The following is a 115,343-nucleotide window of genomic DNA, read 5'->3' as shown; positions in this document are numbered from 1 at the left end:
GCCTAATGCGCAACCACAAGAAGTAAAACGTTTTATTAATCTTGATCAGGCTTATAAAACGGGTTTTGAGGCAGATGCTTCGATAGATTTTGCAACTTATTTTAACTTTTCTACTGCGTTTTCGTATGTATATGCTAGAAATAAAGACCTTGATGAATCTTTACCATTAACGCCTCCTCTTATAACCCGCTTAGGGCTAGGTTATGAAAAAGATACGTTTTGGGCTCGTTTGGAGTATACGATTACATCAAAGCAGGATGAAATCGCAGTAAGTTTTAGAGAACAAGAAACAGCCGGTTATGAGACATTAGATGTACGTTTTGGTTTCAAACCAGTCACTAAGTTAAACATTGGTCTTGCTGTTCTCAATGTATTTGACGAGACCTATAATAATCATTTGAATTTTTCTTTTGTGAATCAAGCTGATTTTACAAGGGTACCTATTAATGATCCTGGAAGAAATTTTTCAGTATTTGTTCAGTATGCATTTTAAACAGTATTTTTAAAATTAAAAACCCTTTTGAGATTCTCAAAAGGGTTTTTGTTTTTTACGCTTTCGCGAAAGCGTACATCTTATTTTTATTAATCTAGATAAGCAGAAAGCATCCATACCAATTTTTCTTGTTGTACGATATAATCACTCATCAAAGCAACTGTCCCTTCATCATTAGCTTCTGAAGCAGTAGATAAAATAACTCTTTCTTTATTTAATAATATTTTTAAAGATTTAAGAATATTGTCTATAGCGACCTCACCATCTGTTACATTTTCTGCGGGCTTTATGTCTGAGTTTTCAAGGTATTTCTTAAATGAATGCAGCGGAGTGGCACTTAGTGTAAGAACACGCTCTGCAATTTCATCTACTTTTATCAAAGCATCATTATAAAGCTCTTCAAACTTAAGATGCAATTCAAAGAATTTTTTTCCTTTAATATTCCAGTGAAAACCTCTTAGATTCATATAGAACAATTGATAATTTGAAAGTAAATCATTTAATTCTTTTGCGGTGGTTTGTGATGCTGTTGTATCTAAACCAATGTTATTCATGTTTTCCATAAGTTATTTTTAAAAATTTAAAAAGGGCTTTAGTAATTTTACATAAAGCCCTTGGTTTTGTTTTAGATCTCTTTTTTGGCTAGATACCAGGTGACTTTTTCTACAGAATCATCTGCTAGTCTTTCATTTAAGGCTTCTAGAGATTTTGGTGGAGGGCAAATCACTTTATCCCCTCTTTTCCAGTCTAAAGGCATGGCTACTTTATGCTTGTCAGACATTTGTAATGCGTCTAAGGCTCTTAGGATTTCATCCATATTACGACCTACATTAAGTGGGTAATACATTATTAAACGTATTTTTTTAGAGGGATCTATAAAGAATACGGCTCTTACAGCTGCGGTCTCACTTTCGTTAGGTTGTAGCATTCCGTAAAGCTTTGATACTTTCATGTCAATATCTGCGATAATGGGAAAATCGAAATATACGCCTGTCTTTTCCCGTACATTTTGTACCCACCCTAAATGTGCATGAATACTATCTATGCTTAATCCTAAAAGTTCAGTGTTAAGGGCATCAAACTCTGGTTTTCTAATCGCAAAACCACTCATCTCTGTAGTGCAAACGGGGGTGAAGTCGGCAGGGTGAGAAAATAGCACGGTCCATTTGTCCTTAGCAAAATCAGACATTGTAATAGTTCCTTTGGTGGTCAAAGCCGTAAAATCTGGCGCTGTATCTCCTATACGTGGCATCGAGATTATTTTTTCTAGTAATACATTTTTATCATCCATAATATAGTATTTATTTATAGTTTTATTTATTTGATATAAAGGTAAACTATAGTTGAATATTATGCTGTAACCTAAGTTACACACTACCAGAATTAACTAGTTTTAACAATGATGGATGGTTATGCAAAAAAATGAAGGACTAAATACATAAAACTCAACTTTAGTAAGTTCATATTTTACTCAAAAAGTTCTGAAGACAGATAGCGGTCGCCTCGATCACAAATAATACTAACAATGATCCCTTCACTTAACTCTTGAGCAATTCTTAACGCTACGGTCGTTGCTCCACCGCTACTCATCCCTGCTAGTATGCCTTCTTCTCTGGCCAATCGTCTTGACATTTGTATGGCTTCCTCTCTGCTCACTTCTAGTATTCGGTCCACTTTGGAGGGATTAAATATGGCGGGCAGGTATTCTTGAGGCCACTTGCGTATGCCTGGTATCTTTGAGTTATCTGTTGGTTGGACTCCAATAATTTGAATGGCATTGTTTTTCTCTTTTAAAAAAGTAGAGGTCCCCATGATGGTTCCTGTAGTTCCCATAGAAGAAATAAAATGGGTTACTTTTCCATTGGTGTCTTCCCATATTTCTGGACCTGTTGTTTTGTAGTGCGCTTTCCAATTATCTTCATTTGAAAACTGATTGAATGAATAATAGCCTTCATTTTCAACCTTGTTTATCGCATAATCTCGAGCTCCTTCAATCCCTTCTGGATGCAGTGTAACTTTTGCTCCATAAGCTTTCATTGTTTGCACGCGTTCTTTTGTTGCTGTTTCTGGCATTACTAACTCGATGTTCAGATTGTAGATACTAGCAATCATGGCAAGGGCTATTCCTGTATTACCGCTAGTCGCTTCTATGAGTTTAGAATCTTGAGTTATTTCTCCTCTGTCTAACGCATTTCGTATCATATTATACGCTGCTCTGTCTTTAACACTCCCTCCAGGATTATTCCCTTCTAGTTTAAAGTATAAACTCACATTAGGGTTCACATTAAGTGCTAAAGATTTTACAAGCGGTGTATTTCCTATTCTATCTATGATTGTTTTATTCATTCCTTAGTCTGGTATTTTTTAATGATTTCAATTTTTGGAGTGTGTAATACGATGGAGTTTTCAGCAACAGATTCCGTTAGCCACGTATTACCCCCAATGATACTATTTTCACCTATAATTGTTTCTCCTCCTAAAATGGTAGCATTTGCATAAATAGTGACATTACTTAGAATTGTAGGATGTCGTTTGTTGTTTTTATCTTCTTTCTTTACGGTGAGTGCACCCAATGTAACCCCCTGATATATTTTAACATTATCATGAATCTCGGTGGTTTCACCTATGACGACGCCTGTGCCATGATCAATAAAAAAAGAATCCCCAATATTTGCACCAGGGTGTATATCTATACCTGTTAATCGATGTGCATATTCTGTCATTAATCTAGGTATGAGTGGTAATCCAAGTTTGTGGAAAACTTTGGCCATTCTATAAATTGCGATAGCAAAAAAACCAGGATAGGCTAAATAAACTTCTTCGATAGACTTTGCTGCTGGATCATTGTCAAATATAGCTACAGCATCTTTCTTTAAGTTACAAAATAAATCAGGAATGGTCATCGTAAAATCCTCCCATGTTTTACAAGGAGAACCTTTTATGTCAGGGCAGGCCAAATTTCTAATTTCTAAAAATAAATCTTCAAGTTCTGTGAGTGCTTTTTCAGCATCTGTTCCTTGATCAAACAAAGCATTAAAAAGTAATTCTGTAAACCGTTGAGATTCTCTTTTAAGTTTTACAGAAACATTGATTTCTTGTTTTTGTAGCTGTATAGCCTTTAGTAAGTGTGCTTTATTCATATTCTGTAAAGTTAAGATGTTTTTCAGGTAAAAAAGTTAAATAAACGTGAGTTCGACATAAATAATTAGTTAGTCTTTTAGTTTGATTATGTTAAAAATTAATGTAAATAACTAATAATCAAATATTTATTTTATTTACTCATCCAATCCTTCGACTAGGCTCAGGGTAAAATCCAACCGAACCAAAACCAGCTTGCTAGTGGGCAGGGAAAAGACGCTTTTTATGCGTGCGTTTTCTATTTTAAATATTGGAACTTATGAATCTTCGATTTCTTAGATATTTTTTCGCTTAAAGCGAAAAACCACAAAGAATTTCCTCCGTCGCTCCTCCTCGCCCAAAGCTCACGCTTTGTCGTTTCCAAGGCTTCAAAAAAAATTAACGGAAATAGCTGTCGCTTCATCTCGTTCAGAACTCATGTTCTGTTGTATACTGGAGAAAAAGAAGAAAAACTTACATCGAACTCACATTAAATAAACAAAGAGGTAAAGCGATTCGCTTTACCTCTTTAGTTTAAAAAAGGGGATTGTAAATTAAACGTCTTGTCCTTTAAGCATTTTATTCCAATATAAGTATGGGAGCATATACTTTTTAAGCATCCATAACCTCCAGTGTTCTTTAGAGCTATCCTTAATGAGTAATTGTTTCAATTTAGGATCTGGAGTAAATTTTCCTTCATAATCAAACTCAGCTAGCACCATTTTACCATAATCTGTGACAAGGGGGCAAGAAGAATACCCATTGTAAGATTTTGAGCCCATTTTATCTTGGCTAATGAGTAATCCCAAATTATCTACAACTACGGGTACTTGCTTTCGTATGGCAGCTCCTGTCTTTGCGGTAGGTAATGCTGCAACATCTCCTAATCCAAAAATATTTGGGTATTTATTGTGTTGCATCGTGTGATGATCTACATCTAACCAGCCAGCATCATTTACAAGGTTGGACTCTTTTACAAACTTGGGTGCTACTGATGGCGGAGCAGTATGTAACATATCATAATGGATCCCATAGCAACCATTTTTCTTTGTCACTTTTACATCTTTATAATTGTATTGAAATGCTTCATCAAGATGTTTTTCTTCATCGTCTCCAGACATTATTACACAACCTCCAGATTTTACATCTTTGGTAAGTTCATACCAGGCAATTTTATTTGCCCCATCAACTTCAACCAACTTATGATTAAACCGAAGATTGATGTCTTTGCGATCAACGACTTCCATTAATGTATCAGCAATTTCTTTTGTTCCAAAAATGACAGTTCCTGCAGTAGCAAAAACGATGTTAGTATTGGATTTTGTCTTACTTTTTGCCCAATGGCTCTCCGCTAGATACATTATTTTTTGCGGAGCACCACCACATTTTATAGGGGTTGCAGGTTGTGTAAAAAGAGCTGTACCACCTTTGAAGTTTTTAATGACATTCCACGTATGTTTTGGGTCTGTATAGTTACTACAAACGACGCCTTTATCCATGGCTTCTCCTAGTCCAGGAACGAGGCTAAAATCATACGCTAGCCCTGGTGCAACAACAAGATAATCATATGTGATATCACCACTTTTTTCTGTGTGGACTGTATTATGAGCTGCATCAAACCCTTTTGCCTTGTCCTTAATCCAAGTAGTACCTTTTGGTATTACAGAAGCCATAGGTTTAGCGGTTTTATCATAATCATATGTTCCTGCACCCACCAATGTCCAAGCTGGCTGATAATAATGGGTATCTGCAGGTTCAATAATAGCGATGCTATCGGATTTCTTTTGTTTTAAAAGTTGAGCCGCTGTCATTATGCCTGCTGTTCCACCTCCTATGATTACTACTTTATAGTGTGTTGCCATTTTTCTGTTCTTAATTTATTAATTATGTAAAACTAATAGCAATAAATTTAACATACTGTAACACAAGTTACATAAGCATTACAATAGTATTGTTATATTGAGTATTAAATAGGCTAATTGTGAACGAATCAACATTATCTCAAATTATAGGGAAAACTGATATCTATATCATAGATCAAATAATGAAAGAGCGATATCAACCTCTTGATACTATTCTTGATGCTGGCTGTGGTGAAGGAAGAAATCTAACGTGGTTTTATATCAATGGTTTTGATATTTCAGGCGTAGACACAGATGCAGAACGGCTGGATAATGCAAAGCTGCGTTATCCAAAAATGGCTTCAAATTTTCAACTGGGCAATTTAGAAGCTTTGCCTTTCGGCGAAAATAAATTTCACCACGTGATTTGTAGTGCAGTATTACATTTCGCGCAAAGCGAAAAACACTTTCATACGATGTTTTCAGAACTCGTCAGGGTTTTAAAAATTGACGGTACCTTATTTATACGAGTGGCATCAGACATTGGACTTGATGGTCGCATGCCTTACCTGAAAGAAAGTCAGACCAATAGAGAAGGTAGTTTTTTCATCACTAGAGAAATTATACAAGAATTATCAGAAAAACATTCTCTAGCGCTTATAGAGCCTATAAAAACGACCAATGTTCAAGACGTAAGAGCCATGACTACACTTGTTTATCGTAAACTAAACTAAGTTGCTTAGCTTGTTATGAATACATGGAGTCATTTATAAACTTGATGGTAAACCATTCTTAACGTAGAATTACCTTACCCGTTTCCTTTTCAGAGAGAATAAAATCTACGGCCATTTGCGCGTGTAAATCTGTGGTAGCTACTAATGGAATATGTACTTCATTTTGTTTTATCAATAATGGAAGTTCAGTGCATCCTAGAATTATTCCTTCGGCGCCACGTTTCACAAGTAAATCTATTTGAGCAAGAAAAAACTGCTTAGCTTCTTCTGTAAACGTACCTTGTGTAAGTTCTTTAGAAACGTATTGGTGTGCTTGACTTAAATAATCAACTTCTGGTATAATAGTTTCTATCTGATAGTTGGTTTGTAAAATTTCAGGGATAAAATCTCCAATCATTGTAGGTTTGTTCCCTAAGAGTCCTAGCTTTTTTAAACCTAACTTTTTAGCTTCTTTACCAGCAGCATCAGCTATATGTAGTATAGGGATATTAATTTTAGGTTGTACATAGTTATAAACCATGTGTGGTGTATTTGCGCATATAATAATCGCTTCTGCTCCGGCTTGTTCTAATTTACGTGATACTTCTAAATATGTAGTATTTATTTTTTCTTTATTTTGCTCACGCATCAACTCTATATTAATACTATGAATTATTAATGGAGGATTTGCTTGTGATCCTATTTCTTTTCCTACAAGCTCATTAATTAATTTATAATACTCAATAGTAGAATGCCATGATGTGCCTCCTATAAGACCAAGTGTTTTCATTAGATTGTTGTTTTATGGGTTTTGTGATTTCTCTTTCCTTAGGCATTCTTATAGCTTTAAACCAACGCCTAAACCAATATTCCAGGTGTTATATCCATCAAATCGCTGGTCTAAAAACAACGTTGGTAATAGGTATAACGAGTTACTTATATCTTTTTCATATTCAATTCCTACTCTTACTAGATAAAAGGATTCTTCTTTTTCTAATTCTACTCCTGGGCCTAATGTGACGACAAAGCCACCTCCAAATTGGTAGAGCGCATCTACTGTAATAACAAAAGGATTTACCCTTTCTATTTCTTCATTATCAGAATTGCGGATGATAAAAGTCTCTATTTCTATATCATTATGTAGTCCGAGACCCCATTTGTGATTCCACCAATATTCTATGTCTAAGCCCCAAGATGGTACAAATACGTTATCAATACCTTCTGTATTAATGAGGGTATGTCCAATGATTCCTGCGATTCTAAATCCACGTCCATCATCATGCATCTCCTTATGCTTTTGATGCTCTTGTGCCTTTATTTGAAATACGATAGCTACGATTAATACGAATGTTACCTTTATTTTATTCATTTTAAATCTTATATGTTACTGTGGTTTCCCAAACTTGATTATTAATAAAAAGATCACTTCTTTTAGCATAAATATCATGATACCCTGAGCGTATCTTTATGTGTTCGCTTGCGCGAAAAACGAAACCCAAGAACATCCAGTTTTGATCCAATTTTTCAGGTCTGAGACCATTTCCAAAATCTAAAAAGGCCTCATCATATAAAACAATACTTACCCCTTGAGTTGTATTAAAATTTTTAATAGGGACTGTTATTTGAAATTTATAACGAAATCTATTTCTATATGTCGTACCGTTAATAGTGTATGAATTATCCCCATTATTAATGATAGTATCAATAAAACGCTCTTCAAACCTAAGTCTATGATCAAAAGAAAATGTAGAAAAAGAGTGTTTGATTGTCAGTTGTTGAAAAATATTATTTTCTATAGCGTCTATAGGAGTGCTGTAAGGTGCATAACTGTAATTCTTTATATAACTATATCCTACGGCAATGTCTAGATCGTTTTCAAAGGTGTAATGCACAAAAGGGCGCACTATAAATTGTTCCCAATCTCTTAAAAAGTTTGTACGTCTAAAGTTGAATTCAGAATTTACAGACCACTTGTCATTTAGTTTTTTATTAATGTTAATGGTATTCCAACTGCTGTAATGAGTTTCTCTTTCTTGTGCAGTGACATTTAAAAAGGGTAGTGTGATCAATAAACCAATAATAAATTGTTTCATTTTACTGCTTGTAAGTGATGCTCCAGATACCACGAACTTCATTAACACCATAGCCTATTGCTTTATCTTCAGGATACAGATTTGTGATGGTTGTAAGTACTTTAGGGTCAATATTTTCTTCAGGGCTTCCGTGACATTGTAAACACATTGAGTTTGTAGTAATTGGTGCGTAAAATTGAATTTCACCATTTTCTATCTCAGTTACAGGTTTGTATTGCTCATTACTTGCTATTGCTTTTTTAAAACGCTCTATTATTCCTAGCTCTTTAGCGTTTGCTTGATTTTCTGGATTTCGTGGTTTATCAGACACGCGTCTTATAGTTGCGTTTTGTGCTACTGCCATACTATCTGTAATAGGAAAGGCTTGCTTATTGCAAAAAGTAACTGCCTCAAGAGTTCCTTTTTTTTGAATGGTGGTCATTAGGTTTTTACCTAGTTCTTTTTTAGTATTCAAAGCATATTCTTGACCGCGATCTTCTGGGGTTTTTGCTTTCGCGGAAGCGGAACCAGCATCCTTTTTACCATCATTTCTATGCTTCATTTTACCATTACTTTCTTCTTCAATATGTTTTTTAAACCATTCTGGCTCCTCTATTTTATAGTTGTACATATATTCTGAAATGAGCTTGATATCTTCCTCCGAAAATGGTTGATATGGCATTACATTAAAACGTTTTACAGCACCTTTCATCTTAGCCTTTTCTTTAGATGGTTGTTTTACAAAGCTCCAGATTGCATTTGTAAATTCTTCTTTAGTGGTATCATCATTGAGATAGTGCGATTTTATAGCAACCATAGGTGGAGCAATCCTGCCCTCGTGATCTGTTGATGGATTATGGCATACATAACACTTACTTTCCATTAATTTTTTTCCTGGATGATTGCTTGGGGAGTATGTGGTCGTTTTAACTTCAATATCAGTTTGATTTGAGTAATTGGACTTCTTACTATCATTACAACTTATAAGTAATAGCAGTATAAAGGATATAGGTATTAGGCTTGTATATTTTTTCATAAATAAGTAAGTTGTTAGTTTAGACTTAGGCCAGTTGTAATGGATTGAATATTCTAATGCGAATATGTGGAAATAGATAATTATCTTTTTTACTGGCGCTTACAGTAACATTTTTCTTATTGGTTCTAGGAGTATATCGCTCTAATTTTATGAGATGTAATATTTCTTGATACTTCTCTTGACATATAAAAACCTTATCAAACCTATTAAAAATAGAACAGGACCTATTCCAGAGAGCATAATACCTATCCATCTTATTTCTATGAGCATATCTAATTTAATAATGGCTAGGCCTGAACTTAAGAATACGATGAAGGTTCTGAAATAAGCAAGAAATGTTCTTTCATTTGCGAGTCTTGTTCTATCAATCGCAAGCTTGTCTGTAAGGGATAGTGTATGTTTTGTCATGAATTATTTTATTCTTCCAGTAGCACAACTTACAAAAGATTTTGCTTTAGATATAATTCCGTTTGCATCTTCAATAGATGGATAGCCCAATGTTTTTAGTTTTTCTTTTACTATCAATACATCTTCAGGGTTTGTGGCAACAAAAGAAACTGTAGATGTTTCAGTATCCACTAAAATTTCTGATAGCGTATCAATCTGTGAAAGTTTAGTGGTAATTGTATTGGCACATCCTCCACATTTTAAATTTTGCACTATTATCGCTGCTTTCATAGGTATGATATTTATATATGCAAGTTATGATGAATGGTTAAAATGGGCAGTAACATAAGTTACATATAGGTTATTATATCAAAAAAGAGGTTATCCAATTAGATAACCTCTTTTCCTCTATTAACCAACCATTAGATCCATATCATTATATGGATTTATTTTTATTTATACGGGGACTACTGTTTTTCCTGTCCAAGCCATCATGCCGCCAGATAAGTTATAGGTGTGTTCTACGCCTAAGTTTTCTAGAAGTTGACAAGCTTGTGCACTACGGTTTCCGCTTCTGCAATAGACATAATAGTTTTTGTTTTTGTCCAATTTTTCAACAGTTGTTTTAAAGGCAATCGTATCTAAAAAATTAATCATAATAGCATTTTCTATAATACCTTCTGCACATTCTCTAGGCGTTCTAGCATCTATAATGATGGCTTGTGTATCATTTGCTAGTAATTCTAGCCATTCTACTTGATGTATATTTTTCATTTTGAATCTTATTTACAATGTCGTTGGACAAACAAAATCTGAAACTTGTACGCCAGATTCTTTAATGGCTTTAAATCCTCCTTTGACATCAATTAAATTATGTATCCCTCGGCTTTTTAAAATAGAAATAGCAATCATACTTCTATATCCTCCTGCGCAATGCACAAAGAAAGGACTGTCATCTGGAAATTCTGATAAGTGATCGTTTAAGAAATCAAGAGGCGTATTGGTGGCATTTATTACATGTTCAGATAGATACTCACTCTCTTTACGAACATCAAATATGGGTTGATTTCCTTTTTCTAATTCTTGTTTAAAAGAATCTGATGTGATAGAGCTTACTGAGTCATATTCTAGGGCTGCTTTTTTCCAAGCTTCAAAGCCACCTTCAAGATATCCTAGGGTATTATCAAATCCAACTCTAGAGAGTCTTGTAACTGCTTCTTCTTCTCGCCCAGGTTCTGTTACTAATAAAATAGGTTGTTTTACATCGGCTATCAAAGCACCTACCCAAGGAGCAAAACTGCCGTCAAGTCCAATAAATATGGATCTGGGGATATGTCCATTGGCAAATGCATCTTGATGGCGTACGTCTAATACAACAGCTCCTGTTTCATTTGCAGCAGCTTCAAAAGCGACAGGTGATAAGGCTTGAGTACCTCTTTTTAAAATATCATCAATATCGTCATAACCTTCCTTATTCAATTTTACATTGGCAGGAAAGTATTGTGGTGGGGGTAAAAGTCCTTCTATTACTTCGGCTATAAATTCGTCTTTGGTCATATCGGCACGCAAGGCATAATTCATTTGCTTTTGATTGCCTAATGTATCCACTGTTTCTTTCATCATATTCTTACCGCATGCAGAACCCGCTCCATGAGCAGGATATACGATCACATCGTCAGCGAGTGGCATTATTTTTTCGCGTAAGCTATCATAGAGAAACCCTGCTAAATCTTTTTCAGTCAAAACGCCCATTTTTTGAGCCAAATCAGGTCTTCCAACATCTCCTAAGAAAAGGGTGTCTCCACTAAAAATAGCATGATCTTTTCCATTTTTATCTCTTAATAAATAGGTGGTACTCTCCATGGTATGTCCAGGGGTATGTAATGCAACAATCGTTACTTCACCGAGTTTAAATTCTTGACCATCTGTCGCAATGATTGCATCAAATGTTGGATTTGCATTGGGACCAAAAACAATAGGGGCTCCTGTCTCTTTTGCAAGGGTGACGTGACCGCTCACAAAATCTGCATGAAAATGCGTTTCAAATATATATTTAATTTTTGCATCGTCGAGTTTAGCTCTATTTACATAGGGTTTTATTTCTCTTAAGGGATCAATAATGGCAACTTCACCATTGCTCTCAATGTAATAAGCACCTTGTGCTAGGCAACCCGTATAGATTTGTTCAACGTTCATTTCTTTATTTTTTAATTATAGTGTAAAATTAACGAAGATTCGTATATTCCACAGTAACTTAAGTTACATATCCATAAATTTAACAAAACCTCTATTTTAATAAAAAAATAGAGGTTTTTAATTTTGATATTAATACCTGTTTACAATAAAGTTGTGGGGCAAATATACTCAGACTTAGGTATGTTTGTTTCTGCTATTTCTTTAAACCCACCTACAACATCTACAAAATTGTCCCAACCGCGTTGTTTTAATATAGCTGCTGCTATCATACTTCTATAACCTCCTGCACAATGTAGTACAAAAGGTTTGTCTTTAGGGAATTGAGCTAAATGTTGATTGATCTCATTAAGTGGAATGTTGATGGCATCAATGATGTGCTCAGATTGGAATTCACTTTTTTTACGAACATCAATGATTATTGGTTTTTCAGAGGTATATTTTTTTTCTAATTCTTCAGGAGTAATGCGAATAGTAGTTTCAAATTCTTTACCACTTTCTTTCCAAGATGAGAATCCGCCTTTTAAATATCCCACTGTAAAGTCATATCCGACTCTTGATAATCTTGTGATCGCTTCTTCTTCCTTACCAGGGTCTGTAATTAATACTATTTCTTGTTTTACGTCTGGGATCATTTCTCCCACCCATTGTGCAAAATTACCCTCAAGCCCTATATTGATACTATTAGGAATAAATCCTTTTGCAAAGTCACTTGCATCTCGAGTGTCAAGCATCAAAGCGCCTGTTTCATTTGCTACAATTTCAAATTCTTCTGGCGTTAATGCTTTTGTTGCTCTGTTCATAATTGTATCAAGGCTTTCATAGCCATTGATATTCATTAATACATTTTGCGGAAAGTAACCTGGAGGTGCTGTTAACCCCGTAAGTAAAACTTTAATAAATTCGTCTTTGGACATTTCTTGCAAAGCATAATTCACTTTTTTCTGATTCCCTAACGTATCTGTAGTTTCTTTACTCATCATTTTACCACATGCAGAACCTGCTCCATGATTAGGATACACAATTAAATCATCATTTAATGGTAAAATTTTATTTCTTAAAGAATCGTATAAATGCCCTGCTAACTTTTCTTCTGTTAATTCTGAAACAACATGTTGCGCTAGATCAGGACGGCCTACGTCTCCTATAAATAAAGTATCTCCAGTAATGATTCCATGTTCTTTTCCATTTTCATCTATTAATAAATAGGTAGTGCTCTCCATGGTATGCCCTGGTGTATGAATGACTTTAACCTTATAGTCTCCAACTTCAAATAGTTGTCCATCTTTTGCTGTTGTGGCTTCATAAGCAGGTTTTGCACCTGGCCCAAATACAATTTCTGCTCCAGCTTTTTTTTGTAAATCTAAGTGTCCACTTACAAAATCTGCGTGAAAATGAGTTTCAAATACATATTTGATTTCTGCATTGTCTATTTGCGCACGATCAATGTAGGGTTGAACTTCTCTTAATGGGTCAAATACGGCTGCAACACCATTACTTTCTATGTAATACGCTGCGTGAGCGATACATCCTGTATAAATTTGTTCTACTTTCATTTTGAATACATTTAGTTGTTAAACAGCATAAAAATAGGGGGTAAGCTATATTTTTTTAGTCACTTAGGTTACACAAGAGAAGTTTATTGTTAAAAAATGATATTAGTCATAAATTTGAATTTTATTGGCACCGTCAAAGGGTTTAATACCCTAAGGCTTGCCTCGAAATTAAAATTCAGTTTCTTATCAATGCCTTATGGGCTTGCCCCGAGGTAGTTTACTCAAAATAAAAATGCCCTTCTGTGAAAGGGCATTTTTATTGACATATATATATATATATATATATAAATAACTTATTGTTTTACAAAAAACTCCATATAGAATATAAAAATAGCCATGACAAAAATGAAGTATCCAAAGCCTCTCTTTAATTTATTGCCATCAATAAAATTACTCAAGTAACTTCCTATAAAGATTCCGATGAAAGAGATTCCCGTAAAAATGGAAAGGAATACCCAATCAATTTCCATGGTGAATGCATCTCCTAAAAAGAAGCCCAGTAATGATTTAAAAGCAATAATAATGAGTGAAGTTCCTACGGCTACTTTCATTTCTACATTTGCTAGAATAACAAGAGCAGGGATAATGAGAAAACCTCCACCAGCACCTATCATTCCAGTGATGCCCCCTACGATAAGTCCTTCTGCTAAAATTAAAGGATAATTATATTTTATAGTACCGTCTCCCTTTGGTTCTTTTTCTTTACGCTTTTTTAACATGGAAAAAGCAGCAGGAATCATTAGGACAGCAAACAACCCAAACATGGCCATTCTACGTGTAAACGCAAAATCTCCCATGGTAAATAGTACATCTGGTAGTGCAGGGACAACATAATGTCTCACTACAGTGACTCCAACAATAGCAGGTATACCAAAAACTAGAGCAGTACGCCAATCTACATATCCTTTAAGATGCTGTTTTAAACCTCCTAGTAAAGCACTTGCTCCAACAACAAATAAGGAATATGCGGTCGCTACTTTTTCATTTACGGAGAATAAATAGGCCAAAACTGGTACAGCTAATATAGAACCTCCGCCACCGATTAGACCAAGTGAAATACCTATTATTAATGCACTTATGTACCCAAATATCTCTAGTAATTCCATAGTTTGTTAGTGTAATTTGATGCAAAAATATATAGACCGCTAGTGTTTGGCAGTAACATAGGTTACATAGTTAGTCTAAATTAATAATTTCTATGTAGTTTCTGTGTAATTCAATTTTACCGAGATTTTCTAATTTCTTGAGTAGTCTTGAAATAACAACTCTTGAGCTATGCAATTCATAGGCAATTTCTTGATGTGTATTACGTATGATATGATCCTTATTAACTCTCGCTTTTTCTTTAAGATAATTTAGAAGTCGTTCATCCATATTATCAAAGGCAATGCTATCTATGGTATGCAACATCTCATTAAGACGATTATGGTAACTTTCAAAGACAAAGTCTCTCCATGATTTATAAGTAGACATCCACAGTTCCATTTTTTGGATAGGGATCATGATGAGTTTTGTGTCTGTTTCGGCAATAGCTCTAATTTCGCTTTTGGTTTGTCCCATACAACAGGTCATCGTCATAGAACACGTTTCTCCTTTTTCAAGGTAATACAATAAAAGTTCATCTCCATTCTTATCTTCTCTAAGTACTTTTATAGCTCCAGAAACCAATAATGGCATTCCTTTTATGTAGGAGCCAATTTCTATTAATTTGAATCCTGCTGGTACTTCTTTGTAGGTGCCTACTTGTACTATTTCATTAATAAGCGCCTCTTCAAAAAGAGATCCGTAACTATTTTTGAGTTCTTGAATCATTATCTAGACGTATTTGGTGATTAATAATAGCATCTTTGTCATACTTTATAAACATAGTTGCCCATATAATTTTTGATAAAGAATAGAGCAAAGGGAGTAAAAAAATTAATGCTAAGATAAATGAAATCATAAGAGAGGTGGGCGTTATCGTTTCTCTAAAAAGATAATTTAATATGACAACAGCAATAAATAACGCTACCCCCAAGCCATAAGATACATAATAAGAACCTTGATAAAAACCAGTTTCTAACTCAAATTTTTGATCACAAGCCTTGCAGCGTTTATGTACAACTCCCATAGTGCCTAATTTGTATGGATGTCCCTTAAAAAAATCACCTTCTTGACATTTTGGACATTTAAAACGTAGAATGCCATAGAGTTTTGTTCCTTTCAACATTTAATGAATTTTTTGTAAAACTAAAAGATTCATAAGCTGTTTTCAGTAACATTGGTTACATAAGACTACTTTTAAAATAGTTGGTTTCATACTACCAAATAAAAATACACAACGGGTTAAAATCTAGTTGTACATGGCCATGATTAGTGAATCAATGTAGGCAAAGTTATGTCTAAGAAAAGGTCATTTTGAATACAGGTAGTTTTACCTATTTTACGATGCGGATTATTTTTTATCTTCATTTCCCAAACAAATGAAATCAAGATATTAATATGAATATATCAAAATGAGGCACTAATAATGCTACCTAATGAGAATATAGGGTTAGCATCTCTAATTCATCAATAAACTTGAAGTGAGTTATGATATGAAAAGAGGAAATCAAATTTTAAATGTATTCATACGTAAAATCTCAAGTGTTGAGACGTTGGAATTATAAAATAATGATTCAAAAAAATCGCAAAAGGCGTCATCCGAAAAGCCTAAATAGAGTAGGTGTAACGATTAAAAAATCAATTAAATTATGGCAGATTTTAATATTATAAACATTACTGGAAATGCAATAACAGTCAACTTTGGTGGTCAACAGGTACACGTAGCAGGAAATCATACCGCACCAGAGCCAGTGTATCAAATTAGTAATGGGCAAGGGGTCGTTATTACCTTTTCTGACGGAACCCCTAATCAAACGGTATATGCCCCTACACAAGCCGAAGGAGGCAATGGTCCGTTTATACTCTCCTTGCAACCAAATCAGGCGGGAGGTACTCCTCTCATAAGATTTCAATAATTTTATTTAAAATATAGAATGAACCTCTTGACTAAATTCTACATATAGATTTAATATTCAATATTTTTAAAAATATATATTATGGCAATTACAATTACAGAAATTAGGAACTTAACAGATGTTAAAATCCCACCAATTACAAAAGTAGCCAAGCTATCAGGTTTTGATTCGCAAGGTGATTTTACTGATACGATAATAAATACCAAAGCAACACTTACAGATTGGGACGGTTTTACTTCAACTGATAATATTCAGGTAACTTGGAGTGATGAAAATAAAAAAGTAATCTATAGAGGTGTTGGTGGATTTCTCAAGAAAGAAGGTGAAGCTGGTGCAGGAAAAGGTACAATTACCATTAGTAACCTTACTGACGTTTCAAAATTCAGTTTGGGATTAAATGGACAAATTGAAATAGGTCCAAAAGTAGCGACGCCAACAGATCCTGTCGCAGTTATTAGTGTTCGTATAGGAAACTTAAACCCTAGAAGAGATTGGATTATTGATCTTAGTGATAGACAAGATGGAGCCGCAGGTACTTCAGTTAGACTAGATTCATTAATTGCTTGGGCAGGAGGGCAAACGGGTGATGACACTACAGCAGTTGCTATTCCACAAACTGGAGATGAAGCTAGTGGAGATACCCCAGAACTTAAGGATTTTACAGTAGAGTTTAACGCATTTAATTTTAATGTTACTCAAAAAACTTTTGATATTGATGTATCATCAAAAAAAGGAGATGCTATTACTTTTGGAGCACTTACTATTAAAAATGTTGGGTTTAGAGTGACCAATGAAGCGGTAGCTATACCAGCAGTAGAAACTAGTGAGTAATCTGAATAATAAAGTATTATAAATAGATAGTCTTTTAAGGCAATAGCTAGAAGTTATTTCTATATGGATGAGTATGCTTTCGCGAAAGCAAAAAAAGAGAGCAACCCTAACGGATATTGTTTACGCACATCATCGTCATAGATAACGCATCACTTAATCTTATATGTCAACACCAAAACCATTTCTTCTTGAAATTACGGGACAGGCAGATTTTCATTTAGGAAATCCAGATGCTTCTATGGGTGTTGATATTGCTGTAGGGTATCGGAAACGAGTTCTTGTAAATGACACCACAGAAGATGTTTTATTTGCTTCTTTAGCTGCATTAAAAAAAGATGGAATTACGGTAAAAGACATTGTCAAGTCGGCGACAACAAAAGATCAAGAGATTCCTGATGTTCTAGATAGTGTTGCTTTTAATAAATTTTCAGTAACCTATGGTGCTGGGGGTGTCAATGCTACACAACTTACCATTGCATTTGATTGTAAAATAACCATTAATAAAAATGAATTTGATGCTTCCATTAGCATTGAATATGATAAAACAAATGCAGAAGAACCTTCCTTTATATTTAAGGGCGTTTTAAAAGTGGGTGCACATCGTTTTGAACTTCAATTTGTGAAGCAAAATAAAGCTTGGTATGTATTTGCCAGCTATCTCAATAAAGGGAAGGTAACGATTGATCTTAAAGAAATAGCTGGAGACCTTTTTGGAAAAGAGACGGTAAAATCGTTACCTGAAGTTTCATTTACATTAGACAAATTCAAAGCCTTTTTCCTTTATAATAAAGGAGAAAAAAACGCCAAGTTACTCTTTGGAATGGGTGCCAATTTATCGTTGGATCTTTCAGATTTGCCTATGGCAGGGCCTGTACTAACAAGAGGGAATTCTTTTGCGTTTAAAGAAGTACTTGCCATCTATGCTAAAGGTGATTTTTCAAAAGAAGAGTTACAGGTTTTTGAAGCAATCCCTAGGGTTGATATTGCTTCAGGTTTTAATATTACGACAGAGTTACAAATCAATGGGGTTATCGAGCATTATGTTATCAATGGTGGTAGTTCCAGCCAACAAGAAGAGCCATCACATGACGAAACACCTGCAGCAAGCACTGGTGTCCAACCTTTAGGAGGTGCCATTTCATCAAAAGCCACATGGAAAAAGTTAGATAAAAGAATAGGCCCTGTTTCTTTACAACGAATAGGTTTTGCCTATGACGACGGTAAAGTCATTTTACTCTTAGATGCTTCTATGACTATGATAGGTCTTGGAGTACAATTAATGGGCTTTGGATTAGGGTTTAAACTCAAATGGCCACCAGACATTCCTGATTTTTACTTGGATGGTTTAGGACTTTCATATAGCAGACCACCTATAGAAATTTCAGGTGCTTTTTTACATTCCACCAGAATGTATAATGGTAAAGAAATAGACGAGTACAGCGGTGGTGCTATTATCAAAATCAATACATTTTCTATTGCTGCCATTGGTGCGTATGCTGAGGTTGAAAATAAAGCTTCCTTATTTATCTATGGTGTTTTTGATGGTCCTATTGGTGGGCCTGCTTTCTTTTTTGTCACAGGCATTGCCGCAGGCTTTGGGTATAACCGTAGGGTGAATGTCCCTTCTATAAATGAAGTAGCTACCTACCCATTGGTCGCCCTTGCAATGCAACCACAGAAAAGTGGCGGATTATCAGAAGTATTACAATCCTTAGAAACTCCTATGAATAATGGGAAACTACCTATTGAAATCTCTGTAGGGGATTTTTGGCTAGCCGTGGGAATAAAATTTACTTCTTTTAAAATCATAGAATCCTTTGTATTACTTACGGTTAATTTTGGGACACAACTAGAATTTGCTATTCTAGGATTGTCACGTTTAACGTGGCCAGAAAAAGCAATTGCTCCAGCGCCTATTGTTTATATAGAACTTGCAATTTTGGCACATTTTGGAACAGGAAGTGATGTCATTTCTGTAGAAGCCGTTCTTACTCCCAATAGTTATATCCTTTCGCCCGACTGTAAACTTACTGGAGGATTTGCTTTTTACACTTGGGTAAACGGACCCCACGAAGGGGATTTTGTCATTACGTTAGGGGGGTATCATCCTAAGTTTATAAAACCACCTCATTATCCTACAGTACCAAGGGTAGGCTTACATTGGAAAATAGGAAAATACGTGTCTATAAAAGGGGAGTTGTATTATGCCTTAACCTCATCTGCCATCATGGCTGGAGGTCGATGGGAAGTTGTATTTAAGACTTCTATAGTCAAGGCATCAATCATCCTTTGGGCAAATATGCTCATTGCATGGGCACCTTTTCAGTATATGATTGATATGGGCATTACGGTGCGTATAGAGGCTCGTATTAAAATTGCATTTGTACGCATACATTTCAATTTTGAAATGAGTGCACAACTCCATATTTGGGGACCTCCATTTGCGGGAGAAGCTCATGTAGATTGGACCATCTTTTCGTTTACAATACCTTTTGGAGATGGCCGTAAAAAAGTTCCTGAACCATTAGAGTGGCACGCATTTTCCAATGGATTTATTCCTCAAGGGAAAGAAGATACGTCAAAGAAACGCTTAAGGTCTAGTAAAACTAACAAAACTCAAGAAGCAGCTTTATCAAATCCAGATCCTATTAATATTACCATTAGCAATGGATTGATGGCTGTAAAGGGAGCACATAAGTTTCCTTTAATTAATCCACTCCAGCTCGCTATTGCTGTAGATTCTTTTATTCCAGTAACTACCTTGCACCACAATGGCCAAGAAACGGAACCAAATACCTTAATGGTATCGGCGTATAAAAAAAGCACCTATAAGGAACGCACTAAAGATATTGGGGTGAGACCTTGTAATTTTGTGGCTAAAGAAATGAATTTTGACATGAATGTGTCAGTTTTTCTAGGAGGCAAGCCTATGCAAATGCGATTAGTAGGCATCGCCAAAGGAGTAGCAGAAGCCTTGTGGGGAGGTAGTAAATCAACACATAATAATGCCAATCCAGGAACTGCTAAAGTGATGAGTAATGTACTAACTGGGGTCACACTTCACCCACCATTAGTACCTCAAGTAGCACAAATGAAAGCCTTTGATTTTTCATTGTTAGTAGAAGGATCTACAGTCTCATTTCAATGGAGTTTTACCCAACGACAACTAGGTGAAGCCTTTCAAGCATTTGAAGTTTTAGGGCATTTTGATACAGTACAAGGCAAACAGAAAAAAGGGATTATGGAACAGACTTTTACGGCTAAAAAGGAAAGACGTCAAGAAATTTCATCGGCTTTGCAAGCTATTTTTGGAGATGATTTGCCCGACATTCAAGAGTCAGAAATGACCGCTGTCATCGCACAAGGTCCTTCTTATTTTAGAGCCATACCAGTATTGGTAGAACTCGGGGAAATACCGCAATTTTCAACAGATGTAACTTGATCAATGAATGAGTGAAATTACAAAAATAGTACAATGTTTTTTACCTCCTATGGTGGCAGGATCTTATCAGGTCACTGTAGATCAGGATATTCTTAGAAATAAGAAATCGGTACAAAAAATCAAAAAAGCGTTTTCTTTTGGCGTTGATGCTGCTCGTTTTACACTTAATGCTGCAGATATTTATTCGGTGTATCCACCTGCCAATAGATCGGGTAACTACTCGGGTCAATTACCTCATGTTATTTTTTCAAGAAGAACACTTCCGTGGGAGCGAACAATTGATGGGAAACCTCCTGTTTTTCAGAGAGAAGAAACGCCTCAGCAAAAACAAACGCCGCAAGTCTCCCCTCCAGTCCCTTGGATGGCATTGTTGCTTTTTGATGAAGATGAGATGCAAGCTCTTAAGATCAATTTAGGGAGTTTACAGGATATTCTTCCTCCTTCTGTTCCAGACACCGTGATACGTCCTGCTATTTCTAAAGAGTCCGCTTTCGCGAAAGCGGAATTAACATTAATGGAATGGGAGAATGAAACCGATGGTTGCTTTACTGTGGATATCACCAAAGAGCAGTTTGACGCCTACGTCCCTTCTATGGAGAGTCTTTCCTTTTTGGCGCATGCAAAGGAAGTTTCCATTACCCACAAGGATCAAGAAGGGATTTTAGACACAGATGCTGATAAGAGTACCGGAATGTTTTCTGTATTGGTAGGGAATAGGGTACTGACTTCTGGAAAAAGTCACACGGCTATTGTGGTGTCTTTGGAGGGCTATGCAGCGTATTTGAAAGGTGCTACACCAAAAAAAGAAATTCCTAAAGGAAATAGTGTGAGGCTAGTTGTTTTGGCGCATTGGAATTTTGACAACTCTGGAGAAGCCAATTTTTTACAGTTAGTAAATGGGATTCATACAAGGCCCATGAAAATTGAAAAAGCCACCGAAGTAGCGCATTTAAAGTCTTATTTTGAATCTGGACATGTTCCTTTGGGGCATTTAACACGCGCAGGCGCCACCACTATCTCTTGGTATCAAGGACCATTTGTTCCTCGGTTATCTCCAGCCACTTCAAAAAAGATATCTTTTACAGCTTCAGACGGAGCATTGCGGTATGATAGAACAACAGGATTTTTTGATGTTTCTTTTGCTGCTGCTTGGCAGCTAGGGCGTGTACTTGGATTGCAAAATCAAGAATATGCAAGAGCAATGGGGGCTTGGCGATTATCCCAAATACAAGAAAAGGCAAAAAACACCCAAAGAGATACGATCAATTCCCTTATGAATAATCAAGAAGCGATTACAGTTAAGAGCAAATTGATTCAGTTTTTGGGAGTAACCACAAGTACCCCAGAAAAAATAGAAGTAGCTACTACAGCTTCTATTCCAGAAGAAGCACGCTCCTTTTTAACCGAATTGTATCAACTAAAAGGGGTTCCTTTTTCTTATCTCGTGCCTCATGAGTTTTATCTAGAAAAAGAGCATGCAGATTCAGGAATAATGACTGTATTTTACCTTGACCCCAATTGGATGGAAGCCCTTCTTGACGGGGCTTTAAGCATAGGAAGACTTGATGATACAGATCATATCCTTGATCGAGTACTTAGTGAGGGTCTTATTGATGGATATATAGATCAAAAATCAAATGAAAGTAAAACAGATCCAGACTTAAGAGTCCTTAATGTCACAGGTTTTTTATTGCGTTCTGATGTCGTTTCTGGATGGCGAGGTCTTGAAATACTGGCGTATGACAGCGATGGGGAACTACTTCCTGCCCTCCGATTTGAGCGCATCGATGATGACATTTTTTTGGGTATCTTTAATGGAAACATCGCTTCAATAACCATCAAACAACCTTTTGAAGGTCTTCATTTTGGGATTAAAATGGATAGTAATCGAGAGTCAAACAGGTATCAAAAAAACTTAAAAGAGGATGATGGATCTCCTCTAGAGGCTTCTAGAGAAGCGATCAATGTCAATAATGAGCTAAATAATGGGTTGATTGAAAATGACATTATAGATGTTGCAGGTCTTGCATCACTTATGAAACAAAAACTCAATCCTGTAGCCATAGCACAAAATAAAGAAGTTCACTTTACATCGGCAGAATTTGCATATCAAATGGTAGATAGCCCGGTAAAGCGTGAAATTACCATAACCCTGAACGTTAGTTAAAAAACAAAAGATGCCAGAAGCGATAGATTCAAAATTAGTAGTTCCTATATCGGTGCAAGCGCTCGTGTTAAGTAGCACACAGGAGAACTTTGCAGACCTGCGTCCTAGAATGAAACTTTTTGATCAGAATTTTTTAGGCGAAAATCTTCAGCCAGATGTTACTAAAACGCTAACTTTAGAAAAGGGAATGCATTTGCATTGGACGCTTCCTAAAGCATTAAAACATGCCTTTGTAGGCGATGACACCGAAATGCAATTTCCGTATGCTCCCAACCGATGGATGGTGATAAGACTGCAAACTGATAAAGGAATAAAAGATATTCCTTCAAAAATATGGATGGTAGAAAGTGATGTCAATAATAAAATTGACTTTAAAGCCAACGGACCTGATCCTATTCCAAATTGGGTGGTCCTTGAGGATACGAAACTAGGATTTAAAAATATAGGAAAATCAACCCCTTGGTCTGCAGATTATACACATAGTAAAACGTCTCCTTTAGTACAAGCGGTAGGTGCTGTCAATCCTCTTTTTGCATCATTTTATCCTGAGTGTAAGAATGTATTTGGTTTTCATGATGACATGGAGGGCGCAATTATAGGAAGCACCTTTACCTATGTAGTTACAGGATGGTATAGTGATCCTGCCATAGACCCAATTCATCCATTAGGGAGTACTGTTGAGACACAAAAAACATTGGAGTGGATCCAACAACAATGGCGTACAAATGCTAAAACCTATCCTACAGCTAGTGTCTTTCATACAACCATACATAGTGTGCGATGGAATGAAAATCAGCCGACGGGTGTCCCCTCTGGAGACATACAAGTGTATGCGGGTAATACAGCTGCAGAGTCTCTAAGTGCACAGATTGCCAAAAGTTCAAATGTTGATGATCCAGCCATCGAGACCCTATTAAATGCATTGCAATATGAACTTCTAGAAGATGAAAGAAATCAACCTAGTCTTTCTAGTATAAAAACAGCCGTGCACAATCGAAGCTTTATTCCTAAAGACAGACATATTACTTGGGAAGTATTACGAAAAGAAGCGAACAACGAGCAGCTCCAAGAGGAAAAAGAAAATCGCATTCATTTTCCAAATAATCCTACATTTCTTTTTTTACTTAATAAATTAAATGAAAGTCAACTACAATTCAATGTCCTGTCTGAAGATGTGGAACGTTTGCAACAGGAACATTATTTTTTATGGTATAAACAAGCGCTAAAAACCATTAATAATCACACCGTTGACAGTTTTGACTTTGAGGGGTCTAGGAAGCGTAATCTAGATGAACTTGTAGATAAAAAAGTAGCTATTGATCTTCTTACTAAAGAAATAAATGATCGTGTTGCCAAGTTAAAAGAGCAACCGTATCTAAAAGGACCTAATGCAGATTTTGAGCTAACTCAAAAACTAGAAGATCGCTTTTGGGAACCTAATGATCCTGTATTATTGCTATGTGGTGATGGCGTAGGAGATACAAATGGCCCCAATTTTCAAGTAATTGAGAGCAAGATAAACTGTCGTACAGAAGAGCAACTTCTCAAAGAGTTACATCTGGAAGTATCTCATGCTAGTGGCCCTATCCCTATTTCTATTTCTACCACTTCTTTTTCGGTGCCAAGTATAGACGCCTTATCATCATCCGCCATACCGTATACTATTATCCAAGGTGTAGTGTATGAATCCTTATTGTTAGATCATTCTTTAGCAATAGATATTGCTTTGCTTGCTTATAAAAAAGCACAAATGGAGCGGGATGAAACGAGTGATATTATACAAACATTTGCGCGTGATGTTGTGATTAAAGAACAAACAATTCCTACCGTAAAAGATCCTAACAAAAGAGCACCCGAATCTTTTTCTATGGTATTGTGGAAGCAAGCTTGGACACCTTTGTTTATGACTTGGGAGGTTGAATATACTCCCAGTGATGATCGTTTTGAAGGTCTTGATCTTTTAGAAAAAACGAATAATTGGACACTAGAGGATGGAATTTCATTTAAAAGTCAGTCAACAGAAACGATGTCAAATAGTATTGATTTTCAAGGCATAAGTCCGTTTTCTAATGCTGTTTTTGCCAATTTAAAAGCATTGGTTCCAGAGGAGATTATCCATAAATATGGGAAATTAAACCTTATTGCCCAATCTTTAAGTGGGTTACATAAACACCTTTTAATGCAACGCCCCGGGATTCAATTACCGCCTTTTATATATGCGTCAGATTCGATTTATAATTTTACTACAGATTTTGAAATTGATCAGGCAGAATTGGATGTAATAGGAACTGACGCTTACATCCTAGGATGTAATCCAGGAAAGCCAGATAGTTCTGATACACATTTGTTTTTTCCTTTTAGATCGGGTGTTTTAAAAATTAAAAAGTTGTCCATTGTAGATGTGTTTGGTCAGGTTCGAAAGGTAATTGATGGAGAATCAAAAGGGTTTGTTACGGAGTCTGTAGCCATGGGAAGTCTAAAACCTACACAAAACACCCAGATCCCCTTACCGCCTCGTATTGTGCAACCTAGTAGGATTCAGTTTTACTGGTTAAATCTGCGTGATGAGGTGATGTATCAAGATGTAGGAAGGCTAGAGAGCCCTATTTTTGGGTGGCTAGTTCCTAATTTTATGGATAACAGTATCATGGTGTATGATCAAAATGGGCGTGGCGTTGTGCAATTACAAATCTCTGAAGATTTTAGTAAAGAGAAAGGATTGGCCTTAGCAAAACTTCCGTTTCCAGGAGCAAACCAACCAGCGGATGTATCTGAAAATATACAATTACACCAATTATTAGATGCTATAAATGCAGGAAGTATTGTTTCAGGAATCATGAGTCTTGCTCAGAAAGTGAACGAGAGTTTAACACAGGCAAGAGGTGTTCAAAATAATACCATATCCTTACTTTTTGGTCAGCCTATTGCCTTGGCTAGATGTTCAGTTGGGTTAGAGCTGTTGGGATTACCGGCATTCAACCAACGTTGGGATCTGTCGGGCAAGCAAGATTCAGGCGGAATTAGATCGATAAAGTTTCCGCTTTTTATAGGAGATTTTTCAATAGAAAATGATGGGGTATTAGGTTATTTTTCGGATACTGATTATACCCGTTTGTATACCCCTTTGAATACGCCCGAATTCCGCTTTCGCGAAAGCGAACCCTTCTTTACTAAAAGCACGCCTCTAAAGTTGTCACTTGAGGAAGGTGCCAAAAAAGTAACACTTTTACTTGATGCCTCTGCAGGGGTACAGTTATCCTCAGGAATATTACCGTCTACATTTGTTGAAGTATTTAGGCATGGTACGCATGAGGTGTTGGAATCCATACAGACGAGTTTTTTGGTTGCTCCGTTTATCGCAGATAAAGTTGATCCTGGTTTTCCCATTCCTACAAGCATTAACACAGGATGGAAATGGACTCATAAATCGGATGTTACTACGTGGGAAGAGAGTCAGCAGGTTGCAGAAGGGAAAAATAAACAACGTTCTAGTTTTAAGAAACAACACCTGTATGAAGGGTGGTTGACACTAGATCATTTAAAAAATAAAGAATAATCTATAAAGATCATACTATGAGTTATATCATAACAGGCGGTAATAACACGGTGACTTCAGGAAGCCCTATACAGCTTAGTATACATATTTCAAGAGAATCTCTAGAAGAGATTTTGTTAATGGGAGTTTTTACCATAAAAGGATTTGCGAATATCGCATCGGGAAAGTCCTTAGAAAATACGAAGTGTGTGTTGTATGGACAAAAAGCTGATGATGGTACGTATGCAACAACACCCACAGAGATTGTGACTTTACTACCTGATTCGGCAGATTTTGATAAACAATCGTATCGTTTTTCAAAATATTTTGATGAGGAATACACGTATATTACGATAGAAATTCATGCAGAAACTGCTCTAATGAATGTGCAAACAACTCATTTGACCATTTCTTTTTATGATAAAAATAATACGGATAGTGTAGGGAATGTCCTTTTAAATGCGATTGACTTTGAAGTGTATAGAGAAGAACTAACGCCTGAGATACTCTCTTTTACTGCGGATCCTTCTGTACTTCAAGGGGATGTGAATCAGGTAGCCTTGCAATGGCAAATTAAAGGAAACACTTTCACCTATAAATTATTAGAAGGTCTTACGGTTTTAGATTCAGGAGAGGGGAGTGGTTTAGAAAACAGGACCTACACGACAGTCCCTCGTATAGGGGATCATTTATATACATTAGAAGTTACACAAGGAAATGCGATTGTCACCAACGCAATAAAAGTAAGAGCACTAGACAATTCTGAATTATCTCAAAAAGCAAATCCGCAAAGCCCTCTTATGATAGGAAACTTTTGCGCAAGTCAGAATTTAAATTACCTTTTTAGTTTAATGCTTAAAAAAGAAGGGAAAAACGCAGTGATTGATCATATAGGATATACCTCTGAAGGGTTTTCTGGGCACTGGGATGCCATTGCGTTATCTCAAGCCGATAAAGACGCTTTAAAACCCTTTGCGGCTTCACCTATGGTACATCTACGAAGGGTTGGAGAAGTGTATGGTAGTATATTCTTTATAGGTGGTAGTTATGTAAAGCCTCTGGAATGTGAAAATGCAGTGGCCATTATTCATTTGGATAGTGAAGAAGATAAAGTGAGTGTTGTATCTGATCTTCCTTGGGAATCACGTATGGGCCATTCATGCACTTTGTTTACGCATGGGGGTGTCGATAAGATTTGGTTACTAGGAGGTGTTGATGAGTATGGTAATACATTAGATGATGTTTGGGTCTCAGGGAATGGAAAAGAGTGGGATAATTTGAATAAAAATGGAGTTGTACAAACTAAAAATATTCCTGTATCGATGAATTGGGACGCTCGCTGTCTCGCAGGAGTTACGGTACAATTAGATGATCATGGTGCAAAAAAGGCACTTTGGTTAGGCGGAGGGTTTTCTGAGATTGGTGGTAAAGAAACTAGTGATGTCTGGACGTTTGAAAATGAAAAGTGGAGCAGAATCTATTGGAGTACATCCAACCCTTTTTCGATTAATGACAACTCTTATTTGTCTTCGGGACTAGCATTTATAGGCAGGGATACGGTACAATCTACAGGGATCAGTATTATAGGAGGATATGATCGGGATAATGTCAAAAGGTATTTTAAAAAAATAAATCTCAGGAACGGCTATTATAGCACTAGTAATCTTACAGAATCCACAAAAGCAGGAAGTTTTGATACGAGTGACAATGCGTATGTGGTAACTGCGTATTTTAAAGGAAGTCTATGGTTTATGGTCTTTACGAATGAGGGTGATATAGGTATCACCTATTCTAAATTATACTATTGGATTCCTATAAGAACCAGTCAAACCTTGATTTTATCATAACTAAAAAAAATATATTATGTATAAGCGATATTTATATTTAAAACAGATCTCTACCTTTCTTTTTTTGATTTTGGTAGGAGTATCAGGCGATCTTTTATCGCAAACCAGATATACAGTAGTACTTCCTGAGATTGATACTGCGATTCCTCCTAGAGATGATAAAAACCTAGAAGTGTCAGCTGATAATTCTGGTGATGAAACAGCAAAGTCCTTTTTTAAGTTTGACCTCAATCACTTACCTCAATTTACAAAGGCAAAAGCTTATTATTTAAGGATGTATACGGTGCCTAATGATAACACCTCCGATTTTTCAACACAAACCATTACGGTATTAAAAGGTCCTAATACCTGGACAGGTAAAGAAACCAGTCTTAGTAACCCCGCATTAGATTGGGCTATAAAAACCAAAAATACCAAAACCATTGGTCGTGATGAAGTGAAGAAAAGCTCAACGGTTATAAATATGAAACTTAATCCCAGAGCACTAGAGGCAATTCCAGACAATATATTATCCCTAGCGACGCGATCTCCAGAAAAACGGCAAAAGACCTTATTTTACTCTTCTATTACTTCGCAAAAGCCAGGGCTTTTTTCTAAGAGGCCTAAATTGATACTGCGCTATGAGGTGGATCCATTTCCGTTTAGATCAGATTGGGCACAGCCGTTTAGTACTGCGCAACACGATAGTTATCTCAACTGGAGTACCAACACGACCATTACTAAGCCGTCAGTGAGGATATTGCCCAATGCATCTAAAGATGTGTTGGTGGGAGGCGACCCAACGGGAGCCGTTGCGATTTATAAAAATCAACCTATCATTTTTACACAAGCGGCTTCTGGAAATACGCCTTTTAAAGTAAAACAGCTGAATGCTAGAGGTGATGTACTATGGACTCAAGCAGTAGATAATATGATCAAATCTAGACCTTTGATTGATGAACTAGGGCGTTTATATTACTTTTCTACTTCTAATACATTAACGATACTAGATCTTACTAATTCAGGGGCTGTTTTATATAAAAAATCACTTTCAGAAATTACTAATAACCAGATTACTTCCATACATAGTGATGTTACTTTGGGATATGACGGGACGCTTTATTTAACATCATTTGATGGAATTGTTGCTCTTTCAGCCTATCCACAATTAAAATTACGATGGAAGTATGAGAAAGAAAAGGATAAACGCAATGGCCCCATATCACTAAGTCAGGACGAAAGTTTGGCCTTTTTCATTAATGTAGACACCCAACAAGGAACAAGTCGTCTAGTGATGTTAGACAATACAGATGGAAGGATATTAGATGCTTCTGAGTCGCTATTGGGAGGCTATAAAAATGGAAATAACTATTATATCCCAGCTCCAGTAGTTCAGAAAAATAAGAAGGTTTTTGTCCTTAATGGTTATGATAGTGCGAATAGACTATTAGTTTTTGATATAAAATCAGAAAGCTTAAAAGGACCAGAAACGATTAGATCGGGACAAAGTGTCAATACGGGTATCTCACAACCTGCTATAGATGGAGATGAGAATGTATTTTTTGTTTTTAACAAAAAAATAGCTAGATATAATACCAAGGAAGCTAACCATGTTGAGGTTTTTGAAAATTCGGAAGTATTAGACAATGCGCCCATTATAGTCACCGATCATTCCTCAAATATCTATGTTTCTAATCCCTATGTTGTGAATGATACGCTTACTAAAACATCCAAAAGAGTTGTAGGGTTTACCTATGACAAGAAATTCACATACAATTTCACAGCTGCTATTGATACCAATATCCGAAAAACACTTGTGCTTGCTCCCGATGGTACTTTATACACAATAACAGCCAATAATGTGATTGCCATCACTGCGAAGGAAGTAAACGAGGCAAATATTACCCTTTCGAGTTTGAATACCAATACTGTATATCGTGCCACAAATAGGATTAGGCTTACTGATTTTAGTGTATTACCTACCGTAAATACGATTCTTTATTCTGGTGGTGGTATGGGTTTACAACCTGGTTTTAGGGTACGTAAAGGAGCCTCGGTAACTTTTAAAACAGGGAACTAATTCTCAAGTGCTAACTAACATTTTTATCATACTTCTTATGAAATTAACACAAAGATTAACCTATCTGATATTCCTAGCGTTTACAAGCCAAGCCATGGCACAAACTGATGCTTTGACTATTTTACCAAATGGTAATATAGGGATAGGAACAATGACTCCGTCTCAACGATTGGAAGTACAAGGTAGTATAAAAGCATTAGGTAAAATTCAGGCTCAAGAATTGGATGTGCAAGGTAATATAAAAGCACTAGGTCAGGTTCAAGCCCAAGAATTGCTCGTGATGGGTACTATAAATACGCAAGGAAAAGTAAAAGAAAATAATCATGATTTAGTTCCGAAAGGTATGATCATCATGTGGCATGGAAGTAGAGCAAGCATACCAAAAGGATGGGCGATTTGCAATGGTAAAAATGGTACTCCAGATTTGAGAAATCAGTTTATCGTGGGCGCAGGTGAAAGCTATTCTGTTAATAATACCGGAGGACAAGCAAGGGTTGCGTTGACTGTGGCAGAAATGCCTCGTCATTCGCATTCTGTTTTTACAGGTGTACGAGACATGGGAAATTCTTATGACCGCGATAGTAAAGGTAGACATCCAGCGCATTGGGACGGTAGTACTCGTCAAACAACAAGTACACAAGGAAGTGGGAATTCTCATGAAAACAGACCTCCTTATCATGCTTTATTCTTTTTAATGAAATTATAAACGACTTACAATAAAACTATTATGAAAACTATTCAAAAACTTTTTTATTTATTACTTCTACTATGTGTCAGTCAAATCATAGCACAAACCGATGCGGTAACCATTTTACCCAATGGCAATATGGGGGTAGGAACGACCACACCTGCTCAAAAACTAGAAGTAAATGGCAACATACAGAGTGCTACGAGTTTTACAGGTCTTGGCTTTTATGGAAAAGACTATGCCACGTTTGCTTATAAAGGTTTAGGAAACGTAAAAGGAACATATGCCTTATTACAAAAAAATACAGGAGAAACCTTTCTTAATGCTTCCATCGGTCAACCCATAAATTTTAGAATAAATAACGTAAATAAAATGGTGATAAAATCTGATGGTAATGTGGGGATAGGAACAGATAATCCTAATGCAAAACTTTTTATTAATAGTGATGCATCAGATCCATACACCGTAGGGACTAATGCATTTACCGTAGGTTCTTCTAATGCGGCTGATGGAAGGTTACAAATTGGGATTGATAAAGGATACAGTTGGTTGCAATCACACGGAGAGAAACCATTAGTGATCAATTTAGGAAACAATGTAGGAATTGGAACTAAAACTCCCACACAAGCAAAATTAGTTGTTTCTGGAAATGCAAAACATAAGTTGGGTAAATTTCGATGGTTTGCTTATTATGAAGGAGGTACAGGAGTCGCTAGTGGTAGTGATCAGATACCTTATTCTATATATGCTACAGATCGCATAGCCGCTCAGCAGTTTAATGCTTTTTCGGATGCTCGAATTAAACATATTGTTGGAGTTAGTACTGCTGAAAAAGATTTAGAAACGCTTTCTAAAATTGAAATCACAGATTATAAACATATTGACACTATTTCTAAAGGTAATCAATGGCATAAAAAAGTAATTGCGCAACAAGTAAAAGAAGTCTATCCACAAGCCGTGACTACCGATGTAACAGAAGTAATTCCAAATATCTATGCGTTACGTACGATCAAAGATGGTTGGATTAAGATTGATACTAGAGACCTTGTCGTAGGTGACAAAATACAACTCATCTTTAGTGAAGAAGAAGCCCTTGTTGACGTACTAGAGATTAAGGAAGACGCCATAAAAGTAGCGAGTGACCGAGAAGGACAAGTGTTTATTTATGGAAAGCAAGTATCTGATTTTCATACCGTAGATTATGAGGCAATTAGTATGCTTAATGTAAGTGCGACACAGGCCTTGTTAAAACGTATAGAGTTACTAGAGGCAGACAAAAAGAAACTTACTGGTGATTTTGAGAAGTATAAAACAGCTGTGAATGACCGTCTGTCAAAAATAGAGCAAGCATTACAAACCGAAACAGTCATGAATTAAATGACAGTATCACCTACAATACAAAAGTCAGACACTACATCTGACTTTTGTATACTACATTTTTATAGGTATATGATATCTGATGTGACAAACCTGAATATTCTGACATTTAAAAAATGGACAAAATTTATTTAAGCCCTAGGGCCTTTTCAAGAAGTGTTAGTCCTTTATTATTATTTGCTTTTAGTCCTGTATTAATAAATTGCATCATTTCATTATACGCTTTAAAACTCCCATCTTTTGTGATATTTTGAGGTTCTGTAGGCGCATCTGGATAGTAACATGTAAATGCATGTAGCGTTCCTGTTGAACCTTTTTTAATTCCAAAAGTAGCGTTGTCTGTGGTTTTGACGATATACTTGGTGTATATTAATCTTGGAGCATTTTTATATTTACTAGGCTCATTTGAATAACTCCATGTTATTGGAGTTTCAATAGGAGCACTTTCAAAAATTTGAAGTTCTGGTACCGTTACACAAGTTCCATCACAGTTAAAACCTGTACAGAACTTATCACCTAGACATAATGCCTCTCCAAATAATGTAGCGATATCATTTCCAACCGCGGCACCATTTTCTCCAGGAACAAAAGGATGCCCTTGGACATTATCAAACGCTACAATATTGAAACCAGTATCTTTATTATTTAATTGTAAAAAAGGAATTAATTGTGCAACGCCAGAATTATCGGTAGGACCTCCATCGGCAAGACTTACTCTAACAGATGATGCTAAATCACTAACGGAAGTACCGTCTTGAGCAACATCATATTTTGCAACACCATTTTTAAGACTAAAATTCAGCGCCAAATTATCTGTAGCATACGATCTGTCCCAACCTCCAGATATATTCTCACTAGCTGCAAAACCTAAAGCAGCACTAGAAGCTGCAGCTGCATGCATGATTTCTACCTGATCATTAATAACTGGGTTTTTTATCGTAGCATTTCCTGTGTATGGGTTATTTGCTTGTTCTGAATATGCAAAACTAATTTGCTTTCCAGTTCCCAATTCTGGAAAAAATGGGGGAGATGTCAGATGACTAGGAACGCTAGAAAAAGTAACAGGTCTTACGTCATTTGCAATCCCATTACTACAAGAACCTCCGTGTTTTCCATGAGTGCTTGCAGTCCCATGAACACAAGCTTGATAATATTGATTATAACCTGCAAGTGGAATACTACTAGAAGAATTTAAAACTATATTATTGGTTAACATAGTAGAAGCTATAAGTAATGATTTACCACTTGCCCATTTTTGGGGTTTAGTATTTAAACCTAAATTTCCCAATGAATAATCTTTAAAGACTAAGCTTTTTATAGCTTCATTCCAATTAAGATGCTTTCCAGAATAATACCCTATGACACATAACAAGTATGTATCTCCACTACCCGCATGTGCATAGCAAGCAAAACCTGAACCCAGAACACTTGCGTCATTAAAAAGATTTTGTTGCCCACCTAGCCAACCGCCTTTTTTAGTGTCTCCCCAATCAGCAAGAGGTATAGTTTCTATATCTGAAACAAACTTTGGTGAATACATGAGCATGGTACTAAACCAGCTTCCTCCAGAATTGGAGCCAATGCTTTCTACATTTTTGAATACATTATCTAATTTATGATTATTATTTTCTAATAAAGACATCGTCCATGCAGTATGAGCCGTATGTGCGCGCCATCCTCCTCCTGCAAAGGCAACATGGATGTTATCTGTTATGGTAGCTTTTACTTCTGGTTCAACCTCTGTATTGGAGGTTGCTCCAAAGGGATTTTCAGTACAACTTACAGAAAGCAATGCGGTGGCAAATAGTATTCCCAACATGCTATATTTTGATGTGCTATTTGCTTTAAAAAATGATACTAATAAGTTTTTCATGCTGTTTTGATAGTTAATTAATTGACAAAAAAGATTGGTAATGTCTGATTAATAAATCATTACTAACAAATTTATTTGATTGTAATTAACAAATTTCAAGTGTTTTTACGTGGTTTTGCGTGTCCTTAAAACAGATTTTTTATTTATTGATGTATAACTGGGTACGCTTTCGCGAAAGCGTACTCAAAATACATATTAACAGATGTTTATGCGAAATACCTTCTATTCTTATATATAATTACAGTATTTGCGTAAAATTCGTATGTAAAAACAGTAAGCTATTGATAATCAGTATTTTTTGTTTAAATTGATGTATTATTAATCTTATAAAACAACAAGTATGTTACAATCAATTTTGCAATTAAAAGGGGCCCAAGAATTAGATAATGCAGCACAACGGCAAATCGAAGGAGGAAGAATTCCGAGAAATATATGTCATGATGACTCAGATTGCCATTACACACAAACTTGTGTAGGATGTATTTGCACTGCTCCAGGGGATCCAGTTTAGTCAAAAGTCTTAACTACAATAAAAAAATGAACTTGTAGGGTAGGTTTGTTTTTTCTTTTTAAAAATAGCTCATAAAACAATTACCATGATTGTTTTATGAGCTATTTAGTTTGTAACCATTTAATATTAGAAATATTATAGTGATGAATAGGTAACTCATGCTTCGCTCTGCTCACTAACTAAAATCATAAATATATATGATATACGATGATTAAAATACCCAATATTGGGAGTTGTAGTTACTCATAGTAAATGTACTTTTATTGATGTTATCATGAGATTATAAATATTTTTTATATATTGATCTCATTTGTAGTGGTTTAGTGGTTTTTTGTGCCACTATACGTATAAGGGGATTTAGTTTACAGCTTAAAAAAGCGATTAGTATCTAAGTAGATGCTACGCGTTACCGAATTTTTTAAATCCTCTAATGTTACAGGTGTTACTAATAAATAAAACCAGATAGATACTATGAGTTTATTAAGTAGAATATGGGATAAAGTGAAACATTCTGAATCGGTATTATATCCAACATTCCAAATAGATGTAGCTAAAATTCTAGATGATAACTCCCGTATGGGGAAACCTATTGTTGCTAGAAAGAATTATTTTGAAATCACATTAACAGAACAGTTTTTAAAGGATAGAAGGGAATATTGGAATGAGTATATTCCATTAACTGTGTTTTTAACAGAATTTATATACGATAAGAAACGGAGTGCTTTTCCTTTTGTAATAGGTCCAGATCTTTTAAAAAGCATAGAACAGCTAGATGGTAATGAGAGTATCCGATATACAAACACCCGTGTTGTTGGTCCCACACCCTATCGAGGAGATAACGTAGCTCTTTTTTCAGGATTGTTTAGAATTAAAACAAGAAATTGGGCAAAACAAACCATAAGCCTCGTAGAGTCTGTAGCTAAAGCTTTTGATTCATCTAAACTTTCAGGATACCTTAATGTTGCCGAACCTCTACTTAATGGAATAGAAGGCTTTTTGGGAATGGATGGTGATACGCAGTTTAGAATAGGGCAACGTAATGAGTATAGGGACAGCGCTACGCACAGCAGAGAAATATTTGAAAGTGGTTTTTGGGTGATGGTCAAAGAAGATCAAAGCAATGTCAAGAAAGAAAATTTTTGGATTAAGGACGGGCAATTACATTACGGGACTAAAAAAGAGACCATAAAGCCGTATAGAAAAAGTGATTATATTTTGTATGAAATCAACTCGCTAGATATTCGTAATGATTATGAAACTTTTGATTTTCATATCCATTGGGAGAATGCAAGAGAGGCCATAATCAAAAAAAATATTGATCAGGCAAATTCTGAATTTCAGAGTTTAACAGTAAACTTATTACGAAGTCATGATATTATAGATCCTCAAAAAAATCAATTATTAATGATGTATTCTGGTTTGTTTGAAGACATGAAAAGCGCTTTTATTAATAAAGCAAGTATATCAGATGTGTTCACGTCTCTTAGATCTAACAAAAAAGCGCTCGAGGCACAAGGAATTAAAATTGATATGGGCGAGAGAGTATCAGCCATCGCTACCGATTTTGTAAATAAATCTTCTAGTAATTTTAAGAAAAAGAATTTTGTGATTGACCAACAATTCATCAAAGAAGCTTTAGAAAGTAGTACATTAAATCAACCTGAACTTTTAAATATGGATAGTTTTGAAATCGGAGCAATGAATCCCACTGTAGATTTATTGTAAGCGAATATAACCGCTTAATTTATAGAAACACGCTATAGGATTGTAGGGTGTTTTTTGTGAATAATAATGGGAGATGTTTTACACATTTTATATTTCGTCAAGATTAGTTTAAATCTCACTTACGTGAAATCGTACTCAGAAAGAATAGGACAGGAAATTACTTTCCAAACCACTTTCTCACCGTAATCTCTGTTGCTTTATTGTTGGGTGTAAAAGCAGTATTTTTTGTGCCACGGTATTCTAGATAACTAGGGAATTTCCACCATAAAATTCCAGCACACCAGGGTTCGTTCTGAATTCCCTCAAAAATAACTTCATAACATCGTTGCTGGTGTTTGTCATTAAAAGGCGTATCTGCATCAGCATGTGGATTTTTCCAAGGTGCTTCTGTACTTCTAAACCCTATTTCTGTAAATACGATAGGTTTTTTATAGGTCTCATATACCTTTTTAATTTTGGTTTTAACCACTTCAAAACTAGCTTTTAGTTCCATATCTGTAGGAGTGTCATTTTTACTCAAAGGGTAATAAGAATTTAAACCTATAAAATCAAGTTCACTCCAAAAACTAACATTTTCAAATTCCTCTCCCCAATTGGCAGCATAGGTGATATTACCTTGATATAATCCTCTGGTGTTTTGAAACATTTGTTTCCATTGTTCAGGATGGGTTAAGGTGGCTTTGACAAATTCAACGCCCATACAAAGGGCATCTATCTGATGAATTTCTGCAAGAAATGCATAATGGCGTATCCATCTGTAATAATAGTCAAAAAAGGCATTCCAATCTGCTTCTGTTTTATATTCAAGCGCACCTGGCCAACTATTTCCAAAAAATATTTGTGGCTTTAACAGCGATTGCATACCTAGTTTTTTTGCTTCATACGCACTGTGTACAATTCCTTGATCATTTTCAGAACCTGCTCTATTTCCTATAGAAAGGTAGGTGGGACTACTATCCATACGTATATAACTATAAGGAATTATTGTCATCGCATTACTTCCCATGTCATGTTGTTTTACAATAGCTTCGGTTGCTTTTTGCGAGGTGTAGCCGTTGTAAATTTGATAGCCTTCATGCGCAAAGTTAAAGCCTTTTAGATATGTTATTTTTGATTTTTTCCGATTCTTTTTTGGATGATTTGCGGCTTGTTTTGAAAGATATTTCTGCCATGCTGGTTCTAGTTTACGTATCTCATTTGTAGAAGGTACCCAGTTAGTAAATCGTTGTAGAAACACATCTTTTCCCCAATAATCTATTAAAAAGGCCACCAAAGATGCAGTCATGCATTCTGTAAGTAAAGGGGATTCTTTTTCAATTAATTCGTTGTCAAAAAGTTCTTCTAAGGAGAGTGTGTTTCCAGATTCAAAAAGCCGTGCCGACCAATACGGGTATCCTTCACGTTGCCATTGATCTGTAAAATAGATGGCAAGTCCTTTTGAAAATGCTAGAGATGTTGAGGTGCCTAGAAGGTGATGTAAGATAAGTGCATTTTCTTTTTCAATAGCATTGTCTTGATACTTTTCATTGATAATGGTATGCACCGAATTGTCATTGAGATCTATATGTGCTTGTTGTGTGTTGCCTAGCATCAGTCCCTTATCTTCCGCGGTTTTGTATATGTGATACGCTATCTTGGGAAGCGCTTTTGTACTTGCTGTAAACGTAATAATATTTTGATAGGTGTTTTCTAGATCTTCCACTAAAAGCGTAATCTCTTCTTGTGATAGTTGTTTTTGATGAGACGTTAGCGTATAATGTTCTGATTGTGCAATCGTAGTGTTGCCTTTGGAGTAATCAAAAAAGGTGGTTGTGTCTAATTGCCATTGATCATTAAAATTCCCTAAGATGATTCTATTCGTATTGCGATAGAGTTCATAATCCATGGTTTGCCAGAAAAAAGACGCACCATTTTTAGCTATCCTATTTGTAAGAAATTCATAAAGAGCATTAGCATCACTTCCCGTAAAAAAGCTAAAAGGAAGTTGATTATTTTCGGGATTAGGATAAAAAGAAACTGAGAGTATATTAGATGTATGAGTATGGTTGTTGGGATGTAATTTAATTCCTTGCTGTGTTGCTTCAATAGGTGTCGAATTTATGAAGCGTTCTAGTAGTGAATGTTCTTGAGGTGTTCCTATTAAAAATAAGATTTGATTTTGAATATCTTCTTCGGTGACTTCAGAAACAGATTTGTAGCGTATGGTTGCGTTTCTGCGTCTTCCGTTTTGAGGAAGTTGGTTAATGGTATCTAGTAGTGTTTTGTATTTGTTGGCAAGACTAGGATCTGTTGCACCGTATACAACAAGTAGCTCTCTTTTATCAAAAAAATGACGTCTTAATTGACGTCGAGTAGGGATTGAGTCAAGCGCTATTTGCTGGGTTGCGATATTATCATGGATAGGCACAGCCTCAGAGGTTGTGGTAAATGCAAAAAAACCAAAAACACATACAATAATGCCTACAAATAAGATGCGTATGACCGTGCGTTTCATAAAATGATTTTGTTACGATCTTTAAAAGTACAGTAAAAAGTAATATACAATCTCTAAATCTTTATTAAAGTTCGATTAGTGCTCTTAGCATCGGATACAGTACACTTGATAGGTTTTGCAATAATATTAATAGTATCTTGTTAGTGTTATTAATATATCATATCCGTATAAAATTGACTGTCCAGCACTATCTTCTTCTTTCTTTTTTTCTATTGTGCCAAACGCTTTATAGTCAGCAGTTACAGGCTGATGGAGGGATGCAGCTCAAGGCTGAAATTACATTAGGTAATCAGAACCAATGGCTTAAGATAGGTGTTTTTGGTTTTGGCGTTGTCAACTATGGCGATGCTTCTATAGAGAGTGGAGTCTCTTTTGCTACGTATCAGTTTTTCAAAAGGCACACTAAAAAAAGATCTGGCCTTGCCTATTCTTATGAGTTTTTTGCATTGGCAGGGATTGGTAAAAACACCAACCTTTTGGGGTCTGCAGTTTCAGAAATGAACTCATCTATTATTTTTGATCCTTTTGAAAAAGGAGGATTTAATGGATTAGGGTTTGGTTTTGGGAAAGATTATCTACCCGGTGATTTAAAGAGTTATGGTATCCGAAGAGGGCAGTTTATCATGCGCTTTAGTAATGCAGATCATAGTATGCATGCGGTGTTTTCAAACGACTTTAAATTTGGCACTATTTTTAATGGGCAGCGCACAGATTACGCTACTACAGGATCTCTTACCTTAGGGGTTACTCAAATACAAAGTGTTCATAGAGTATACCAAGGGGGAATAGGATTAGCATTGTTTACCCCTCAAGCCGATTATTCTAGATCGCCCAGAAATAAAATGAATTCTGATGATGGTCGAAAAAATGTATGGTTTACGTTACCTCCTTTTAAAGACCTTTTTTATGCAAACGTATATGCATTTGGGACATATCAGGATGAGCATTATGAGCTCCATTCTAAAATAGGACTCAATAGCCAATGGATAGGTGCTTATGTTCAAAATACATTACACGATGGCTTTGGTCTAAACCCAAGATATCCGTGGAATGTAGAAGAAAAAGACACACTATTTTTTGAAATTACAGGAAGTGCTATTTATAATCCAGAAAACACAGATGATTAGAACAATCGCCATTACAGCCATTAGCTGTCTACTCTTCTTTAGTTGTAGTACGTATGCTACTTTTTACGGAGAGACAGTGCGATCACTGGATGTTAACTCAACTACAAGACGCTTGGATGTGAGCTACCAATACCTAACGGAGTTTCCTATAGTGTATGAAAAGTTAGAAAACATACGCATGATCAATCTTTCAGGAAACACACAACTTGACATTTCTACAATCTTAAAGTCTCTACCACATCCAGAAAAATTAGAAGTACTAGTTTTAGATAGTCTTCAACTTAAAACAATACCCAAAGAAGTAGACGGCTTTAAAAATTTAAAACAATTGTCTTTAGCCTATAACCCTTCCCTTGATCTAGAAAAAACAATTCGTAGTATTGAAGAACTACCTTTGGAGTTTTTAAATTTAAAAGGAAATCAACTCACACAATTACCAGAAACCATTACGCATTTAAAAACACTAAAAGATCTCAACCTATCATACAATACATTACATGATGCAGATAGTTATGTATACTTAAGTAAGATGCCTGATTTATACTCTTTATGGTTAGACCATAATAGATTAGATGCACTTCCCGAAACTATAGGAACCCTATCTCAGATACGATACCTTTATATAGATCATAATGAACTGTCTTCTTTACCCAATCTTTCTAGAATGAAAAACACGTGGGTAATTCATGCAGGGTATAATCGTTTTACAGTACTGCCGGAACAATTAATGAGCATGCCAGGGTTGTTTTTGGTGCATCTTAATAATAATGCTATTTCGATAATTCCTAGAGTATTTGGGAAAGAAGAGTATTCAATGATGGCATTGATATTAGATCATAATCCACTTCCAGATAAAGAACGTATATGGGCAGAAAAAACCTTTAAAAAGTTCTTTTTATTGTCATTTAAACAATCGTATTAAAAAATGACAGCTTTTTATTGGTACCACCAAAGGGTTTAATACCCAAAGCCTTTCCTCAAAATTAAAATTCACTTTCTTATCAATGCTTTTTGGGCTTACCCCAAGGTAGTTTACTTTCTATTCTTTTTTTTAAAAGGAAAATAGTACTTTAGACAACTCTAAATACTATATGCAACCAGATCAACTTATAGCAAAATTTCAACAAAAGGACGAGCGTGCTTTTGAAGAAATCTATGGGCGTTATAGTGAGAATATTTTAGGAGTTATTTATAGTGTACTGCATGACCAAGAGTTATCTGAAGAGGTGTTACAGGACGTATTTATAAAAGCGTGGAATAATGCAAGTTCTTATAACCCTAAGAAAGGTCGATTTTTTACATGGTTGCTTAACATAGCGCGTAATGCGGCGATTGATAAAACGCGTTCTAAAGCATTTAAAAATAGTAAACAAAACCAGAATGCTGCTTTTTTCGTAGATATCCTTGAAGATAAAAACGATTTCTCTTCTAAGGTAGATGCTATTGGAATAAAGAAGTATATAGAAGCCTTAGAACCTATTTGTAAAAAGGTGATTCATTTGCTTTTTTTTAAAGGTTATACTCAAAAAGAAACTGCAGAAGAGCTAGATATTCCATTAGGAACCGTAAAAACAAGAAATAGAATTTGCATCAATAAATTAAGAGAAGTATTAGGAGTAGGATGATAGATATTCAATCATATATCGATTCGGGGGTTTTAGAACTCTATGTCTACGGAACACTTTCCGAGGCAGAGAGTATTGAGGTGTCTCGTTTGGTTGCATTACATCCTGAACTTAAAGCTGAGGTAGAAAAGATTGAAGCCGCTTTGCAACAATTAACGAGTGCTGCCGCTCCCTATACACCTTCCGATTTTGAAACGATACGGGCTAACATTCAATCAAAAGAGGGAGATGGGGTGATTCCGCTTTCGCGAAAGCGTATACCACTAGCTGCCTATTTAGGATGGGCTGCCGCTGTGTTATTATTGGTCGCTATGGGTTATCAATACACAGAAAATAAAAAACTAGAAGATAAAATAACGACGATAGAACGCGAGCAAATCCTTCTTGAAGGAAAAACACGTGTAGCCGAAGAAGATTTACAAAAGACAAAAACCTTACTCGATGTATTGCGTAATAAAGATGTTATTTCGGTGCCTCTAGGAGCGCAGTCCATTGCTCCAGAAGCCTATGCATCTATTTATTGGGATAAAGAAACCCAAAAAGCCTATGTAGATGTACGTGGCCTACCCAAACCTCCAGAAGGCAAAGTATATCAGCTATGGTCACTAACGTTAGATCCGCTGACTCCCACAAGCATGGCAGTTCTTGATCAATATAATACCGAAGGCACCCAACTTTTTGAAGTAGAAAACCCAAATGCCTCTCAAGCTTTTGGAATCACCCTAGAACCTGAAGGTGGTAGCGCTTCTCCTACCTTAGAGCAGCTCTATGTCCTTGGGGTGGTGGAGCCTTGATAGGTGTTTTGTATTAGCAATTAATTTTGTGTAGTGTTAGAGATATTTTTTTTACTTCGTTTTGTAATTAATAGTTCAATACAAGTTGGTATACCAGATTTTTGTCTTTGCTTGTCTGATAGGCAATCAGGGCTTTCATTTTTATTTCTATATTTATTAGGAATTTTACCTTTTGATGATGGTGTGAATTTCCATTCAAACTTTCTTAATGCTAGAAAAAGCTGTCTATTAATATAGCAATCAACTTCTTTAGAATATCTTTCCACTTCTGTGTAATAAAATGCAGAAACCCAGCCATCAAATACATTGAAAACTTTTTTAGAAGAGTAAGTACATTGTATTCTATATTGCCATTGCAAATGACACGGATTTTATCTTTTAACCGCTCTACGTTTTCTATTGAAGGATAAAATGATTTTCCATCAAAAGTGATTGATAAAAAATCAAAAGTTGTTTTAGATAAGTCAATAATTTTGTTTTGTCACTATCTTCCAAAGGATGAATTTCTAAATCAAGTTTTGTTAAAATATCTAAACTGTCATTATAAGCATTTTTACATTAAGTGTCACTTTTACACATAATAACAAAGTCGTCAGCATATCTAACGAGTAAGTGTCCTTTGCTTTTTAAATAAATGTCGAAAGGTGATAAATATATATTAGATAGTAGTGGTGAGAATGGGTTTCCTTGAGAAATACGGGTCTGTAAATTAAACTCTGTCTGTTATTTCAATTCCTTTGGGGCTAGCCCTAAAGGAATTGGTGTTTAATATCAAGTGGATCCTCTCCCCAAATTTAATATAAAGTTGTTGAATAGTTAGACTCCAATTGTGCAAAGGGCTAGTCCATTTCTTTTCAATAAACTTGTTTTATGGGGGTTATATGTCAATATTTATGCTAATGTTGAATACCTGACATAGTTTCATTTAAAGTTATATGAAGTACTTTTAAAAATAATGCTAATATAAAATTATCAGTATACTGGAGGTTGATAGAAATATATAGTTGATTTAAAAATATTAAAAAAACGCCCTATCCAACCATCAAGAATAGGGCGTTCAACTAAACAAACCAAAAAACAAACTCCGCCCGTTAAGGCTTTTTCTTTTTCATAGTATTATAAGTTTTTAATAGCATTTGTAGTCACTGGACCTAGTTCATAACTAGCATCTAATAGTTCTTTTTTTAATGATTTTACACGATCATCGAGTCCGTTGGCTTTATAAATTTGAGCGAGGTGGTATTGTGCAAGCGGTTCGTGGGTTTTGTCTGCAACATAGCTTTCAGCAATCGTTAAGGCTTTTTTATAATCTCCTTTTTGTTGGTAGACGTAGGCAAGCAAATCATACGATTGTGGTGTGGGCCTATTAGCGACTTCTTTTTGCGCAATTTCTAATGCTTGATCATATTGTTCTTTTTGGCTCAATAGGATTTCTGCGGTGTGCGCGTTGTACATCGCCCCATAGTCAGGATGTTGAATAGCTTCAAAATAGGCATCAATATTTTGTTGTTGTGCAGTAAGATCATTTTGATATTCGGCAATTTCGGCTTTGAGTAAAAAATAATCTGGACTTTGATGTTGTTTTTGGATCGCTTCTAGGATGCGTAATGCTTCCGTTGGATTTTTTTCATGCGAATAAGTGATCCAGGCGATCCCTTTTTTCGCGTAAGCGTTACCAGGATCAACAGCGAGTGATTTTAAATAATGCTCGTAAGAATCTTTGATACGTCCCGCATGCCCATAATAATCGGCAAGATTGGTATAGGTCCACACTTTTAAATCCTGATTATTACTGTATTCTGCAATATTTTTGGCACGTTCCATATTGTGAATGGTTGCGTCAAGATCTCCTATGTAATCTTTCCATTTAGCCAGACGGATGAGGTAATTGAAATCAGAAAAATCAGTGAGTTTTTTTAAATACTTTTGGGCGTTGTCATAATTTCCCAATTCCATAGCAACATCAAATTGCATGAGCTGTGTGGCTCTTTTGTTGGGGTGAGATTTTTCAGCTTTCGCTAAAGCAAATAAAGCCTCCTTAAATCTGTGTTGGGAGATTAGGTTTTTTGCCAAGGCTCTTAGATATACATCTTTACCGATGTGTGCATTATCTACTGCTTTTTGTAAAGCGATTTCGGCTTTCTTTAAAGACTCAATAGTCCCTGTGGTTTCAAATAACGTGGTGTACTCTTGGGCACTTTTTCCTAAAGCAATGATTTGAATACTATCTTGTTGAATTCGTGTATTCCAAAACTGGAGATGTTGCGTGCTTAAGTCTTTGCTAGAAGTATCTTGATGTTGTAAATAGGTATTGTATTCTTGTGGATCTGTAATTTGTTTTTCTTGACACGCAAATAGAAAACAAATACAAGTGATGCATAGGAATGATTTCATTTTGAGTTGTTTTTTGAGGTTGTTTGTTTTGATATTCCTTGGTTTGTGATGTTTAAAAGGGGTTTTCTAGATAAGAAAACCCCTTTTAAAAGGCTACTTAATTGTGCGGTGCTTCTAGATATGGAAATGAACTAGAAGGCGTTTCGCCAGCAGCACTCACTCCATCGGTCACTAGAATAGGGAGGTCAGGAGTCCCATCACCATCTAGGTCTTGTCCGTTAAAACGATCTCCATTCTGTCCTCCAAAAAATAGGATGAGAGAGATGTCTATGACATCATCTGTAAGCGTACGACCTGTTAATATGTTGGTTCCGTCAAAATAAGAGGTAGGGTTATTAGGCGCTACTTGTAATACATCTGATGCCAAGATTGTGGTAAGTGTAGGGGCATCTAGCCCTAGAATATTAGTTTCGTATTCGACACCAAATGCTGCATGTAAATCCACTGCTCGCTGTAAGAATGTAGGCTGGAAAGCAGCTCCTTGCTCTGAAGGGATAGTGACATTAAATGCATTTTCTGTGGTACTATCTGGACTTAATACGGTATTAATGCCTGGACGTCCCATTTGATCTTCTTGGACGAATGTTCCTGAAAAATCAACGGGTAATGGCATCATACCTCCGTCATCATCTGTTGAGATTACGGCGTCATCATCGTTTCCGCAGCTCATGAATCCAATCATGGCAAGGAATATAAATAAGGTTTTAAAATTATTGAGTTTCATACTATGTTTTTTTGAGGGTTTATTGTTTTCTTTTTGCTTCTACCCAAGTGTTGAATACTTCAACCCCTGTTCCTGCTGGATGAGGAAAGGTTCCTCCTAAGATATTGTTTGGGACTTCGATGACAATAGAAAGAACGTTTGTTCCATCAAAATCATCATTTCCAGGATTGTTAAATCCATTTGGGGCCATACCACCAATGACAGCATTAAATTGATTAAAATCAAAAAAGAACGGGTCTTCTCGCAAGCCAGCAAAGTAAGAAATACCATTTGCTGTGGCAGTTGTTGCCGTGGCCCCTGTAGAAATGTCAACCTGTCCCGTAAATGCGGTATCTACATCAATCGTACTGTTAAGTCCTGTGGCACCTGGTGCATACGGACCAAAAAAGTACATGATACCATCTCTTGGAATAGCTTGAATGATTAAGTCTTCTACAAGATCTCCATTGGTGTCAATGTTGATCTCTACGAGAACATTTTCATCAAACTGTGCGGTGCTTCCAGGAGGAAGAAGTCCTTGTACGTTGGCTACAAAAACAGTGTTGTCTTGTGTAGCGCCTTCAAAGGCATAAAAATCAGTAATGTCTGCAGTGGTTCCTGCAACATCTGGTGCGTCAATGTGATCTGCTGCAACGAGCGCAAATGTAAGCGCTAGTACCATACAACCACCTAAGGCTAATAAACTTGTTTTTTTCATAATAGTTGTTTGAAAATTGTTTTACGGCGAGACTTACGAAGATGTGTAAAGGGCGGTTTTATAAAGAGTGTTAAAATTTTCTTAACAAAAAAGTTGCACTATGATTCTTACTTGTATTTTAAGTTTCTTTTTTAAAAGAAAAGACCTAATTTAGTTCGCTATCAAAAACATATTATTGTGGGGAAAAGTCAACCAGCATTAGATCTGCTCATTCCAAAGGCACTTGTACTATTATATCTCATTATAGGCGTTGTGCCAAGATTTGAGGCTGTAGATCCTATAGGATCACAATGGTTTTATTTTTCTATTGTCAACCTAATAAGTCTTTTTTATATCTATGCTAATAGAGATCAACTTGCTGTTTTTAGTAAACAGCGTCAGGTGTATTTATTCTTTGGAAGTTATGTTTTTTTCTTTCTTGCTGGGATTATATCCATTTTTGGAGCCTTTAATATTTCTGAGGGGGTAAAGGATTTGGCAAGAATAGCCACCACACTCATTGCTGCTATGAACCTTTTTTTAATTATAAAAATAGCTCCAAAGCTTTTGTTTGAGTACATCGTTAAAGTGAGTCATATTCTGATTATTTATATTTCTATTCAGGTTATTTGGGTTTTTATAGATAGTGATGCCCCTAGAAATGCAACATTATTAAGAGAAACAGCATTGAGTACTTTTGGTACTCAGAATGCAACAGCGGCGACATTAGCCATTCAAATCCCCTTTTTATTGTGGGGTCTCATAAAGCATATTGGCAGATGGAAAATAGTTAGTATTGTTAGTTTAGTAGTAGGTACTTCTGCATTACTCTTTATAGGGGCAAGAACTGCTGTTTTGGGAGCTATCATTTACGGGGTTATTTTTCTAGGATATACCATTGTAGATAGTGCTCGAAAAAAAACAATTATTGCTTCTTTTAAAAAGGTAGTACTGCCTTTTTTGGGAATACTCATAGTGTCTTATTTTTTTGCTACAAATATTAACAGGATTGAAGCGTCAAAAGCAAATACATTTAATCAGCTACTGTTTGCACCATCATCAAATTCTGATATAAAAAAGAATAAATCCTCTGAGGATAAAAAAGGATTAGTGAGTTATGGTAGTGGTCGTGGTATATATTATGAAATGGCTTTTGACGATTTTACATCTCATCCTATTTTTGGACTAGGGTTAGGAAATTGGAAACTCTCCAATAAGGATAAGTTTTTTGCTAATTTTAAGATCGATAAATTCATATATCCATTACGAGTTCATAATGATTTTTTACAGGTACTTGCAGAAGTTGGGATTGTAGGTTTTATCACTTATTTTTTGATGTTTGTAGTTCTTATATTTTCTATTTTAAAATTATTCTTCACACAACAGGATCATGAAGATAGATGGATTTATGCTGTTATTGCATTGTCGTTATTAGCGTATGGTTTTGATGCTTTGATTAACTTTCCCTTAGAGAGAACTCCTATTCAAGGACATTTTGTGGTGCTTGCTTCTTTAATTTTAGTTTTCTTTCACACTACATACAGAAAGAAAGACGCTAAGAGAGTATTAGTAAAGACGCCAATACTTATTCTAATTGGGATTTTTGCTTTGAGCGCTTCTGTTATTTCTTATATGAAATATAGGTCTTATGTGACACAAAATTATGTGCTTGCAGATACATCAGGTAAAAATCTGATGAAAGATAAGTACGTCATGTCCTATGACAAAATCGTAAAAGATCTTTCAGGCTTTTTTAATATAGCTGGAGTAGGAAGACCAAATGAGCATGTAAAAGGAATGTATGCTATGAGTGAAGGTAGACTAGATAAAGCTTTATATCACCTAGATAAGTCTATTGAGCAAGCACCGAACCATTATGAGTCAAAAATGCTAAAAGGAATTATTTACGGACAACGTAAGATTAATAATGATAGTGCTATTTTTTATGCTAAGCAAGGCTTTGAGAAGTATCCTGCCATAAAAAACAACTATATCATTTTATTAAATGCTTACAGAGCTAAAGGAGATACAATTAATTATTTTAAAACAATTGATACTTTTTTAGAGCGTAACCCAGATGATATTAGCCAATGGCAATTAAAAAGTGAACGTGTTTTAGAGTTTTATAAAGATACAGACGCTGCTATAGCTGTTATAAATGAGGCACTAGAAAAGAATCCTGATAACGAAAAGTTAATCAATCATAAAGAGCGATTTACCGTAAAACATAGTGCCACAGATATAAAAGAATGGTATGCAAAAGCATTTGAATATATAGGACAAAAAAAATATAGTGAAGCTAAAGTAGAGTTTTTAAAAATTTTAAAGGTGACCCCGTCCAATAATCCAACGTTATTGAACCTTGGGATTATAGAAATAAAATTAAAGCAGTATGAAGCCAGTGTAGAGCATCTCAGTATAGTCATAGATTCTGGAAAATATAAAGATGGACGTGCAGAATATAATAGAGGTCTCGCCTATGAAAGGCTGGGCGAAAAGAGTAAAGCGGCAAAAGATTATAGAAGAAGTAAGGAATTGGGGTATAAACTAGCGTTAAAACTAAGTGACAGTAAATTTGAATAAATGCAAAAAATTTTAGGAATAGGATCTCGAATAGATCATCCAGCCCACGGAGCTGGAGTAGTAACAAACGTAACTTCAGATTTGTATTGGGTTACGTTTATTAAGAATGGTTTAGAAACCATTACGATAGACGATACATTTGATGTTATTGAAGCGGTAGAAGACGAAGTAGACACTGTAAGTTTATATGAAGTAGAAAAAAGCTTAAAAAGCTTACTCAAGCGCTACAGCGATATTTCTGAAATTGTCCCCATGGCTGATAAATGGAAAGGAGGAACCATGACGTTAAGTCCTAAAGACACCAATCTTAGTTCTAAAGACATTCCCATTGATACATTTTTCCATAAAATAGTGATGGTTCGTGATCGTGTGCGTGTGATGGAACAAAAAATAAATTCTAGTAAAACCTTAGAAGATCAAGACAAAATAGATTTGCAACAATACATCACTAGAATATACGGTAGCCTCACAACATTTAACGTACTCTTTAAAAATGCGAGCCAAAACTTTAAAGGGGATAGCTCAAAGAAATAGAAAACGTTTTTTAACGTTGTGATACTATGCTATTAATTCAAGGATATGTCTACGAGTATGATTGGGTAATTCCTTACGTATTAGGAGCCCTAGGGTTATGGGTTTTGTATATCCTTTTCAGAATCTTTGAAAACTGGTATGCTAATACATATGATCGCTTACTTTATAGAGATTTATTTATTTTTAGAACGCTTTCGCGAAAGCAAAAAGAAATCTTAACCAAAGAGTTTCACTTTTACTCCTTACTGACCTCTAAAGAGAAAAAACGTTTTGAACATAGAGTTGCCAGCTTTATAAAAGACAAAGATTTTGTAGGGCGTGATGATCTAGCAGTGACCGACCAGATGATCATCTTAATTGCAGCGGTAGGATGTATGCTCACTTTTGGACGTAAGAATTATAAGTACGCACTTGTTGACTATATTTTGATCTATCCAAAAGCATTTTACAGTAATACCAATGCCGACTATCATAAAGGAGAGTTTAATCCAAGAGAGAAAGCGCTTGTGCTGTCATGGGAAGATTTTCTGATAGGATATCGTATTACAGATGATAATCTCAACCTAGGAATACATGAATTTATGCATGCGCTACAGCTAGATGCAAAACGAAGTAACGATATTGATGGATTGCGTTTTGAGCGTCAATTTCAAAAAATACTTCGAAGACTTACTGATCAAGAGCTTAAAGATAAACTAGATGAAGTTAAGTATTTTAGAGCCTATGCTTTTACAAATCAATTTGAGTTTATGGCGGTACTAGCTGAGTATTTTATAGAATCTCCCAATGATTTCAAACAGCATTTTCCTCAATTATATGAGCACCAAAAATGTCTTCTTAATTTTAATTTTGCAGGGTACTGAGTCATATATTGATCTTAAAAAATAAAAGAGGCTACCTATACAATCGACAACCTCTTTTACCAAATAGGGGGGTATGTTACTTTTTTACAATTACCTTATGTGTTTGTTGTGATCCATCTGAGGTATGAATCTTAATAAAATAGACCCCTTCTGCATAGGTGTGAGCGTTCCATGTCTGTGGTAGTTCTTTATATTGCATGCGATCTATCTGTTGTCCTAAAACATTGTGTATTGTAATGGTACCTGTTTTAGAAACATCAGAGGCGCTTATCGTAAACGTCGTTCCCGTAGTTGGGCTGATGGTAATATCTTGTTTTGAAAAACTTTCTATCGCTAGGGTTATTTCTCTGCGTACAATAGCATTAGGAGTAAGTAAATTTCCTGCGCCACTCTCTATAAAGGTTTCAATGAATGTACCATCATTAGCATATCTATTTATGGAGCTGTTATTCCCATCCCCAATGAGTATATCCCCTTCAGGAAAAAAAGCAACACCTTCTGCAAAACTAATTCCATCAATAAAAATACCTAGAAAATTGCCTTCACTATCAAACCTCTTTACAGCGCCACCATTGTAATCTATGACAATTAAATCACCATTATCTTCAAACCAAATATTTGTAGGCCCTACTAAATTAGAATTGATAAAAGTTTCTACAAACTCACCATTTGTGTCAAATTTTTCTACAGAATCTCCTGTAAAAGATGAAACATATAAGTTGCCCTCACTATCCCAATCTATTCCAATACTTTGTGGTATACCTATTTCTGTAAATTCGTCTACAAAGGTGCCGTCTAACTCATACCTAAGAACAGTGCCATTTCCTTGCCATTGTAGTACATACAATAAATTTCCAGGTCCTATTTTCATACGAGTGGGACCTCCTATTTCTGAGGCAAAGTTTTCTATAAACTCACCTGTTGTTGCGTTGTGTTTTGTGATTAAACCACTGTTAAGACTAGAGATAAGAACAGCAGTTTCATCTTCAAGAAATACTATATCTTGAGGCCAGGCAATATGACCATCATCATCATCTATAAACACCTCTGGATTTTCTCCATTTTGATCAAATTTTAGGATTTGCCAAGGTGGGTTATTAAAGTTTCCGGCATCGCTTACATATATAGCAACTTCAGATTCTTGAGCTGTCGTAATTCCTATAAAGATAAAAAGGAATAGTGCATAAAGTAAATTTGTAATTTTCATAATGTCAGAGTTTTAAGTTTATAAAAACTAATGTCTGACTTATTTGATCAAGAGTTGTCCAGAATTATAAACCTTATCCCATTACGACAAAGTTTTACTTTTAAAAGCAGCTTGATATTCAAGAGGTGTACATTTGTGTTTGTTTTTAAAGACTTTATAAAAAGTAGTTCTACTATTGAATCCCAAACTATAATACATAGTATAGATAGCGATATCTTCATTGTTTTGAAGGAGTATCTCGGCTTCCTTTAAACGATATTCATTGATAAATTGATTAAAGTTTTTATGTGCCTTCTCATTGATTAGTTGTGATACGATATGAATAGTTAACCCTATTTCTGTGGCAACATCTACAAGGCGAAGCTCATTGTTTAAATAAGGTTTTGAAGTTTCTATATATTGTATAAGGGTGTTATAAAATTCGTCTTTGGTTTGTGAACTTAAATCATTACTCTCCTTTTTTGAGGCCTGAAATAAGCTCGCAAATAATTCGCCATTAAATATTCTAGGCTCCATATAGACAATATAGCCTATACCATACACACCAATAGCCATTGTAAAACTTATTGCATAGTCCCAAGAGGGATTAAAGAATGAAAACTTCACTAATACGTAATAACTTATATAAGCTATGACAAAGAGAAAAAATAAAAAGAGCAAAAAGCGAATCCATCGAGTACGCATTTGTATAGCCGCATTTTCTTTTTTTGGGGTATGAATCTTTATAAAATCGACACAAGCGATGATATATGTAATGAGTATACCGATAGCCACCCAAGGAGATTTTAAAGACCAATACAACGTAAATAAAACTTCCTTGTTGACGTTTTCATATTCTGTATGTCCTTTTGTTTTTATGAAATAAAGAACAGAGAGTATTGCAAAAATAATAGGGATTATAAAATGAATGAAGTTGACTTTGTATTCTTTTACATAAAACTTAAGAATGTAAACGTAAAAAAGAGGTCCGAAAAGGAAATACCAAGTCGTGTCAAAAAAATATACATAAGGATATTTTGCTCTATAATTAGTCCATATAAGAACATACTGTACAAGAACTAAAGAAAATCCTAAAATAATAAGGGCAATGGGCCAATTGTTTTTTCGACCATTTTTATCCGTAAAAAGAAGTACTGAAAGGAAGGAACCTATAGCACTTACAATGAGAAATAAAGAAGTCCAAGTATTAAACGACGCTTCAGGCATAACATAAAGTATACCTGTAATATACTCAATAAATTAATTTACAAGCGATTTAAGGTCTTTTACTGTGGTAATAGGATTACTAGATTTAAAAACATAACTTCCCGCTACAAGCACATCTGCACCAGCATCTACCAATTTTTTTGCATTTTTATTAGTGACCCCTCCATCTATTTCGATAAGTGTTGATGCGTTTTTACGCGTAATCATTTCTTTAAGTGCACTTACTTTTGCATAGGTATTTTCTATAAAACTCTGTCCGCCAAAACCAGGGTTTACACTCATGATACAGACCATGTCTATGTCTTGAATGACATCTTCCAATAACTGCACGTTGGTATGAGGATTGAGGGCTACACCAGCTTTCATGCCAGCGCTCTTTATAGCTTGTAAGGTTCGATGCAAATGGGTACATGCTTCATAATGTACCGTGAGGATATCACTACCAAGATCTGCAAATGTTTGAATGTATCTGTCTGGATCTACAATCATAAGATGTACATCAATCGTTTTTGTAGCATGTTTTACAATATCTCGTAAAACTGGCATTCCAAAAGAGATATTCGGAACAAATACTCCATCCATGATGTCAATATGAAACCAGTCTGCATCACTATGATTAATCATTTCTACATCCCGTTGTAGATTGGCAAAATCTGCTGCAAGTATCGAAGGGGCTATTAATTTTTCAGACATGAATAGGAGTTTAAATTTCTTGCAAAACTACATCTTTTTTAAGAATTTTATGTGTGAAACGCTGTTTTAAAGCGTTACGAAGCAACAAATTTAAAATAGCTAGTTGAACTACTCCCAATTTTCAGGAGGATCTGGGTTCGTTCTATATTTAGATTGAGATCGAATACCTGTAGGGTAGTTGAGAAAAAATTAAAAAAATAGGTGCGTTGAATGCTTCAAGGACTTGCCTCAATACTTTATTACTTGGCACTTAAAAAAGAATTCACAGTTTTAGAAAGTGCTTCCATCTCAGAAGAATCTAAATACTTTAGTAAATTGAGATAAGACCGTAAGCTTCCTATTTGATTATCTTCCATGATGGATGTAAAACCCGCTTTGTATCCAGTAAAATACAAATCATTAATTTCTTTTTCAAAAAGTGTAATGATGTTCTTATGTCTCGTGTCTTTTTTGATTTTTGAATAGAAGAGCTCTTTTATTTTTAACTCATCCCCTTCAAAATACTGAAGGAAGTTTCCAGAATTGTGTAATAAGACGCCACTTACGTTTTCAGCTATATTTTTTGTCGCACAAAACACGAACAGCTCCCTTAGTTCATGTGAATCTAAAGGACTGCGCAATGTACTTACATAACATATGCCGTATAACATAATTTTGGTCTAGGGTGTTAGTTATAAGTAAGATACAAAAAAATCCTCGGTAATCAGCCGAGGATTCATTCATCAATCAAAAAACGAACAGTTATGATAAACTGTTGTTACTGTTATTAGGGATTTATCCTAAATATGTTTTTAATATTTTACTACGAGATGTATGTTTAAGTCTACGTATTGCTTTTTCTTTAATTTGACGAACACGCTCACGAGTAAGATCAAATGTTTCTCCTATTTCTTCAAGTGTCATAGGATGTTGATCTCCTAATCCAAAATATAAACGGATCACATCTGCTTCACGAGGTGTTAATGTCTCCAGTGCACGCTCAATTTCTGTGCGTAATGACTCATGAAGTAATTCACGGTCAGGATTTGGAGATTCGCCAGAACGTAATACATCATATAGGTTTGAATCTTCCCCTTCTACAAGAGGCGCATCCATACTTACGTGACGCCCAGAGTTTTTCATAGACTCTTTTACGTCATTAATTGTCATATCTAGCTCTTTTGCAATTTCTTCGGCGCTTGGTGGGCGCTCATGAGCTTGCTCAAGAAAAGCGTATGTTTTATTAATTTTATTAATAGAGCCAATCTTGTTAAGTGGTAAACGTACGATACGAGATTGTTCTGCGAGTGCTTGTAGGATAGATTGACGAATCCACCATACAGCATACGATATAAATTTGAATCCACGGGTTTCATCAAAACGTTGCGCTGCTTTGATAAGACCTAGGTTTCCTTCATTAATTAAATCTGGTAATGTAAGTCCTTGATTTTGGTATTGCTTTGCCACAGAGACCACAAAACGTAAGTTTGCTTTGGTTAACTTCTCTAAAGCACGTTGATCTCCTGCTTTAATACGTTGTGCTAATTCCACCTCTTCATCAGCGGTAATTAGGTCAACTTTTCCAATTTCTTGTAGGTATTTATCTAGGGATGCAGTTTCACGATTGGTGACCTGCTTGGTAATTTTGAGTTGTCTCATGTAAAAATCAACTTTAGTTTGAGTGTTGTACTTGTTATACGCAAGAAAGTCGCAAAATGTTACAAAAACTTTATTTTTATTTTACTTTTTTTTGAAATAGGGTAGTATACGCTTTCGCGAAAGCGTACTCATAGTGCTAAAATATAGCGCTGTTGTTATCTATATGAATTCTATCTACTATTGATTTTATTTTTTGATGCATCTTATTGAAAAACATACTTCTATCTTTTTCTCCAGCGTTGACAAGTAGTTTTGAATTTAGCCTTTGTTTCTGGAAAAAGAGTCCCATTTCTTCACAGGTTTGTTGATGCTGAATTTTAAAATAAGTCAATACCGTGAAGGGAGTGAAAAATACTTTTTGGTGATTTGTTTTAACCATGATTGTATTACTCATCGTTAATAAATCACTTTTATATAGTTTATAAGAAGCATTATTTTTTGAATGTATGATGGTTTGCTTAATGGTTTGTTGCTCCACATGGTTTACAATATTGGATAAATCTTCACAAATACGTATCGCCGAGTCTTTGCTCAATAACCCCGTTTCAAAATAATAAAGGATTTGTTGTAACGTACCATTAATCGTATTGTCATTCCAAAATTCAGTGATGGAGATATAATTATAGGTTTCTCCTAAAGCAAAGGCACTTTCTAGTAGCGAATTTGGAATTTGTTTTATAAAATCTTCAAAAGTTGTTTTTGCCATACTCCCATCTTCGTTTAAAAATTTGAGCCATACGTATATTTTGTAACGGGTTAAAAAAGAATCAGTGAGGGTGTAAAACAACGGGATGTCTTTTGCCGAATAGGTGATGGAAGCACTTTTTAGTTTTGTAAGCGGTTCTAGGTTTTGTAAAGAGGCTTTAAAGTAATTTTCTAGCCCTGAAACATCTACAATTTTAGGTGACTTTTCAGCAATAAGTGTACTCTGCGATCCTACTTCAAAGAGTTTATTGAGGGAAATCTTAAAGTGTTTTGCTAAAATAACGGTCTCTTCGAGTGATAAATGTGTTTTGTTATTTACTCTTCTATAGGCTGCATCATAATTTATGTTCAAAATATCTCCTATAACAGTTATGAGTGATTGGTCTCCTGGAAGGTGTTTTTTAAGATGTTGAATAAATAATTCTTGCATATTTTAAAAGTATAATACTTAATTGACACATCATTTGTAAAAAATGCAAAATTTAAGATATTAAATTAGTAATAAATAAAAAAAGTATTTAATCATATACATCTAATTTAGAGTGTGTAATTAAAAAAAGTATTATGATGAAATTAAAATTTTTAATGGTCTTGGGTTTATTTTTTACTTGTTTTACATATGCTCAAGAAGGTGTTATAAAAATCACGAATAATAAAAATAAGAAAGAAATTATTATCAAAGAAAATAAGAGAATACGATTAAAAACAATAAAAGGGGAAAAAATATCTGGTCGTTTTAAGATTGTAGATGCAAATACTATTCTTATTAGAGGCAAGGAAATTAAACTTCCTGAAATTATAAAAATAAAAAAGCATCCATTATTGGTATCTATACTCACAAATATAGGCTTAGTGTATTTGGCTTCAGGATTTACACTGTTAACATACTTTATAACAAGCTCATCTGAAATTGCAGTCATTCTAGGATTATCAGGAACTATTTACGGTGTTTTTAAAACGCCAAATATTCTCAAAGGATATGCAGTAGATAAATGGACCATTGAGCTAATAGAAAATTACTGATACAAACTACATGGTTTAACCCGCATTATGCATTAGAAAATCTATCACAACTTGAGTAAGCTTCAAAATATACCGTTACTCTACATTTTTAAGTTTTACCATAGCGATGCTATGCTAAAACTCAGAAAATGCCATATTTTATTGCTTCTTTAAGCATCATTGCGAAGTTCTAATGCATAATGCGGGTTTAAAATAAAGAGAACCAAGAGATATGTTTTTTGCATCCATCATATTAAAACTTATAGGACACACCAAACTGTAGTCCAAAATAATAAGGTCTGAAATTTCCAATATTATCAGAGTAGGGGTTGAGTTGGTATTTAAATGCTGGTTCTAAGTCAAATCTCCAATTTTTTGAAAAATTATAGTAGGTACCAAGCCCTAAATTAAAAGCTAAGCTTAGGTCTTTTAGGCTAGTTTCTCTACCTATAAAGATGCTTTGACCATTATCTGCTGTTGCAAAAACTCTGTTGTTGGTAAGAACAAACAAGCTAAGACCTGTATTAAAACTCATAGAAACACGCTTGTTCAAAAAACGATATTGATAATCTACAGGAACCTCAACATATGATATATTTTGTTCTATACTTACCACATCGTTAGCATTAAAAAAGGCAAGTGCTGTAGGGCTGGTTTCAATACCACCACCTGACTGGTTTAAATTTTGAGGGTTAATTCCTGAGAGTTGGAAAATATTGACATTATTATTTGTAATCAATACCTGAAAATCATCTGTCCTGTATTGTAGAGGAGCAACACCGATTCCAAAGCGAATACTAGATTTTTCAGATAATTTATAGTCAGCACGGATTCCATAACCTATCGTGCTCACAGCATCTCTTGGATTGTCCACGAGTCTATTGTCTATAGACGAACCTTTAGAAAGCGAACCATAGCTTAATAAACTAGTATAGGGAGATATGGCAAATTTGTAATTTACAGATTCTTTGCGATCATTTTCTCGTTCTTCTTGAGTTTTAGGAAGTTTAACGGCTTTTGCTACTTCAGTTTTTTCTTCAGTATGAGGAGTAACGGCCAAGGCCACTTTTTTGGAAGCCTCTATGGATTGTATAGAGTCTTGCCATTTCTGTAAATCTATTTTGTTTGCTTCCTTTTGTGTTGCGATGGCGGTGGCTAATTCTTCTTTTATTTTTGCTTCGTAGGCAGTTTTGGCTTCAAGCTCCTTCTGATCTCTTATTTTTTGAGAAGCACTTACCATTGTATTCAAAATACTTCTGGTAGATACCGCTTTTTTCTCGTAATAAGATGTAGAAGATGTTGTTGTTTGATTCTCTGAAGAATCGCTATTTGCTGTATTGTACGAGTCTTTTGTGCTTTCAAAAGTATTCGAAACAGTAGCTAGGGATTGTGATTTTTTTGATTTTTGATTTTCAGAAGACAAGGAATCATCAGTAGTAGTTGATACTAAAGAATTATTTGTCGTAGTGGTTTCAGAATCGTTTGTGTTTGAGAGATCATTGGGATTTTTGTTAGCAGTTGTTTCTGAAGTCGTATGGTCTATAGTGTTTGTATCTACTGTATTTGTTATTTTTTCTTTTTGGTAGGAAGAATGGATATCTGTTTCATCTTGAGTTACAGTATCTGCATTGGTAACTAAAGGTTGTTCTTTCCCATTTATAGAATCTGATAGATCCCACGGAGCCCAATATAATAGACCTGTTAACATTGCTATGATAAGAAAGCCTCCAAAATATAGCCATAATGGTGCTATTCTTCGATCATTTTTTTGATCTAGTCCTGAGGCAATAGTGTCCCATAAGTCTGCACTAGGTGCTTGTTCAAAATCTTTGAACTTCTCATTGAAAACTTTACCTATATCTTTTCTATTACCCATTTACAATTGAGTTTTTTTGGGTGGTTCTATATATTGATGTGATCTTTTCTTTTAAAATTATCTTGGCTCTATGCAAATTTGATTTTGAAGTTCCAATGCTAATTCCTAAAATTTCACTTATTTCTACATGTGTATGATTATCTAGCTCATAAAGGTTAAATACCAATCTATATCTACTAGGAAGTTCCTGAATAAGTGCTAGCATTTGTTGCAGACTTACAGGAGTTTCATCCATATCTATTGTTGTGTCTTCTTTTAAATGTTGGTCTGTTATAGATTCTATAAATGGTTCTTTCTTGTAACGATCTATAGCCCTATTTATAGTAATGCGTTTCATCCATCCTTCAAAAGACCCTTTTCCATTATAGGTCTTTATGCTTTGTAATATTTTTATAAATGAATCCTGCAAATTGTCTTCTGCTTCTGCACGATTCTTACAATATTTTAGACAAAGCGCAAAAAGTGTGTCCTTATACTTGTTGTATAAGATTTGCTGTGATTTGCGATCACCTTTTTTGCATTTATCTATGAGTTGGACAAGCTCCAATACGTTGGTTTGTTTTAGAATAGACTTAATAATAATAAAGGGTTGCGTCATAATCAAAAAAAAACCTGATATTTTTTAATATCAGGTTTTTTTTGAGTGATTTACTGTTTAGTAAATTGGTATGTTGTTATTGCTGGTGGCCCACAGTCGTTTTGTACATCATTTAAAAAGGTGACAAAAAATACGGTATCGTCGTTTGCATCATAATTTGCAGGGGCATCCGTAGGTCCAAAGAAGTCAGCACCTGAACTACAAGCACAGTTACTTTCTTGTATAGGGATAATAATCTCCCCACACACAAATAATAATTTAAAGTCATTAGGAGTAGTACAGTAATCAGGATAGTTAGGCGTAAAGAAAACACGCTCTGTATCTGTATCACCTACTGAAACTTCAACAACAGAACCATCTGCAAATGTAGGTCCATCTACATAGGGTGTAATCTCTTCTATTAAATAATTTCCAACAAAAGAATTGGTGTCTAGATTACATACAACAGGTGTGATGTATTGGAATGGAGAATTAAAGAAACCAGCGGTAATAATACCTCCAGCATTATCTGAAGAAAAAGTACGTCCATCAGTAAGGTTTAATGCAAATCTAGTCGTAAATGTGTCTCCTCCAAAGAGTGCGTCTGGTGTAAGATTTACAGCACTAACTAATTCTGAACCATCAAGTGTAAATTCAAGCCTTGGCAAACCAAATGGTCCAGCTGTAAATAAACTAGCTGGAATATTGCCTAGAAAAACTTCTTCTGTTACCGCCATACTCGTATCTCCTGTATCTGGAGATCCATCTGAAAATGTAGTATAAACATCTACGCTTTCTAGTAAAGCTCCTTCATTTTCATCTTGTTCTTCAATTATAATGGATAATCTTGCTTCGCCAGAAATAATAGTTTGTCCATTCTCTATAGCTATAGGGATTGAATTTTCTACGATCTCTACAGTTCTTAATACCGCTCCAGTTTCTACATTATCTTGAACAACATTAGTTACTTTGTCATCACTGTCACAAGAAAATAAGATACAGCCTGCAAATGCAGTAAAAAGTAATTTTCTAAAATTCATACTCATTGTTTTTTGATTAATTAGTTTTTTTTAAAAATTTAGATTGTTTTAAAATTAAAGATAACCCTTTTATTGTTACCTCCTTTTACTAGTAGACTAATTAACTTACTAATGGTTGCGTTTAAAAGTAATTAAAATCAATCTTCTGGATAAAAATTCACTTTAATTGATTAAATTTTAGATTCTTATATGTTTTATGAGAATGCTAATGGTTAGTTTTTAAAGAATCCTGTTTTTTTTGATTCACCTTAACAATGGAGTCGATTACCTTTTTATTGGTACTAGTTATTTCCTTCCCATTTTTACTGTTGTAATAATAATACACTTTTTGACTTGTTTGTGTGACAGGGACATCATTTCTATTAACAATGGTATCAACAGCTTTTTCTTTTTTAGTTGCTGATGGTGAATTTAAGAAAGAAGTATTGTCATTATTAACCACTGTTTCAGTCTGAGCTTTTGTTTGATTAGTAGTCTGATTGTTTTTTAAGTTCGCGTTAAAATCTCTAGAAATAGTGGTTGTTTTACTTTTTTCAGATGTTTCTAGATGTGAGGCGCTACTTGTCTCTAGGTTGTTTACATCTTTATTTTCGCTTTCTATACCTGTAGGAGTTTCTATTACATTATTACTTTTTTCAGTACTTGCTGTCTTTTGACTATCAGATTTTGAATACATTTCTTTTTGAGATGCAGTGGTGCTTTCTGTATCCATATATACATAATTAAAGATGAATAATGCCCCTAGTAAAATAAGTAAGCCCACTGATCCTACTTTATAATAAAAAGCCATCCTTCTCTTTTTTCTACGCTCTTCTAATGAGTGTTGTATTTGCTCCCAAGTCGATTCTTTAGAAGCTTTTTGTGCTGATTGAAGTTTTGTTTTAATTAAACTTCCTATATCTTCTTCTGGTTTCATAGGTTTTTAATTCAATATTTTGGTGCTAGAAAATGCTAGTATTTTTTCTTTTAAAATTTGTTTGGCACGATGAAAATTTGATTTTGATGTACCTTCAGAAATCGATAACATGTTCGCTATTTCTTTATGAGAGTAGTCATCCAGTTGATACAGGTTAAACACAAGCCTATATCGCTCAGGTAATTCCTGTATCGCCTTAAAAATTTCATCTATGGGTATGTCTATATGTTCTTTGTCTATTGTTATCTCTCCTGTGTCACTTTCTATTTGATAGGGTAAATCTGTCGTTTTTTTCTCCCTAAATTTATCCACTGCTTTGTGAATAGCAATGCGTTTTATCCATCCTTCAAAAGATCCTTTGTTTTTATATTTATGGATTGTTTCAAAAATCACAATAAAAACATCGTGTACATTGTCCTCAGCCTCAGCTTTATTATTACAGTATTTTAGCGATGTCATATAAATGAGATCCTTGTACTTCAAAAATAATAACTTCTGGGCTGCTAGATCATTTTTTTTGCACCTAGCAATGAGTTCTGTTTTCTCCAATGATTTGTTATTCCGTTTATAGCTATTAAACTTACCTTAATAGTCTGTCAAAATATAAAAGGTTGCGTCAGGATGGTATTAAATGTAGCTAATTTTGCTTTCGCGAAAGCGTATACAACACTTTTCTACTCAAAATCCAGTGCCTCAGAGGCACTTATCAAGTGTTCTAACGCTTGAATTTTCTTGTGAATCTTATTGAAAAAAGTATTCCGCTCCTTTTCTCCAGCAGTGTTTAATAGCTTAGAATGTTGTAATTGTTTATCCAAATACATTTTTGCATGATCACAGGTAATTCGGTCTGAGGTGCGATAGTATGACAATAGTGTAAAAGGAATGTATAATGACTGCTGATCGTCTACTTGTGCATAAATATTATTATTCATTATTAATAATTCATTGTAATAAAACAAATAGGTAGGATCTGTCACAACGCGTTGTCCAATTTTATGAATGGTTTCTTTGAGGCTTGCTGTAATCATCAAAGCTTCTTTTTCAGTAAGATGTCCTGCTTTAAAATAAAAATGAATCTGTTTTAAAGTACCATTAATCGTAGTAAGATCCCATATTTCGGTAATGGGTAAATCTTCATACAAATCTCCCAAACGTTTAGCAATTTGTTGAATATCAAGACTAGGCGTAAAGTGACTATAACTTACAGAGTGGAATGTGGGGTCTAGTAATTTAAGCCAAACGTAGATTTTAAAGCGCATCATTATATCACTTTTTAAATCATAAAAAATAGGAATATCCTTGGCAGAATAGATGAGCTTACACTTCTTTTTACCTAATAAGGGAGTAAGATTTTTGTATGAACTTTCAAAATAGGCCTTTAATCCTTCTTCATCATGAATAGGAGCCGTTTTCTCTACCGAAACCCAATTACTTTGTTTGCTCACAAATAGCTTGTCTAAAGAGAGTTTAAAATGTTTAGCGAGTATTACACTCTCAGAGAGGGAAAGTTTACTCTTCAAGCTTGTTCTTCTATGAGCTGCGTCATAACTAATGTCTAAAGCAGTAGCAATGGCTTCAATTAGAGAGGTCTCTGACGGGACTACCGCTCTAATTTCCTTTAAAAAAAGATTTTGTTCCATAGGGCTAAAATACGATTTTTGTGATTATCGCAAAAAATAATGCCATTTCTTGTGTTTTGAATTTATAAAAATGTGAATAGTGCAATAATTTTGAATCATATTAAAATAAACACGATTATGAAACATATTCCATTTGCACTTATTATTTTTAGATGTATAGCAGCTCCTGTTATTTTGTTTGCTGCTTACTTTTACAGAGAATTAGCACTTTCTTCTATTTTGGTTCTTATGTACCTTGGATTGATTTCTGATGTATTAGATGGGATTATTGCAAGAAAGTATCAGGTGGCTACAGCTACACTGCGAAGATTAGATAGTCAGGCAGATATGCTGTTTTGGCTATTTATAGGTATCTCAACCTGGTTGATCTATCCGGATCTTATACAAGATCATATGATCGAAGTCCGTATTCTTTTGGGACTAGAAGCTTTCTGTTATGTTTTGAGTTTAGTAAAATTTAAAAGAGAATCAGCTTCACATGCATTTATTTCAAAATTATGGGGGCTTACACTTCTAGCGGTATTTACATCGATGCTTGGATTTCACTATGCAGGTATTGTGTTTTATGTATCCCTTATCGTAGGATATGTTGCACACTTGGATAGGCTTCTTATCACTTTGTTATTACCACAATGGACGCATGACGTTCCAAGCGCATACCACGCCTATCTTATACGTAAAGGGATCACTTTTAAAAGAAATCCGCTTTTAAATTAATGATTTCTTTTGTGAATACTTCATGTGCTTCTTATCACAAAAAAATAAATTTTAAACCACAACTTTATGAAAACATATTTAATTATACTACTAAGCTTATGTGCTTACATGAGCATAGCACAATCTGACTCAACAGTCACCAAAACATTGACTCTTGACTATTGGGATAATGATCGGCATTTGCGCCAACCCAAATTTGAAATAGGAGGTGGGTTTTACATACCCCAAGGAACGCTATCTAGGTACATCAAACCTTCTCCTTTTATAGACGTAGAGATTTATATCCCTACCTTAAGAAATAAATCCATTACAGCAGTTTTTCAATTTGTAATTCCCACGCAAGGTGATCCATTTGTATTAGAGAATCCTGATGTGATGGATCAGTTTGAAGAGGTGCGTAGTAATTTTATTGTCAATACTTTTTTGAGGTTTAGTCAGAACTTAGCCTCCATAGATAGTGCAAATAAGCTTGAATTAGGATTGGGTGTTGGTATTTCTACCATGATTGTCCAAACCCCTTTTAGTTTCTTTAATAATGATGATCAAAATGCAGGTAGAGGATTGGTTTCTTTTTTAGTAGCACCAGGTTTACACTGGAAGTGGAAGCCTACAGAAAATACAGATCTTACTATTGGAGTAGATCTTCAATATTCTCCTTACAGACTTAAGGGTGCTTTAGAACAAGATATAGGTGGGCTTGCCTATACCCCAAAAATCCTATATCGATTTTAAAAAATTAAACACAAATAAACTCCGAGAGTTTTATTTAAAACTTTCGGAGTTTATTTTTGGTGTTGGGAGATCAAAGTCTACTCTACTCTTGTTAGCATATTAAAATTACTAATAAGCCCTCCATTGTTTCCTGTATTATTCGTAGAAAATACACGGCCATCTGTTAAGGTGAGTTCAAAGCGAGTAAGAAATTCATCACTAGGCGCAATACCGTCAAGGGTATTATTTGTAAGATCTAGAAAATCTTGTGTTGTAATCACAAGATTATGAACTGGAAATTCATTTTCCCCATTAGAAAAGTCAGTTTCTTCAACAGTTCTTAAAAGGAGCTCACCAAATATAGCGTTACTACTATCTCCAACATTTTCTGATCTGTCAAAATAACTGACATAGACGTCTAACTTATCCAATAAAGCTCCATTTTCGGAGTCTCTGTATTCTAAATTGACATCTATACCTCCTTCTAAGTTGTCGTCAAATATAACATTGCTTGTTAAGTTTGCTATAGAAATAATAGCACCATTATCAAAATTGTCAGGAAGTACATTTGAGTCCTCATCAGAACTACAACTCCATAAAGTGATGGTTGCAAGGGCGAAAAATAGTATTTTTTTAATTTTCATAAGTACATGTTTTTTTTATTGATGAAGGCAAATTACTAAAGAATTATAGAGTGTAAAAAAAAAGGCGTGGTAACTATTATCGGGAATTACTTTAGAGGCCTATAAAAGCATTGAAATAGGATGAGAATATAAAAAAGGTGACCATAAAAACCTGTCGGAAAATGCCCATAAGCTGTGTTTATAGAAAGATTTTAGGGGTTGTTATTTCTATTGTACGCTTTCGCGAAAGCATATTAAAACCCATGTCATAGGTGTATTAAGACTCTGATAAAAATTAATTTAAAACGATATTCTAAAAAAAACATTAAATTGCAATACCCCTAAACATAATATTATTTAATGAATTCGATACTTAATCGGCTTTTTCAAAAGTCAACAGTCATTGAAGCGACATCAATTGACTCAACTGATCCCTATCAGGAATTCTTAAAACATTTTTATTTTCAAGGAATCGACTCTCAAAAGCTTGATGTCTTAAAAAAGAAAATAAATAATGTTGATTTCAATCCTGACTCTGAAAAATCACATTATCAATTAGTACAATGTTATCTAGAAATAGAGCATTATCTTCTTTTTCATGATGTAGGATTTTTAGGTAATGCAGCATCACTTCGCTCAGAATTACAAGAATTTTTCCCATTAATAGCGAGTTTTCAACCATTTTCTGTTTTATATGAAGATGGATCTGCCGAAGAGATTGCTCTAGCTCTCTTGTTTTCAGACTATTTACACAAAGCTGCAACAGCACATTGTGGTTCTGTTTCAGTGCTTGAGCCAGCTTTTATTTTGGATAAGAAAATAAATCTTGATCTCGTAAATGATAATATCGTCCACTATCTTTCTTGTAAGCGGAAGATTCGGGAATATATAGAGACACTCTCCATTGAAATACAGCGAATTTGTGAGGAAAAAACGATTGTAAACCCATTTGATGAATGGTTTTCACAATTTACGGGCTTCTATCAAAATGTAATGGCTTCTGATAAAATCATATACTACCTGCCTGAGAAAGCACCTTTAGCCTCATCTGCAACCATTCCAATCACTTCTGACGTTACATTAGATAACTCAACCAGTACACTACAATCAAATGAAATCCAGACGCCTAGTGTTACTTCTAAGGTAGATGCTTCTCTATATGAAGCAATGTTTGAAAACATGCTCGATGGCGCGATTGTTTTTGAAAGATCTGGAAAGATGATCCTTGCCAATGAAAGGGCACGAGATTTCTTCACTTTGTCAGATGTAGGTGCAAATGAAGAAAATATTTTTAATTTACTTCCGGCTGAGATTTGTCAAAGATTAAAAGAAGATGTAGAGGATCAAACTCACAAGAAAGAAAAAAATATTTTAGGTAAAAGAGAAGAAATTCACTTGTATGGACCCAATGGTTCTCTTGAGTATTATGAGATTATAATTTCAAATAACTATAACAAAGGAGACGATACTTATAGTATATATCTTAAAAATATCACTGAGAAAAGAGATAGCTTAGATGTTTTGAGTAAGCAAATGGAGCATGTCCAAAAAGCAGCAAAAGCAAAGTCGACGTTCCTTTCTAATATGAGTCACGAGATACGCACGCCACTCAACGTAATTCTCGGACTTGCAGATATTGTTAAAAAAAATGACAATGCAGATACAGAGCAATTTAAAAAAAATATTGAAGGCATAGACTTCTCTGCAAAAAGTTTATTATCTATCGTAAATGACATCCTAGATTTCTCAAAAATTGAAGCAGGTAAACTATCTATTCAATCCTACAATTACAACATAAGAAAAGTAATCACCTCTTTATCTGAAGGTTTTAAGACAAAGGCCAATGAGAAAGGAATTCTACTTTATACAGAGATTGATCAAAACATCCCTGATATTGTTGTGGGCGATCAATATCGACTTAATCAGATTCTTACAAATCTTATTGGGAATGCCATAAAGTTTACACACGAAGGTAAAATAGGTATTATTGTAACACACAAAGAACTTTCAGAAGATCAGCTTGAAGTACATTTTGAAGTAAAAGACTCTGGGATTGGGATTCCTAAAGACAAACTGAATCATATTTTTGATAGTTTTTATCAGATAGAAGAAGCGGGACATTCAAAATCTAATGGAACGGGACTTGGGTTAGCAATTACACGAGAACTCATTAATCTTCAAAACGGAACACTTACAGCATCTAGTATTGAAGGTAAAGGATCTAGTTTTTCTTTTAAACTCCCACTTACCAAAAGTAACTTACAAAGTACCGAGGAAACAATCAAAACCCACAAGCGTTCTGAGAAACAACTTGAAGGATTGCGAGTGCTTGTTGCAGAAGATAATACGATGAATCAATTCTATATCAAGCAGCTTATGAACCGTCTTGGTATTGAGGTGGATATAGCAGATAACGGGCAAGAAGCAGTCGCTATTTATACCCAAAAACAAAATGGATATTACAACCTCATACTCATGGATATGCACATGCCTGTATTAGGTGGTGTAGACGCGATCAAGAAAATAAGAGCTTCTCATAAGGACGCTATAAAAAAAGTACCTATAGTTATGTGTACGGCAGATGTTTTTCCAGAATCTAGAAAAAATGCCATAAAAGCAGGTATTGACTTTTACCTTACAAAGCCTGTTGATGAAGATGCCTTAAAAGAAGTACTTTACTGGCTTGTATCTGATGAAGAAACAAATTTAGATGAGGTGAATACTCTAAAGAAAGAGGATACGCACAGTACTACGGTAAATATAGCTAAGCTTAAAGAAACTTTTGATAATGACGAAGAGTTTATTGTATCTCTGCTAGAGGTGTTTATTGCAGACACTCCAGATGATTTTAATAGCTTAAGCACATGTGTTGAAAGGAAATTTTATCCAAGAGCTAGTGAGCTTGCACATAAGTTAAAATCTAGCTTTATGAATCTGGGGATGACCCATCAAGGGTATTTGTTACAGCAAATAGAAAAAAATATTAGTACAGGCGAAGGCGTTCAGACAGGTCTAAAATACTTTGAGCAGTTTAAGAAAATATATACAAAAACACTTCTAGATGTAAATATAAAACTCATAGAACTCAAACGTCTGTAATCGTTTAAGTCTTCAAATGTAGCAAGTATCAGGTTGTTTGTTGTAACATACGAAGTACGCTTTCGCGAAAGCAAAAAAAAAAATCAGCTACCTACTAAAAGATAGCCGATTTCTATATAGAATCAGTGGTGAGTATAGTAATGCCTCACAACCAATAATTCATGTGTGCGAGATTAATCCCTGTTACGATTACGGTCTCTGTTATCGCGACCACCGCCACGATTATCACGACTACCGCGATTGTCTCTTCCACCACGATCATTATTTTCTCTTGGTGGACGCGCTACATATCCTTCAGGTTTTGGAAGCAAGGCCTTGCGAGATACTTTTTCTTTGCGAGTTCTAGAATCAATACCAAAGTATTTCACCTCTAGTTCTTCTCCCATAGAAAGTACATCAGAAGCATTTTCTGTGCGCTCCCAAGCAATCTCAGAAACGTGTAATAATACTTCGTTTCCTGGCGCATCTAGATATTCTACAACAGCACCAAAATCAAGCATCTTGATTACTTTTACCTTGTAGGTGTTTCCGACAACAGGCTTGAACGTAATAGAATCAATCTTTGCTAAAACAGCATCGATACCTTCTTGTCCAGTACCTAAGATTTCTACCATTCCTTCTTCTGTTACAGGATCTTCATTGATCACAATAGTGGTCTTAGTATCCTTCTGTAATTGCTGAATCACTTTTCCTCCAGGTCCAATAAGTGCTCCAATATATTCATTTGGAATACGAACAGAAACCATTTTTGGTGCATATGACTTCACATCTTCGCGAGGTGCTTCAATAGTGTCGGTTAATTTTTCAAGAATATGAAGACGACCATCTCTCGCTTGTTTTAAAGCATTCACAAGAATCTCATACGAAAGTCCTTTTACTTTAATATCCATCTGACAAGCAGTAATACCATCTGCCGTTCCAGTTACTTTAAAGTCCATATCTCCAAGGTGATCTTCATCTCCAAGGATGTCTGAGAGAACTGCATATTTTCCTGATTCTGCATCAGAGATAAGTCCCATAGCAATACCAGAAACTGGTTTTTTCATTTGGATACCTGCATCCATCATGGCCATAGTTCCAGCACAAACAGTCGCCATAGAAGAAGAACCGTTAGATTCTAATACTTCAGAAACAATACGTACTGTGTATGGACAATCTTCAGGAACCATTCCTTTAAGTGCACGTTGTGCAAGGTTACCATGTCCTACTTCACGACGTGAAGTACCACGGATAGGTCTTGCTTCTCCTGTACAAAAAGGAGGGAAGTTATAATGAAGGTAAAAAGTCTCTTCTCCTTCATACGATGGCATATCAATTTGATTTGCTTCTCTAGATGTTCCTAGTGTAACAGTAGCAAGTGCTTGTGTTTCTCCACGTGTAAATATAGATGATCCGTGTACAGATGGTAAATAATCTATTTCACACCATATAGGACGTATTTCAGTAGTCTGACGACCATCTAAACGAAGTCCTTCATTTAAGGTAAGATCTCTAATAGCTGCTTTTTCGGCAGCACGGTAATATTTTGATACTAAATCTCCAAAATCCTCAAGTTCCTCTTCTGAGAAAGTAGCTTTAATTTCTTCTTTGATTTCACCAAAAGCAGCACCACGCTCATGTTTTGAAGAACCCGCTTTTGCGACAGCATATACTTTGTCATATGCCATATCATGTACCTTTTGCTTAAGGTCTGCATCTTCTCTTTCGGGTTCGTACTCGCGTACTTCTTTCTTTCCAAAAGCTTCTGCAAGGCGAACTTGAGCCGCGCACTGTACTTTTATAGCTTCATGTGCAAACTTGATAGCGTCTGCCATTTCTTCTTCAGAAATCTCATCCATTTCACCTTCTACCATCATCACACTATCTGCAGAGGCACCAATCATCATATCGATGTCAGACTCTTCTAATTGTGCGCGTGTTGGATTAATGATAAATTCTCCATTAATACGACCTACTCTTGCTTCTGAAATTGGGCATTCAAATGGGAAGTCAGAAAGTTGAATCGCAGCAGATGCTGCAAGACCTGCCATTGCATCTGGCATGACATCATCATCATGAGACATTAATTGGATCATCACTTGTGTTTCAGAGTGATAATCTTTTGGGAATAATGGACGTAACACACGGTCTACAAGACGCATGGTTAATACTTCTCCGTCACTAGGGCGTGCTTCTCTTTTGAAGAAACCTCCTGGGTAACGACCTGATGCAGCAAATTTCTCACGATAATCTACCGTAAGTGGAAGAAAATCTACATCTGATTGTTTGTAATTAGATACTACAGTACATAGTAGCATACATTTTCCTGATTGCACCACAACGCTTCCATGCGCTTGTTTTGCAAGTTTTCCTGTTTCGATAGAGATTTCTCTACCATCACCGAGGTCAATAACCTCTCTGTAAACCTTTGGAATCATATTATAATTGTTGTTTTTCATTCACATAAATCTAGAGTTTTACTTCGTATTTATGCGTTATTAGTAATTAAGAACCTACTGCTATACGGTACAGTAGCGTTCATTTTTTTGGGTCGTTGTGTTGTAGTTGTAGTTGTGGTGACCAATGAAAAACTAGCTCTTAAGCTTTCTCTGCCTCTTGTCTCTGAGGACTTAGTGCTGGGGTTCACTTTTGCCCTTCGAAAGGCTCAGGATACACTCCAGCGTAAAAAAGAAGGGGACTCGAAAGCCCCCTGAAAATCTTATTTTCTAATACCTAATTCTTTAATAATAGCACGGTATCTTAATACGTCTGTCTTGATTAAATAATCAAGAAGCGAACGACGCTTTCCTACCAGCTTTACTAACGAACGCTCTGTATTGTAATCTTTACGATTATTCTTCAAGTGTCCCGTTAGGTGATTAATACGGTGAGTAAACAATGCGATTTGTCCTTCAGCAGAACCTGTATCGTTTTTCCCTTTACCGTGTTTTTCGAAAATCTCTTCTTTAACTTCTTTTGTTAAATACATTCCAATATTATTTAAATGATTTTTATGTATATGATAGACTGTCTATCAGCGGGCAAAGATACGCTATTTTTAAGTAATACCTGTTTTTAGCTTAAAATATTATTTGATGCTGTAAATAGTCAGTTTTATAGCTCATTTTCCTTCTTTTATTTTTGTTTTGTTAAGAAAGAGGAAAAAATAATTTAAGTATATTTAGTGTTAGTAATCAGTGTTTTAAAAATAGGAAGATGAAAAAAAGTTTGTTGTTTATAGTATCAGTATTAATTTTTGTAATGAGTAATAAGGTCAAAGCTCAGGGATCAAACACAGATGAGAACATTCCTCGAGTGCGAGTGGGTGTTAAAATTGGTGTGCCAAACATAGTAGGAGGTAATTTGGAAATTGTGACGCCTCTTTTTGGAAACAGAATAGCGCCTTATGTAGATTATGCGACTTTTACTATTGATGCAGATGATTCTGAAAATGAATTAAATTATTTTGAAATAGGGAGTAATATTTATTTTAATTCATTAGGAAAAGGGATGTATGCTTCCTTGTCTTATTCTAGATTTCATGCAGATAGTTTTTTAGAAGGAGAGCGTACAATAGAAGGGCAACTCTTTACCGGAACTGCTTCGGGAGAAGTTGAGGTGAATACTTTTAATGTAAAGCTTGGGGCAAAGCTTGGTAGGAAATTTTATTTTAGAATAGAAGCAGGTTATGGTTTTGGAGATGTGCCACAACAGATCAGAATAACAGGTAATGTTAATGGTGAACCTGGAGTTGGCGTTGCAACAATTCCTGACATACCTGGCGTTTCAGATAACGGCTTGCTGATAGCTAATATGGGTTTTGGTTATTCTTTCTAATACTAAGCCCAAAGTAAAGAATATCATATCTTTTTTTAGTTAAGATTAAACGTTTTCTATTTTTTACGGTCTTAGCATTTGTAAACCATAAAATAGAATACCATGAAAAAATTTCAAATGACGAAGATGTTTAGTTTAGTAGTCGTTCTTTTTTTAGCATTTGCTTGCTCTGATGACGAAAATGAAACAACTGTAATTGATACGACACCTACCACAGCACAATTGACACTTGCCGCTCAGGTAGATATCACTGAAGATGCAAGTTTTGCTGTTGTTGATAATGCCTATATAGAAAACATTCAAGAGACACGTAGCACCGTATTAAATTCCTTTTTTACCGACTGTGCTACGATAACGGTATCTCCAAATGGAGATGGTAGCGGAAGTGCGTTAGTTGATTTTGGTGAAGGGTGTACCTTAAATAATGGTGCTTTAGTTTCTGGCCAAGTCGTATTAAATTATACTATTGTGCAAAATGAATCTCGTACGATTACCTATATATATGATAACTTTACATACAATGGGAACGAGGTATCTGGCGGAGGAACCGTTAATCGTACTTTTGAAAACGAGAATGGAAACCCGCAATCAGAAGTGACAGCTTCTATTGCTGTGTATTTTCCAACACAAGATGTAACAGCGACTCGTGATGCAAGCAGAACTCGTGAATGGATTGAAGGAGTAGGTTCTGGTACTTGGACAGATAATGTGTTTAGTGTCACTGGAAATTGGGATACTTCCTTTAGTAGCGGTTTTACACGTAGTGGAGAAGTGACGGAGGCTTTACGTAGAGAAGCGACCTGTCCGCATTTTGTAAGCGGTACGTTAGCTATTTCTCAAAACAATGTAGATGGTGTTTTAAATTATGGAGATGGAACCTGTGATAACATTGCTGTGATTACTATAGGGAATCAAGATTTTACGATACAATTGTAAATAGTAATCTCCATAAACTAAAAATTCCCTTGGGTACTAGATCCAAGGGAATTTTTAATCAAAACAAGTCATAAAAGACTTTTGAAAATGATATTCTTATTATGCTCTTATTATGCTTTAAGATCGGTTTTTTTACTTAGTTGTAATGCAAGATTACCTAACAATACACCGTAAATTACTTTAGAAGCAACATCTGCGATCGTATAAGTTAGCTGTCTTGCCATCACTCCATCTTCACTATATAAAAAACCATCGATACCCGTTAAATACGGCATGAGATATGCTCCTGGATATAACATCCAAGATACTAGAAATAATATCCAGATATTGGAAAGTATTTTTTGTCCAGCAGATGAAATACCTTCTTTACCTTCATTTATGACCTTTTTCATTACCCAAAGGATATGGAAAAAGAAAACAGAAGAGATTGCTCCCCATATAAAATATGCAGTAAGATTACTTACTTCGTAAAATTGTCCTATGTATCCTGTTATAATCATCATTGCTCCAGAAAACCAGAATTGATTACGTACAGAACTAAATTTTGATGAGGTTAAACTCACCACAAATAAAATTTGGAATAATAGCATGGGCACATCTATCAACCAATTGAGATAACGATATCCATTATTAAAAAGATCTCCTTCTGGATTTAAGAAGTATTTACCTCTCTCTGCATCAAAAGTAAAGCTCGTTGTCCAGTTTTGTGCTTGTGCATATAAAAGTAAAAATGCAGATACCATTACAACAGCAGATAAGATATTTGACATTTGAAATTTCTTATCTACATTTTTTATGGTAAGGATAAAGTAGAGCAAACCTGCAAGCATTACCGCGTATCCAAGAGTTAAAATATGTGATGTAAATTGATAAGCAATATCTGAAAATCCCTCGGTTGCCCCTATAAAATTTTCAAAATTTGCATTTCCTAGTTCTTGTGTCATGGCTGTTTATTTAGTTAGACGTTTATTAATTGTATACGTAAATATAGTATATAATTCTTTTTTGTTTACCCTATTTAAGAAATTATTAAACAAAATATAAAGTGTTTTTTGTCATTCTAAATAAGAAGTATGTAAAAGTTTCATAAAATAATCTAGTTTTAAAAACTTAAAAAATCAGGGTATTTCAAAGTTGAAAGCTATAGGAGAACTACTTACTAATTGACATAAGTTCGACAAGAATAATTAATTAGTGAATCTAACAGTATAATTAAACGCGCGTTTCACATAATTAACATGCAATCAGGTTATTCGTTAACTTTCTTTGGATGTCCACATCTAGGTTAGGTTCAGGTTAAAATTCAATGAGATCAAAATAAAAGATACTTTTTGTGGCATGTGATTTCTGTTTTAAACGATGAACTTATGGATTTTTGATTTCTTAGGTATTTTCGCTTAAAGCGAAAAATATCAAGGAGTTTTCACCGTCACTTCTTTTCGTCCAAAATGTACATCCTGTTGTAAGCTGGAGAAAAATAAGAAAGCATCATCTCGAAACTTATATTTATGATGATTGGAAAGAAACTAGAAATAAAGATCACTGTATTAGTTTATGAATACACTGTCATGGTATAAGAATATACCTAAGAAGCTTTAGCGAATTTACAGAAATACATTTATGTCGTTAGTTCCGTAAACAAGCTTTCCAAACTTGCATTCTTCTGATTAAGCTGTAAGATTTTGAGGTTATTGTCATGGGCGAAGTCAAACACTTTAGAGCGCATGTCTTCTTTAGTACCAAAAGTAACTTCATAAATAAAGTCATGTGTGTTTTTTACCGAGGTCACTTTATCTAATCTTTCTAAAGCAACAGTTTCCACACGATAATCAAACTCAACAATAACGGTTTGTTGTTTTTCCTCTCTGAGGTCTTGAAGTTTCTTGTCGGCAACAATTTTTCCTTTATTAATAATAATCACACGATCACATATCGCTTCTACCTCTTGCATAATGTGTGTGCTCATCAAAATAGTTTTTTCTTTTCCTATGGATGTAATGAGTCCGCGTATTTCTAACAATTGATTAGGATCAAGACCTGTAGTGGGCTCATCAAGAATTAAAACTTCTGGATCGTGTAGTAAGGCATTGGCAAGTCCGACGCGTTGTCTATACCCTTTTGAGAGTTGTCCTATTTTTTTATATGCTTCTGCAGTGAGACCTGTAAGTTGTATCACTTCATTCACGCGTTCTTTAGAAGTCTTATGGATGTTTGCATTAAATGCAAGATACTCCCGCACATACATCTCTAAGTATAAAGGATTGTGCTCTGGTAAATAACCCACAGATTTACGTACGTTTTGTGTGTCTGTTATTGTATTGTAATTATTGACAGAAGCCGTTCCTTCAGAAGGCGTGAGATACGTCGTTAGAATTTTCATCATCGTACTTTTTCCAGCGCCATTAGGCCCTAAGAAGCCAACAATTTCTCCTTTCTTTAAGGTAAAAGAAACGGTGTCTAGTGCTTTTTGAGCTTCGTAGGTTTTTGTAATATTCTTGACAACGATAGACATATTTAAGACTTTTTACAAATCTAACGAATAAGAATGGTACGTATTTTATAATGCATAGAATTTTGATTGTCAAATTCATAATATTTCACCTTAAAATTGAAACTATTGGAAAAAATTATAGAAAATATTTTTTTAATGTTGATTGCCTTATTTTTTTTTCTATTTTAGACCCAAACAAATTCATAATGTTTACAAATATTTATTACTGGAACAGCTATTTCTTTTTCTTCGGGCAGAAGAAATCGGGACGGTGATGGTGATAAATAACACTCAAAAACTCTTTAAAGTCCTGATATAATTATTAGGGCTTTTTTTTGTTTCAGAGCATTCCCGCGAAGGCGGGAATCATATAGTTGAGTGAATTGTTAGAAAACAAGATTCCCGCTTTAGCGGGAATAAAATAAAAGTCGAATGTGAGAGGAGATTCTCACTTTTATAATAAAAAAAGTCGAATGTGGGATGAGATTCCCGTCTTCGCGGGAATAAAATGAACATAGCAATTCAAGGTGTAAAAGGATCTTTCCATCATAAGGTAGCTCAAGAGTTTTTTGCGACAGATGTATCTGTGATAGAATGCATGTCTTTTCCTACCCTAGTAGATCAGCTCATTACGGGAAAAGCAACAGCAGCTGTCATGGCCATAGAAAACTCTATCGCTGGTGCGATCTTGCCCAATTATGCTTTGATAGATCAGCATCACCTTACTATAGAAGGAGAGTTTTATCTGGATGTGCAGCATAATTTGATGGCATTATCAGGACAAGACATGTCAGCGATTAAAGAAGTGTGGTCACATCCTATGGCACTTATTCAGTGTCGTGCATTTTTCACACAATACCCTTCTATAAAATTAGTAGAAGCAACAGATACGGCGGGAGTGGCTCGTCAAATACAAGAAGAAAACCTTACAGGAATTGCCGCGATTGCAAGTGCTACAGCAGCTCAAATTTATGATTTAGAAATTATAGCCCATCAAATACAAACCATAAAACATAATGAGACACGCTTTTTTATAGTAAGTACAAAAGAAAAACAACACAATGAAGCGTTTAATAAAGCTTCCATGTGCTTTACAACAGATCATAAACGAGGAAGTCTAGCAACCATTCTTAATGTGATGAGTGATTGTAAGCTTAACCTCACCAAAATACAGTCTATGCCTGTCATTGAAACTCCGTGGAAATATGCATTTTTTGTAGATGTGACTTTTGAGATGTACAGTGATTATGAAAAAGCAAAAAAAGTATTAGCTATTATGTCGACAGATTTTAAAGTGTTGGGAGAATACAAAAACCAAAAACGATGATACAACCCGCAAATAGATTACAAGAAACTAAGGAGTATTACTTTTCGCGAAAGCTTAAAGAGGTACGCGCGTTAGAGGCGGCGGGTCATCCTATCATTAATATGGGAATTGGAAGCCCAGATGTAGACGCACCTGCTACGGTAGTCGAAGCCTTAAAGAAAGGATTAGAAAATCCCAAAGCGCATCAATACCAAAGCTATACAGGGATTCCTGAATTGAGACAAGCGATGGTTGATTTTTATAAAAAACACTATCAAGTCACGGTAGATGCAACTACAGAGGTATTGCCTTTAATGGGTTCTAAGGAAGGGATCATGCATATTAGTATGGCGTTTTTGAATCCAGGTGACAAGGTGTTGATTCCTAATCCTGGATATCCTACGTATAGCGCTGTTACAAAGTTGGTAGAAGCTATTCCCGTTTTTTATGATCTAGATGCCAATCATCACTGGTTGCCGGACCTCAAAGCGTTACAAGAGCAGGACCTGAGTCAAGTGAAATTGATGTGGGTAAATTATCCGCATATGCCTACGGGAGCAAACGCTCAAGATGGTTTTTTTGAGGAATTAATCGCTTTCGCGAAAGCGAACCACATCCTCATCGTTAATGACAATCCATATAGCTTTATTCTAAATGAAAATCCAACATCCATACTGGCATATGAGGGAGCCAAAAAAGTTGCTTTAGAACTTAATTCCTTGAGTAAGAGTTTCAATATGGCAGGCTGGCGCGTAGGGATGGTTTTGGGGGATCAAACACATATCAATCATATCTTAAAAGTGAAGTCAAACATGGACAGTGGGATGTTTTATGGCATACAACAAGGTGCGATTGCAGCATTGCAACTTGATACGTCTTGGTTTGATACGATTAATGATATCTACAAAAAGCGCCGCGCCCTTGTTTATAAACTCGTTGAGAAATTGGGGTGTACGTATGCGGAGGATAGTGTGGGGCTTTTTGTGTGGGCAAAACTTCCTGAAGGAGTTGATGCAGAACAATTTATAGATAATATATTACTGGAAAAATATGTTTTTATAACTCCGGGAACTATATTTGGAACGCAAGGTGAGGGCTATATTCGTTTTAGTTTGTGTGTCACAGAAGATCAAATAAGAAATGCGATTGACCGATTTTAATCGCAGAGTGATAGCCAAAGATTCAATTCTCTAGGGCTTATCTCAAAATTGAAAATAGTAATCACTCATAAAGATCTTGTATGCTTGCATTGAGGTTGTTTAATAACGCTTTCCTGCCGGCAGGCAGGCGCGAAAGCAAAAAAAATAGAAATACTTGGAAAAGATTTATATCATAGGAATAGGATTAATAGGAGGCTCTCTTGCAAGAGATTTTAGAAAGCTGTATCCTAAAGCTCAGGTTTTTGGAATAGACAAAACACCAGAACACATCGCTGATGCTATAAAAATAGGATTGATCGATGCTGAAGCCACTATTTCATCTATAGAAGAAGCAGATTTAGTAGTCCTCTCAGTTCCTGTAGATATAGCTTCAAAAATACTTCCAGAGGTATTAGACCAAATAGGAGATCAAACCTTGGTGGTGGATATGGGATCTACCAAAGCATCTATTTGTGAGTGTGTTAAAGCTCATGAGAAACGAAGAAACTTCTTGGCTTGTCATCCCATTGCGGGGACTGAGTTTTCAGGACCTATGGCTGCTGTAGAAGGCCTTTATAAAGGGAAGACAAATATTATTTGCGAAGTAGAAAAAACAAGTTTTAAACTACAAGAAAAAGCCTTGCAATTATTTACAGCAATCGGGATGCGTATTAGGTATATGGATCCTGTGTCTCACGATAAGCACATTGCCTACGTATCGCATCTATCGCATATCAGCGCTTTTATGCTTGGGAAGACGGTTATTAATAAAGAAAAAAATGAACGCGATATTTTTGATATGGCAGGAAGTGGTTTTGCCTCTACTGTACGACTCGCAAAAAGTAATCCCACTACTTGGACCTCTATATTTAAACAAAACAAAGAAAATATCTTAGAGACACTTGATGAATATATGATCAACCTTGCACATTTTAAGAAATTAATGCAGGAAGATAATTTCAAAGGAGTGTATGAAGAAATGGAAAATACAAATCATATTAAAGAAATATTAAAAGGAATCGAATAAGCCTGAAGAGGCACAAACATGCAACACTATGGAAAATAAAAAAGAACTCAGAAATTGGTTAGATGCCTTTAACTTGGATCATCCACTCGTAATAGCTGGTCCGTGTAGCGCAGAAACAGAGGAGCAAGTATTAAAAATTGCACATCAGTTGAAAGATACCGATGCTACGGTTTTAAGAGCAGGTATTTGGAAACCTCGTACGCGTCCGGGTAACTTTGAAGGCGTCGGTGCTTTAGGATTAAAATGGCTTCAAAAAGCAAAGGAAGAGACAGGAATGCTCACCACCACAGAAGTGGCAAATGCAAATCATGTAGAACTCGCATTAGCACATGATGTAGATATTTTATGGATTGGAGCGCGTACTACAGTATCTCCTTTTATAGTGCAAGACATCGCAGATGCACTGAGAGGAACAGATAAGACGGTACTGATCAAAAACCCAGTAAATCCAGATTTATCGCTTTGGCTCGGGGCTGTAGAGCGTTTTCATACAGCAGACATTCAAAATCTAGGAGTGATTCATAGAGGATTTTCTACCTATGAAAAAACACGTTATAGAAATAATCCAGAATGGCAAATAGCGATTGACTTGCAAAATCGTTTTCCAGATCTACCATTAATACTAGACCCTTCTCACATCGCAGGACGTCGTGATATTATTCATGATCTTAGCCAGACAGCTCTGGATTTAAATTATGATGGCTTGATGGTTGAAACGCATTATGATCCTGATAACGCATGGAGTGATGCCGCACAACAAATCACACCAGACACGCTTATTAAGATGATGGTTGATCTTAAAATAAGAAAAACAGAAGGCAATGAGATTGAGTATAATAATAAACTTAATACGCTACGTACTCAGATAGATGTTGTGGATCATCAGCTTATTGAGTCTCTTGGAAAGCGTATGAAGATTGCAGATCAAATAGGACACCTTAAAAGTGATAACAATGTGGCTATCTTGCAAACAAAACGTTGGAATGAGATTTTAGGAAAAATGATTCTTGAAGGAGAACAACACAACCTAAGTGAGGAGTTTATTTTGAGAGTATTTAAAGCAATACACCAAGAATCTATTAATCACCAGCATAAAATAGCACTTTCTAAATAATCTTAATCGTAGTTTTTTAAAACGACTTATACTTCAGAAAAAAGGCTTCCAAAAGATATATTTGGAAGCCTTTTTAATAGCAGTTCTATTTATAAAGGGGCTATTGTTTTAATCTCTTAAAAAAATATCGAGTAATAAAAATTCCTTTTCCATCACCTTTTCCACCTTCACTTTCTACAGCACTCGCTACAAAAGCTAAATCCCATCCTTCGGCTAACATGGTGTTGATCTTTGATTCAATAAGTGCGTCATTAGACGCAATGTTTTGAAAACGAATCCCTCCAAGGTTGTAAAAGTTCAATAATTTTGTTTCATCAAATCCTTTTACTCGAATCTCATCTCTCTTAGATTTGTTACGTGTATTGTCTTCTTCTGTTTGCGTAGACGTAAACTCTTTGTAATCTCTTGAGTCATTGGCAGAGATAAGACGGCTACGACCTAAACCGTTTGGAACAATAGATTCAACAGAAGTAACAACTTTTACCTCATATTGTTGTGCTTGCATATCAAAAGATAGAAGCGTAATGAGTACAAGTCCTAGTAAGATTTTTTTCATAATATGTGTATTAAATGGTTTTTACAGCAGCAAATTAAACCAATTACTACGTAAAAAGTGATTATTTTTGCATAATTCTATTTTATGAGAGGAACCGTATATAAGTCTACAGGAAGTTGGTACACCGTAAAAACGGAGCAAAATCAATGGTATGAGTGTCGTATCAAAGGGAAGTTCCGTATCCAAGGCATAAAAAGCACAAACCCAGTAGCTGTGGGGGATATTGTAGATTTTGATCTCGATACCAAAAGTGATGTAGAAACGGGGGTGATTACCAATATTCATCACAGGGAAAACTATATTATTAGAAAGTCTGTAAACCTCTCAAAACAAACACACATTATAGCTTCTAATGTAGATCAGGTCTTTTTACTCGTTACCTTAAACAATCCACCCACATTTACTGCATTTATAGATCGTTTTTTAATTACTGCCGAAGCTTACGGGATTAAAGCCATTTTACTCTTCAACAAAATTGATACGTATACAGAAGATGAGTTGCTTGAAATCAAATTTCTAGCTGCGATGTATAGAGATATTGGATACGAGTGTATGGGAATTTCAGCATTAAAACAAACCAATGTAGATGCCGTCAAAAAGCAAATGGAAGGCAAAGTAAATATGTTTACGGGACATAGTGGCGTGGGAAAATCTACCCTTGTCAATGCTATTGAACCTAACTTAAACCTTAAGACCAAGGAGATCAGTACACAACATATGCAAGGGCAACATACCACCACGTTTGCCGAAATGTATGACTTGAGTTTTAATGCAAAAATCATAGATACTCCAGGAATCAAAGGATTCGGGATTGTAGACATGGAGCGAGAAGAAATAGGGAATTATTTCCCTGAGTTTTTTGCCTTAAAAAGTGACTGTAAATTCAATAACTGTCTTCACTTAGAAGAACCTAAATGCGCTGTAAAAGAGGCATTAGATAATGACGAGTTGCATTGGTCTCGCTATAAAAGTTATGTCCAAATCATGGAAGGTGATGAGGAGCAATATCGTAAAGACCATCACGCAACCTAATAAGATATGAGAGTTATCATTCAACGTGTTTCAGAAGCTTCTGTAACCATTAATAATGTTGTGAAATCAAATATTTCAGCGGGTTTTCTCGTGCTTCTTGGTATTACTCACGATGATACACAAGAAGATATAGAATGGCTGACTAATAAAATTATAGGCCTACGAGTATTTAGTGATGCTCAAGGAGCCATGAATTTGTCTGTAAAAGATATTGACGGAGATCTTTTAGTGATCAGTCAGTTTACCCTGCATGCTAGTACCAAAAAAGGAAATCGCCCTTCTTTTTTAGAAGCCGCTCGGCCAGAAATAGCCATTCCTTTGTATGAAAAATTTGTAAGTACGCTTTCGCGAAAGCATACCAAACAAGTCTACACTGGAGAATTTGGAGCCGATATGAAAGTACGTTTATTAAATGACGGCCCAGTGACCATTTCTATCGATTCAAAAAACAGGCAATAAATCTTTGCTATCTCCCTAGCTAGTTTTATATTGCCTAAAAAAAATGCGCCTACTTCTTTTGTGTTGCATCTTATTGCAATCTACACTGTTATTAGCTCAAACTCCACAAGAACTACAAGCGATCATACTGCCAAAGGATCTTGTAGAAAATGCAGATAGTATCATACGTGATGAGCAAACTACAGTTCATATTCCAGATCAGCGTACGTTAGAAATCGACTATTACCGGGTCATAACAGTGCTCAATAAAAAAGGGATGAGCGATATAAATGCGGTGATAGATTATGATAAAGATTCAAGGATAAAAAAACTGGAAGCCATTATTTATGATAAATTTGGTAAAGAGATAAAAGAGGTTAAAAAAAATGATTTTAAAGATGTAAGCGCTGTAGGTGGTAGTACTCTTTTTTCAGATTCTAGAATCAAATACTTAGAATACACTCCTGTTTCTTATCCGTTTACAGTTGTTTTTTCGTATTCAAAAGTGACGAAGGATACGGCCTTAATTCCTTTTTGGTATCCTAATACGACGTATCAAAGCAGCACTGTAAAGAGCATGTATACTTTAACATATGCCTCAGAGTTTGAATTAAAACATAAGGTATTGAATCCTAGTGAGCAAATTGTTATTGATGAATCTCCCGGTAAAATTGAAGTTTCTGTAAAAAATTATAAGGCGTATGTTCCAGAAGCCTATGGTCCTGGTTTTAAGAAAATAGTACCTAAAGTGATTTTTGCACTCAATAAGTTTCACTTATCAGGTGTTGACGGGACAGGAGATGATTGGGCTAGTTATGGGAAATGGATAGATGATTATCTTTTAAAAGGAACAAGAGAGTTACCACTAGAAACCAAAAATGAAATCTTAAAGCTGGTGGAGGGTGATACCAGTAAGATCGAAAAAGCACGTAAAATTTATGAATATGTGCAACAAAAAACACGATACATTAGCGTACAAATAGGAATTGGAGGTTGGAAACCCATGCTAGCTTCTGAAGTTGACGCACTGGGTTACGGAGACTGTAAAGCGCTCACAAATTATACAAAATCATTGTTAGAAGTAGCTGAAATACCATCTTATTATACCGTTCTCTATGCAGGAGGTGACAAAAATGATATTCAATCAGATTTTGCTTCTATGCAAGGCAATCATGCTATACTTAGCATTCCTAATGGAGAAGAATATGTATGGTTAGAGTGTACAAGCCAAGATATTCCTTTTGGATTTATAGGTGACTTTACAGATGATCGAGATGTAGTAGTAATCACTCCAGAAGGTGGGAAAATAGTACACACTGATATTTATGATTATTCAAAAAACACGCAACATCTAACAGGCGTTTGTAAAATCACTCCCGAAGGAGCTCTTGAGGCGACGGTCACTATGAAATCCAAAGGAATCCAATATAACGATCGTTACGCTTTAGAAAATCAAATTGAGAGTGATCAAAATAAACATTATTATAATTTTTGGCGACATATCAATAACATGAAAATAGGGTCTATTGATTTAGAAAATAATAGACGAGATGTCGTAATGAATGAAAAAATCACTTTTTCAGCAGATAATTATGCGTCTTTTGCTGGCGAAGAGATGCTTGTTGCTTTGAACGCCGTTAACAGATATACCAATGTTCCTAAAAGATATAAGGAGAGGAACTTAGATCTCTATATCGATAGGGGTTTTGTAGATGAAGATGAAGTGATCGTAACAATTCCTGACACATATGTATTGCAGGATTCATTTGAAAATATTCACGAAGAAAGTGAGTTTGGAACGTATGATGTAACTTTTGAGCGTGTAGATGACAACAATATAAAATATACTAGAAAATTTTCTATGTATAATGGAACTTTTTCTAAAGAGAAATATAAAGACTTTAGATCATTTATCAGAAAAATTGTCCGATACGATGATCAAAAAATTGTACTCACAAAAAAACAATAAACAATGATAAAAAAATACGCACTCATTTTAGTAGGCCTGGTTGTGATCCAACAAACTGCCATTGCCCAAAATTATAAATTTGGAAAAATTTCTGAAGAAGAACTTGCTGAGACATCTCATACATCGGATCCAGAGGCTGGTGCTGCAATTTTATATAGAAGTACGGATACTAAATTTAATTACACTCAAGATGCTGGTTTTGTTGTGGTAACAGAACATCAAGAGCGTATCAAAATATACAACAAAGACGGATATGATCTTGCCAATCAGGAAATAATAATGTATCAAGGTTCAAGTGACAATGAAACGGTTACTTCCTTAAAGGCCTATACCTATAACTTAGTAGAGGGTAAAATTGAAGATAGCAAGCTTCAAAATAATGGGATCTTTGAAGAAGAGCGAAGTAAAACAATAAAAATCAAAAAGTTTACAATGCCCGACATTCAAGATGGCTGTATTATCGAGTTTAAATATACCTTCACAACCCCTTTTTACTCTAACATAGATGAATTTCGTTTTCAAGAAAATATTCCTGTAGATAAGGTTGAAATGCGCTTTTTTGCACCAGAATATTTAGTATACAGAACCCATGGAAAAGGTGGAATTCCTTTGGGATTAACCACAGAGAAAAAAAACCGTACCATACGCTACCGATATGAAGAAACTGAGTTAGCGAGAGCAACCCGGACAGAAAGAGGGACAGCAGAAGTGGACTTTACAGAAAATGGCTATATCGTAAACCTAGAAAATATCCCAGCGTTAAAGGAGGAACCTTTTGCAGGGAATTTAAATAATTATATTTCTGCTTTACAGTTTGAATTAGCATACACCAAATTCCCAAACTCTCAAGTGCGTAACTATGCGACCTCTTGGGAAGATGTAGCAACAAAAATATATAAATCAGAAAACTTTGGAAAAGAGTTAGAGATCACAAAATACTTTAAGAAAGATATAGACGCTTTATTATCTGGTGTTGCGACCCCAAAAGAAAAAATGATGAAAATTTTTGATTTTGTTAAATCAAAAATGACGTGGAATCAATACTATGGTGTCTATGCTGACAATGGTGTTAAAAAAGCTTATGATAGTGGATTAGGGAATGTAGCAGATATTAATCTAATGCTCGTTTCAATGCTCAATTATGCAGGTATAGAAACCAATCCTATTCTAATAAGCACCAAAGCAAACGGAATTCCTTTTTTTCCAACAAGAACAGGATTTAATTATGTGATTGCTGGGGCTGTTTTAGATAATCGATTATTCTTACTAGATGGAGTTGATAAAACAGGTGTGGCTAGTGTTCTTAGAACAAACCTTTTAAATTGGAAAGGAAGAATGGTAAGACCAGATGGTAGTTCGCTATTGGTAGATTTGCTTCCTTCTAGTCCTGCGACGCACATGTGCCTAATGAATCTTGAAATAAGCGATGATCTTGTAGTTACAGGGAATTCAAAAAATAGATTTACAGGGCATTATGCTAAAGGGCAAAGAGCTAGTTACAGAAGTTTAAAAGAAGATGAACAATCTACAAAAATGGAAGAGAATTTTGAATCACTAGAAATGATTGACCATTCATTTAAAGATATGAAAGCATATGATAAGCCTCTAACTTTAGAATATAATTTTGAAAACGAAGAAGCTGTCGAAATTATTGGAGATAAAATGTATGTGTCGCCGCTTCTTCATCTAGCAACCAAAGAAAATTATTTCAAATCAGAAACAAGAGCATACCCGATAGACTTTGTATACCCATGGTCAGATAAGTATAACGTGTCTATTGTAATACCAGAAGGATATCAAGTAGAATCATTACCTGAACCTTTAAATATTAATCTCTCAAATGATATGGGCTCTTTTAGGTATGGTGTAACAGAAAATGCGGGGAAGGTAAATATCACGTTCCAAAACGCTATTAAAACACCTGTGATTGGCGCTGAATACTACAAGGACTTACAACAATATTATAAAATGATCTTAGAAAAAGAATCAGAAAAGATCGTTTTTGTGAAATCATAAACATATTTATATGTCAAAAGTTATTAAGTACTGCCTCAAAGCAAGTTTGTATGGAATTATTTTTCTTCAAAGCACCTGCTTTTTTGGGCAAAAAAAGATAACGTTTGGCAACGTAAGTATAGAAGACTTTAACGAGGATTATAAAAGCGTATTTCCATCAGCAAATGCCATTGTATTATATCGATATGTTGAGGATGATGTAGGTAAAGAAATAGTAATTCATGAAAGAATCAAGATTTTAAATGAACTTGGTTATGATTTTGCAAATGTAGAAATCCCCTATGAAGATGTTATCGATATAGAGGGATTTACCTATAATCTAATAGAAGGAAAAGTAGTTGTTACTAAACTAGATAAGCTTTTAGAGGGTACCTCAAGAAAAGTTAAAATAGCCACTTTGCGTAAGTTTACCATGCCAAAAGTACAGACAGGTAGCATCATTGAGTATAGGTATAAGGCTTCTAAAGGGACATTCAACGATATTTTTCTTCAATATGAAATACCTGTTAATTATGCTCAAGTGGTTTTAAGAAACAGAAGTGATTATCAGCTTAGTTTTATACAAAATTCCAAGGCTCTGTTAGATCTAGAATTTAAGGAGAAAGACTCAAAGACCATTGTGATTGAAGCAAAAAATGTCCCAGCTTTTGAAAAAGAAGATTATGTAGATAATCTTGATTCTTACAGATCAAAAATAGAAATCAAAAAAGCGGGTTTTATTTGGGGAGATGAGATAAAAACTTTCCGAGATTTTGTAGACATATTATTAGATTTTGAGTCCTTTATAAAAGGATACCTGCCTAAAGATAATTTTAAGGGAGGGCTCATTGGGATGATTGGAGATGAGAAAGATGAGTATAAAATCGCTGAGCTTATTTTTAATTATTTACGAAAGAATATTAAATGGAATGGTAGTTTTAGTATTATTCCAGACAACAAGTCTTCCTTAGTGACTTTTCAAACAAAACAAGGAAATTTAGCAGATATAAATCTACTTTTTGTGTCAATGCTAAAAACGATAGGAATTGAATCATCTCCAATATTGGCCTCTACAAAAAGTAATGGAATTCCTCTAACGGCGAGTTTAGAATCATTTAATTACATTCTGTCAGGAGCCGTAATTGATTATAAGCAATATATTTTTGATGTCACCAATCCAAAATCTAATTTTAGATACCTTCCAGAAATGGTTGTCAATTGGAAAGGCATAATGATAAATGAGAATAGATCATTTTCATGGGTAGACCTCACAGAAATTCCATTATCCAATATAAATAGTATTATAAATGTATCCATAAATGAAGATTTGGATGTGGAAGGGGAAGTACAAGAACAATTATCGGGCTATTATGCGATTGATTTAAAGAAAACGTTTGTTGATGACTATCAAGAGTTTGATATTGAAGATGTGGTCAATAAAGGATCTAATGCCTTCATTATTTCTCAATTTGATCTCATAAAGCACGATAGACTATTAGACAAAATAGTGTGGAGTTATAAATTTGAAAAAGAAGATGAACTGGAAAAAATAAATGATAAAGTATACCTCTCACCTTTATTTCATTTATCGTTAACTGAGTCGCCTTTTTTTGAAACAGAACGTAAATACCCAATAAATTTTGGATTCCCAAAAAGTGTAAAAAAACTAATTAAAATAAAAATTCCAGACAATTACATAGTAGAATCTATACCTGCCAGCATTAAAATAAATTTACCTGATCAAATAGGTTCTTTTACATACAATTGTAAAGAAGTAGGAAGTACTATACAGATAGTAACAGAATTCACTGTTGGTCAAGGAGAAATCTCATCAGATGATTACCCTGAGATCAAAGAATTTTTTAAATTAAGGGTTGAGAAAGAAACAGAAAAAATAGTCCTCGTAAAATCATGATTAAAAAATATATAATTTGTTCCGTATTTCTGTTATTGGCCAGTGTTATCACTGCCCAAGAATTCAAGATAGGGAAACTTAAAAAAGAACACTTTGAAATTCCTCTAAATAGCGAACAAAATGCTGCACCCGCAGTTTTCTTGCACAAATATCGAAACACACATTTTGAATACCGTGATAACTTAGACGGATGGATTTTAGTCACAAACGTTCATGAAGTCGTCCTCATAAACAGTATATCAGGATTTCCATATGCAACAAAAAGAATACGCCTCTACCGAGATGGTCGAGAAGAAGAAAATATTAAAAAATTAGAGGCGTTTACCTATAATCTTGTTGACGGAAAAGTGGAAAAGACCAAAACACCTAAGGAAAGTATCATTGAAAACACGATTAATAAAAATATAAAAGAAGTTTCTATTGCCATGCCTGCCGTCAAACAGGGCTCTATAGTGGAATACGAATATCTTATTGAATCTACCTATCAAGAAATAGATGATGTGATTTTTCAAGAAAATATTCCTGTTAAAAACGCTTTCGCGAAAATTGAGATTCCACAATTTTTTGATTATAATAAGTTTGTGAAAGGCTATCTGGATGTACACGCAAAAGAATATGCCCAGAAACGCACTCAGAATTTTAGTATAGAACAAAAGAATCCCTTTGGAGGACGTACAGGAGGTTCAGCTACAAATACGATGAGGTTCAAAGATGTCGTTACAGAGTACAGCCTCAAAGATATTCCAGCGCTAAAAGAAGAACCTTTTGTAAATAATATAGAAAATTATAAAGTATCTATTGTATATGAATTAGCAGCTGAAGAATATAGGGAAGGACAAAGAATAAAAAGAGCCAAAACGTGGGAGGAAGTAGCCGCATACCTTAACAATGATGCACGGGTTAAAGGACAAATAGATAGAACTCGTTTTTTAGATGAGGTCAGTAGTACATTAAAAGCAAAGGCAGATAACAGAATAGACAGGATCCATCTTGCCTATAATTTTATCAAAGATAGAATGACCTGGGATAAAGCCGTAAATAAATACAGACTACAAGACTTGCGTAAAGCCTATAATGATCAATCGGGAACACCTTATGAAATTAATGTGCTTTTGGTTGCCTTACTCAAAAGAATGGGGCTTGATGCAGCACCCGTGATGGCAAGCACTAAGAAAAAAGGAATCCCTATATTCCCAACTGTAGACGGCTTTGATTATGCTGTTGCAGCCGTTTATCATAATGAAGAATGGCTTCTTATGGATGCCTCTGATAAAAATTTAACTCCTGGGTTATTACCAGAACGGATTATGAATTGGGAAGGAAGATTGTTAAAAGACGATGGTAGCTCTATGGCCATCTCCTTATTTTCAAAAGAATACTCAGAAAATACATCGATGATGATTGTCAACATAGATCGTCAAGGACTGCTCACTGGAAAATGTAGACGAAAATATACAAACAATGAAGGGCTCTATATGCGAAATACCCTTAGAGGAAGAGACGTAGACTACCAAGAGGGAATTTTAAGAGGCATGTTGGATCTAGACGAGGTGTATGATATTACTTTTGATTTAGATGAGTTATCAAAGCCTGTAACCATCTCTTTTAGCTTTGAAACTACAGATTTTGTAGAGGTTATTGATGATAAAATGTATCTTTCTCCTCATTTATTTCTGATAATCCCTGAAAATCCTTTTAAAGCCTCTGAAAGAAAACTCCCTATAGATTTTAGATACCCACGAACCTTTGAAGGCGCCATCACCTATACCATTCCTGAGGGCTATAGTGTAGAGCGTATTCCAGAACCACTCGAACTTCAACTCTCTAACGGATTAGGATCCTATACGTTAGCCTTTAGGCAAGTAAATGCCCAAAGCATCCAAGTCTCTAAATCTTTTAGAAGTAATAGTACCCTTGTTGCAGCAGATGCATACAACGAAATCAAAAATTTCTATCAACAAATTGTTACTAAAGAAAAAGAAAAGGTAGTTTTGAAAAAAAGTTGATCATGAATATTTCAAATGCACAACAAGCCGTAGACGATTGGATCAAAAACCACGGAGTTCGTTATTTTAATGAACTCACAAACATGGCACAACTCACCGAAGAGGTAGGGGAAGTAGCACGCATTATTGCCAGACGGTATGGAGAACAAAGCGAGAAAGAAAGCGATAAAAATAAAGATCTTGGAGAAGAACTGGCAGATGTACTATTTGTGGTGCTATGTCTTGCAAATCAAACAGGCGTTAACCTACAAGAAGCGTTTGATAAAAAGCTAGACATCAAAACCAAACGTGATCATGATAGACATCACAATAACGAGAAGCTTAAATAAAGTAATGAATTCGATATAAGTTTTCTTCTTTTTCTCCAGTATACGACAGAACGTGAGTTCTGGGCGAGATGAAGCGATGGCTGTTTTCGTTAAAAATTTTTGAAACCTTGAAAACGACAAAGCGTGAGCTTTGGGCGAGGCGTAGCGGAAGAGAAAATTCCTTGTGGTTTTCGCTTCAAGCGAAAAATACCTAAGAAATCGAAGATTCATAAGTTCTAATATTTAAAATAGAAAACACACGCATAAAAAGCGTCTTTTCCTTGCCGGCAGGCAGGTTTTGGTTTCGTTTTATTTGGACGAACAAAGAAAATGAACAAACATGTTTATTATGAGTTGATAAAATAAATTTTCAACATAATCACACTAAAAAATTAACTAATTATTTACGTCGAACTCACGTTTAATAAATTCCCTATGCTTCTTAAAATACAAAACACCAACAAATTCCTTTCGGGAAATATTAAAATTACTGGGTCTAAAAGTGAAACCAACCGACTCTTGTTGTTGCAAGCACTTTTAAAAGGACTTACCATAGAAAATCTTTCCAATAGTGATGATGGTACCTTGATGCAAAAGGCATTAGAAAGTCACTCAGAGACGATAGATATTCATCACGCAGGAACAGCTATGCGATTTCTTACTGCCTATTTTTCGATTCAAAAAGATCGAAAAACCATTCTCACAGGAAGTAAGCGCATGCAAGAACGTCCCATAGGAATCTTAGTAGACGCCTTACGATCTTTAGGTGCTCAAATTGAATATCTGAAAAACGAAGGCTATCCACCACTTTCCATACAAGGTACTACGCTTACAAAAAGTGAAGTGACATTGAATGCAAATGTAAGTAGCCAGTATATCTCTGCACTAATGCTTATTGGTGCCACCTTGCCCAATGGATTAACGATTCTGTTAGAAGGAAAAATCACTTCTGTACCCTATATCAATATGACCTTACAACTATTGCATCAGGTAGGAATAGCAGCTACATTTCAAGGACAGTCTATAAAAATTGAACCTGCCCAACTGAAAGATGTAAAAAAAAACATTACGGTAGAATCCGATTGGAGTAGCGCTTCGTATTATTATAGCTTAGTCGCTTTGATGCATCGATATAAAGAAGAGCAGCCCACGCAAATTACGATTTCTAGTTATAAACAAGACAGCTTACAAGGAGATGCAGTATTAGCAGAAATATACACCCAGTTAGGCGTTGTTTCTCGATTTGAAAAAAATAAATTGATCTTAGAAGTTGATAGAAGCAAAGAGCTTCCTGAGCTCTTAGAATTGGATTTGAGTAATAGCCCAGATATCGCACAAACTATTGCAGTAAGTTGTTTGGGCCTTGGTGTTGGCTGTACGCTTACAGGATTACACACACTAAAAATAAAAGAAACCGACCGATTAGAGGCCCTCCATACAGAAATCACCAAATTAGGCGGTACTATTGAAGTCACAGATAAATCGCTTCATCTTGCAAAAATGACCACTCCTTTACTCCAAAATTGCACCATAGCAACCTACCACGATCACAGGATGGCTATGGCTTTTGCGCCTCTTGGTATATGTGTCCCTATTTGTATTGAAGATGCAGGTGTGGTGTCAAAATCATACCCTTATTTTTGGGAAGATTTAAAAACTTTGGGCTTTACACAAGAGATAATTGGTTAATTACTTGACAACCCCTATCCCGAGATTGTATATTTGCCACCTTGCAAAAACCGAGTGTTGTTGTATACGCTTTCGCGAAAGCAAAAAAATCCATTCTTAACTAAAAACCTTTCTATCGGATGAAATTATCACATTTCAACTTTAACTTACCAGAAGAACTCCTTGCAGAACACCCAGCTGAAAACCGTGACGAATCAAGATTGATGGTTCTAAACAGAAAAGATCAGACCATAGAACATAAAATGTTTAAAGACCTGATTGATTATTTTGAGCCTGAAGATGTGATGGTTCTTAATAATACAAAAGTATTTCCTGCACGTTTGTATGGGAATAAAGAAAAAACAGGCGCGAGAATAGAAGTCTTTTTGTTAAGAGAATTAAACTCAGAAACGAGACTTTGGGATGTACTCGTAGATCCAGCACGTAAGATTAGAATTGGAAATAAATTATACTTTGGGGATGATGAAAGCCTCGTAGCAGAAGTGATTGATAACACCACATCAAGAGGGCGTACCTTACGTTTTTTATATGACGGTTCTTATGAAGAATTTAGAAGAAAACTCACAGAATTAGGAGAAACACCACTTCCTAAATACATAAAAAGAGACGTAGAGCCAGAAGATAAGGAACGTTATCAAACAATCTATGCAAAAGAAGAAGGGGCAGTAGCAGCACCAACGGCAGGAATGCATTTTTCTAGACACTTATTAAAACGCCTAGAAATTAAAGGAGTAAATTTTGCAGAAGTGACACTACACGTTGGATTAGGAACTTTTAGCCCAGTGGAGGTAGAGGACTTATCTAAGCATAAAATGGATAGTGAAGAAGCTTATATCCGTGAGCCTGCCACAAAAATCATCAATAATGCCATCGCAGAAAAACGTAGAATCTGCGCCGTAGGAACGACTGTAATGAGGGCATTAGAAAGTGCTGTTTCTAGTGGAGGTACTCTTAATGAATTTGGAGGATGGACTAATAAATTTATCTTCCCTCCATACGATTTTAGTATTGCTAATTGTATGGTTACAAACTTTCATACACCAAAATCTACCTTATTAATGATGGTATCTGCCTTTGCAGGACATGATTTAATGAAAAAAGCATACGATGAGGCAATCAAAGAAGGATATAAGTTTTACTCTTACGGTGATGCGATGTTAATTATCTAATTTCCGCGAATGCGGAAATCTCATTTCGTAGGTAGGGATCTTCTTGCGAAGACGAAAATCTCACGATACTAAATCTAAAAAAACTCAAGTATATCACTTGAGTTTTTTTATGCGCTATTAATCCTTATGAAAACCCTAAATTTGCACTGTGACTACACAAAAAAAAGACATACGTACATTAAGCAAGGAAGACCTTCGTAATTTTTTTGTTTCTGAGGGAGATCAAGCCTTTCGTGGAAATCAAGTTTATGAATGGTTGTGGCAAAAAGGAGCACATAGCTTTGAGGATATGACCAACATATCAAAAGCAACACGTGAGCTTCTAGACACTGCTTTTGTGATTAATCATATCAAGGTAGATCAGATGCAACGCAGTAGCGATGGTACGATAAAAAACGCAGTGAAATTACATGATGGACTCGTCGTAGAATCTGTGTTAATCCCGACACCTAAACGCACCACAGCTTGTGTGTCTTCACAAGTGGGATGCAGCCTCAACTGTAAATTTTGTGCTACCGCCCGTTTAAAGCGGATGCGTAATCTAAATCCAGATGAAATCGTAGACCAAGTGATGGTCATAGACCGTCAGAGTAAATTATATCATGACAGACCCTTGTCTAATATCGTGTTTATGGGTATGGGAGAACCCCTCATGAACTATAACAACGTACTCAAGGCCATAGACAAGATTACCTCTCCAGAGGGGTTAGGGATGTCGCCTAAGCGTATTACGGTCTCTACCTCTGGAGTTCCTAAGATCATCAAAAAGATGGCAGATGAGAATGTCAAGTTCAATCTTGCAGTCTCTCTTCACTCAGCACTAGATGCCGTGCGTACAGAAATTATGCCTTTTAATGAGCAAATGCCATTAGCCGATTTAAAAGAAGCACTCATCTATTGGTATGAAAAAACCAAAAAACGAATCACCTATGAGTATGTTGTTTGGGATGGGATTAACGACCGTAAAGAAGATATTCAGGCGTTGCTTACTTTTTGCAAAGCCGTACCTAGTAAAGTCAATCTTATTGAGTACAACCCAATAGACGACGGACAGTTTCAACAAGCTTCCCCAGAAGCAATAGATCAATATGTAAACACTCTGGAGGCTCACGGCGTTACGGTAACGGTACGGCGCTCCCGAGGAAAAGATATCGATGCTGCCTGCGGGCAGCTCGCAAATAAACAATAGCAGGACTGTTTTATGCAACAGGCATTTCTTATCTTTGAAACTCTATGAAGGTTGTTGCACAAATCAAAGAACCTATATCTTATGAGATGGAACTTTTTGAAGAAAAGTTTTCCCTCTCCATGCGCTCAAAAGTGGCTCTCCTTAACCGTATTACGCATTACATTGTAAATAGAAAAGGGAAACAAATGCGCCCTATGTTTGTGTTTTTGGTGGCCAAAATGATGGGAAAAGGCGAAGTCAATGAGCGTACCTATAGAGGCGCTTCGGTGATTGAGTTGATCCACACGGCAAGCCTTGTGCATGACGATGTGGTAGATGATAGTAATACTCGAAGAGGTTTCTTCTCTTTAAACGCATTGTGGAAAAATAAAATAGCCGTCCTCGTAGGTGATTTTTTCTTTTCTAAAGGATTGCTCCTTTCTATTGATAATGGTGATTTTGATTTATTGCAAATCATCTCGGTGGCTGTGAGAGAAATCAGTGAGGGAGAATTATTGCAATTAGAGAAAGCTAGAAAACTAGATATTACAGAAGAGATCTATTACGAGATTATCCGCCAGAAAACGGCAACGCTTATTGCTGCTTGCTGTGCTTTAGGAGCCTGCGCTGTCCACGCATCCAAAGAAGATATTGAAAAGATGCGCTATTTTGGAGAGCTGATCGGCATGGCGTTTCAGATTAAAGATGATCTTTTTGACTACGGAGATGAAAAAATAGGAAAGCCCACAGGAATTGATATCAAAGAACAAAAAATGACATTACCACTTATTTATGTGTTGAATCAAGTAAGTGTGAAAGAGAAAAATTGGCTTATTAACAGCATAAAAAATTACAATACAGATAAAAAACGAGTCAAAGCAGTGATTTCCTTTGTAAAAGATCAAGGAGGATTGGAATATGCCATTTCAAAAATGAAAACACTCCAACAAGAAGCCCTTGATATCTTGCTAAGCTATCCCAAATCTCAGTACAGGGATTCTCTGGAATTGATGGTTAATTATGTGATTGATCGGAAAAAGTAATTGTATATAGAGATACATTTTAAGACTGCTTTCGCGAAAGCGTATACAATTTCATATAAGACATAATGATGAATTCTTTATTACACACTGCCATACAAGCTGCCATAGAAGGCGGTAAAGCCATCATGGAGGTATATGCAACAGATTTTGATGTGCTCACTAAAAAAGACGATTCACCGCTCACCATCGCAGATAAAAATGCCAATGCAATCATTAACGAGTATTTAGAAACCACAAAAACTCCTATTATAAGTGAAGAAAACAAGCAACTTGACTATGCTGAAAGAAAGGCGTGGCGTCGCTGTTGGATCGTAGATCCGTTAGATGGTACCAAAGAGTTTATCAAAAGAAACGGTGATTTTACGGTTAATATCGCACTCATAGAAGAAGGAGCGCCTATACTGGGTGTTATTTATATTCCAGTGACTAGAATGCTTTATTTTACATCTGAAGATGCTTCTAGTTCTTATAGAACATTAATTAACCCTGAAAAAGAAATTTATGTAGAAGCAATTATAGCAAATGCTACCCAGATTTTTCCGTCAGAAAAAAAGAATCCTCTTAAAATTATGGGAAGTCGCTCACATCTCAATGAGGCAACCAAAGATTTTATTAGTGAAATTGAAAAAGAATACACAGTCGATATGGTTTCGCGAGGGAGTTCTCTTAAGTTTTGCATCATCGCTGAAGGAGGCGCGCATATGTATCCACGTTTTGCCCCTACCATGGAGTGGGATACGGCTGCTGGACATGCCATTTGTAAAGCTGTAGGTGTTGAGGTAATCGATCAAGAAACACAACAACCGTTGCGCTACAATAAGGAAAACCTACTGAATCCTTATTTTTTAGTAAGCGTTTGAAATGACTTAATCTAGGGAGGATTTGTATATTTAAGAAATTTTAAAGCTGTATGCAGGAACATATCATTCCACATCATTTTAGTGTTGATCTTGAACAACTCAAAGCCATAAAGAATCATAATGCTTTTTTAATATGGTTTACGGGGTTGTCCGGTTCTGGAAAATCTACCATAGCAAATGCATTAAATCAATCGCTATTAGCGCGTAAAGTACATACCTGTATTTTGGATGGTGATCGTGTTAGAAAGGGATTAAATAGTGATTTAACATTTTCTCCAGAAGATAGAAAAGAAAATATACGTCGCATTGCAGAGGTGAGTAGTCTCATGGTTCATCATGCAGGTTTAGTGGTTTTAGGAGCGTTTATCTCTCCGTATGAAATTGACAGAGCAAATATTAAAGCAATTGTAGGAGAAGATAAGTTTGTTGAAGTCTATGTAAGTACTTCTCTTGAAGTATGTGAAAAGCAGGATGTAAAAGGATTATACAAAAAGGCAAGAGCAGGGGAGATCAAAGATTTTACAGGGATAGACGCCCCTTACGAAGTGCCTCAAAATCCTTCTATCAAAATAGATGCCTCAAAATATACTATAGAAGAAGCAGTTTCATTGGTGTTAACATATATAGAACGTAAACTGAATATAAATGGGTAAGTATTATTTAAACTATTTAGATGAGTTAGAGACGGAGGCGATCTATATTTTAAGAGAAGTGGAGGCACAATTTGAAAATCCTGTGATTCTTTTTTCTGGAGGGAAAGATTCAATTGTGGTAACTCATTTAGCAAAGAAGGCGTTTTATCCTTCAAAAATACCTTTTCCATTGGTACATATAGATACAGGGCATAATTTTCCAGAAACGATTCAATTTAGAGATCAATTAGTAAAAGAATTAGGAATTCAGTTACTCGTAGGTTCTGTACAAGAATCTATAGACACTGGACGTGTGGTTGAAGAAAAAGGACAACACGCCACGCGTAATGCGCTACAAACAATTACTTTGTTAGATACCATAGAAGCACATCATATAGATTGTGCTATAGGGGGGGGAAGACGTGATGAGGAAAAAGCGAGGGCTAAAGAACGATTCTTCTCACATCGAGATGATTTTGGATCTTGGGATCCAAAAAATCAACGCCCAGAGCTTTGGAATATTTTAAATGGAAAACATTTTGAAGGGGAGCATTTTAGAGCTTTCCCGATAAGTAACTGGACAGAAATGGATGTTTGGAATTATATTCTACAAGAAAAGATTGCCGTGCCTTCGCTGTATTTTGCCCATCAGCGTGATGTAATCTGGAGAAATAATTCTTGGATTCCTGTTTCTGAGCATTTAGTTAAAAAGGAAGGTGAAGAGATTCACTCTAAAAAAATACGTTTTAGAACGTTGGGTGATATTACAATTACAGGCGGATTAGAAAGTGATGCCGATACCCTAGACAAGATTGTTGTAGAAGTGGCTTCAATGAAGCAAACCGAGCGGGGCAATCGAGCAGATGATAAACGTAGTGAATCTGCCATGGAGGATAGAAAAAAACAAGGGTATTTTTAATCTATATTTTCTATCGTATACTATACTTTAGGTATACGCTTTCGCGAAACTGCCTGCCGGCAGGCAGGAGCGGTACCAAGAATGAGTGTCTTTAGAATTATATTACATGATCATACCCGCAGCTACGGTCTCATACGTGCCATCATCTACCAATACAAAACTTCCAGTAATACGGTTATCTCTGTACTCATCAATCATCAAAGGACGTGTGGTTCTTACTTTGATACGCGCAATGTCGTTCATGGTTAACTCTTTATTGTCCACTTCTCTTTGATAGGTGTTTATATCAATTTTGTAAATCACCTCTTTGATCATAGCCTTTTGTTCATTAGACGTATGAAGAATCGTATATTTTGTCCTAGGACGGGCTGTGTTTGTATGCAGCCAACAAATCATAGCATCAAACTCTTGAGTAGCTGTAGGGATATTGTTTGCCTTTACGATCATATCCCCACGACTCACATCAATATCATCTTCTAATGTTATAGAAACAGACATGGGAGCGTATGCTTCTTCTAGTGATGTGTCTAGTGTATCTATGCTTTTAATGGTAGATGTAAAACCAGATGGCAGTATCGTTACTTTATCTTTAGGTCTAAAGATACCACTAGCAACTCGACCTGCATATCCCCTATAATCAAGGAATTCCTTACTTTGTGGACGTAATACGGTTTGCACAGGAAAACGTGCATCTATTTTATTGATATCACTACTAATGTGCATATACTCTAGCGTATATAATAAAGGGGCTTCTTGATACCAAAGCATATTTTTAGATCTGTTCACAACATTATCACCATCTAAAGCACTGATCGGGATAAACCGAATATCTTTGACGTATAATTTTGATGAGAATTCTTCAAAATGAGAACGGATATCATTATATACCTTTTCAGAATAGTCAACCAAATCCATTTTATTTATACAAACAATGATGTGAGGAATTTGTAATAAAGAAGCAATAAATGCATGTCTCTTGGTTTGCTCACTAATTCCATGACGGGCATCTATGAGAATCAAGGCAACATTTGCCGTAGAAGCTCCTGTCACCATATTACGTGTATACTGAATATGACCAGGCGTATCTGCAATAATAAATTTTCGCTTTGGGGTTGTAAAATAGCGGTAGGCGACATCAATAGTAATTCCTTGTGCTCTCTCATCTCTGAGCCCATCTGTAAATAGAGCAAGATTTATGTGCTCCTGACCTTTGCGTTTGCTTATAGAGCTGACGGTTTCCAATTGATCTTCAAAAATTGCTTTAGAGTCATATAAAAGACGTCCAATGAGGGTGCTCTTTCCATCGTCTACACTCCCAGCTGTAGTAAAGCGTAATAATTGATTGTTGTCTGAGATCATGCGTTCAAATTATGTCGTGAATATACTAAATATGACACTGATATAATTAAGTTCTTTGTGAGTAGTATCGTAAAAAAAAAGCGATCCGAAGATCGCTTTTGAATATATGTAATATAGAGGATGTTATTTTACAAACTTGATAGCTTGTAATTTACCTTCTACAGCTACTGTTGCAATATAAACACCAGTACTTAATCCATTGAGATCAATTGTTTCAGTTGTGTTTGATAGCTTCTGTGAAATTACCTCCTGTCCCGTGATATTATGAATAGTCACAGTTTCTAATGGAGTTCTAGCATTCAAAGTAAGCGTATTGTCAGAAACAAATGAAGAGAATCCTTCAATAGAGTTGTCTTCTAAAGAAAGTGTTTGTCCAGCCATGATTGCTTCTCCAGCTACAGAGTTATATGCATACTCTTGAATTGTTAATTCATTTCCAGCAGTAGATACGTTAATACGAGCCCATCCATAGAATGTTTCACCACTAACGTCTAATACTAATCCAACAAATGCATCAGCACCATCACAAAATTGACTACTAGGGTAGTTACAAGAGTTAAAGTTAAGGTCACCTCGTACAGCAGTTAATGTTGGTGAAGCTCCATCTATTATAGTACCTTCAGCTAGATTAGATGGGTAGTTATAAGCACTAGGGCCTACAAAACCTACAAAACCATTTGTATCTAAAGCAAATAAAACTGTTCCTGCAGAGTTGAAGATCTGAAAATCAAAATCATTAGTACCATCTTCATTTAGATCGATCATAAAAGATTCTGAAGCAGGACCTAAGGTCTGATCAGGATCTAAATCCGTGAAGATGATTTGCCCGCTAGCATTAGCACCAGCTAATATAGCAGCAGACATAGCGCCATAATTAAGTAATTTTTTAGAGGTAGTTTTTTTCATAATATGAAATGTTTTATAATGAATTAATGATTGTTTTTCGTTTTTTTACAAAACAAATATCCTTGAAATATACATACAATATAATACTTTAGCAATTTTAATCCCTAACTAATGTCAAATAGCAATGAAAATCAACGATAAAAAACGCACTATAAAATTATCAGAAATCCCTTTAAAAGGATCTTTAGGGCTACTTGCAGTAGGTGATGTAGCCTTTGCCGAATGGAGAAAAGTGAAGCAGGCTCATAATATGGAAACCAAAAATAGAAAGAAATAATTTAGGGATGAAGAAGAAAAAAGTACTGTTGATAGGATGGGATGCTGCGGATTGGCAAATTATAGGTCCATTACTTGCTAAAGGAGAAATGCCTGCTTTAAAGCGAATAATAGACAATGGTGTATTTGGAAATATGAGTACCATGAATCCACCGTATTCTCCAATGTTATGGACCTCTGTTGCTACAGGAAAAACGCCTGATAAACATGGTGTTTTAGGGTTCATCGAGTTAATGCCTGATTTGAAAGGAATACAACCTGTAACTGCATATTCTAGGAAAAGCAGAACAATATGGAATATCCTACATAACAAAGGGTATAAAAGTAATCTAGTAGGATGGTGGCCTAGTTATCCTGCTGAGCCAATAAATGGTGTTGTAATATCTGATAAATTTCAAAAAGTAAGTACAGACCCTACAAAACCGAGTGTTCTTCCAGAAGATGCTATTCATCCTAAAGATAAGTATGATGAGTTTAAAGATCTAAGAATGTTTCCTTACGAAGTTACAAGTGAGCATGTATTGCCATTTATTCCTAGAGCAAAGGAAATCGATCAAGAAAAAAATAAATCAATTCAAATTTTATCTAGAGTACTCTCTCACAATACTTCAGTTCACAATGCGGCAACAAGATTATTGAGAACTTCTGAATGGGATTTTATGGCGGTATACTATGATTTTATCGATCATTTATGTCACTCGTTTATGAAATATTATCCGCCGAAATTAGATAATGTTTCTCAGCATGAATATGAAGTATATCAAGATGTGATTAAAGGGGCATATCGTTTTCAAGATATGATGCTTGAAAGAAAATTAGAATTGATAGATGAAGATACGACGGTAATTGTAATGTCTGATCATGGATATGAATCTGGAGATCGCCGAATTGTAAAAATGCCTAATGTGCAAGCAGCTCCTGCTCTAGAACATAGACAATTTGGAATGTTTGCAGCGATGGGGCCTAATATTAAAAAGAATGAAAAAATATTTGGATTAGGGTTAATTGATATAGCACCTACGCTGCTACATTTATTTGATTTGCCTATAGGTAGAGATATGGATGGAAAACCCGTGCTAGAAATGTTTAAAGAATCTAAAAAACCTTCGTTTATTGATAGTTGGGATGACCTAGATGGGGATTTTGCAGAGTTAGATAAAGACAACTCTAATTCTTCTGTTGAGTTTTCTGATCAAGAAACTATGGAACAGCTTATAGAGTTAGGATATATAGAAAGACCTGATGAAAAAATAGAGACAGCGATTCTAAAAACCAAATGCGATTTAAAGCATAATTTGGCAAGGGTATATTTAGGGAAGAAAGATTATGCAAGATCTAAAGAGATACTGCTTGAATTAATTAAAGAAGAAGCTTCTATAGATAAAGCTCCTTACTATATGGACTTAATTACGATCTCTTTAAAATATAAAGAATATGACGAGGCCGAAAAATATCTGAAAGCAATTAGAGAAAGTGAAACATCTGTTGTCTACAATTTGTTTTTCTCAGAAGCAGATATATTATTAGGTAAGGGGTTTCCTGAAAAGGCATTAAAAGTATATAGAGCAATTATTTCGTTAAAACCTAATCCTGAAGTATGGTATAAAATAGGAGAGATCGAGTATTTATTAATTAGGTTTGAAGAAGCTAAGATCGCATTTGAAAATGCTATAGAATTAGAACCAGATAGAGCTAAATATCATAGAGCTTTAGCTGAGTGTTATGTAGAACTAGGAGAATATGAAGAAGCTGTAGAATATGCTTTTACAAGTATTGAATTAGTAAAATTTTATCCTGCAGCTCATTTTGTATTAGGAAGAGCTTTAGAAAAAATGGGTGATTTAGAAAATGCAAAACTAGCCTATGAAACTGCAGAAAGACTTCAGCCTCAAAATTATGAACGATCAAAAATAGCTAAAGAAAATGTAGCTGAACTACAAAGCTTATCTTCAGAAAATTCAGGAAGAGAATACTTGAAGCATAGCGAAGATCAAATTGTTGTAGTTTCAGGGTTACCTAGGTCTGGTACTTCGTTAATGATGCAAATGTTAGCAAAAGGAGGGCAGCAAATACTTACAGATGAAAATAGAAAAGCTGATACATCTAATCCTAAAGGGTATTATGAGTATGACCCTGTGATGAATATTCATAAAGATAATTCTTGGCTAAGTGAAGCAAAAAACAAATCTGTAAAAATTGTAGCACCATTATTAAAATATCTAGATGCCAAGTATCGATATAAAATTATCTTTATGACGAGAGATTTGAATGAGGTTGTTAAATCTCAACAAATTATGCGAGGTAAAGATCCTGAGACAATGCCTTTAAGGCTTATGGATTCATATCAAAACTTATTAAAAGGAGTGAAGATATGGAAAGATAGAGAGCCAGGTGTAGAAATGATATATGTTGATTATAAAGATGCTTTAGAAACACCTGAAGATGTTGTGAGTAAGGTTGTCGAATTTATTGGAAAAGATACCTTAGATACACAAGCTATGGTTAGTTGTGTTGATAAAAAATTATATAGAAATCGATCTAAGAAGGTCGAGAAGTGATTTCGTTTAAAACAATAAAAAAGGGTTGTCTAATTTTTAGACAACCCTTTTTTTATTTATAGTAAGCTGTTTAAGCTCGTACAGGGCGATTTAAGATCAAATCTAAATACAGGTTTATTTTATTTTTAAGCTCCTGTCTAGGCGTAATAAAATCTAGAAAACCGTGCTCCTGTAGGAATTCTGATGTTTGAAAACCTTCAGGTAACTCTTTTCCTGTTGTATCTCGTACCACACGAGGACCTGCAAATCCAATCAAGGCACCTGGCTCAGAAATATTAATATCACCTAGCATCGCAAAAGAAGCGGTGGTTCCTCCAGTGGTAGGATCTGTACATAAAGAAATATAAGGGATACTAGCATCTGCTAATTGTGCTAATTTTACAGAAGTTTTTGCCAATTGCATCAGTGATAATGCAGCCTCCATCATACGCGCACCTCCTGATTTTGAAATAATCATAAAAGGGATGTTGTTTTTGAGCGAATAATCAGCAGCGCGGGCTATTTTTTCACCCACAACACTTCCCATAGAGCCTCCAATAAAACTAAAATCCATACAGGCAATCACAAGATCTTCTCCTTTGGACTTTCCGACGGCTGTTCTCACAGCATCTTTAAGGCCCGTTTTATCTTGTGCATCTTTAAGCCTGTCGGTGTATTTCTTTTTGTCCTCAAATTTTAACGGATCTTTCGATGAAAGATCTTTATCCAATTCTTTGAATTTGTTGTCATCAAAAAGAATTTCAAAATACTCCTTACTGCCTATCCGTACGTGATATCCGTCTTCGGGGCTGATGTAGAAGTTTTTTTCTAACTCTTCTGTATCTACAATTTTACCTGTAGGCGATTTATACCAAAGACCTTTAGGGGTGTCTTTTTTTTCTTCTGTAGGAGTTTGTATTCCTTTGTCTTTTCTTTTAAACCAAGCCATATCGCTATATGTTTGAGTGTGTTTTTTAGGAGTTCGCTCTTGCCTACCTTCAGACAGGTTTGCGAAAAGCGTACTAAAGCGTATCTACATTATTTAAGTCCTCAAATGCCTTTTTAAGTCGAGCACCCATGGTGTTTTCTGCTTTGCGTAACCAAACACGAGGATCGTAATATTTCTTATTTGGAGAATCATCTCCTGTAGGATTTCCTATTTGAGATTTGAGAAATTCAGCATTTTCATTAAAATAATCACGTATTCCCTCAGCTGTTGCATACTGAAGATCGGTGTCTATATTCATTTTAATCACCCCGTAGCTAATCCCTTCTCGGATTTCTTCAACAGTAGATCCACTTCCTCCGTGAAAAACAAAATCAATATGATTGTGTTCTACGCCATATTTTTTGGTAATATATTCTTGTGAGTTTTTAAGGATTTTAGGAGTCAACTTTACATTTCCAGGCTTGTAGACTCCATGTACATTTCCAAAAGCAGCTGCAATCGTAAACTGGTCACTTACTTTAGAAAGCTCTTCATACGCATAGGCTACTTCCTCAGGTTGTGTGTATAATTTTGAATCATCAACATCAGAATTGTCTACTCCGTCTTCTTCACCTCCAGTAATCCCTAATTCTATTTCTAGTGTCATATCCATTTTCTCCATACGCTCAAGATATTTTTTGCATATTTCGATATTCTCTTCAATGGGCTCTTCACTTAAATCAATCATGTGTGAACTAAATAAAGAATGTCCATGTGCTGCATAATAAGCTTCGCTAGCATCTAGCATTCCGTCAATCCAAGGCAATAATTTTTTTGCACAGTGATCGGTGTGAAGTATAACTGTCGCTCCGTATAACTTAGCGAGCTCATGCACGTGCTTTGCTCCAGCAACAGCTCCTGCAACAGCAGCGCGTTGATTATCATTGTTTAACCCTTTTCCAGCGTTAAACTGAGCTCCTCCATTACTAAATTGTATGATGACTGGAGCATTCAATGCTGCAGCGGTTTCTAATACCGTGTTGATACTATTAGATCCAATAACGTTTACAGCAGGAAGTGCAAATCCTTTTTCTTTTGCATAATTGAAAATCTTTTGCACTTGGTAACCGGTAGCAACTCCCGGCTTGATAGAATGAGCCATATTTTTGATTTATGTTTAAGTTCGTAAAAATAAGAAATTATCTACTAAAATAAAGGGAAACAAAGGGTAATTACGATAACGATTGAAAGCGCTGTAATGCCTTTTAGAAAGGGTAATTAATACCAATGTTATATACAGCGTTAGCAAAATTATATTGTTTAAACCACCGATTTCCGATTTCTAAAGCGGGATCATAGGTCTTAAAACCGATGTCAAATCGTGCTAAGAAAAAGTCAAAATCTAAGCGTAAACCAAATCCTGTCCCAACGGCTAAATCTTGTAAACTAGAAAAACTACTAAAGGTAGAATTCGGATCATCTACATTATCAAATATATTCCAAATATTACCGGCATCTACAAAAAAGGCACCTTCAAAGGGTCCTAGCAGGTCAAAACGATGTTCTACATTAAACGAAAGCTTCATGTTAGCTTCATTAAACTCATTTACAGCTCCACTGCTACCTGGTCCAAGATCATAGGCTTGCCATGCACGATTGTCATTAGATCCTCCTGCAAAGAAACTTCGGATAAAGGGAATGTTATTAGAATTTCCATAGGGAATAGCCATTCCCCCAAAAGCTCGTATGGCTAGAATGTTATTATGTCCTAAATCCCAATGCTTGGTGTAGTCAATTTCTGTTTTTGCATACTGTGAAAAAACAACGCCTAGAATACGAGAATTATTATCTTCATTTTTTGGAGCACCCACCAAGTTTGCTGCGAGTGACAATGCATTTCCTGCAAGTTCAATCCGAGTTCGTAGTCTAGAATACTCCTCATCATATAGATTTTCTCTATTATTGTAGGTGTAGGTAAAATTAAGCGCAAAGATCAAGTTGTCTTCTGTAAGTCTATTTTGACGTTCTCGGATTGCATTTATTTCAGATATCTGTGTTGTATTAAAACCAGGTATTGTTCCGTTTTCTACATCATTAATAAAATTATTAGTACCATCAGGGATTGTAAGTCTTGGTGTGTTACTCTCTGGGTCAAAATAATCAGGGTTGACATTATCAATATTAGCAGTCGCTAGTGTATTGAGATCATCAAAACTATTTCTGTAAATATTAAAGTAATTAGGAGCATTCAGGTTTCGTACATACTGGGCATCTATCAAATCAAACGTGAATGTATTGGTAGCAGAAGGGGTCCAGTTGTAGGATAATTTTCCAGCAAAACTTTGCTTGTCAAGCCCTATGTTTTGTTGTACGCTCACCCCTAAGTTAAATCGCGTATTAGGTTGCCATTCTGCGGGAATAAGCTTTGTGGTGTTTACAGGAAAAAATATTCTAGGAAAAACCAGACTTGCATTCATTCCTATCTCTGAGATATTAAAAAAGCTGTCATTGGTATTAGCCGCATCATCAGAAGCCCCAATATTTCCTCTGGCAGAAATTTCCAATGTCTCCGCTCCTTTAAAAATATTACGAATTAATAAAGATCCAAACCCTGCAAGACCAAAATCTTGAATATTGGAGGTAGAGGCATCAAAATCTGCTCTAAATTTATACTTATCCAAAGGTGTGAGGCGTATGTTGGCAATCAAATTGGTACGTGTACTGTCTGCTGGGTCTTCTTGGTATACAATACTAGGATACTTAAACGTGTTCAGTCTACTTAAACGAGTAAGGGTTTGTGTCTTCTCTATATCGCTATAGACAGCTCCTGGTTTAAGCGGAATAATATCTGTAATGGCATTAGTCCTATAGTTTAATTTGTCATATACATAAAAGTTAAAACCATCTACACTTATAGAATCGGCAAAAGGTTTGTCTTTGTTGGCAAAATTGTAATCTGTAAGAATATTGATTTCACTCACCTTGTGAACTTTGAAAGGAATATCTATGACAGAGTCGTGTGCTGTTTCTTTTCGGTTGTCAATAATGATTTCGAGATTGGTCTTATTTCCTGTTTTTACTGTATCACCAATAGCTCTGATGCGATCAGATTCAAAATGATATAATCCATTATTTCTAAATAGTTTTTCAATACGTAAACGTTCTGCTTCAAACTTATTTTTTTGATAGGGTTCTCCCTTTCTAAGAAATGATTCGTTTTTATGTGCTTGGTATATAGAATCTGCCACAGGGGAGGCAATCATTGTCACTATAGAATCTAGTAAGTAAGGTTTATAGCGCTTTACATTGTAGCTCACAGTCGCTCTTTGGTTGCTGTCTTTTTTTATGGTGTAATCTACTTCGGTATTAAAATAACCGTTGTTTATATAAAAACGAGCAAGTCTGTTGGCTGATTTTTTTGTAATAATTTCATTGACAATGGTAGGTGCTTCTCCCGTGTTTTTTATTCCTGAATTAAGATCTTTCTTAAATTTTCGAAAAGCCTCTACTTGCTTTCGCGAAAGCAAACGCGTCCAGAAATTACGCCGACCATCATTTTTTGCCCGTTGTGCGTTTAAAATCGAATCAATATCAGGACGTGCCCAATTGTAAATGTAAAGCCTAAAAGGAGATCCAGCGAGTTTGGTATTAGGCTGTTGGTATAAAAAATTATACAAACGCTGATCGGTTATTTTTTCGCCATCTACAATGATTTCGTTATCCTCAAGCAAAAAATCGTCCTCAGGAACTCGTTTTATAGCATTACAACCAGCAAGTAGGACTGCTAGTAGCATAAATAATGATATTTTTGTAAACCTATGTTTCAAGTGGGTAGTGAAAATAAATCAAAAGTACATTTTATATAGTGTTAAGCAAAAGTAATATCAAACGAATAACGGGATTGTATCAAAAAAAGTACCGTAAGCAAGAAGGTCTCTTTGTTGCCGAAGGTGTTAAGGTGATTCAAGAGTTATTAGAATCTTCCTTTGAACTAGAAGCAATCTATGGTATAGAGCGTAGTTCTTTACATATTCCTGCAGAAAATAAAAATGCGTTTCAACAGATTACTATTGCCGAGCTTAAAAAAATAAGCTTTCTTAAAACACCTCAAGCAGCCTTAGCACTGTTTAAAATTCCTACTCAGTATGAAGACCAACACACCGGAATCACAGTGCTTTTAGATGATGTGAGAGATCCAGGAAATCTGGGCACGATTATACGTCTTTGTGATTGGTTTGGAGTCACAAGTCTAGTGTGCTCTACGCAAACAGTAGATTGTTACAACCCTAAGGTGGTACAAGCTACCATGGGATCTTTATCTAGAATTCGTATTTCTTATGTAGATATTACATCGTATCTTCAAGAAGAACAGCGTCCTATTTATGGTACTTTTATGGAAGGAGACACCATTTATACGGCAACACTTCCAGAGGAGGCGGTAATTGTGATGGGTAATGAAGCCAATGGGATATCTGATAGGGTTGCACAGTTTGTCACACAAAAAATAGCGATTCCTCGTTTTGGAGCAATGCAAAAAACAGAAAGTTTAAATGTTGCTACCGCGACTGCTATATGCCTGAGTGAGTTTAAAAGAGGTTCTGTTATTGGAACGTAAAGTTTAAAAAGACACCTCTAGATGACATTTTACTGATATTACCTGTCCATGGGCTGTTTCCTCCATTGTCGCGAACTAGCTCATCTGAGGTTGCAAATACACCTCGTATACTTGGAGTAAATTTAAAATAGAAAAGGTATAAATCAATCCCAAATCCTACTTCGTAAAAGAAAGGATTGGTCGTGGTTCTAAACTGTCCCGAAAAGTTGTCATCAGGATTTTTCTCATTACTAGATAAGTTAGTAGCTGTTGAGATTCCAACTGTTACAAAAGGGCGAACGTTATTAAGTCTTTTTGTATTAAATTTTAAAAGTAACGGTAAATAAATGTAGGTAGATGGAACTTCTCGTATCAAATCATTTTCACTGTCAAACCGTGGATCTGGTGCATAGGTTAAGTCTCTTCTGGTAAAGCTTAATCCTGGCTCAAAACGCAAGTCTACATATTCAGACAATCTCAAACTAGCAATGAGCCCGACATTAAAACCAAGAGATTTAGTGACTTGAATATCTTCTTGCTCTGCTATATAATCAAAGTTATAATCAAAAGAATTAAAGCCAAGGTAATATCCCCAAGAAATAGGTTTCTTATCAAAGTTTTGATTGTTTTGTACACGAGGTCTCGTAAGCCATTGTGCTTGGGATATTTGTGTAAAACTTATGAAGAAAACAAAGGCAATAAATACTCTCATGAATTTATTTTGAAGCTGTATAAATGGTGGCTACACCAAATGTTTGTGGTTGATCTTTCACGTTGGTAAACCCAATTTTACGCAAAATATTGTTCAAGGCTTCGCCAAAAGGAAAAACAGACGCACTTTTACTGAGGTATGAATAGGCATCTTTGTCTTTAGAAAAGAGACGCCCAACCATAGGTAGGATAACGTTTGAATGAAATTTATAGCCCTGTTTAAAAGGAGTTCTCGTAGGGACAGAGGTTTCTAAAATCACAAATATCCCTCCTGGTTTCAGTACTCTGTAAATCTCGCCTAGTCCTTTTTCTAGGGTTTCAAAATTACGTACCCCAAAAGCAACGGTAATCGCATCAAAACTACTATCTTCAAAAGGCATCGCTTCGCTATCTGCTTGGATCATTTGTATCTGATCACTTAGTCCTTTTGCTTTTATTTTTTCGCGTCCTACAGAAAGCATTCCTTCAGAAATATCAAGTCCTACAAGTTGGGTGGCACCACTATTGGCAAAATTGATAATCAGATCTCCTGTTCCTGTGGCAATATCAAGAATACTGTCGGGTTGTGTTTCGGTGACCAATTGGATTACTTTTTTACGCCATTTGACATCAATTCCAAAAGAAATAACTCTATTAAGACCATCGTATTTTCCAGAAATCGTGTCAAACATTTGCTCGACTTGTTCTTTTTTAGATTGGTCAGAAGAAGTGTATGGCGTTACCTTTTTGCTCATGGCCTATTTTTTGGCAAATATACGGTATCGTAAAAGAAGATAATACCGACTTATTCAAAAAGAGGATGCTATTTTAGATTTTTCTATCCCAATAAGAAGAAGGGTGTGTACGCTTTCGCGAAAGCGTATAAATTATAATTATTTACAGGATTAGAGTGTATCTCTTATCAATGCTGTATCTTTGTATCACTTTTTAGTTCACTAATAGTATATGAAGATTATTATTGCAGGTGCAGGTGAGGTGGGCTTCCATCTAGCCAAACTGTTATCATACGAGTCTCAGGACATTACTCTTATAGACACCAACAAAGAAAGCCTGGCGTATGCAGATACGCATTTGGATATTCGTACCATCAAGGGTGATGCTACCTCTATTGCCATTTTACAAGATTCCAGAGTCGAAAATGTAGACCTCTTGATAGCGGTTACCGCTAGTGAAACGACCAATATCACGGTATGTGTACTGGCAAAGCAATTAGGTGCGGCACGTACGATTGCGAGAATTTCTAATACAGAATTTATAGTACACAAAGAACTCGCAGGGTTTTCCAAACTAGGTATTGATGAGTTGATATCGCCTGAAAGTCTAGCCGCATCAGAGATTGAGCTACTACTTAATCAAAGTGGTTTTAGTGATACTTACGAGTTTGAAGAAGGCGCTTTAACGATGGTAGGGACGACCTTGTCAAGTACCGCCTCTTTTGTGGGTAAAAATGTGAAAGAAGCTGCTACTATTTTTCCAGGATTACATTTTATGCCTATCGCAATACAACGACTAGGGACACAATATACGCTTATTCCTCGCGGTGATACGGTCTTTAAAGAAGGCGATCACGTGTATTTTATGACCATACAAGGTGGGGTGGAAGAGTTGTATAAACTGACTGGAAAAGTACGTCAAGAGATTAAAAATGTCATGATCTTAGGCGGAAGTAAAATTGGATATAAAACCTGTAGAGATTTATGCTCTCATAAGTTTAATGTCAAACTCGTAGAGCGTGACAAAGAAAAAGCCATAGATCTGGCAGATATACTGCCTAAAGCCTTGGTAATTAATGGAGACGGTCGTAACGTAGAGTTGCTTGAAGAAGAAAACATCCAAGATATGGATGCTTTTATATCGGTAACTGGTGATAGTGAAACGAATATCATGTCTTGCCTCGTCGCAAAATCAAGAGGGGTCAAAAAAACAATTGCGTTAGTAGAAAATATGGATTATTTCCAGCTATCGCAAAGTATAGGGATTGATACACTGATCAATAAAAAATTATTAGCAGCAAATAATATCTTTAGATACATACGTAGAGGAGAGGTTGTTGCTATGACCAAACTCAATAACATGAATGCAGAGTTATTAGAGTTTATTGTAAAACCGACTTCTGAAGCAGAAGGAAAAAAAATAAAAGATATCGACTTCCCAAGGTCGGCTACCATAGCAGGTGTTGTTCGTAATGGCGTAGGGGTCATTGCACTTGGTGATTTTAAAATCACTGCAGGAGATCGCGTAGTGGTATGTTGTTTACCGCGATCTATCAAACAAGTAGAAAAAATGTTTGTTTAAATAGCGATCTAGATGCCAAAACTTAATTACAAGATTATTTTTCATTTAATGGGGTTACTATTACTTTGTAATGGTGGCTTTATGATGATTTCTGCGCTTGTGAGTTTTATAACAGAAGATGGCGCTGCCCTCCCCATTACTGCTTCTGGGTTATTAGTGTTATTTGCAGGAATGCTTTTAATGTTTATGACGAGAGATCATAAAAAAGAAATTAAGAAGCGTGAAGGGTATATTGTGGTTACATTTGGTTGGCTGTTTATGTCTTTTAGTGGGATGTTGCCGTATCTAGTGACAGGATCGATTCCATCGGTTACGAATGCTTTTTTTGAAACCATAAGTGGGTATACTACTACTGGAGCCACGATACTAACCGACATAGAGTCTTTGCCTAAAGGGATCCTTTTTTGGCGAAGCACCACACATTGGATAGGAGGGATGGGGATTATCGTATTGGCAATAGCCATACTTCCTTTACTAGGTATTGGTGGGATGCAGCTTTTTGCAGCAGAAGCTCCTGGGCCTAGTGCTGATAAGCTACATCCGCGAATTACAGATACCGCAAAGCGATTATGGCTTATTTATTTTGGTTTTACAGCGGCAGAGACTATTGCGCTCAAACTAGCTGGAATGTCTTTTTTTGACGCCATTAACCATGCGATGAGTACATTATCTACGGGTGGTTTTTCTACTAAAAATGCAAGTGTCGCCTATTGGAATGACAAACCTCTTGTACAATATATTATTATCTTTTTTATGATGCTGGCTGGGATGAACTTTGTCTTAAGCTACTTTGCTTTTAAAGGAAAAGTGCAAAAAATCATAAAAGATGAAGAGTTTAGGCTTTATATGACGTTTGTTTTTGGATTTGCCATCATTACAGCACTCGTCGTTTATTTTAAAGCAGATATTAGCGCTTCTTCTATTGATCATCCTATGGTGTTGGGAGCTGGGGAAAGCGCCATTAGACATGGTCTTTTTCAGGTGTTGGCAGTGATTACAACCACTGGGTTTGTTACTGCAGATTTTACAATGTGGACGCCTTTTCTTACCGTCATCTTTTTTGGACTTATGTTCATAGGCGGCTCAGCTGGATCTACTTCAGGAGGGATTAAGGTTGTGAGGCATTTATTAACGATACGTAATGCTATTGTAGAGTTTAAACGAACATTGCACCCCAATGCAATTCTTCCAGTACGGTATAATACCCGTTCTGTAGATCGAACAATTATATTTAATATACTTGCGTTTTTTATTCTTTATATGCTTTCATGGATTGTAGGAGCGAGTGTCTTAGGTGCTATGGGCTTAGATTTTATGACTGCTCTAGGAGGATCTGCATCTGCATTGGGTAATGTAGGTCCCGCTTTTGGAGACTTGAGCCCTGTAGATAGTTACAATAGTTTGGGGGATGCAGGCAAATGGTGGTTAGCTTTTTTAATGCTTATAGGGCGTTTGGAGTTATTTACCGTATTAATTTTACTCACCCCTTTCTTTTGGCGTAATAGATAAGACAATGCACTTACAAGATACATATGATATTGTTATTATAGGAGCAGGTCCTATAGGTCTTACTTGCGGTATAGAAGCTCAAAAAAGAGGACATTCTTATATTATTTTAGAAAAAGGGGTATTGGTCAACTCTCTATATAATTTTCCTGAGCAAATGACATTTTTTAGTACGTCTAATTTGCTTGAAATAGGGGAGGTTCCTTTTATCTCTCATACCGACAAGCCTACTCGTAAAGAGGCACTTGAGTATTACAGAAGAGTTCAGGAGAGTTGGGATTTGAATACAAAATTATATACAGAAGTCACTTCTATGACTCCTAAAGATCATGGGTATCATATAACGACTAACAAGGGAGATACTTTTGCAAAATCTGTGATTGTTTGTACAGGATTTTATGACACACCAAGATCGTTGGATATTCCTGGAGAAAATCTTCCTAAAGTAACTCATTTTTATGATAGTCCGCATCCCTATATTGGGCAAAAGCTAGTCGTGATAGGTGCTGCAAACTCTGCGTGTGATGTTGCTTTAGAAACCTATTACAAAGGAGCCGATGTGACTATGGTGATCAGGGCATCAGAGATTTATCCAAAGACAAAATATTGGATCAAACCCAATATAGAAAACAGGATTAAAGAAGGTGCGATTAAAGCGTATTTTAATAGTGAAGTGATTCAAATAAAAGAAGATACCGTTGTATTAAAAACTCCAGAGGGAGTTATTGAAATAGCAAATGACTTTGTGCTTGCAATGATAGGTTATATGCCTGATTACAGTCTTTTTGAAGCTTTAGGACTGCCTGTTTCTGACGATAAGAATAAAACGCCTATTCATAATGAAAAAACATTAGAAACACCTCTTAAAAATGTATACGTTGCAGGGGTAATAAATGCAGGCTTACAGACAAGTAAATTATTTATAGAAAATACACGCGAACATGCGACTATAATCATGCAAGATATCGATACTAAATTGTAGCTTTACAACTTTATTAGTTCATTTTAATTATGAGTCAAATTACAGATACTATTTTAATGATTCGTCCTGTACATTTCAGGATGAATGAGCAAACTGCTGTCAATAATTATTATCAAAAAGAGATCGATGGTGTATCTCAAGAAAAGCTTTTAAAAAGTGCACAACAAGAGTTTGATACTTTTGTAAACAAGTTAGAAGCTGTGGGTATCCATGTTATTGTTGTAGAAGACAGCAAGGAAACTGACACTCCAGATGCACATTTTCCAAATAACTGGATAAGTTTTCATAATGACGGTAAAGTCGCTATATATCCCATGTTTGCAGAAAACAGGAGAACAGAACGTCGCGAAGATATTCTTGATATACTAGAATCTAAAGGATTTACTATTAATGATGTTATAGATTACTCCTCTGCCGAAGATGAAAACCTTTTTTTAGAAGGTACAGGAAGTCTTCTTTTAGATCGTGTGCATCGCAAGGCGTATTGTGCGCTTTCGCCTCGAGCGGACGAAGAATTACTCATAGAATTCTGTGAAGATTTTGAATATACCCCCGTGATTTTTACGGCGAATCAAACTGTAAATGGCGAGCGTCTTCCCATTTATCATACCAATGTTATGATGTGTTTAGGAGAAGCATTTTCTGTGATATGTCTAGATACGATAGATGATAAAAAAGAGCGTAAAAATGTGTTGAAACACCTGAAACAAGATGGCAAAGAGATTATTGCGATTACAGAAAAGCAAGTAACGCATTTTGCAGGAAATATGTTACAACTTAAAGGCGCTAACAACACGCCTTATTTAGTGATGAGCAAAGCGGCGCATCAAAGTCTTACAAAGCAACAAATAGATCAAATAGAAAAGCATGCAACGATACTGTCAAGCTCTCTGGATGTAATTGAAGAATGTGGAGGTGGGAGCGCTCGCTGTATGATGGCAGAGGTATTTCTTCCTAAAAAATAGTTTGCTTTGCGCTATGCTTTCGCGAAAAGAAAATACGAGTTTAAAGCACTTACTTACTTTGTAGGTTAGGACAAAATGCGATGATTGCCTTGATGAAAAAAATGTAACGTTTATAGGCTTATGAGAGAGGTAAGAAACATCATATTATATGTCCATAAAAAAAACCTCTTGAAGATATTTTAACATAAAAAATAAATTCCTAGCAATTATGTAGGAATTTATATATATTAGTCATGTAATTAAGCACAATGATATTGTCTTAGAAAGATAACTTTTTTTTAACTGTGTTTGTAGTTTTCATAGTTATTATGTAACTCATCAACTTTGAGTTAACATGTAGGTTATATTTTTTTAGTAGGATTTAAAAAGCAACCCATTTATCTTTCTTTGCATATTAATTGTGCTTTTTTCTTTTTTTTAATTATTTTCCAATCCTATTTTTCTTTTAAAATAAATTTTCACCAGTGTATCACATTGGAGTATTATTCATACGACTTAATTAGTATATTTGCTTTCGCAAAAATGTACTCGGGATGTGGCGCAGTCCGGTTAGCGTACACGGCTGGGGGCCGTGTGGTCGCAGGTTCAAATCCTGTCATCCCGACCAAGCAGAAAAGTGACATGCTTTTGCATGTCACTTTTTCATTTCTAAGAGCGCTCAAAGCATAGCTTTGAAAAGCGTTTAGAAATGAAAAAGTAAGAAGCGTAGCTTCACTTTTCTATTTGCAACAAAGGGTTTTTGGGATTCTGTACATCCTGTTGATGTGTATTCAAAACGTAGTTTAGAATGTTTTGGTTTAAAAGCGTAGCTTCACTTTTCTATTTGCAAC

The 115,343-nt window shown here is 35.5% G+C and carries 98 protein-coding genes, 1 tRNA gene and 1 pseudogene (1 of these 100 running past the window's edge); 51 read left to right on the top strand and 49 right to left on the bottom strand.

The window, feature by feature from the left end:
* A protein-coding gene (locus tag ACFO3O_RS02485; RefSeq protein WP_379976957.1) for a TonB-dependent receptor domain-containing protein crosses the window boundary here: on the top strand, nt 1–493 show its end. 1,613 nt of this gene lie to the left of the window's left edge; only the last 493 of its 2,106 coding nucleotides appear in the window; its start codon lies beyond the left edge, outside the window; the stop codon is at nt 491–493.
* Between the two features lie 89 nt (nt 494–582).
* Here ACFO3O_RS02485 and ACFO3O_RS02480 read toward each other — a convergent pair whose 3' ends face one another.
* The 5 genes from ACFO3O_RS02480 to ACFO3O_RS02460 form a co-directional block, all read right to left on the bottom strand.
* Nucleotides 583–1,056, bottom strand: coding sequence for a Dps family protein (locus tag ACFO3O_RS02480; RefSeq protein WP_379976956.1), 474 nt, complete (start codon nt 1,054–1,056; stop codon nt 583–585).
* A gap of 62 nt (nt 1,057–1,118) precedes the next feature.
* Complete coding sequence (locus tag ACFO3O_RS02475; protein ID WP_379976955.1) at nt 1,119–1,784, bottom strand: peroxiredoxin; 666 nt, start codon at nt 1,782–1,784, stop codon at nt 1,119–1,121.
* 176 nt (nt 1,785–1,960) lie between these two features.
* Nucleotides 1,961–2,839, bottom strand: a complete 879-nt coding sequence (gene cysM / locus ACFO3O_RS02470) for a cysteine synthase CysM (protein WP_379976954.1) — start codon at nt 2,837–2,839, stop codon at nt 1,961–1,963.
* Nucleotides 2,836–3,633, bottom strand: coding sequence for a serine O-acetyltransferase EpsC (gene epsC, locus ACFO3O_RS02465; RefSeq protein WP_379976953.1), 798 nt, complete (start codon nt 3,631–3,633; stop codon nt 2,836–2,838). The genes cysM and epsC overlap by 4 nt, the downstream gene beginning before the upstream one ends.
* Nucleotides 3,634–4,164: 531 nt before the next feature.
* Nucleotides 4,165–5,472 (bottom strand): NAD(P)/FAD-dependent oxidoreductase, encoded by a 1,308-nt coding sequence (locus tag ACFO3O_RS02460; protein WP_379976952.1) that lies wholly within the window; start codon nt 5,470–5,472, stop codon nt 4,165–4,167.
* Nucleotides 5,473–5,591: 119 nt separating this feature from the next.
* On the opposite strand from ACFO3O_RS02460, the gene ACFO3O_RS02455 reads away from it, so the two are divergent.
* Entirely contained in the window at nt 5,592–6,185 is a 594-nt protein-coding gene (locus tag ACFO3O_RS02455) for a class I SAM-dependent methyltransferase (protein WP_379976951.1), read from the top strand.
* Between the two features lie 58 nt (nt 6,186–6,243).
* Here the strand turns inward: ACFO3O_RS02455 and ACFO3O_RS02450 are convergent, their stop codons facing one another.
* The 12 genes from ACFO3O_RS02450 to ACFO3O_RS02395 all read right to left on the bottom strand — a co-directional run bounded on the left by ACFO3O_RS02450 (nt 6,244) and on the right by ACFO3O_RS02395 (nt 15,617).
* On the bottom strand, nt 6,244–6,954 hold the full coding sequence (locus ACFO3O_RS02450; RefSeq protein ID WP_379976950.1) for an aspartate/glutamate racemase family protein: 711 nt from the start codon (nt 6,952–6,954) through the stop codon (nt 6,244–6,246).
* A gap of 48 nt (nt 6,955–7,002) precedes the next feature.
* Nucleotides 7,003–7,533: a hypothetical protein gene (locus ACFO3O_RS02445; protein WP_379976949.1), complete on the bottom strand. Its 531-nt coding sequence runs from the start codon at nt 7,531–7,533 to the stop codon at nt 7,003–7,005.
* Nucleotide 7,534: 1 nt separating this feature from the next.
* Nucleotides 7,535–8,257: a DUF2490 domain-containing protein gene (locus ACFO3O_RS02440; RefSeq protein ID WP_379976948.1), complete on the bottom strand. Its 723-nt coding sequence runs from the start codon at nt 8,255–8,257 to the stop codon at nt 7,535–7,537.
* A gap of 1 nt (nt 8,258) precedes the next feature.
* Nucleotides 8,259–9,272, bottom strand: a complete 1,014-nt coding sequence (locus tag ACFO3O_RS02435) for a Tll0287-like domain-containing protein (protein ID WP_379976947.1) — start codon at nt 9,270–9,272, stop codon at nt 8,259–8,261.
* 147 nt (nt 9,273–9,419) lie between these two features.
* Nucleotides 9,420–9,680: a YidH family protein gene (locus ACFO3O_RS02430; RefSeq protein ID WP_379976946.1), complete on the bottom strand. Its 261-nt coding sequence runs from the start codon at nt 9,678–9,680 to the stop codon at nt 9,420–9,422.
* 3 nt (nt 9,681–9,683) lie between these two features.
* Nucleotides 9,684–9,950 (bottom strand): heavy-metal-associated domain-containing protein, encoded by a 267-nt coding sequence (locus ACFO3O_RS02425; protein ID WP_379976945.1) that lies wholly within the window; start codon nt 9,948–9,950, stop codon nt 9,684–9,686.
* Between the two features lie 165 nt (nt 9,951–10,115).
* On the bottom strand, nt 10,116–10,433 hold the full coding sequence (locus ACFO3O_RS02420; protein WP_379976943.1) for a rhodanese-like domain-containing protein: 318 nt from the start codon (nt 10,431–10,433) through the stop codon (nt 10,116–10,118).
* A 12-nt stretch (nt 10,434–10,445) separates the two neighbouring features.
* On the bottom strand, nt 10,446–11,855 hold the full coding sequence (locus tag ACFO3O_RS02415; protein WP_379976942.1) for an MBL fold metallo-hydrolase: 1,410 nt from the start codon (nt 11,853–11,855) through the stop codon (nt 10,446–10,448).
* A gap of 140 nt (nt 11,856–11,995) precedes the next feature.
* Nucleotides 11,996–13,408, bottom strand: a complete 1,413-nt coding sequence (locus ACFO3O_RS02410) for an MBL fold metallo-hydrolase (RefSeq protein WP_379976941.1) — start codon at nt 13,406–13,408, stop codon at nt 11,996–11,998.
* A 293-nt stretch (nt 13,409–13,701) separates the two neighbouring features.
* Nucleotides 13,702–14,514, bottom strand: a complete 813-nt coding sequence (locus ACFO3O_RS02405; RefSeq protein WP_379976940.1) for a sulfite exporter TauE/SafE family protein — start codon at nt 14,512–14,514, stop codon at nt 13,702–13,704.
* A 70-nt stretch (nt 14,515–14,584) separates the two neighbouring features.
* Complete coding sequence (locus ACFO3O_RS02400; RefSeq protein WP_379976939.1) at nt 14,585–15,220, bottom strand: Crp/Fnr family transcriptional regulator; 636 nt, start codon at nt 15,218–15,220, stop codon at nt 14,585–14,587.
* The gene (locus ACFO3O_RS02395; RefSeq protein ID WP_379976938.1) at nt 15,198–15,617 is read right to left on the bottom strand and encodes a DUF983 domain-containing protein; all 420 of its coding nucleotides are present in this window, start codon (nt 15,615–15,617) and stop codon (nt 15,198–15,200) included. The genes ACFO3O_RS02400 and ACFO3O_RS02395 overlap by 23 nt, the downstream gene beginning before the upstream one ends.
* A gap of 523 nt (nt 15,618–16,140) precedes the next feature.
* On the opposite strand from ACFO3O_RS02395, the gene ACFO3O_RS02390 reads away from it, so the two are divergent.
* The 9 genes from ACFO3O_RS02390 (at nt 16,141) to ACFO3O_RS02350 (ending at nt 32,353) form a co-directional block, all read left to right on the top strand.
* Nucleotides 16,141–16,407: a hypothetical protein gene (locus ACFO3O_RS02390; RefSeq protein WP_379976937.1), complete on the top strand. Its 267-nt coding sequence runs from the start codon at nt 16,141–16,143 to the stop codon at nt 16,405–16,407.
* 81 nt (nt 16,408–16,488) lie between these two features.
* On the top strand, nt 16,489–17,238 hold the full coding sequence (locus ACFO3O_RS02385) for a hypothetical protein (protein WP_379976936.1): 750 nt from the start codon (nt 16,489–16,491) through the stop codon (nt 17,236–17,238).
* A 163-nt stretch (nt 17,239–17,401) separates the two neighbouring features.
* Complete coding sequence (locus tag ACFO3O_RS02380; protein ID WP_379976935.1) at nt 17,402–20,680, top strand: DUF6603 domain-containing protein; 3,279 nt, start codon at nt 17,402–17,404, stop codon at nt 20,678–20,680.
* A gap of 7 nt (nt 20,681–20,687) precedes the next feature.
* Nucleotides 20,688–22,847, top strand: coding sequence for a hypothetical protein (locus tag ACFO3O_RS02375; RefSeq protein ID WP_379976934.1), 2,160 nt, complete (start codon nt 20,688–20,690; stop codon nt 22,845–22,847).
* A 10-nt stretch (nt 22,848–22,857) separates the two neighbouring features.
* Nucleotides 22,858–26,403: a hypothetical protein gene (locus ACFO3O_RS02370; RefSeq protein WP_379976933.1), complete on the top strand. Its 3,546-nt coding sequence runs from the start codon at nt 22,858–22,860 to the stop codon at nt 26,401–26,403.
* Between the two features lie 17 nt (nt 26,404–26,420).
* The gene (locus tag ACFO3O_RS02365) at nt 26,421–28,229 is read left to right on the top strand and encodes a hypothetical protein (protein WP_379976932.1); all 1,809 of its coding nucleotides are present in this window, start codon (nt 26,421–26,423) and stop codon (nt 28,227–28,229) included.
* A gap of 16 nt (nt 28,230–28,245) precedes the next feature.
* Nucleotides 28,246–30,288, top strand: coding sequence for a hypothetical protein (locus ACFO3O_RS02360; RefSeq protein WP_379976930.1), 2,043 nt, complete (start codon nt 28,246–28,248; stop codon nt 30,286–30,288).
* 7 nt (nt 30,289–30,295) lie between these two features.
* Complete coding sequence (locus ACFO3O_RS02355; RefSeq protein WP_379976929.1) at nt 30,296–30,994, top strand: hypothetical protein; 699 nt, start codon at nt 30,296–30,298, stop codon at nt 30,992–30,994.
* 21 nt (nt 30,995–31,015) lie between these two features.
* Complete coding sequence (locus ACFO3O_RS02350) at nt 31,016–32,353, top strand: tail fiber domain-containing protein (protein WP_379976928.1); 1,338 nt, start codon at nt 31,016–31,018, stop codon at nt 32,351–32,353.
* 127 nt (nt 32,354–32,480) lie between these two features.
* On the opposite strand, the gene ACFO3O_RS02345 is transcribed toward ACFO3O_RS02350, so the two are convergent.
* A complete protein-coding gene (locus ACFO3O_RS02345; protein WP_379976927.1) occupies nt 32,481–34,226 on the bottom strand; it encodes a hypothetical protein in 1,746 nt (581 codons plus the stop codon).
* 982 nt (nt 34,227–35,208) lie between these two features.
* Here ACFO3O_RS02345 and ACFO3O_RS02340 point away from each other — a divergent pair.
* On the top strand, nt 35,209–36,462 hold the full coding sequence (locus tag ACFO3O_RS02340) for a hypothetical protein (RefSeq protein ID WP_379976926.1): 1,254 nt from the start codon (nt 35,209–35,211) through the stop codon (nt 36,460–36,462).
* Nucleotides 36,463–36,619: 157 nt separating this feature from the next.
* Here ACFO3O_RS02340 and ACFO3O_RS02335 read toward each other — a convergent pair whose 3' ends face one another.
* The gene (locus tag ACFO3O_RS02335; RefSeq protein WP_379976925.1) at nt 36,620–38,956 is read right to left on the bottom strand and encodes a glycoside hydrolase family 113; all 2,337 of its coding nucleotides are present in this window, start codon (nt 38,954–38,956) and stop codon (nt 36,620–36,622) included.
* Nucleotides 38,957–39,129: 173 nt separating this feature from the next.
* Between ACFO3O_RS02335 and ACFO3O_RS02330 the strand changes: the two genes are divergently transcribed.
* The 4 genes from ACFO3O_RS02330 (at nt 39,130) to ACFO3O_RS02315 (ending at nt 42,502) form a co-directional block, all read left to right on the top strand.
* Nucleotides 39,130–40,083: a hypothetical protein gene (locus ACFO3O_RS02330; protein ID WP_379976924.1), complete on the top strand. Its 954-nt coding sequence runs from the start codon at nt 39,130–39,132 to the stop codon at nt 40,081–40,083.
* On the top strand, nt 40,076–41,005 hold the full coding sequence (locus ACFO3O_RS02325; RefSeq protein WP_379976923.1) for a leucine-rich repeat domain-containing protein: 930 nt from the start codon (nt 40,076–40,078) through the stop codon (nt 41,003–41,005). Before ACFO3O_RS02330 ends, ACFO3O_RS02325 begins: the two co-directional genes overlap by 8 nt.
* Before the next feature lie 169 nt (nt 41,006–41,174).
* Nucleotides 41,175–41,708, top strand: a complete 534-nt coding sequence (locus tag ACFO3O_RS02320) for an RNA polymerase sigma factor (protein WP_379976921.1) — start codon at nt 41,175–41,177, stop codon at nt 41,706–41,708.
* Nucleotides 41,705–42,502, top strand: coding sequence for an anti-sigma factor (locus ACFO3O_RS02315; protein WP_379976920.1), 798 nt, complete (start codon nt 41,705–41,707; stop codon nt 42,500–42,502). Before ACFO3O_RS02320 ends, ACFO3O_RS02315 begins: the two co-directional genes overlap by 4 nt.
* 20 nt (nt 42,503–42,522) lie before the next feature.
* Here ACFO3O_RS02315 and ACFO3O_RS02310 read toward each other — a convergent pair whose 3' ends face one another.
* From ACFO3O_RS02310 to ACFO3O_RS02290, 5 genes and pseudogenes are all read right to left on the bottom strand, one after another.
* Complete coding sequence (locus ACFO3O_RS02310) at nt 42,523–42,861, bottom strand: hypothetical protein (RefSeq protein WP_379976919.1); 339 nt, start codon at nt 42,859–42,861, stop codon at nt 42,523–42,525.
* 199 nt (nt 42,862–43,060) lie between these two features.
* Nucleotides 43,061–43,207, bottom strand: a pseudogene (locus tag ACFO3O_RS02305) (reverse transcriptase domain-containing protein); the annotation flags it as partial.
* A 411-nt stretch (nt 43,208–43,618) separates the two neighbouring features.
* A complete protein-coding gene (locus tag ACFO3O_RS02300; protein WP_379976918.1) occupies nt 43,619–44,896 on the bottom strand; it encodes a tetratricopeptide repeat protein in 1,278 nt (425 codons plus the stop codon).
* A 97-nt stretch (nt 44,897–44,993) separates the two neighbouring features.
* The gene (locus ACFO3O_RS02295) at nt 44,994–45,620 is read right to left on the bottom strand and encodes a hypothetical protein (protein WP_379976916.1); all 627 of its coding nucleotides are present in this window, start codon (nt 45,618–45,620) and stop codon (nt 44,994–44,996) included.
* A 19-nt stretch (nt 45,621–45,639) separates the two neighbouring features.
* On the bottom strand, nt 45,640–46,317 hold the full coding sequence (locus ACFO3O_RS02290; protein WP_379976915.1) for a DUF4331 family protein: 678 nt from the start codon (nt 46,315–46,317) through the stop codon (nt 45,640–45,642).
* A gap of 177 nt (nt 46,318–46,494) precedes the next feature.
* Here ACFO3O_RS02290 and ACFO3O_RS02285 point away from each other — a divergent pair, with 177 nt between their 5' ends.
* The 3 genes from ACFO3O_RS02285 to ACFO3O_RS02275 are packed head-to-tail and all read left to right on the top strand — an operon-like array spanning nt 46,495 to nt 50,276.
* Entirely contained in the window at nt 46,495–48,879 is a 2,385-nt protein-coding gene (locus tag ACFO3O_RS02285) for an O-antigen ligase family protein (RefSeq protein ID WP_379976914.1), read from the top strand.
* Complete coding sequence (locus ACFO3O_RS02280; RefSeq protein WP_379976913.1) at nt 48,880–49,413, top strand: hypothetical protein; 534 nt, start codon at nt 48,880–48,882, stop codon at nt 49,411–49,413. It begins immediately after the preceding gene.
* Between the two features lie 26 nt (nt 49,414–49,439).
* On the top strand, nt 49,440–50,276 hold the full coding sequence (locus tag ACFO3O_RS02275) for a zinc-dependent peptidase (protein WP_379976912.1): 837 nt from the start codon (nt 49,440–49,442) through the stop codon (nt 50,274–50,276).
* A 76-nt stretch (nt 50,277–50,352) separates the two neighbouring features.
* Here the strand turns inward: ACFO3O_RS02275 and ACFO3O_RS02270 are convergent, their stop codons facing one another.
* The 6 genes from ACFO3O_RS02270 to ACFO3O_RS02245 form a co-directional block, all read right to left on the bottom strand.
* A complete protein-coding gene (locus ACFO3O_RS02270) occupies nt 50,353–51,483 on the bottom strand; it encodes a T9SS type A sorting domain-containing protein (RefSeq protein WP_379976911.1) in 1,131 nt (376 codons plus the stop codon).
* Nucleotides 51,484–51,564: 81 nt separating this feature from the next.
* Entirely contained in the window at nt 51,565–52,689 is a 1,125-nt protein-coding gene (locus ACFO3O_RS02265; protein ID WP_379976910.1) for a helix-turn-helix domain-containing protein, read from the bottom strand.
* A gap of 33 nt (nt 52,690–52,722) precedes the next feature.
* The gene (gene rpe / locus ACFO3O_RS02260) at nt 52,723–53,382 is read right to left on the bottom strand and encodes a ribulose-phosphate 3-epimerase (protein WP_379976909.1); all 660 of its coding nucleotides are present in this window, start codon (nt 53,380–53,382) and stop codon (nt 52,723–52,725) included.
* Nucleotides 53,383–53,621: 239 nt separating this feature from the next.
* Nucleotides 53,622–54,032: a BLUF domain-containing protein gene (locus ACFO3O_RS02255; protein ID WP_379976908.1), complete on the bottom strand. Its 411-nt coding sequence runs from the start codon at nt 54,030–54,032 to the stop codon at nt 53,622–53,624.
* Nucleotides 54,033–54,156: 124 nt separating this feature from the next.
* Nucleotides 54,157–55,020 (bottom strand): sigma-70 family RNA polymerase sigma factor, encoded by an 864-nt coding sequence (locus ACFO3O_RS02250; RefSeq protein ID WP_089373128.1) that lies wholly within the window; start codon nt 55,018–55,020, stop codon nt 54,157–54,159.
* 136 nt (nt 55,021–55,156) lie between these two features.
* A complete protein-coding gene (locus ACFO3O_RS02245) occupies nt 55,157–56,155 on the bottom strand; it encodes a hypothetical protein (RefSeq protein WP_379976907.1) in 999 nt (332 codons plus the stop codon).
* 134 nt (nt 56,156–56,289) lie between these two features.
* On the opposite strand from ACFO3O_RS02245, the gene ACFO3O_RS02240 reads away from it, so the two are divergent.
* Nucleotides 56,290–56,748 (top strand): hypothetical protein, encoded by a 459-nt coding sequence (locus ACFO3O_RS02240; RefSeq protein ID WP_379976906.1) that lies wholly within the window; start codon nt 56,290–56,292, stop codon nt 56,746–56,748.
* Between the two features lie 232 nt (nt 56,749–56,980).
* On the opposite strand, the gene ACFO3O_RS02235 is transcribed toward ACFO3O_RS02240, so the two are convergent.
* The 6 genes from ACFO3O_RS02235 to ACFO3O_RS02210 all read right to left on the bottom strand — a co-directional run bounded on the left by ACFO3O_RS02235 (nt 56,981) and on the right by ACFO3O_RS02210 (nt 62,776).
* Entirely contained in the window at nt 56,981–58,603 is a 1,623-nt protein-coding gene (locus ACFO3O_RS02235; RefSeq protein WP_379976905.1) for an outer membrane beta-barrel protein, read from the bottom strand.
* Nucleotides 58,596–59,201, bottom strand: a complete 606-nt coding sequence (locus ACFO3O_RS02230; protein ID WP_379976904.1) for an RNA polymerase sigma factor — start codon at nt 59,199–59,201, stop codon at nt 58,596–58,598. Before ACFO3O_RS02230 ends, ACFO3O_RS02235 begins: the two co-directional genes overlap by 8 nt.
* A 50-nt stretch (nt 59,202–59,251) precedes the next feature.
* On the bottom strand, nt 59,252–60,220 hold the full coding sequence (locus tag ACFO3O_RS02225; protein WP_379976903.1) for a hypothetical protein: 969 nt from the start codon (nt 60,218–60,220) through the stop codon (nt 59,252–59,254).
* Nucleotides 60,221–60,425: 205 nt separating this feature from the next.
* Nucleotides 60,426–61,136: a hypothetical protein gene (locus ACFO3O_RS02220; protein ID WP_379976902.1), complete on the bottom strand. Its 711-nt coding sequence runs from the start codon at nt 61,134–61,136 to the stop codon at nt 60,426–60,428.
* A 6-nt stretch (nt 61,137–61,142) separates the two neighbouring features.
* Nucleotides 61,143–61,685 (bottom strand): RNA polymerase sigma factor, encoded by a 543-nt coding sequence (locus ACFO3O_RS02215; protein WP_379976901.1) that lies wholly within the window; start codon nt 61,683–61,685, stop codon nt 61,143–61,145.
* A gap of 125 nt (nt 61,686–61,810) precedes the next feature.
* Nucleotides 61,811–62,776: a hypothetical protein gene (locus tag ACFO3O_RS02210; protein WP_379976900.1), complete on the bottom strand. Its 966-nt coding sequence runs from the start codon at nt 62,774–62,776 to the stop codon at nt 61,811–61,813.
* Between the two features lie 117 nt (nt 62,777–62,893).
* Between ACFO3O_RS02210 and ACFO3O_RS02205 the strand changes: the two genes are divergently transcribed.
* Nucleotides 62,894–63,493, top strand: a complete 600-nt coding sequence (locus tag ACFO3O_RS02205) for a CDP-alcohol phosphatidyltransferase family protein (RefSeq protein ID WP_379976899.1) — start codon at nt 62,894–62,896, stop codon at nt 63,491–63,493.
* A 66-nt stretch (nt 63,494–63,559) separates the two neighbouring features.
* Complete coding sequence (locus tag ACFO3O_RS02200; protein ID WP_379976898.1) at nt 63,560–64,225, top strand: hypothetical protein; 666 nt, start codon at nt 63,560–63,562, stop codon at nt 64,223–64,225.
* A 77-nt stretch (nt 64,226–64,302) separates the two neighbouring features.
* Here the strand turns inward: ACFO3O_RS02200 and ACFO3O_RS02195 are convergent, their stop codons facing one another.
* Nucleotides 64,303–64,848 (bottom strand): hypothetical protein, encoded by a 546-nt coding sequence (locus ACFO3O_RS02195; protein WP_379976897.1) that lies wholly within the window; start codon nt 64,846–64,848, stop codon nt 64,303–64,305.
* Nucleotides 64,849–65,187: 339 nt separating this feature from the next.
* Between ACFO3O_RS02195 and ACFO3O_RS02190 the strand changes: the two genes are divergently transcribed.
* Nucleotides 65,188–67,926 carry an ATP-binding protein gene (locus ACFO3O_RS02190; RefSeq protein WP_379976896.1) on the top strand — a complete coding sequence of 913 codons (2,739 nt, stop codon included), beginning with the start codon at nt 65,188–65,190 and terminating at the stop codon, nt 67,924–67,926.
* A gap of 173 nt (nt 67,927–68,099) precedes the next feature.
* On the opposite strand, the gene ACFO3O_RS02185 is transcribed toward ACFO3O_RS02190, so the two are convergent.
* A complete protein-coding gene (locus ACFO3O_RS02185) occupies nt 68,100–70,343 on the bottom strand; it encodes a polyribonucleotide nucleotidyltransferase (RefSeq protein WP_379977238.1) in 2,244 nt (747 codons plus the stop codon).
* A 281-nt stretch (nt 70,344–70,624) separates the two neighbouring features.
* Entirely contained in the window at nt 70,625–70,894 is a 270-nt protein-coding gene (gene rpsO / locus ACFO3O_RS02180) for a 30S ribosomal protein S15 (RefSeq protein ID WP_379976895.1), read from the bottom strand.
* Nucleotides 70,895–71,166: 272 nt separating this feature from the next.
* Between rpsO and ACFO3O_RS02175 the strand changes: the two genes are divergently transcribed.
* Both ACFO3O_RS02175 and ACFO3O_RS02170 read left to right on the top strand, forming a co-directional pair.
* Complete coding sequence (locus tag ACFO3O_RS02175; protein ID WP_379976894.1) at nt 71,167–71,742, top strand: hypothetical protein; 576 nt, start codon at nt 71,167–71,169, stop codon at nt 71,740–71,742.
* 102 nt (nt 71,743–71,844) lie between these two features.
* Nucleotides 71,845–72,678 (top strand): hypothetical protein, encoded by an 834-nt coding sequence (locus ACFO3O_RS02170; protein ID WP_379976893.1) that lies wholly within the window; start codon nt 71,845–71,847, stop codon nt 72,676–72,678.
* A gap of 110 nt (nt 72,679–72,788) precedes the next feature.
* Here the strand turns inward: ACFO3O_RS02170 and ACFO3O_RS02165 are convergent, their stop codons facing one another.
* Nucleotides 72,789–73,622: a bacteriorhodopsin gene (locus ACFO3O_RS02165; protein WP_379976892.1), complete on the bottom strand. Its 834-nt coding sequence runs from the start codon at nt 73,620–73,622 to the stop codon at nt 72,789–72,791.
* A 674-nt stretch (nt 73,623–74,296) separates the two neighbouring features.
* Complete coding sequence (gene gldA, locus ACFO3O_RS02160) at nt 74,297–75,190, bottom strand: gliding motility-associated ABC transporter ATP-binding subunit GldA (RefSeq protein WP_379976891.1); 894 nt, start codon at nt 75,188–75,190, stop codon at nt 74,297–74,299.
* Nucleotides 75,191–75,677: 487 nt separating this feature from the next.
* On the opposite strand from gldA, the gene ACFO3O_RS02155 reads away from it, so the two are divergent.
* The 4 genes from ACFO3O_RS02155 to ACFO3O_RS02140 all read left to right on the top strand — a co-directional run bounded on the left by ACFO3O_RS02155 (nt 75,678) and on the right by ACFO3O_RS02140 (nt 79,755).
* Entirely contained in the window at nt 75,678–76,496 is an 819-nt protein-coding gene (locus ACFO3O_RS02155; protein WP_379976890.1) for a prephenate dehydratase, read from the top strand.
* Entirely contained in the window at nt 76,493–77,635 is a 1,143-nt protein-coding gene (locus ACFO3O_RS02150; RefSeq protein ID WP_379976889.1) for a pyridoxal phosphate-dependent aminotransferase, read from the top strand. The genes ACFO3O_RS02155 and ACFO3O_RS02150 overlap by 4 nt, the downstream gene beginning before the upstream one ends.
* Before the next feature lie 154 nt (nt 77,636–77,789).
* Nucleotides 77,790–78,641 carry a prephenate dehydrogenase gene (locus ACFO3O_RS02145; protein ID WP_379976888.1) on the top strand — a complete coding sequence of 284 codons (852 nt, stop codon included), beginning with the start codon at nt 77,790–77,792 and terminating at the stop codon, nt 78,639–78,641.
* A 28-nt stretch (nt 78,642–78,669) separates the two neighbouring features.
* Entirely contained in the window at nt 78,670–79,755 is a 1,086-nt protein-coding gene (locus ACFO3O_RS02140) for a chorismate mutase (protein WP_379976887.1), read from the top strand.
* Nucleotides 79,756–79,855: 100 nt separating this feature from the next.
* Here ACFO3O_RS02140 and ACFO3O_RS02135 read toward each other — a convergent pair whose 3' ends face one another.
* Complete coding sequence (locus ACFO3O_RS02135; protein ID WP_379976886.1) at nt 79,856–80,311, bottom strand: hypothetical protein; 456 nt, start codon at nt 80,309–80,311, stop codon at nt 79,856–79,858.
* 84 nt (nt 80,312–80,395) lie between these two features.
* On the opposite strand from ACFO3O_RS02135, the gene rsgA reads away from it, so the two are divergent.
* The 14 genes from rsgA to cysD all read left to right on the top strand — a co-directional run bounded on the left by rsgA (nt 80,396) and on the right by cysD (nt 97,454).
* Entirely contained in the window at nt 80,396–81,343 is a 948-nt protein-coding gene (rsgA, locus tag ACFO3O_RS02130) for a ribosome small subunit-dependent GTPase A (protein WP_379976885.1), read from the top strand.
* A 6-nt stretch (nt 81,344–81,349) separates the two neighbouring features.
* A complete protein-coding gene (dtd, locus tag ACFO3O_RS02125) occupies nt 81,350–81,802 on the top strand; it encodes a D-aminoacyl-tRNA deacylase (RefSeq protein ID WP_379976884.1) in 453 nt (150 codons plus the stop codon).
* Nucleotides 81,803–81,845: 43 nt separating this feature from the next.
* Nucleotides 81,846–83,750 (top strand): DUF3857 domain-containing protein, encoded by a 1,905-nt coding sequence (locus ACFO3O_RS02120; protein ID WP_379976883.1) that lies wholly within the window; start codon nt 81,846–81,848, stop codon nt 83,748–83,750.
* A 3-nt stretch (nt 83,751–83,753) separates the two neighbouring features.
* On the top strand, nt 83,754–85,766 hold the full coding sequence (locus tag ACFO3O_RS02115) for a DUF3857 domain-containing protein (RefSeq protein ID WP_379976882.1): 2,013 nt from the start codon (nt 83,754–83,756) through the stop codon (nt 85,764–85,766).
* Nucleotides 85,767–85,776: 10 nt separating this feature from the next.
* Nucleotides 85,777–87,660 carry a DUF3857 domain-containing protein gene (locus ACFO3O_RS02110; RefSeq protein ID WP_379976881.1) on the top strand — a complete coding sequence of 628 codons (1,884 nt, stop codon included), beginning with the start codon at nt 85,777–85,779 and terminating at the stop codon, nt 87,658–87,660.
* Complete coding sequence (locus ACFO3O_RS02105; RefSeq protein WP_379976880.1) at nt 87,657–89,666, top strand: transglutaminase domain-containing protein; 2,010 nt, start codon at nt 87,657–87,659, stop codon at nt 89,664–89,666. Before ACFO3O_RS02110 ends, ACFO3O_RS02105 begins: the two co-directional genes overlap by 4 nt.
* A 2-nt stretch (nt 89,667–89,668) precedes the next feature.
* Nucleotides 89,669–89,995, top strand: a complete 327-nt coding sequence (locus ACFO3O_RS02100; protein ID WP_379976879.1) for a nucleotide pyrophosphohydrolase — start codon at nt 89,669–89,671, stop codon at nt 89,993–89,995.
* A 414-nt stretch (nt 89,996–90,409) separates the two neighbouring features.
* Complete coding sequence (locus tag ACFO3O_RS02095) at nt 90,410–91,663, top strand: 3-phosphoshikimate 1-carboxyvinyltransferase (protein ID WP_379976878.1); 1,254 nt, start codon at nt 90,410–90,412, stop codon at nt 91,661–91,663.
* A 119-nt stretch (nt 91,664–91,782) separates the two neighbouring features.
* Complete coding sequence (gene queA / locus ACFO3O_RS02090) at nt 91,783–92,832, top strand: tRNA preQ1(34) S-adenosylmethionine ribosyltransferase-isomerase QueA (RefSeq protein ID WP_379976877.1); 1,050 nt, start codon at nt 91,783–91,785, stop codon at nt 92,830–92,832.
* 148 nt (nt 92,833–92,980) lie between these two features.
* Nucleotides 92,981–94,021 (top strand): dual-specificity RNA methyltransferase RlmN, encoded by a 1,041-nt coding sequence (gene rlmN, locus ACFO3O_RS02085; RefSeq protein ID WP_379976876.1) that lies wholly within the window; start codon nt 92,981–92,983, stop codon nt 94,019–94,021.
* Nucleotides 94,022–94,065: 44 nt separating this feature from the next.
* Nucleotides 94,066–95,043 (top strand): polyprenyl synthetase family protein, encoded by a 978-nt coding sequence (locus ACFO3O_RS02080; protein WP_379976875.1) that lies wholly within the window; start codon nt 94,066–94,068, stop codon nt 95,041–95,043.
* 65 nt (nt 95,044–95,108) lie between these two features.
* Nucleotides 95,109–95,903, top strand: coding sequence for a 3'(2'),5'-bisphosphate nucleotidase CysQ (gene cysQ / locus ACFO3O_RS02075; RefSeq protein WP_379976874.1), 795 nt, complete (start codon nt 95,109–95,111; stop codon nt 95,901–95,903).
* 50 nt (nt 95,904–95,953) lie between these two features.
* On the top strand, nt 95,954–96,556 hold the full coding sequence (gene cysC / locus ACFO3O_RS02070; RefSeq protein ID WP_379976873.1) for an adenylyl-sulfate kinase: 603 nt from the start codon (nt 95,954–95,956) through the stop codon (nt 96,554–96,556).
* Nucleotides 96,549–97,454, top strand: a complete 906-nt coding sequence (gene cysD / locus ACFO3O_RS02065) for a sulfate adenylyltransferase subunit CysD (RefSeq protein WP_379976871.1) — start codon at nt 96,549–96,551, stop codon at nt 97,452–97,454. The genes cysC and cysD overlap by 8 nt, the downstream gene beginning before the upstream one ends.
* A gap of 102 nt (nt 97,455–97,556) precedes the next feature.
* On the opposite strand, the gene ACFO3O_RS02060 is transcribed toward cysD, so the two are convergent.
* Nucleotides 97,557–98,813, bottom strand: a complete 1,257-nt coding sequence (locus ACFO3O_RS02060) for a sulfate adenylyltransferase subunit 1 (protein ID WP_379976870.1) — start codon at nt 98,811–98,813, stop codon at nt 97,557–97,559.
* Nucleotides 98,814–98,936: 123 nt separating this feature from the next.
* Nucleotides 98,937–99,719, bottom strand: coding sequence for a T9SS type A sorting domain-containing protein (locus tag ACFO3O_RS02055; protein WP_379976869.1), 783 nt, complete (start codon nt 99,717–99,719; stop codon nt 98,937–98,939).
* Nucleotides 99,720–99,843: 124 nt separating this feature from the next.
* On the opposite strand from ACFO3O_RS02055, the gene ACFO3O_RS02050 reads away from it, so the two are divergent.
* Nucleotides 99,844–99,996, top strand: a complete 153-nt coding sequence (locus tag ACFO3O_RS02050) for a hypothetical protein (RefSeq protein ID WP_379976868.1) — start codon at nt 99,844–99,846, stop codon at nt 99,994–99,996.
* Nucleotides 99,997–100,003: 7 nt separating this feature from the next.
* On the top strand, nt 100,004–102,553 hold the full coding sequence (locus ACFO3O_RS02045) for an alkaline phosphatase family protein (RefSeq protein ID WP_379976867.1): 2,550 nt from the start codon (nt 100,004–100,006) through the stop codon (nt 102,551–102,553).
* Between the two features lie 70 nt (nt 102,554–102,623).
* Here the strand turns inward: ACFO3O_RS02045 and accD are convergent, their stop codons facing one another.
* The 3 genes from accD to tamL all read right to left on the bottom strand — a co-directional run bounded on the left by accD (nt 102,624) and on the right by tamL (nt 107,254).
* Nucleotides 102,624–103,481: an acetyl-CoA carboxylase, carboxyltransferase subunit beta gene (gene accD, locus ACFO3O_RS02040; RefSeq protein WP_379976866.1), complete on the bottom strand. Its 858-nt coding sequence runs from the start codon at nt 103,479–103,481 to the stop codon at nt 102,624–102,626.
* Nucleotides 103,482–103,554: 73 nt separating this feature from the next.
* The gene (gene fbaA, locus ACFO3O_RS02035) at nt 103,555–104,622 is read right to left on the bottom strand and encodes a class II fructose-bisphosphate aldolase (RefSeq protein WP_379976865.1); all 1,068 of its coding nucleotides are present in this window, start codon (nt 104,620–104,622) and stop codon (nt 103,555–103,557) included.
* A gap of 103 nt (nt 104,623–104,725) precedes the next feature.
* On the bottom strand, nt 104,726–107,254 hold the full coding sequence (gene tamL / locus ACFO3O_RS02030) for a translocation and assembly module lipoprotein TamL (protein WP_379976864.1): 2,529 nt from the start codon (nt 107,252–107,254) through the stop codon (nt 104,726–104,728).
* 71 nt (nt 107,255–107,325) lie between these two features.
* On the opposite strand from tamL, the gene ACFO3O_RS02025 reads away from it, so the two are divergent.
* Nucleotides 107,326–108,075, top strand: coding sequence for a TrmH family RNA methyltransferase (locus ACFO3O_RS02025; RefSeq protein ID WP_379976863.1), 750 nt, complete (start codon nt 107,326–107,328; stop codon nt 108,073–108,075).
* Here the strand turns inward: ACFO3O_RS02025 and porT are convergent.
* Together porT and ubiE are read right to left on the bottom strand one after the other, a co-directional pair.
* A complete protein-coding gene (gene porT / locus ACFO3O_RS02020) occupies nt 108,062–108,766 on the bottom strand; it encodes a type IX secretion/gliding motility protein PorT/SprT (protein ID WP_379976861.1) in 705 nt (234 codons plus the stop codon). The two genes, ACFO3O_RS02025 and porT, sit on opposite strands and share 14 nt — an antisense overlap.
* Nucleotides 108,767–108,770: 4 nt before the next feature.
* The gene (gene ubiE / locus ACFO3O_RS02015; RefSeq protein ID WP_379976860.1) at nt 108,771–109,499 is read right to left on the bottom strand and encodes a bifunctional demethylmenaquinone methyltransferase/2-methoxy-6-polyprenyl-1,4-benzoquinol methylase UbiE; all 729 of its coding nucleotides are present in this window, start codon (nt 109,497–109,499) and stop codon (nt 108,771–108,773) included.
* Nucleotides 109,500–109,710: 211 nt separating this feature from the next.
* Here ubiE and trkA point away from each other — a divergent pair, with 211 nt between their 5' ends.
* The 5 genes from trkA to ACFO3O_RS01990 all read left to right on the top strand — a co-directional run bounded on the left by trkA (nt 109,711) and on the right by ACFO3O_RS01990 (nt 115,120).
* Complete coding sequence (trkA, locus tag ACFO3O_RS02010) at nt 109,711–111,060, top strand: Trk system potassium transporter TrkA (RefSeq protein WP_379976859.1); 1,350 nt, start codon at nt 109,711–109,713, stop codon at nt 111,058–111,060.
* 12 nt (nt 111,061–111,072) lie between these two features.
* The gene (locus tag ACFO3O_RS02005; protein ID WP_379976858.1) at nt 111,073–112,569 is read left to right on the top strand and encodes a TrkH family potassium uptake protein; all 1,497 of its coding nucleotides are present in this window, start codon (nt 111,073–111,075) and stop codon (nt 112,567–112,569) included.
* Nucleotides 112,570–112,573: 4 nt separating this feature from the next.
* Entirely contained in the window at nt 112,574–113,548 is a 975-nt protein-coding gene (locus tag ACFO3O_RS02000) for a YpdA family putative bacillithiol disulfide reductase (protein WP_379976857.1), read from the top strand.
* A gap of 29 nt (nt 113,549–113,577) precedes the next feature.
* Nucleotides 113,578–114,513: a citrulline utilization hydrolase CtlX gene (ctlX, locus tag ACFO3O_RS01995; protein WP_379976856.1), complete on the top strand. Its 936-nt coding sequence runs from the start codon at nt 113,578–113,580 to the stop codon at nt 114,511–114,513.
* 529 nt (nt 114,514–115,042) lie between these two features.
* Nucleotides 115,043–115,120: transfer RNA gene (locus tag ACFO3O_RS01990), tRNA-Pro, on the top strand.
* The last annotated feature ends 223 nt before the right edge of the window (nt 115,121–115,343 follow it).

The organism is Dokdonia ponticola (assembly GCF_042653865.1).
GTDB classification, from domain to species: Bacteria; Bacteroidota; Bacteroidia; order Flavobacteriales; family Flavobacteriaceae; genus Dokdonia; species Dokdonia ponticola.
This window is presented reverse-complemented; position numbering and strand designations above follow the sequence as displayed.

What these genes read in the sequence shown, in the direction of transcription:
- ACFO3O_RS02480 (WP_379976956.1), bottom strand. Translation starts at nt 1,056, where the DNA reads ATGGAAAACATGAATAACATTGGTTTAGATACAACAGCATCACAAACC.
- ACFO3O_RS02475 (WP_379976955.1), bottom strand. Translation starts at nt 1,784, where the DNA reads ATGGATGATAAAAATGTATTACTAGAAAAAATAATCTCGATGCCACGT.
- cysM (WP_379976954.1), bottom strand. Translation starts at nt 2,839, where the DNA reads ATGAATAAAACAATCATAGATAGAATAGGAAATACACCGCTTGTAAAA.
- epsC (WP_379976953.1), bottom strand. Translation starts at nt 3,633, where the DNA reads ATGAATAAAGCACACTTACTAAAGGCTATACAGCTACAAAAACAAGAA.
- ACFO3O_RS02460 (WP_379976952.1), bottom strand. Translation starts at nt 5,472, where the DNA reads ATGGCAACACACTATAAAGTAGTAATCATAGGAGGTGGAACAGCAGGC.
- ACFO3O_RS02450 (WP_379976950.1), bottom strand. Translation starts at nt 6,954, where the DNA reads ATGAAAACACTTGGTCTTATAGGAGGCACATCATGGCATTCTACTATT.
- ACFO3O_RS02445 (WP_379976949.1), bottom strand. Translation starts at nt 7,533, where the DNA reads ATGAATAAAATAAAGGTAACATTCGTATTAATCGTAGCTATCGTATTT.
- ACFO3O_RS02440 (WP_379976948.1), bottom strand. Translation starts at nt 8,257, where the DNA reads ATGAAACAATTTATTATTGGTTTATTGATCACACTACCCTTTTTAAAT.
- ACFO3O_RS02435 (WP_379976947.1), bottom strand. Translation starts at nt 9,272, where the DNA reads ATGAAAAAATATACAAGCCTAATACCTATATCCTTTATACTGCTATTA.
- ACFO3O_RS02430 (WP_379976946.1), bottom strand. Translation starts at nt 9,680, where the DNA reads ATGACAAAACATACACTATCCCTTACAGACAAGCTTGCGATTGATAGA.
- ACFO3O_RS02425 (WP_379976945.1), bottom strand. Translation starts at nt 9,950, where the DNA reads ATGAAAGCAGCGATAATAGTGCAAAATTTAAAATGTGGAGGATGTGCC.
- ACFO3O_RS02420 (WP_379976943.1), bottom strand. Translation starts at nt 10,433, where the DNA reads ATGAAAAATATACATCAAGTAGAATGGCTAGAATTACTAGCAAATGAT.
- ACFO3O_RS02415 (WP_379976942.1), bottom strand. Translation starts at nt 11,855, where the DNA reads ATGAACGTTGAACAAATCTATACGGGTTGCCTAGCACAAGGTGCTTAT.
- ACFO3O_RS02410 (WP_379976941.1), bottom strand. Translation starts at nt 13,408, where the DNA reads ATGAAAGTAGAACAAATTTATACAGGATGTATCGCTCACGCAGCGTAT.
- ACFO3O_RS02405 (WP_379976940.1), bottom strand. Translation starts at nt 14,514, where the DNA reads ATGGAATTACTAGAGATATTTGGGTACATAAGTGCATTAATAATAGGT.
- ACFO3O_RS02400 (WP_379976939.1), bottom strand. Translation starts at nt 15,220, where the DNA reads ATGATTCAAGAACTCAAAAATAGTTACGGATCTCTTTTTGAAGAGGCG.
- ACFO3O_RS02395 (WP_379976938.1), bottom strand. Translation starts at nt 15,617, where the DNA reads ATGTTGAAAGGAACAAAACTCTATGGCATTCTACGTTTTAAATGTCCA.
- ACFO3O_RS02390 (WP_379976937.1), top strand. Translation starts at nt 16,141, where the DNA reads ATGGCAGATTTTAATATTATAAACATTACTGGAAATGCAATAACAGTC.
- ACFO3O_RS02385 (WP_379976936.1), top strand. Translation starts at nt 16,489, where the DNA reads ATGGCAATTACAATTACAGAAATTAGGAACTTAACAGATGTTAAAATC.
- ACFO3O_RS02380 (WP_379976935.1), top strand. Translation starts at nt 17,402, where the DNA reads ATGTCAACACCAAAACCATTTCTTCTTGAAATTACGGGACAGGCAGAT.
- ACFO3O_RS02375 (WP_379976934.1), top strand. Translation starts at nt 20,688, where the DNA reads ATGAGTGAAATTACAAAAATAGTACAATGTTTTTTACCTCCTATGGTG.
- ACFO3O_RS02370 (WP_379976933.1), top strand. Translation starts at nt 22,858, where the DNA reads ATGCCAGAAGCGATAGATTCAAAATTAGTAGTTCCTATATCGGTGCAA.
- ACFO3O_RS02365 (WP_379976932.1), top strand. Translation starts at nt 26,421, where the DNA reads ATGAGTTATATCATAACAGGCGGTAATAACACGGTGACTTCAGGAAGC.
- ACFO3O_RS02360 (WP_379976930.1), top strand. Translation starts at nt 28,246, where the DNA reads ATGTATAAGCGATATTTATATTTAAAACAGATCTCTACCTTTCTTTTT.
- ACFO3O_RS02350 (WP_379976928.1), top strand. Translation starts at nt 31,016, where the DNA reads ATGAAAACTATTCAAAAACTTTTTTATTTATTACTTCTACTATGTGTC.
- ACFO3O_RS02345 (WP_379976927.1), bottom strand. Translation starts at nt 34,226, where the DNA reads ATGAAAAACTTATTAGTATCATTTTTTAAAGCAAATAGCACATCAAAA.
- ACFO3O_RS02340 (WP_379976926.1), top strand. Translation starts at nt 35,209, where the DNA reads ATGAGTTTATTAAGTAGAATATGGGATAAAGTGAAACATTCTGAATCG.
- ACFO3O_RS02335 (WP_379976925.1), bottom strand. Translation starts at nt 38,956, where the DNA reads ATGAAACGCACGGTCATACGCATCTTATTTGTAGGCATTATTGTATGT.
- ACFO3O_RS02325 (WP_379976923.1), top strand. Translation starts at nt 40,076, where the DNA reads ATGATTAGAACAATCGCCATTACAGCCATTAGCTGTCTACTCTTCTTT.
- ACFO3O_RS02320 (WP_379976921.1), top strand. Translation starts at nt 41,175, where the DNA reads ATGCAACCAGATCAACTTATAGCAAAATTTCAACAAAAGGACGAGCGT.
- ACFO3O_RS02315 (WP_379976920.1), top strand. Translation starts at nt 41,705, where the DNA reads ATGATAGATATTCAATCATATATCGATTCGGGGGTTTTAGAACTCTAT.
- ACFO3O_RS02300 (WP_379976918.1), bottom strand. Translation starts at nt 44,896, where the DNA reads ATGAAATCATTCCTATGCATCACTTGTATTTGTTTTCTATTTGCGTGT.
- ACFO3O_RS02295 (WP_379976916.1), bottom strand. Translation starts at nt 45,620, where the DNA reads ATGAAACTCAATAATTTTAAAACCTTATTTATATTCCTTGCCATGATT.
- ACFO3O_RS02290 (WP_379976915.1), bottom strand. Translation starts at nt 46,317, where the DNA reads ATGAAAAAAACAAGTTTATTAGCCTTAGGTGGTTGTATGGTACTAGCG.
- ACFO3O_RS02280 (WP_379976913.1), top strand. Translation starts at nt 48,880, where the DNA reads ATGCAAAAAATTTTAGGAATAGGATCTCGAATAGATCATCCAGCCCAC.
- ACFO3O_RS02275 (WP_379976912.1), top strand. Translation starts at nt 49,440, where the DNA reads ATGCTATTAATTCAAGGATATGTCTACGAGTATGATTGGGTAATTCCT.
- ACFO3O_RS02270 (WP_379976911.1), bottom strand. Translation starts at nt 51,483, where the DNA reads ATGAAAATTACAAATTTACTTTATGCACTATTCCTTTTTATCTTTATA.
- ACFO3O_RS02265 (WP_379976910.1), bottom strand. Translation starts at nt 52,689, where the DNA reads ATGCCTGAAGCGTCGTTTAATACTTGGACTTCTTTATTTCTCATTGTA.
- rpe (WP_379976909.1), bottom strand. Translation starts at nt 53,382, where the DNA reads ATGTCTGAAAAATTAATAGCCCCTTCGATACTTGCAGCAGATTTTGCC.
- ACFO3O_RS02255 (WP_379976908.1), bottom strand. Translation starts at nt 54,032, where the DNA reads ATGTTATACGGCATATGTTATGTAAGTACATTGCGCAGTCCTTTAGAT.
- ACFO3O_RS02250 (WP_089373128.1), bottom strand. Translation starts at nt 55,020, where the DNA reads ATGAGACAACTCAAAATTACCAAGCAGGTCACCAATCGTGAAACTGCA.
- ACFO3O_RS02245 (WP_379976907.1), bottom strand. Translation starts at nt 56,155, where the DNA reads ATGCAAGAATTATTTATTCAACATCTTAAAAAACACCTTCCAGGAGAC.
- ACFO3O_RS02240 (WP_379976906.1), top strand. Translation starts at nt 56,290, where the DNA reads ATGATGAAATTAAAATTTTTAATGGTCTTGGGTTTATTTTTTACTTGT.
- ACFO3O_RS02235 (WP_379976905.1), bottom strand. Translation starts at nt 58,603, where the DNA reads ATGGGTAATAGAAAAGATATAGGTAAAGTTTTCAATGAGAAGTTCAAA.
- ACFO3O_RS02230 (WP_379976904.1), bottom strand. Translation starts at nt 59,201, where the DNA reads ATGACGCAACCCTTTATTATTATTAAGTCTATTCTAAAACAAACCAAC.
- ACFO3O_RS02225 (WP_379976903.1), bottom strand. Translation starts at nt 60,220, where the DNA reads ATGAATTTTAGAAAATTACTTTTTACTGCATTTGCAGGCTGTATCTTA.
- ACFO3O_RS02220 (WP_379976902.1), bottom strand. Translation starts at nt 61,136, where the DNA reads ATGAAACCAGAAGAAGATATAGGAAGTTTAATTAAAACAAAACTTCAA.
- ACFO3O_RS02210 (WP_379976900.1), bottom strand. Translation starts at nt 62,776, where the DNA reads ATGGAACAAAATCTTTTTTTAAAGGAAATTAGAGCGGTAGTCCCGTCA.
- ACFO3O_RS02205 (WP_379976899.1), top strand. Translation starts at nt 62,894, where the DNA reads ATGAAACATATTCCATTTGCACTTATTATTTTTAGATGTATAGCAGCT.
- ACFO3O_RS02200 (WP_379976898.1), top strand. Translation starts at nt 63,560, where the DNA reads ATGAAAACATATTTAATTATACTACTAAGCTTATGTGCTTACATGAGC.
- ACFO3O_RS02195 (WP_379976897.1), bottom strand. Translation starts at nt 64,848, where the DNA reads ATGAAAATTAAAAAAATACTATTTTTCGCCCTTGCAACCATCACTTTA.
- ACFO3O_RS02190 (WP_379976896.1), top strand. Translation starts at nt 65,188, where the DNA reads ATGAATTCGATACTTAATCGGCTTTTTCAAAAGTCAACAGTCATTGAA.
- ACFO3O_RS02185 (WP_379977238.1), bottom strand. Translation starts at nt 70,343, where the DNA reads ATGATTCCAAAGGTTTACAGAGAGGTTATTGACCTCGGTGATGGTAGA.
- rpsO (WP_379976895.1), bottom strand. Translation starts at nt 70,894, where the DNA reads ATGTATTTAACAAAAGAAGTTAAAGAAGAGATTTTCGAAAAACACGGT.
- ACFO3O_RS02175 (WP_379976894.1), top strand. Translation starts at nt 71,167, where the DNA reads ATGAGTAATAAGGTCAAAGCTCAGGGATCAAACACAGATGAGAACATT.
- ACFO3O_RS02170 (WP_379976893.1), top strand. Translation starts at nt 71,845, where the DNA reads ATGAAAAAATTTCAAATGACGAAGATGTTTAGTTTAGTAGTCGTTCTT.
- ACFO3O_RS02165 (WP_379976892.1), bottom strand. Translation starts at nt 73,622, where the DNA reads ATGACACAAGAACTAGGAAATGCAAATTTTGAAAATTTTATAGGGGCA.
- gldA (WP_379976891.1), bottom strand. Translation starts at nt 75,190, where the DNA reads ATGTCTATCGTTGTCAAGAATATTACAAAAACCTACGAAGCTCAAAAA.
- ACFO3O_RS02155 (WP_379976890.1), top strand. Translation starts at nt 75,678, where the DNA reads ATGAACATAGCAATTCAAGGTGTAAAAGGATCTTTCCATCATAAGGTA.
- ACFO3O_RS02150 (WP_379976889.1), top strand. Translation starts at nt 76,493, where the DNA reads ATGATACAACCCGCAAATAGATTACAAGAAACTAAGGAGTATTACTTT.
- ACFO3O_RS02140 (WP_379976887.1), top strand. Translation starts at nt 78,670, where the DNA reads ATGGAAAATAAAAAAGAACTCAGAAATTGGTTAGATGCCTTTAACTTG.
- ACFO3O_RS02135 (WP_379976886.1), bottom strand. Translation starts at nt 80,311, where the DNA reads ATGAAAAAAATCTTACTAGGACTTGTACTCATTACGCTTCTATCTTTT.
- rsgA (WP_379976885.1), top strand. Translation starts at nt 80,396, where the DNA reads ATGAGAGGAACCGTATATAAGTCTACAGGAAGTTGGTACACCGTAAAA.
- dtd (WP_379976884.1), top strand. Translation starts at nt 81,350, where the DNA reads ATGAGAGTTATCATTCAACGTGTTTCAGAAGCTTCTGTAACCATTAAT.
- ACFO3O_RS02120 (WP_379976883.1), top strand. Translation starts at nt 81,846, where the DNA reads ATGCGCCTACTTCTTTTGTGTTGCATCTTATTGCAATCTACACTGTTA.
- ACFO3O_RS02115 (WP_379976882.1), top strand. Translation starts at nt 83,754, where the DNA reads ATGATAAAAAAATACGCACTCATTTTAGTAGGCCTGGTTGTGATCCAA.
- ACFO3O_RS02110 (WP_379976881.1), top strand. Translation starts at nt 85,777, where the DNA reads ATGTCAAAAGTTATTAAGTACTGCCTCAAAGCAAGTTTGTATGGAATT.
- ACFO3O_RS02105 (WP_379976880.1), top strand. Translation starts at nt 87,657, where the DNA reads ATGATTAAAAAATATATAATTTGTTCCGTATTTCTGTTATTGGCCAGT.
- ACFO3O_RS02100 (WP_379976879.1), top strand. Translation starts at nt 89,669, where the DNA reads ATGAATATTTCAAATGCACAACAAGCCGTAGACGATTGGATCAAAAAC.
- ACFO3O_RS02095 (WP_379976878.1), top strand. Translation starts at nt 90,410, where the DNA reads ATGCTTCTTAAAATACAAAACACCAACAAATTCCTTTCGGGAAATATT.
- queA (WP_379976877.1), top strand. Translation starts at nt 91,783, where the DNA reads ATGAAATTATCACATTTCAACTTTAACTTACCAGAAGAACTCCTTGCA.
- ACFO3O_RS02080 (WP_379976875.1), top strand. Translation starts at nt 94,066, where the DNA reads ATGAAGGTTGTTGCACAAATCAAAGAACCTATATCTTATGAGATGGAA.
- cysQ (WP_379976874.1), top strand. Translation starts at nt 95,109, where the DNA reads ATGATGAATTCTTTATTACACACTGCCATACAAGCTGCCATAGAAGGC.
- cysC (WP_379976873.1), top strand. Translation starts at nt 95,954, where the DNA reads ATGCAGGAACATATCATTCCACATCATTTTAGTGTTGATCTTGAACAA.
- cysD (WP_379976871.1), top strand. Translation starts at nt 96,549, where the DNA reads ATGGGTAAGTATTATTTAAACTATTTAGATGAGTTAGAGACGGAGGCG.
- ACFO3O_RS02060 (WP_379976870.1), bottom strand. Translation starts at nt 98,813, where the DNA reads ATGATCTCAGACAACAATCAATTATTACGCTTTACTACAGCTGGGAGT.
- ACFO3O_RS02055 (WP_379976869.1), bottom strand. Translation starts at nt 99,719, where the DNA reads ATGAAAAAAACTACCTCTAAAAAATTACTTAATTATGGCGCTATGTCT.
- ACFO3O_RS02050 (WP_379976868.1), top strand. Translation starts at nt 99,844, where the DNA reads ATGAAAATCAACGATAAAAAACGCACTATAAAATTATCAGAAATCCCT.
- ACFO3O_RS02045 (WP_379976867.1), top strand. Translation starts at nt 100,004, where the DNA reads ATGAAGAAGAAAAAAGTACTGTTGATAGGATGGGATGCTGCGGATTGG.
- accD (WP_379976866.1), bottom strand. Translation starts at nt 103,481, where the DNA reads ATGGCTTGGTTTAAAAGAAAAGACAAAGGAATACAAACTCCTACAGAA.
- fbaA (WP_379976865.1), bottom strand. Translation starts at nt 104,622, where the DNA reads ATGGCTCATTCTATCAAGCCGGGAGTTGCTACCGGTTACCAAGTGCAA.
- tamL (WP_379976864.1), bottom strand. Translation starts at nt 107,254, where the DNA reads ATGCTACTAGCAGTCCTACTTGCTGGTTGTAATGCTATAAAACGAGTT.
- porT (WP_379976861.1), bottom strand. Translation starts at nt 108,766, where the DNA reads ATGAGAGTATTTATTGCCTTTGTTTTCTTCATAAGTTTTACACAAATA.
- ubiE (WP_379976860.1), bottom strand. Translation starts at nt 109,499, where the DNA reads ATGAGCAAAAAGGTAACGCCATACACTTCTTCTGACCAATCTAAAAAA.
- trkA (WP_379976859.1), top strand. Translation starts at nt 109,711, where the DNA reads ATGAAGATTATTATTGCAGGTGCAGGTGAGGTGGGCTTCCATCTAGCC.
- ACFO3O_RS02005 (WP_379976858.1), top strand. Translation starts at nt 111,073, where the DNA reads ATGCCAAAACTTAATTACAAGATTATTTTTCATTTAATGGGGTTACTA.
- ACFO3O_RS02000 (WP_379976857.1), top strand. Translation starts at nt 112,574, where the DNA reads ATGCACTTACAAGATACATATGATATTGTTATTATAGGAGCAGGTCCT.
- ctlX (WP_379976856.1), top strand. Translation starts at nt 113,578, where the DNA reads ATGAGTCAAATTACAGATACTATTTTAATGATTCGTCCTGTACATTTC.